Raw genomic sequence first — 114,461 nt, 5'->3', positions numbered from 1 at the left:
AAGACCCGGGCCTTCCCCTCAAAGTGGTGCAGGGAGGGAGCAAAGGCCCCCGGCTTGGTCACGCCGGTGCGGGGAGCAAGACTGCCCCGGAGCACCGCAATGCCTCCCGTGGGGGCGAAGGGGTCCTCCAGGGTGCGGATGATGGCGGGATTTTCCGGGTATTCGAACGTATATTCCGCCAGATTTTCCTCCACGCTCCGGCCGGTGCAGGTGAGAGCGGCGGTGTCCAGCAGAGGACGGATGCGGTCCATGACCCGGGGGATGCCCCCTGCCCGGTAAAAGTCCTCCATGTCCCAGGCGGCAGCGGGATTGACCCGGGCCACCTGGGGAGTGAGGGGGGAGAGCCGCTCAAATTCTGCCGTCACATCCAAATCCAGCTCCGCCTCGTGGGCCAGGGCGCTGAGGTGGAGCACCGCGTTGGTGGAGCCGCTGGTGGTAAGAACCACCCGGATGGCATTGCGGATGGCGCCAGGGGTGAGAATATCCCGGGCCCGGATGCCCCGCCGGGCCAGCTCACACACCGCCCGCCCCGATTCAAAGGCCAGACGGCGGCGCTGAGCATAGGTGGCGGGGGCCAGCCCGCTTCCGGGCAGGGCCAGGCCCAGAGCCTCGGCCACACAGCCCATGGTGTTGGCGGTGCCGTAGAAGGCGCAGGAGCCGCAGGAGGGGCAGGCCAGATTTTCCAGGGCCAGCACCTGCTGCGCGTCTACCCGGCCCACCTGGTACATGCCGATGGCCTCGTCGATGGAGGTCTGGTCGGACTTGCGCCCGTCAAATTCGATGCCGCCGGGCATGGGGCCGCCGGTGACCACAATGGCGGGCAGGTTGAGCCGGGCGGCGGCCATGAGCATGGCGGGGACAATCTTGTCGCAGGAGCCCAGCAGCACCAGGGCGTCCACCATGGAGGTGCGGGCCTGGGCCTCGATGGAGTCGCAGATGATCTCCCGGCTGGGCAGGATGTACTTCATGCCTTCGGTGGCGTCGGGAATGCCATCGCAGGGGGCGATGACGCCGAACTCCACGGCGGTGCCGCCGGCGGCGTAGATGCCCTTTTTCACAAAATCAGCCAGCTCCCGCAGGTTGTAGTGCCCGGGGGAGATGGTGTTCCAGGAGTTCACGATGGCCACCAGGGGGCGGCCCTCCAGCTCGTAGTCGGTGTAGCCCATGGCCTTGAACAGGCTGCGCTGGGGGGCGCAGGACACCCCTGGGGTGAGAATGCGTGCACTTGGATATTCCATTGTCAGTCCTCCCTGAGCCTGCCGCCGTCCCGTTGGACTTTGACAGAGCAGTATAGTGGTATGGTAAGGAAAAATGCGCCGCCTGTCAAGAACGAGGGAGAGAAGACAGACAACCATTTTTCCATCACTTTCGGTTGACAGAAAATGGGCGGGGACGGTATGATAGCACCATAGAAACCGAATAAGGAGGAATCCCCGTGAAGGTGAACAAGCTGAGGAAACTGGTCCCCGCGCTGCTGCTGCTGACCGCCCTGTGCGCCTGCGGGCCCAAGGAGGAGCCTGCCGCCTCCTCCGCCCCGCCGGAGGAGCCCAGTGTATCCACCCTGGCCCCGGTGGAGCCGGAACCGGAGCCCCAGCTGCCCTATGTGAACCCCCTCACGGGGGAGGGCTGCGCCACGGACATCGGGAAAAACCGGCCGGTGGCCATCATGCTCAACAACCTGAAAAAGGCCCTGCCTCAGCTGGGGGTGTCCCAGGCGGACATCATCTATGAGGCGGTGGCCGAGGGCGGCATCACCCGGATGCTGGGGGTCTTCCAGAGCGTGGAGGGCGTGGGCGAAATCGGCTCGGTGCGTTCGGCCCGGGACTACTATGTCTCTCTGGCCTATGGCCACGACGCCATCTTCCTCCATGCCGGAGGCAGCCCCCAGGCCTACGACGCCATCCAGGACTGGGGCGTCACCGCCCTGGACTGTGTCAACGGCCCCTATGAGGGCACCCTCTTCTGGCGGGACGCGGACCGGAGAAAGAACATGGGCAAGGAGCACAGCGTCCTCACCTCCGGGGAGACTATCCAGGAGCTGCTGCCCACCTACAAGCGGGTGACTCTGGAGCACAAGGAGGGCTATACCTGCCCCATGACCTTCCTGGGGGAGGAGGAGACCGCCACCGGTACTCCGGCCAAGGGCGTGGAGGTCACCTTCTCCAGCTATAAAACCGGCGTCTTTACTTACGACAGCGCCAGCGGCCTCTACAAGGTGGAGGAGTACGGTGCCCCCTATGTGGACGGCAACACCGGAGAGCAGGTGGCGGTGAAAAACGTGGTGGTCCTCTTTACCGATGTGTCCGCCATCAAGGGGGACAGCTCCGGACGGATGAGCGTGCGCACCACCGGCACCGGCGAGGGCATTTTGTTCTGCGACGGCGTCCAGCAGCCCATCACCTGGAGCAAGAAGAACCACTCCAGTCCCCTGGAATATACCGACGCCAACGGCCAGCCCGTGAAATTCGGGGTGGGCCACACCTATGTGAACATCGTGAGTGGCGCCTCCGCCGTGACGGTGCAGGAGGCCTGAGCACATATGGAATTTCTGTTGTTTGATACCCCCCTGGGCCCTATGGCGCTGGGGGAAGAGGAGGGGGCCATTACCCGGCTCTGGCTGCCCGGACAGCCCACGCCCCGGCTCATGAGCCGGGAGACGCCCCTGATCAGCCGGGGGCGGCAGGAGCTGCTGGAGTACCTGTCCGGGGAGCGGCGGGACTTTGATCTGCCCCTCCATCTCAAGGGTACCCCCTTCCAGCTTCGGGTGTGGAATGCGCTGCGGGACATCCCCTACGGCCAGACCCGGACCTACGCCCGGATTGCCCGGGCGGTGGAGTCACCACGGGGCTTCCGGGCGGTGGGAATGGCCAATCACCATAACCCCATCCCCATCCTGATTCCCTGCCACCGGGTGGTGGGCAGCGGCGGCACCCTGACGGGCTATGCCGGAGGGCTGGAGCTGAAAAAGGCGCTGCTGGATCTGGAGGGCGCGGATTTAACCGAAAAATAACGTGGAATCCGCCGGGGCCGCTTGCAAGGAATTTGCATAGAATGGTATAATAGCAATAAGCCCACCGGCGCCGGCGCGAACTCCGCGCCGGCGCCCGGGGCGTTACGGTCGAAGAGGACCGGGAGAGGAAGTGGGATTTGACGTGGACGACCGAAGTAGACAAGGACACAGGGGAGACAGCTGCCACAGACCGCACAGGGCGGGCTGGGCCGAAGGGACATGTCGTCTGCGGCCCGCATCCGGACCGGGGGAAACCAACCTTTGACCGGGTGTTTTGTGTGCAGCCACAGGGAGGAAAAGAGTGCTTTGAAGCAGGCAACTGGGGCAGAGGTGCCCTCTTGTCTGGCTCAAAGGGCCCTTTTTCCCTGTGGTTTTTTGTACCCCGCGTTTGAAATACGGAACCGACGAGAGGGGAAAGGAATTTATGCACGAGAACTATGATCTGGAGATGCTGCTGGACCTGGTGGAGCGCAAGCAGTTCCGCCAGCTGAGAGAGCATCTGCTGGAAATGAACGAGGTGGATATCGCCGAGTTTCTGGATGAGCTGGACGTGGAGCAGCAGATTCTGGTGTTCCGCCTGCTGCCCAAGGACGTGGCGGCGGAGGTGTTCACCTACCTGGAGGACAGTGAGGACCAGGAGAAGCTGATCGGCGCCCTGAGCGACAAGGAGCTGCGGGAGGTGCTGGACGAGCTCTACCTGGACGATACGGTGGACATCATTGAGGACATGCCCGCCAACGTGGTCTCCCGAATTCTCCGCAACACCGACGCCTCCACCCGCAGCCAGATTAACCAGCTGCTCAACTATCCCAAGGACTCCGCCGGCTCCATCATGACCACGGAGTTTGTCTTCCTCCACCCCGACGCCACGGTGGAGGAGTCCTTTGCCCGCATCCGGAAGGTGGGCCTGGACAAGGAGACGGTTTATACCTGCTACGTCACCAAGAACCGGATTCTTCTGGGCGTGGTGACGGTGAAGACTCTGCTCCTGTCCGACTATGAGACCCGCATCGGCGACATCATGGAGACCAACGTCATCTCGGTGAACACTCACGAGGACAAGGAGGACGTGGCCCAGATGTTCTCCAAGTACGACCTGAGCGCCCTGCCTGTGGTGGACGGGGAGAACCGTCTGGTGGGCATCATCACCTTCGACGATGCCATGGACGTTATCGAGGAGGAGACCACCGAGGACTTTGAGAAGATGGCGGCTATCCTCCCCTCCGACAAGCCCTATCTGAAAACCGGCGTCTTTGAGACCTGGCGCTCCCGCATTCCCTGGCTGATGATGCTCATGCTGTCGGCCACCTTCACCGGTATCATTATCACCCGCTTTGAGACGGCTCTGGCGGCCTGCGTCGTCCTCACCTCCTTCATTCCCATGCTGTCGGGCACCGGCGGAAACTCGGGCTCCCAGTCCTCCGTGGCGGTCATCCGTGCCCTGTCTCTGGGCGAGGTGGAGTTCTCCGACGTGCTGGCCGTGCTGTGGAAGGAGATTCGCGTGGCCGTCCTGTGCGGCGTGTGCCTGGCGGCGGCCAATTTCGTGAAGATGATGGTGGTGGACCGCACCCTGATGAACAATCCGGAGGTCACCGTCCCGGTGGCTTTGGTGGTCTGCCTCACCCTGATGCTCACCGTGGTCTGCGCCAAGATTGTGGGCTGCACCCTGCCCATGGCGGCGGAAAAGGTGGGCATCGACCCGGCGGTGATGGCAGCTCCCTTTATCACCACCGTGGTGGACGCCCTGTCCCTGCTCATTTACTTCAGCATTGCCACCCGGGTGCTGGGCATCTGAGAAAATTTAGAACGTAAGTATCCCGGAACCTGTGGGTTCCGGGATACTTTTTTTGCGGGCCGGGGGGAAGAAAACAGTGGAAAATATGGGAGATTTGCCGCAGCCCGGCCCATTTCCGCGAAACCGATTGCAATATGGCGGCAATTATGGTATTTTTAAGGCGTATGTCCGGGCTGTCAAAGATGTGTCTTTGGCAAGCCCTCTCAATTTGTATTCAGACAACGGGGGGAGAGGCGCCGTAGGCGCGTACATCCGAATGGAACATGAACTGCAATCTGTGTTGACCCCACGTCCCGTCCGCAAGCGACTTGTGTGGTGGGTGGGAATGGGGCTTTTGTTCTGCCTGCTGCTGTGGCTTTGTTGGCTGTTCCCCATCATGGGGGACGACTGGTTCCGGGAGGAGCTGGGGCGGAAGCTCACCGGCCCCGGGGATTTGATGCAGACCGTCATCCACGGCTGGAAGACCTACAATGGCCGGATTCTGGGCAACATCCTGGCCTATTCCGCGGGAGGCCGGAAGGTGCTGCGGGAGGTCATGCGCAGCGCCTTCACTCTGGGAACCATTTACATTACCGCCCGTCACATGGGCTTTCGTACCTTCTGGGGCGTGCTGGTGACCACAGCCGCCCTGCTGGCCCTGCCCCTGGAAATGTTCCGGCAGATCTACCCCTGGGCGGCTGGCTTTTTCAACTATGTGCCCCCGGTCCTCATGGTGCTGACGGCCTTTTGGCTGCTCCGTCCCGTGTTTGACGGCGGCCTTATTCGGGAGAGCGTGCCTCGGGGGACGGCGGTCTTCCTGCTGGGCTTCGGCGCGCAGCTGTTCATGGAAAATAACACCCTGTATGCCCTGTGGGCGGGGCTGGTGCTGGTAGTCTGGTACGGCCTGCGGGAGAAGCGGCTGTCCCCCACGGCTCTGGCCTTCTTCCTGGGCACGGCGGCGGGGGCGGCATTGCTGTTCCTGTCCCCGGCCTACGGACTGGTGATGCAGGATGAGGGGGGCTACGCCACCGGCCTCACCGGCGGCCTGTCCGGCCTGCTTGCCACCCTGCGGGCAAACCAGGAGGAGGTGCTGCGCTGCCTCATCGCCGGCTGCCCTGTGCTCTATGTGTCCCTCACCGTGCTGGCCCTTGTGGCCTTCGCCCGGGCCCGGCGGCGGTGGTTTGATATCCTGGCCGCCGGCGTGCTGGTGCTGGGCAGCGTATACTTCGCCTTCTTCCGGGGAGCGGTGAGCTGGATGTGGACCACGGCCCTTGTGGTGGTGCTGTGGGGCTTTGCCCTGCTGCTGGCCTGCTGGCGGTGGCTGCCCCAGGGAGGCGGACGGAACCGGGCGATTTTTTTCCTGGTGAGTGCCGGTGTGGCTGCCTTCCCTCTGCTCTTTGTTCAGCCCATCGGGCCGAGATGCCTCTATTTGTCCTATGTCTGCCTGCTCATTACCGCGGGCGGCTTCCTCACCGTCCTGCCCCTGGAGAAGGTGCCTGTCCCCGCCGCTGCTGCGGCGTCCTGCCTGCTGGCGGGCGTGGTGCTGGGCCACTGCCTGTGGATTTTCACCCCCATTCACACCCTGGAGGTGGAGCGGGACGCCATTCTGGAACAGGCTATGGGCCGTGGGGAGACCCAGGTGACCCTGCCCGCCTATCCCCACGGGGAATACATGTGGGACGGGGACTCCAATAAGGTGCAGAGCCGCTACTACTATGAGACCCCAGGGGACCTGATTGTTACCTACGTGCCGGCGGCGGAGTGGAAGACAGACCGCGGATAAGGGCAGAGGTTCAGGTGACCGGCTCTTTCCCCCACAGAGCGGCAGGTAATTGATAAAGAGGTGACATTGTGAAGGCTTATATTCGGCTTCTGCGGCCCAAGCACTGTATCAAGAATATTCTGGTGATGCTGCCCCTGGTGTTCAGCGGCCAGCTTTTTGAGCCCCGGCTGCTGGGACAGGCGGTGTGCGCCTTCCTGGCCTTCTGCGCCCTGGCCTCCCTGGTGTATATCATCAATGACATCAAGGACGTGGAGCGGGACCGTCAGCACCCTACTAAGTGCCGCCGTCCCATCGCCAGCGGAGCGGTGCCCGTGTCCCACGCGGTGGCGGAGGCCGTGGTCGTGGGCGGAGTGCTGGTGGGGCTGGCGGTTTGGGGCCGCTTCTCCTGGGAGAGCTGGCTGTGCCTGGGGGCCTACTTTGTACTCAACCTGGGGTACAGCATGGGGCTGAAGCATGTTCCCATTCTGGACATTGCCATCCTGGTCTCCGGCTTTCTGCTGCGGGTGCTGCTGGGCTCGGCAGTCACAGGCATCGCCACCTCCGGCTGGCTCTATCTCACGGTGACGTCGGTGGCCTTCTATATGGGCCTGAGCAAGCGCCGGGGCGAGCTGCGTACCTCCAGCGAGAACACCCGCCGGGTGCTGCGCTACTATAACGACGCCTTCCTTTCCCAGAACATGCAGATGTGCCTCACCCTGGCGGTGGTCTTTTACTCCCTGTGGAGCGTGGACCGGGGCGGAAACCTCATGTGGACGGTGCCGCTGGTCATCTGCATCTGCCTGCGGTACAGCATGGTGGTGGAGGGCAACTCCGATGGTGACCCGGTGGAGGTGGTCTTCCAGGACAAGGTGCTCCTCGTTCTGGCCTGCATCTTTGCCGTCATCACCCTGGTTTTTCTATACGTATAGTATAATAGAGCAAAAAATCCCCGGTCTGTATTCACAGACCGGGGATTTTTTCATATTGGGGTCAGGGTTGGGCGGCGCAGTCGGCCTGCCCGCCCCGGAGCATCTGAAGGCCGTGGCCGATGGGATCCAGGACGGCCTCCAGGTTTTCCCGGGCGGCCTTGGGGCTGCCGGGCAGGTTGACGATGAGACTGCGGTCCCGGATACCGGCGGCGGCCCGGGACAGGCAGCCCCGGGGGGTGATGGCCATGGAGGCAGCGCGCATGGCCTCGGGGATGCCGGGAGTGAGCCGCTGACACACGGCCAGAGTGGCCTCGGGGGTCACGTCCCGGGGGGCAAAGCCGGTGCCTCCGGTGGTGACGATGAGGGCGATGTCCGCCTGGGCGGCTTTGATGAGGGCCTCTTCAATGAGGGGTTGCTCGTCGGGGATGATGACCACCTCGCCCACCTGGTAGCCCGCCTCCTCCAGCAGCTGCCGCACCACGGGGCCGCTGCCGTCGGGGCGCTCGCCCCGGAAGGACCGGTCGCTGACGGTAATCACTTGGGCAGTATACATGGGCGTCCCTCCTTACCGGCCGAAGGTGCAGTGGGGGTAGGTGCAGGGCTTGCAGCCCAGGCACAGCCCGCCCTCACCCAGCACCACGAAGTCCTGCTTGGTGAGGCGCACCCCGGCGGCAATGCGGGGGAGCACCAAGTCGAAAATGGTGGCGGCGGCATACATGACGCAGCCGGGCAGGCCTAGCACCGGACGGCCGTCCTCATAGTAACCCAGCAGGAACATGGCACCGGGCAGCACCGGGGCGCCGTAGGTGATGATCCGGGCACCGCTGCGGCGGATGGCCCCGGGGGTGTTGTCGTCCGGGTCCACGCTCATGCCGCCGGTGCAGAGAATGATGTCCACGTCCTTTTTCTTCATCTCCGCCAGAGCCTCCAGCAGGTGGTCCATCTCGTCGTCCACCACCATGTGCTCGGTCATGGTGATGCCGAAGGGAGCCAGCTTTTGCTCGATGACAGGGGTGAAGCGGTCTTCAATGCGGCCCTTGGCCACCTCGCTGCCGGTGGTAATGACCCCGGCCTTTTTCAGCTTGTAGGGCAGCAGGGACAGCAGGGGCGTGTCCCCGGCGGCCTCCTCGGCCTTCTGAAGCTTTTCCTCGGGGATGACCAGGGGGATGACCCGGGTGCCGCACAGCTTGTCCCCCTTGTGGACGGCGCCGCCGCCCCGGCGGGTGGCAATCATGATGTCGTCGATGGAGTTCACCGCATTGAGCCGCTGGGTGTCCACCAGGAACACGCCGTCCTGAGCGGCAGTGAGCTCAATTTTGCCCTCCTTGGCCTCGCTGCGCTCCATGTTGTCCCCCAGGCACAGGGCGCACAGCCGCTCGGCGGCGTCGTTTTCGTGGAGCATCCCCGGCTCCATCTCCCACACATAGAGGTTCTCCTTGCCCATGGACAGCAGAACGGGGATGTCCTCCTCGGTGACCACATGGCCCTTGCGAAAGCGAGGGCCTTTGCTTACCCCGGGAATAATCTGAGTCATGTCGTGGCACAGCACGTGGCCCACGGCCTTCTGGGTTTCAATCAATTTCATGTCGCGCTCTCCTCCACAGAAATGGTGTCCCCGGGACGGATGGTCCCCTCGTCCAGGACAATGGCGAAAATACCCTTGGTGGGCATGACGCAGGTGCCCACCAGACGGCGGATTTCGCAGTCGTTGTGGCACTCCTTGCCGATTTGGGTGACCTGGAGCCGGGTCTCGCCCACCCGGAGCACCGTGCCCACGGGCAGGGTGTTCAGCTCAAGGCCACGGGTGAGGATGTTCTCCGCAAAGTCCCCGGGCTGGAGCTCCACCCCCTTGCCCCGCATGGTGTCCACGCTCTCGTCGGCCAGAAGGCTGATCTGCCGGTGCCAGTTGCCCGCATGGGCGTCACCCACAATGCCGTGGTCCTTTTTTACTTCGATGAAGGGGACGGTGTGCTTCCGGGTCCCCTTCCGTTCACTGATGCAAACTGCCGTTACTTCTGCCATTTGTTATTCCTCCCTGCGGAACACACCGCTTTTTCCGCCTGTTTTTTCCAGCAGCCGGATCTGGTCGATGACCATGTCCCGCTGCACTGCTTTGCACATGTCATATACGGTGAGGGCCGCGGCGGACACCGCCGTCAGTGCCTCCATCTCCACGCCGGTCTCCCCGCTGCACTTCACCTGGGCCTGAATGTCCAGGGCGTTTTCCTGGAAGGCGAAGGTGATGTTGATGGAGGTGAGGGGGAGGGGATGGCACATGGGGATGAGCTCCCAGGTACGCTTGGCGGCCATAATGCCCGCCACCTGGGCCACCGCCAGCACGTCTCCCTTGGCCATGCTGCCCTGACGTACCTTTTCCAGGGTTTCCGGATTCATCCACACCCGGCCGGCGGCCTTGGCGGTGCGGTAAGTCACCGCCTTCTCCGATACGTCCACCATCCGGGCCCGGCCCTGCTCGTTAAAATGAGTCAATTCCATGGGTTATCCTCCAATTTCATTCATGCCCCGCAAACTGTCGCTGGAATGTTGGGCGTCCATGTGGTGGCCCTGGGGCTTCGACCGAATCCCTAGGCGAATGGCCTCCTCCAGCTCACGGCCGTGGAGCCCCCGCAGGGGCAGTTCGGCGGCGGAGTGGAGGCAGGGCTTGAGCATCCCGTCCGCGGTGACACGGATGCGGTCGCAGGCGGCGCAGAAGTGGTGGCTCATGGGCCGGATGAGTCCCACCGTCCCGGCCCAGCCGGGCATCCGGTAGAGCTCCGTCACCCCCGACGTCCCCGCATGCTCCAGCCCCGGCAGGGCGTCCAGCACCGCCTGGGCGGGGAGAAAGCGCTCCCGGGGCCAGCAGGCGCACTCTCCCATGGGCATGAGCTCAATAAAGCGCACACTGTACGCCTTCTCCCGGGCCAGTCCCGCCAGGGCGGGGATGTCCCGGTCGTTGATGCCGCCGATGAGGACGGCATTGATTTTGGTGCCGGTGAAACCGGCCGCCTCCGCCGCCTCCAGCCCGGCCAGGGCCTCGCTGAGGCTTCCCCGGCGGGTGAGCTGGGCAAAGGTGTCCTCGCTGAGGGTGTCCAGGCTGATGTTCAGCCGGTCCACCCCTGCCTCCTTCAGCTCCCGGGCGTACTGGGGCAGAAGGCTTCCGTTGGTGGTCATGTCCAGCTCCTCGATGCCGGGGACGTCCCGGAGACGGCGGCACAGCTGGGGCAGGCCACGGCGTACCAGGGGCTCTCCGCCGGTGAGGCGGACCTTCTTCACCCCGCAGGCCGCCGCCGCCCGGACAATCTCCTCCAGCTCCTCAAAGGAGAGAATGTCCCCGTGGGACAGCTTGGGCACGCCCTCTTCCCCCATGCAGTAGAGGCAGCGGTAATTGCACCGGTCGGTAACCGACAGGCGAAGATAGCGTATGGTTCTTCCTTGTGTATCCAGCATGGTCCATTCACTCCGTTAAGGGCATTACGTCTTCCGGGGCAATGTAGAGGGTCAGCTCCCGGGGTTCTCCCAGGGCGGCCCAGCGGTCCTTGTCCAGCTCCAGCCGCAGAAGGCCGGGGCCGGGGGGGGAGAGCATGACCACGGTGGAAAAGACGTTGTCAATGACGCGGCTGACCCGGCAGGGGATGGAGTTTCCATCCCCCTCCAGGGTAAAGTAGTGGGCCCGGATGCCCGCGTAGCGGGTCCGGTCTGAGACAGGCTGGGCGGTGCGCAGGGTCACCCCCCAGTCCGGGCAGAAGAGCCCCTCCGGCCGAACCTCAGCGGGGGAGATGTTCTTGCAGCCCGAGATAAGGGCTGCCCCCAGGGTGGCGGGGGCGGCAAAGAGCTCTTTGATGGTCTCCTTGGGGTCGGATTTCCCCTCCGTGAGCACGCACACGGTGTCACAGAGGCGGTAGACCTCGTCCCGGCTGTGGGAGACAAAGAGTACGCCGCCGGGGAAGGTCTTCAGCGTGTCGGAGAGCTCCAGCTCCAGCTGCCACTTGAGGTGCTCGTCCAGAGCGGAGAAGGGCTCGTCCAGCAGCAGAAGCTCCGGCTGCCCGGCCAGAATCCGGGCCAGAGCCACCCGCTGCTGCTGGCCGCCGGACAGCTGGCTGGGGTGCAGCTTCTCCAGTCCCTCCAGGCGGAAGGTGCGGACCATCTCCGCCACAGTAGCCCGGCGCTCCTGCCGGGTGCCGCCCCGGGCGCCGGCGAGGATGTTCTGTTCCACCGTCATGTTGGGGAAGAGGGCGTACTGTTGGAAGAGATAGCCCACATGGCGCTTCTGGGGAGGCAGGTTGATGCCCGCCTCGCTGTCAAAGAGCACCCGGTCCCCCAGCACAATCCGCCCCCGGTCGGGGCGCTGGATGCCGGCGATGCACTTCAAGGTCATGCTCTTGCCGCAGCCCGAGGCGCCCAGCAGGGCCATAATCTCCCGCTCTGCCTCAAAGCGCACCCGGAGGTGAAAATCACCCAGGGTTTTCTCAATGTCTACGCTCAGTACCATGCAGGCGTCTCCCTCCTCTCCCGGCGCTCCAGCAGGTTCACTGCCAGCAGCACCACCGCCGAGATGGCCAGGTTCACCAGTACCCACCGCAGGGCCATGGCGTCGTCATTGGTGCGCCAGAGCTGGTAGACTGTGGTGGAGATGGTGGCCGTACGGCCGGGGGTGTAGCCCGCGATCATGGAGGTGGCCCCGTACTCCCCCAGAGCCCGGGCGAAGGCCAGCACCGTCCCGGCCAGGATGCCCTGGCGGCAGGCGGGCATCCGCACCCGCCAGAAAATCCAGCTGTTGGACCGGCCCAGGGTGCGCCCGGCGTCGGCCAGGGTCTCGTCAAAGCTCTCGAAGGCTCCACGGGCGGTGCGGTACATCAGGGGGAAGATGACCACGGTGGTGGCGAAGATGGCCGACCACCAGGTCATGGTGAGCTTCAGGTCAAAGTGCTCCAAGAACCAGGCACCCACAATGCGCTTGGGGCCCAGCACCCGCAGCAGCAGATAGCCCACCACCGTGGGAGGGAGCACCAGGGGCAGGGTGAACACCACGTCCAGCAGCCCCTTCACAAGCCTTGGGGCCTTGGCCACGTAGTAGGCCGCCCCAATCCCCAGGAAGAAAATGATCCCCGTGGAGATGGCGGCGATGCGCAGGGAGTTATAAAGTGGGTACCAGTCCATAGGAACCTCCGGTAAAGAGTGAAGGGTGGAGAGTGAAGAGACGGGCTCACACCAGAAGGGCCGACTTTTTCGTAAGAAATCGAGGCCCTTCTGGTGTGTAGCCCTGTTCGAACAAGCGGCATCGCCGCTTGTTCGAATGTATTAGGCGATGGGAGTGAAGCCTACGCTCTCAAAGACAGCGTCGGCCTCGTCCCCGGTGAGGTAGTCCAGAAAGGCCTGGGCCTCGTCCTGGTGAGCGCTTCCCTTCAGCACGGCGGCGGGGTAGATGACCTGGCCGCACATCTCAGCGGTGGCTCCGTCCACCACCTCCAGATTGGCGGAGAAGGCGTCGGTGGCGTAGATGATGCCGCAGTCTACGGCCCCCTCGCTCACCTGGGTGGTGACCTCCTTCACGTCGGAGCCGTAGGTGAGCACCCCGGCCTCGTTCAAAGCAGCCTCATCCAGGCCGTAGTAGGCAAAAATCTTCTGGGTGTACTGACCTACGGGCACGTCGCTGTTGCCCATGGCCAGGAACACGTCGCCGCTCGCCAGGAGCTCCGCCAGCTGGTCGAAGCTCTCAATGCCCTTGGGGTTGCCCTCGGGAACGGCCAGGGCCACCTTGTTCTCCAGCAGGTCGATGCGGCTGTCAGTGACAATGAGGTCGAGACCGTCGGGGTTCTTCTCGGTGTCGTCCATGAGGGAGCCGTCCATGGAGTTCATCTGCTTGGGGGCGGCGGAGATAAAGAGGTCACAGTCGGCGCCCTCCTTGATCTGGGTGAGCAGATCGCCGGAGGAGGCGAAGTTAAAGACCAGAGTGACGTTGGGGGCCACCTCTTTGTAAAGCTCGGCGATCTCCTCCAGGGTCTCAGTCATGGAGGCGGCGGCAAAGACCATCAGCTCCACGCCCTCCTTCTGGGAGGCGTCGCCGCTCTGGGAACTGGAGGCGTCGCTGCCGCTCTGAGCGGAGGACCCGGAGGTGCTGTTGGAGGAGCAGCCAGCCAGCAGACCGGCGGTGAGAACCAGGGCCAGGGCCCGGGTCAGAAAGGTGCGCAGTTTCATATTCATTCCTCTTTCTTTTTATACTCTGAAGCGGCAAACCGCACGTTCAGGCTCAGGATGGGCAGCGGCCGCTCTTGCGGCCAGGCAGGCGGGCGGCCCGGAACTGAATGAGCTCCGCCGCCACGCTGACGGCAATCTCCATGGGGGTCTCTCCGCCGATGGGCAGGCCGATGGGCAGATGGACGGCTTCGATCTGGGCAGGGGAGAAGCCCCGGCGCTCCAGCTCCTGCCGCACGAAGGCCAGCTTCTTCCGGCTGCCCATGCACCCCACGTAGCAGGGAGAGCAGGAGAGCACCTGGCACAGCACCTCCAAATCGGCCATGTGGCCCGGGGTCATCACCACCGCATAGTCCCGGGGGGTGAGGGAGACGGTGTCCCCGATGTGGTCAAAGGAGCCCAGCAGCACCTGGTGTACCCCGGGGAAGAGCTCCGGACGGGCCAGCTCGGGCCGGCTGTCCACCACCACCACCCGGAAGCCCACCTGGGCCAGCAGGGGACCCAGAGCCTGACCCACGTGGCCAGCACCAAAGAGATAGAGTACCCCATCCAGCCCCATGGGCTCGGTGTAGACGCCGTCCGCCAGCACCGGCCGGTCGCCGGGGCGGTCAGACAGGTCGGGGGGCAGCTCGCCCTCGCCCCAGACGGCAAGGCGGGGGACATCCCCCGTGCAGTCCAGCGCCAGGGTGCAGGGACTGCCCTGGGTGAGCAGCCCGGACAGCTTGTCCAGCTCAGGCAGGTCGTCGGGGGTGAGCAGCTGGAAGCACACGGTGGCCGCACCGCCGCACACCATGCCGGTGTTGCTGTCCGCGCCCCCCATGGTGTACTCCATCAGGCCGGGAACGTCCTCTCCGGCCAGCAGGCGCTTGGCCCGCTCTGTGGCCAGCCGCTCCGCCGATCCGCCGCCGATGGTGCCCAGGGCGCTGCCGTCCGGCCGCAGGGCCATCCGGGCGCCCGCTCCCCGGGGGGCGGAGCCCATGCTGCCCACCACGGTGCACAGCACAACCCGGCTGCCCTGGGCCAAATCCTCACGCAAGGTGTCAAACAGGGTCAAATCGTCCACAAATGGCACTCCTTACTGCAAATTACTGCAAAAAGATACGCTTGCCGCCCTCATAGGGGGCCACCCGGCCCACCAGCTGGGGGGCGGGCACCCGGCGGTCGGCCTTCAGGGCCTCCAGCAGGGCGAGGGCGTCCTCCGCCTCCACGGCCATCATCAGGCCGCCGGAGGTCTGGGGGTCGTAGAGAAGGTCCTGCACGGCCAGCTCCACATTTCCGCCGTCCACCCACGCCTCGGCGAAGTGGCGGTTTCGATAGAGCCCCGCGGGGAGCACCCCCAGCCGGGCCAGCTCCAGGGACTGGGGGATGAGCGTCAGCCCGGAGACGTCAATGTGAATCTGGGCCTCGCTGCCCTGGGCCATCTCCAGCAGGTGGCCCATCACGCCGAAGCCGGTGACGTCGGTGCAGGCGTGGACCCGGTACTGTACCATGATGTCCCGGGCGTATTTATTCAGGGTCATCATCAGCCCCTCCGCCATCCGGGCGGTGTCCTGGTCGCAGAGCTCCCCCTTGATGCCGGCGGTGAGTACGCCAATGCCGATGGGCTTGGTGTAGAGGAGTACGTCCCCGGGTTTGGCCCCGGAATTGGTGAGGAGCTTGTCCGGGTGGACAAAGCCGGTGACCGCCATGCCGTACTTAGGCTCCTTGTCGTAGATGCTGTGGCCGCCGGTGATGATGGCCCCGGCCTCGTAGGCCTTCTCATAGCCGCCCCGAAGGATGGCGTGGACCGCCTCCTTGGGCATGTCCTCGGGTACCGCCATCACGTTGAGGGCCAGCTTGGGCTCTCCGCCCATGGCGTACACGTCGGACAGGGCGTTGGCCGCGGCGATGGCCCCGAAGGTGTAGGGGTCGTCGGCGATGGGGGGGAAGAAGTCCACCGTCTGCACCAGGGCCAGCTCGTCGGAGAGCTTATAGACGGAGGCGTCGTCGCTGCGGTCGTAGCCCACCAGCAGGTTGGGGTCCTGGCGGACCTTCAGGCCCTCCAGCAGCTTGCACAGCTCCCCGGCCCCCACCTTGGCCCCGCAGCCGGCGCACTCAGCCAGCTTGGTCAGTTGAATGTTGTCCATGGTTTATCCCTCCAACCCGTGGGAGAAGTGGAGCAGGGCCTCCAGCACGCCGCCGCCCACCGCCAGGGCCTTGTCCGAGGCGGTGAGGCAGTGCTCCGGCTTGCACCGGGGGTCGATGTCTCCGCTCTTCATTCCTGTGTGTACGGGGACCCCCGCCTGGAGCAGTCCCCGCAGACAGCCGTCAATGGTGCACAGCATGGGCTGGCCGTTCACCATACCGGCCACGTCCCCGGCCTTCACCAGGGCGCCGATTTCCAGCTTGGGCTCAAAGATGCCGTCCGCCGGAGCCCGGAGCACCCGCTCCACCGTGTAGCCGCCGATGTTCCCGGGCACGCCGGTGTTGGGGATGGGGGAGCCAGTATAGAGGACCCGGCCCAGAGTGTGGCCGCGCATGGTCTCTACCGCGGCGTGGCAGTCCACCCCCGCGGTAAAGCCGGGGCCCACCCCGATGACCACCGGGGCCATGTCCATGCGGGTGCCCAGATTCTTCTTGGCCAGGATGGCGTCCACCAGCCCGTCGGGCTTCAACGCGGAGATGCAGGCCCCATCCGGGTCGGCCAGCACCGCCACGGTGCCCTGCAAGGTCAGCTCCAGCGCCTCCCGGGGGCTGTGGGCCAGCCGGGCGGTGACGTCCTCCACCTGCACCTCCCCCAGGCGGATCGCCTCGGAGAAGCACACCGTGCGCCGCACCGCCGTGGGCTGGGGCAGGTCGGTGAGAATGAGATGAATACCGGCGCGGTGAAGCCGCAGGGCAATGCCCGTGGCGATGTCCCCCGCGCCGCGAATGACAACCAGCATGGGACAGTTCCTCCTCTTCGTGTTACTTAAAGCATCAGTTCCAGGCAGTCGGAGCGGGAGAGCTCCGACACCTCCTCCAGCCGCCCGCGATCTGCGGGGGGCATGGCCCAGGCCAGACCGCAGTCGGCGGTGATGGTCACCGGGACGGGGATGATACGCCCGGGGATGCCCAGGGCTTGACACTGCCGCTCCCACTGGAGGGCGGCGGTGGTGGTGGGAAAGGTGATGACCAGGGTGGGCTTTTTTACTCGCATGGCTCTGCCATCTCCTTCAGGGCGGCCAGTGCCGCGTCAATGTCCGCCTCTCTGGTGTAATAGCCGAAGGAGAAGCGCAGGCAGCCCACATCCTGGGTGCCAAGAGCCCGGTGCATCCGGGGGGCACAGTGGATGCCGGGCCGGACGGCGATGTCGTAGTCCTGGGCCAGGGTGTCCGCCGCCGAGGCGGGGTCCCAGTCCTCCAGATTCAGGGCCACCACCGGCGCCCGGTCCCCGGAGAAGTCGCCGTACACCGTAACGCCGGGGATGCCGTTAAGCCCCTGAACAAAGCGACGGGTAAGGGCCAGCTCGTGGGCGTGGATGGTTCCCACCCCGGTGTCCAGAATGAAGTCCACCGCCGCCCCCAGCCCGGCCAGGCCGTGGCCGTTGAGGGTGCCCGCCTCCAAATGCTCGGGGTACTCCGCCGGCTGCTCCTCCTCAAAGGAGCGTACGCCGGTGCCGCCGGACACCAGCGGCCGCAGCTCCACCCGTGGGGCGACGCACAGTCCGCCGGTGCCCTGGGGGCCCATGAGCCCCTTGTGGCCGGTGAAGGCCAGAAGGTCAATGCCCATCTCCTCCATGGAAATGGGGGTGCTGCCTGCGGTCTGGGAGGCGTCCAGCAGAAAATAGAGGTTGTGCCTCCGGGCAAAGGAGGCTGCCCGCTCCACATCCAGCAGGTTGCCCGTCAGGTTGGAGGCGTGGGTGCACACCAGAAGCTTGGTGTTGGGCCGCACCAGCTCCTCAAGCCGCTCATACTGCAGCTGTCCCTGCCGGTCAGCGGGGAGAAAGTCCACTTCCACACCCCGTTCCCGGGCCAGCACATGGAGGGAACGCAGCACCGAGTTGTGGTCCCAGTCGGTGGCGATGACGTGGTCCCCCGGATTAAGAAGGCCAAAGAGGGCGGTGTTCAGAGCCTGGGTGGCGTTGGCGGTGAAGATGACCCGCTCGGGGTGGGAGAAGCCCAAGAGCCTGGCCAGGGCCTCTCGGGTCTGAAACACGGTGCGGGCGGCGGACATCTCGCCGGTGTGGCCGCCCCGGGCGCCGTTGCCCAGGTGGCTCATGGCCTCCACCACCGCCTGGGCCACACAGGGGGGCTTCTGGAGGGTGGTGGCGGCGTTGTTGAGGTAAATCATAGGGTGACCAGCCGGTCGGCAGTGGTGAGAATCTCCGCGATGCGGTACATGTTGGTGACGCTGCCGATGGCCAGCTTGTCTTTCAGACCGTAGTAGTCCAGGCAGGTGCCGCAGGTGAGAATCTCCGTCCCGGCCTCCTCCAGAGTCCGCAGGTCCTCCAGAGACTGGCTGCCCTCCACGGTGAGCTTGGCGCCGCCGTTGAAGAACAGCAGGGTGACGGGGGGAACCTCCAGCTGGGCCAGGGCATACAGAAAGCTCTTGATGAGGGCGCGGCCCAGCTCCTCGCTGCCCCGGCCCATCACATCGGTGCCAATGGCCACCACCGCGGCGGAGCCCATGGGGGCGCAGCAGCTGGGAGCCTCCTGGGGCTGGACGGAGGGGGCGGAGGCGGTGTTTCCATCCCCGATGCACACATGCCAGAAGTTGTCCTCCTGGGTCACAGCGGCGCTGCGGCCCTTCTGGGCGGCCATGCGCCGCAGGTTTTCCACCGCAGCCTCGTTGTCCACCAGTACATCCAGCTCCTCGCCCGCCTTCAGCTGGGCAAGGGCGTGCAGGGACAGAACCACCGGCTGGGGACAAGGCTTTCCTCTGGCATCTAATTTCATATTTCTCGCTCCCTATCTTGTACTTTTTAACGTTGTATTTTATAATAAACAACGATGAGTATTATACAATGTTTTCTCGCCCAAGTCAACGCGGAGACAGGGAAAAAGACAGGAGGGACACGGGGATGAAACTGGTGCCGTTTTTGAAGCCGGAACGGGGGATCACCGCCATAATTGGCAGCGGCGGAAAGACCACGCTGCTGCGCACTCTGGGGCAGGAACTGCCTGGCCGGGTCATTTTATGTACCACCACCCATATCATGCCCTTTGCCGGTATTCCCCTCTATACCGGCGAGTCGGCAGCGGAGCTGGCCGGGCTGCTGGCGGAGCACCCCATGGTGTGCGTGGGGCGGCCGGGACCAGAGGGTAAGCTCACAGTGCCAGCGCTGTCCATGAAGGCACTGATGGAGACGGCAGACTACGTGCTGGTGGAGGCCGATGGCTCCCGGCGTCTGCCCATCAAGGCCCACGCCTCCCACGAGCCGGTGATTCCCACGGAGAGCAAGCAGGTCATCTGCGTGGTGGGGGCCTCCGGCTTTGGACGAAGGGTGGAAGAGACGGTCCACCGCCCGGAGTTGTTCTGCCGCCTGACGGGGGCGGAACCGGGAGACGTGGTGACTCCGGCTTTGGCAGCCAAAGCCATTGCCCGGGAGGGGCTGGCCCGGCAGGTGTTTGTCAATCAGGTGGAGGAAGCGGAGGACTGGGCAGGGGCGGAGGAATTTGCCCGGGCCCTGGAGGACACCGGGATTTCCGTGACCGCCGGCAGCCTGCAAAGGGGCGTGTACCGGCAGCTGAAAGAATAAAAAGGGGAGAGAGCGTATGCTCTCTCCCCTTTTTGGTATGGAGTCAATCCTGATAAAGGCGCTTATAGTAGCCGCTGTAAAGGGCGGCGCAGGGGTTGTTGCCCAGCACCCGGTCCTTGGCCACCAGGGTGGTCACCGGGGCGTCGGAGTGGCGGGTAAAGAGGGCGTCGTGTCCCACGCACAGGCCGATGAGGATGTTCAGGTCGGTGTGGGCCCGGTTGAGGATTCTGGCCTGGAGGACGGGGTTGCACATGGTTTCCGGGCCGCCCCGGCAGATTTTGTCCTCCTCGGCGATGCCCATCTCGCTCTTGTCCTGGCCGCCCACTTTGCAGATCACGCTGACGTAGTCAATGCCATTGTGCTTGAGAATTTTGGCAAAGGTTCTGGCCTCCTCCACCAGACCCAGGCAGGAGGCGATGCCCACCTTTTGAAAGCCCATCTGCTTGATGAACAGCACAGTCTCCTCCACCCGGGTTTTCTGGCAGTAGTAGCGCCCCTCAATTTGGGCGGCGGTGCGGGCCATCCGCCCGTCCAGCGTGTCGCTGCCGTAGAGGCGGTCCAGCTCCTCCAGTTCTTCCGGGGTGGTCTCGTTTGTGGTGGTGCAGAAGCCGGGGTAGGCCTTATCCCGGTCCCGGCAGCTGAATAGGCCGCAGTCGGTGCAGCGGGGAAGGGTTTGTTCGTGCATAAAAATAGCCCCCTTTGGCGGAACGTCCATGGGTTCCGCCCAGTTTTCATAAAATGATTCCGCCCGCCGAAGCCCGTCAGGGAGCCCGGCGGGCGGAACAGAATGGATGCACTTAATTCCCTTGGGAATCTTCCGGGGAGAGGGAAGGCTGTCCCTGCTCCAACCGGACCTGAGTGTCCACGTCCTTGAGGTAGAGAAGGGCAAAGAGGTTCTCCGTCACCGGCTCCCGGAAGGAGTGGGCCACCAGCTCCACCCAGCGCCAGCGGTCGTTTACAAGGCGCTGGTAGCGGATGCGCTGAATCTCCTTGCCGTCGGCAAAGACCGTTTTCCAATCCTTGGAGCGGAAAAATTCCTGGCTGGCCGGATCCAACAAAAGAAGCTCGTCCTTGGCGCGGCGCTTCATAAACTGCAGAAGGCTCTCCTTGCCACGGCGGTATTCCCGCTGACAGTTTGCCCAAAGTCCGCCGGAAGCCTTGATGGCACCGCTCTCCAGATCCACCTCCACGTAGGCGATGGTCTCGGACAGGCTGGCGCGGTAGAATTCCCGCACCCGCATCAGCTCCAGCTCGGTGATGCGCTGCTGCCCGGCGGGGTCCAGCAGCACCAGAATGGTGTGGCGGTCCTGGCCCTTGCGGCCCAGATGGCGTGTCTTCAGCCGGAACCACTCGTACTCGCCGGATTTGCCCTTGAGCAGCAGCTCCAGGCCCTCCTGCTCCTCCTGCTGGTCCACGCTGCGGAACAGGGACTGGAACTTGTCCACAAAGTGGGGGTGGACCATCTCGGCGTCCAGCCAGCACTGGGGGAAGTTCTCCTCGTGCTCGGCCTCGCCCGCCAGCAGCTTCCGCTTGGTGTGGAAATAGATGGTACCCCGGCGCTCGTTGAATTCAAAGAGCTCGCCCCGGGAGTCGTCGGTAAAGAACCGGGGGCGCTCCATGGTGTTTACAATCCGGTGGTACCCCTGCAGACAGACGGTTCCGTCCTGGTTGTTCTCCCGCACGCCGGTACAGCGTACAATGACTTCGCCCATGGAGGGGTGAACCCAGGTGTATTCCAGCTGGACCACCTTGCCGCAGGAGGCCATTTGCTCCACGGCGAGATTGACATAGTGGTAGTAGCCGTCGCTGATCCGGCTGTACCAGTAGCGATAGCAGTCCTGGGGGGACAGCTCCCGATCCAGTCCCAGGACGGTGCGCATGGTCTCGTCCACAAACATCTCATAGACCTTGTGCTCCCGATCCATGCGAATGACCCACAGGCCAACCTCGGTGGCCTTCAGGATGTCATGATAGTGGAGATTCAGCAGCTCACTCAGCCGTTCCGCCGTCTCATTGTGGCGGAACCGGTTGGCCACAAACAGGGTGAGCATACGGATAAGGGCGTCGTCCTGGGCACAGCGCCGGGGATTGTCCACGCCCAGGAAACCCACCAGGCGGTGCCCCTGCTTGATAGGCACCGCAATCAGCCGGCAGATACCCTGCCGGTTAAGGGTGTTCCACTCACCGGGATCGGTCTCCCGCAGGTCATCCACATTGGGGATGAGAACGGTGCGATCGGAGCGGAAAATTCCAAGCCAACGGTTCAGAGCGAGGCTGGATACTCCCTGGAGGGTTTCCCGTTCCGGGGACACGCCCACCCGGCACCACTCGTGGGTGTTGTTCCAGCCCTCCGAATTCTGGGTGGTGGGCTCAAAGATGTAGGCGCGGTCAGCCTGGTAGAATTCGCCCACCTGGGCCAGGAGCCGCTGCGTGGCCGTGTCCATGCCGCTCTCTTCAGCCAGAGCCTGGGCACTGGTCAGCACGCTGCGGGCAAAGTCCAGCTTTTCCTGGATGCCCTGGCTGACCACCTCCTGATCGGTGACATCCATGGCAATTTCCAGCCGGGCCATATGGCCCTTCCATTGAATGAGCTTGTCCTTCAGCAGGAAGTGCCGGCCCCAGACCGGGTTATTCCGTTCCCAGATATAGAAACGGTCCCGCTTCAAATAGTCGTTGGTACAAAATTCGCAGGGCTCGTCCCGGTTTTGGAGGACTTTGTAGCACTTACGGCCCTTGTAGTCATGAATTCCCGTCAGCTTCTGCCCGGCCCCGTTGAGGTAATAGAGGTCGTAGGTGCTCAGATCGCTGACGTATACAATTTCGTCCAGGGCATCCAGAACGGTTTCCGGAGTGGCGTCCCGCACCGGCTGCTCTGCTCCTGCAGCGGCAGAGCAGCGGCTGGAATCGGCTAGAGCCCCAAACAGCTGCCGGCACATATGGGACTCCTGGTCCGGGGAGGACAGGTAAGAGGCCTCAAATTGTTCCGGCGTACAGGGGCGGTCAAACAGGAAGCCCTGAAGCAGGTCGGGCCGGAGCTGCTCCAGCGCCGCCAGCTCCTCACGGGTCTCCACACCCTCGCAGCACACGCGGATTTGAGCGGCCCGGGCCAGCTCCACCATGTTGCTTAAAAGCCGGTAGTTATAGGTGCTGTGCTGAATCCCGCTGACAAAGCAGCGGTCAATTTTAATCTCGCTGATATCGAGACTTTTCAGATAGCCCAGGCTGGAATATCCGGTGCCGAAATCGTCCACCGAAATTTCAATGCCCGCCTTTTTCCACTGATAGAAGATACGGTTAAAGGTGGGGTAATCCTGCAGCTGAACGCTCTCGGTTACCTCCAGAGTCAGGGCATCTCCGGGCAGGCCGCTGCGCTCCAGGGCGTCCAGCACCACCTGGGCCGCGTTTTCCTGGGAGAGCTGAGCGTAGGAGATGTTGACGCTGACGTGCAGCTGGGGCAGCTTGGAGCGCCACTGGCGGCACTGTGCCAGGGACTGCTCCAGCACCCACAGGCCCACCGGGCAGATAAGACCGGTCTGCTCCAGAATGGGAATGAATTCCGCGGGGCTGATGGCGCCGCGGGTGGGGGAGGTGTAGCGCAGAAGCGCCTCCACGCCGAAAATCTGGTAATTTACGGACTGGATCTGGGGCTGGTAGCACAGGGAGAAGCCGGGAAACCCCTGTTGAACGCTGGTTTGAAGCTCCTCCTGCAGCTCCAGCGTGGACAGGCGCTGGGCGTAATCGGAAGGGGAGAAGAACGCAAGGGTATTTTTGCCCAGACGCTTGGCGCGGTCCAGGGCGGCTTCAGCATACTGGCACAGGGTGTTGGGATCCACGGCGGCGTTGCCGTAGAAGGCCGCCACACCGGCGGAGAGTGTGCAGTACTCCGACACCCGTTCCCGAACCTGGTTATAGACCTGTTCGGTACGGGCCTTGTCTGCCTGGGTCAGTACGGCGGCAAAGCAGTCCCCGTTCAGACGGTACACCCGGCAGCGGTTGTCCAGGGCACCCTCAAGAGATTCCGCCACCAGACACAAAAGCCGGTTGCCAGCCTCACGCCCGTGGCGGATGTTGATGGTTTTCAGATTATCAATGCCCAGCAGAAGGAGAAGCCCACTCATGTGTGCTTCCAGAATTTCGTTCAGATCCTCCGGAAGCTTCAGGGCGTTAAAGACGTTGGTAAGGGGATCGACCTTTCGATCCAGAATGGTATCGGAAACTCGTCCGATCATCATCACGGGCGTTCCGTTGCTGTCCAGCTGGCTGCGGCCCTGGCAGCCAACCCAGACCCGGTGCCCATCCCGATCTACCAAGCGGTACTCCAAATCGTGTTCCAGCTTGATCCCCTGACGAATCTCGTCCAGTTCCTTTTTCAGGAGGGGCCGGTCATATTCATAGACAATCTGGTTCCAGTCCTCCAGCGTGCACAGGGAATCCTCCTGCATGTGCAGCGCAAAGCGGCGGTTTACCGGACCGAAAAAGTGGAGCGTATCCGATTGAAATTCCCACAGAAAAAGGAAATCCTGGCTGCTCTGACCCAAAAAGCGCAGGACTTCCAGTCTTGTATCCAGTTTTTTGTCATCCATATTGGACGTTTGACTAAAGGGCAACGAAATCGCCTCTCTCCGCGGCTCGCACAGCCAAGATTTTTGATGGGAAGAGTTGCAGTGTCTGACCCTGTATGCGCGGTGCTGACCGCGGTAAGCGGGCAGCCAGAAAAATTGAGAAGAAACACCCGTTTTCTGGGGAGATGAGGGAAAAGGTCCCTGTATTCTATCATTTTTCGGCAATACTTTCCAGAAACTTATTAGCCTATTATAGGACAAAATGCGAGAGAATGCAAGCGTACGAAAGACACCAGGAAAAATATACCAGACCAAAAAATGACGCTTTTCCCAGCGAAAATCGGTCCGAGGCGGAGCCTGGAGGAAAGGTCTGGCAGAAGGTATGCACGCTGACTTATATAAAGAATCGGAGCAAGCGATATGACGCTTGCTCCGAGAAATGGCACCCCGAACTGGATTCGAACCAGCGGCCTTCCGCTTAGGAGGCGGACGCTCTATCCTGCTGAGCTATCGGGGCAACTAAAGGCTCTCCTATTTTAGCCCAGGCGGGAAACGGTGTCAACGGGCAAATTCCCGCCGGATATCCGGCCAAAATGACCGACTGTCCCAAAGGACTGGACGCGGGATATGGAAAGCGGCTATACTGAAGCCAGAGCAAGAGAAAGGGAGAAAAGGGGGCGGAGCCGGAATGGAAGTGGAGCTGAAGGTGGAGCCCGGGCGGAAGGAGCCCAAGGTCATTATCCTGGCCGGAGAGGACAGCCGGGAGCTTCAGCAGCTGGTGCAGGAGCTGTCGGGACTGGCGCTGAGCCCCATTCAGGTCCGGGAGGGGGAACAGACCCGGCTGCTGCCCCAGAAAGATTTCCTCCGCTTTTATACGGACGGAAAGGGCGTGGCCGCCCAGACGGCGGAGGGCGTGTATACGGTGGGGCTTCGCCTCTATGAGCTGGAGGAGCGGCTGGACCGGCGGCGGTTTGTGCGCATTTCCAATTCGGAGATTGTGAACCTGGACCAGGTGACCGCCCTGGATTTGTCCCTGGCCGGCACCATCCGTATGACCCTCACCGGCGGAATTCACGCCTATGTGTCCCGGCGGTACGTGAAGAAAATCAAGGAGACGCTGCAGCTGGAAAGGAGGCGGAAGGGATGAGTGCAGAAAAAAAGAGCGGGCGGATTCGGATGCTGGCAGGCGGCGTGCTGGGCCTGCTGGTGGGAATCGTCCTGGTGCCCTACATCATGTACAGCCGGGAGTGCCCTCCCCTGGCCCTGATAGCCTGTATGGGACTGGGCGCTATGGCCGGTCTGGCCACCCAGCCCTTTGCGGAGAGTGGCCGGGAACTGCTTCTGCGGTCCGGCGGCCACTTTATCATCACCGCTGCCTTTTTTGCCCTGCTGGTGGTGGAGCTGGACATGGCCTCGGGCTGGGCTGAGGTGCTGTTCTGGGAGGGCCTGTTGGGCCTTCTGTATCTCCTGATCTGGCTGGGGCGGTGGATTGGCTGGTATGCGGAGGTGTCCCAGCTGCGGGAGCTGCTGGGACTGGACCCTGGCCCCACACCTTTGAAGTGGAGAGAGACCCTGCCCTACCTGCCCTTTGTCCTTCTTTTGTGCACGGCGGCTCCCCTGGCGCTGCGGGGCATTGAGCGGGCAATGGGAACGGATATCCCCGCTCTCACAGGCATTATTTATCCCATGCTGATTCTGCCCGTGGCCAGCTTCTGCGTGGGGCTCTCCCTGGGCAAGCGGCGGGGCCTGTGTCCCCTGTTTCCAGCGGCCTGTTTTGTGTGCTATTTGCTTGTGGTGTTTGTCCTTTACAATTCTTCGGCCTTGTTTCACTGCTTCCTGACGGCGGTTCCCGCCCTGGGGGGCAATCTGCTGGGCCTTTGCTTGCGGCGTGTCCGCCCGACAGGAGGATAATATGAGTCCAGAACTCTTTATTGCGCTGGTGTTTGTGGGACCCGGTGTAGCTGCCTTCGGACTGGAGTGCCTGATGTTCCGCCTGACCCGGCATCGCTTCTGGCCCCTTCGCCTTCTGCCGGTGGCCCTCCTTGCACTCCCGGCCGCACGGGTGTGGGAGGCATGGCGGTACGGAGGCCCCTTCAGTCCGCTGGCCCTTCTGGGCTGGAAGATTGTGACCCTGTCCATGGTGCTGGGGCTGGTGCTGGGCAGTTTGGTTGGATTCCTCTGGGCAAAGCGGAGCTGAAATATGGCTTGTCCTTTTTATAGACAGAACAGAAACGAGGCTCCCCCGCGTTTCAGCGGGGGAGCCTCGCTGCATGTTGGAATATACGCTCAGGACAGCTGGAACTGTCCGGTGTAGAGCCGGTAATAGCGGCCCTGCTTCTCCAGCAGCTCCTCGTGGTCGCCCTTTTCCTCGATTTCCCCGTGCTCGATAACCACAATGCAGTTGGAGTTGCGCACGGTGGACAGGCGGTGGGCAATGACGAACACCGTCCGGCCCTCCATGAGGGCGTCCATGCCCTTCTGGATGAGCGCTTCGGTACGGGTGTCGATGGAGGAGGTGGCTTCGTCCAGAATCATCACCGGCGGGTCGGCCACAGCCGCCCGGGCGATGGCCAGCAGCTGACGCTGGCCCTGGGAGAGGTTGGCGCCGTCCCCGGTGACCATGGTCTGGTAGCCGTTGGGCAGGCGGCGGATGAAGGAGTGGGCATTGGCGCTCTTGGCGGCGGCAATGCACTGCTCGTCGGTGGCGTCCAGCCGGCCGTAGCGGATGTTGTCCATGATGGTGCCGGTGAAGAGGTGGGTGTCCTGGAGCACCGCGCCCAAGGAGCGGCGCAGGTCATCCTTCCGGATGGACTTCACGTCGATGCCGTCGTAGGTGATAAGGCCGCCTTCAATTTCGTAGAAGCGGTTGATGAGGTTGGTAATGGTGGTCTTGCCTGCGCCGGTGGAGCCCACAAAGGCGATCTTCTGGCCGGGGTTGGCGTACACGCTGACGTCGTGGAGGATCTGCTTGCCCGGGACGTAGGAGAAGTCCACGTGGGAGAAGCGGACCGCGCCGGTGAGCTCGGTGTAGGTGAAGTCCTCGCCCTCCTTGCAGCGCACCGCGCCGCGGATGGGGTGCAGGCCCACGGTGCCGTCGGGGCCGGGGTACTTCCAGGCCCAGCCGGTGTTGGCACCGCCCTGGTCAGAGTCCCGGGGCAGCTCCACCGCCGTCTTGTCCGGCAGATTCAGCACCCGCACTAGCTCCATGGGACAGCTCTTGGGTACCTTCCAGGCCCAGGTGCCGGTACGGCCCTCCTCGAAGGGAATGGGGGTGAGCAGTCCGTTTTCCTTCCGGGCCCGGACCAGGGTGATGGTGCCCTCGTCCACCTCGGGCTGGGTGTCCATGACCTCGAAGATGCGCTCGGCGCCAGCCAGAGCGGACAGGAGAGTGGTCATCTGCTGGGAGATCTGGTTGAGGGGCTGGCCCACCTGCTTGGAGTAGTTGAGGTAGACCACAAGGCCGCCCAAGTCAAAGCCCTGGAGGACGGACAGCAGGCCGCCCACCGCGGAGGTGAGGGCGTAGCTGATGTTCATCAGGTTGCCGGAGACGGGCATGATCATGGTGGAGTAGAAGTTGGCCTTCTGGGCGGCATCCCGGTAGGCGTCGTTGAGCACCTTGAAGTCGGCCTTGGCCTGATCCTCGTGAGTGAAGGCCTTGACTACTTTCAGTCCCTCGATCATCTCCTGGATGTTGCCGTTGACCTGCCCCAGAGCGGACTGCTGCTGCTGATAGTAGCGGCGGCTGCGGCCGCCCAGCTTCTTGAAGAGGGTCATGGTGAGGACCAGGATGAGGGCGGTGACGATGAAGAGCTTCCAGTTGATGAAGAGCATCATGGCCACCAGACCCACGAACATGAGGCAGCTGGAGCACATAGAGACCACGCTCTGCTCCAGGGCCAGCTGCACGTTGTCCGCGTCATTGGTGAAGCGGCTCATGAGCTCGCCGTGGGGATGCTTGTCAAAGTAGCTCAGGGGCAGGCTCTGGAGCTTGTCGAAGAGCTCGCCGCGCAGGCGGTTGACGCCCCGCTGGGCCAGCCGCACCATGGCGGCGGACTGGCAGTAGGTGGCCACACAGCCGATGAGGTAGATGCCGATGAGCTGGAGGATGGCCAGAGCCAGGCCGGAGAAGTCGGTGCAGCCCGACCAGATGAAGTTGTTGATGATGCCGCGCATCATATAGGAGCCGCCGATGTTGGAGCATACGGAGACAAGCAGGCACAGCAGGACAAACAGCAGCGGCAGCTTGCTCCGGGTGAGATAGCCCACCAGACGGGTGACGGTCTTGCCCAGATTCTTGGGCTTCTGATAGCCCCCGCGGGGGGCACGATTGGGTCCCGGCATTATTCCTGCACCCCCTGTTGCTGAGATTGATAGATTTCCTGATAGATTTCGTTGCTGGCCAGCAGCTCCTCATGGGTGCCTTGACCCACAATGTGGTCGTCATCCAGAATGAGGATCTCATCGGCATACTGGACCGAGGAGATACGCTGGGCGATGATGATGACGGTGGTGTCCTTCAGGTTCCGGGCGAAGGACTCCCGGATGGCAGCCTCCGTAGCGGAGTCCACAGCGGAGGTGGAGTCGTCCAGAATGAGGATGGCGGGCTTGCGCAGCATAGCGCGGGCAATACAGAGCCGCTGCTTCTGACCGCCGGAGACATTTACGCCGCCCTGGTCCAGGTAGGTGTCGAAGCCGTCGGGGAAGGACATGATGAAGTCGTAGGCCTGGGCGTCCTTGGCCGCCTGGATGATCTCCTCCTCGGTGGCGTCGGGGTTGCCCCAGAGGAGGTTTTCCCGGATGGTGCCAGTGAAGAGGACGTTGGTCTGGAGCACCATGCCGATGCGGCTGCGCAGCTCCTCCAGGGGATAGTCCCGCACGTCCACTCCGTCCACCAGCACCTGTCCGCCGGTGACGTCGTAGAAGCGGGGGATGAGGTTCACCAGGGAGGACTTGCCGGTGCCGGTGCCGCCTACGATGGCCACAAACTGGCCGGGCTTAACGGTGAAGCTGATGTGAGAGAGCACGTCGTCACCGCTGCCCGAGGTCACATACTTGAAGGAGACGTCCCGGAACTCCACTTCACCCCGGGGAGCGGGAAGCTGGGTCTGAGCGGCGGTGTCTTTGTCCTCCACGGAGGGCTCGGTGTTCAACACCTCGTTAATCCGGTGAGCGCAGGCCTGGGCACGGGAGAGCTGCAGGAGGGACATGGCCACCATCATCACGCTCATGAGGATCTGGAAGATGTAGTTGATGAAGGCCTGCAGCTGGCCCAGATCAAAGGTAGCACCCATGACCATCCGGCCGCCGAAGTACAAAACAGCCACAGTGGCGCCGTTCATGGCCAGCATCATCACCGGCAGAATGGCGATGATCCGCAGGCCTACGGCCAGGGCGGCGTTCATCAGATCGTCGTTGGCCTTCTTGAACTTTTTGCGCTCGTGGTCCTCCCGAACGAAGGCCTTCACCACACGGATGGCCACCAGGTTTTCCTGAAGGGTGTTGTTCAGACCGTCGATCTTGGTCTGCATCACCTCAAAGAGCTTGGTGCACATCTTCATCAGAATGCCGATGACCAGTACCATCAGGGGAATGACCACCAACAGGATCAGGGCCAGCCGGGCGTTGAGGGTGACACTGATGATGACGGCAGCCACCAGCATCACGGGGGCGCGGACCAGCATGCGAAGGCCCATGGCCAGCATCATGGTCATGGCGTTTACGTCGTTGGTCATGCGGGTGATGAGGGAGGCGGAGGAGAAACGGTCGATGTCGGCAAAGGAAAACTCCTGCACCTTATCAAAAAGACACTGGCGCAGGTTGCCGCCGAAGCCCTGGCTGGCAAAGGCGGCGTACTTGGCCGCCAGTACGCCGCAGAGCATGGAAATTCCGGCCAGGAGCAGCATGATGGCGCCCATCTGGAAGATATACTGCACGTCTCCCGAGGGGATAGCCGTATCCACAATTTCGGCCATGACCAGGGGGAGCAGCAGCTCACAGATGACCTCCAGAATGATGAGAATGGGCGCCTTGACGGCGTCCTTCTTGTAGCCCTGGAGGTGGGTCATAAACAGGGAAAACAAGTCAGGGTTCCTCCTTTTTTGCGGGTGATTTGGGCTCGTCGCCCAGAAGGTTGCGGAGCATCCTCTGTCGGAAGGCCAGCAGCTGCTCCTGCTCGGCGGGGGTGAAGCCGTCCAGCATGCGCCGGGAGACCGACTCCAGCGCATTCTGGCAGGCGGCCACCGCTTGCCGGCCCTTTTCAGTCAGCAGCACCTGGTTGCGCCGGGCGTCGCCGGGGCCGGGCCTGCGCTGGACGTAGCCGCCCTTTTCCAGAGATTTTAACGAGTTTGCCACGGCGGCGGGGGAGATATGCAGAAGCTCGGCCAGCTCCCGCTGGGCGTGGCAGAAGCCGTCCGCATCCTCCTGGCAGGAGCCATGGAGAATGGCCAGCAGCATGGGGTGTCCGATTTCGCCCAGACCTGCCGCAGCCAGCTCCGCCTGCACCGCGGCGCGGTGGGCCTGATTGAGCTGCCGGGTGAGCAGCTCCATCTCACGGGGAGATACCATTGACGCGCCTCCTTTCTTGGATGATGGAAAATGGGCTCTTTTTAAAATGTTAACCCATTAACGGTTAATGCGTGAACCATTGTAGCATTGGAAGAGAGAAAGTCAAGAGCTTCCCGTCGGGGTTCAAAATTTGTTTACACTTTTTGCCGGAGTGCCCAAAGGGGCCTGAAATTTTCACCGTCCGGCTGGCATGATTTTGGTTGACAAGGCGGGAAAGCTCTGGCAACATGGAGACAGAAAAACAGCGCTGCCCGGGGCGGAGAGAAGGAGGAACACCATGGCTTTCACCATTTTGACACTGATGGAGAACCACACCGGACGGGATTATCTGGCCTGTGAGCACGGCCTGAGCCTGCTTATCGAGGGGGCGGGCCGCCGGGTGCTGTACGATACCGGAGGCTCTCCACGGTTTTTGCAGAATGCGGGTACTCTGGGGGCGGATCTGGCGGACCTGGACGCGGTGGTGTTCAGCCACGGCCACTATGACCATACCGGGGGCGCCGCCGCTCTGCTGATGCAGAACCGGCCGCCCAGAGGGGTCTGGCTGGGTCGGAACTTCTTCCAGCCCCGTGTCGGCAAGGAAGAGGACGGCCTCATGGATATCTCCCCGCTGTTGGAGGAGAGCTGGATGACCCGGTTCGGGATCCCCTGCCACGTGGTGGGGGAGGAGCCGGTGAAGCTGGCGGATGGCATGTGGCTGGTCTCCGGCTTCACCCAGGGGGAGCCGGTGGAGACGCCGTCCCCCCGGCTGCTGCGCCGCCGAAACGGCCGTCTGGAGGTGGACACCTTCGAGGAGGAGGTGGCCCTGGTGCTGAAGACACCCGCTCATCTGGTTCTGGTGTCCGGCTGCTCCCACGTGGGGGTGCTGAACATGTGCCGCCGGGTGGAGGAGCTGTTCGGACGGCCGGTGACCGACTTTGTGGGCGGTACTCACCTGATGAACGCCGGAGACGAGCGCATTGAGGCCACCTGTCGTCTGCTGAAGGAGCGAGGGGTGCGCCGGCTGGGGGCCTGCCACTGCAGCGGGGAGCGGGCCAGCGCGTACTTTGAAGCCAATTTCCCCGGCTTTTTCCGCAACAATGTGGGAACCCGGGTGGTCATTGAGGACGAATCGGAATAGAGACAAAAAAGCATGTCAGCATTTTGCTGACATGCTTTTTTGATGGCTGCAGTGCTTACTCCAACCGCTGGTCGGGCAGGCAGGCGGCCAGATCCTCCCGGGCGGCCAGCGCAGCCTCGTACATCTCCGGGGCGATAAATCGACCCACGTCGCCGGCCAGCGCCCGCAGCGTGCGGTCCAGGCGGTCCGGGTAGCCGTGGAAGTAATCCAGACACCCCATGCAGCGGATGGCGGCGCGGGTGAGCTGGGCGCTGAGGGGAAGCGGGTTGGGGGCCTGCTCAACGGGGTAGCCGCTGCCATCAAAGTTTTTGTGGTGCCAGTAGGCAATTTCGGCGGCTAGGCGGGCCAGCGGGCGGGCGCTGTCCGGGCCGGTGGTGAACAGGGCGTGTCCAAGGGCGGTGTGGCGGAAATAGACCTCCTGGCCGGAGCCTCCCTGGTCCTGGCCCTGCTCAATGACGCTGTCGGGAATGCCCAGAAGGCCCACGTCACAGAAAACGGCTGCCCGGCCTATGAGCTGTGCCTCCTCCGGGGACAGGCCGCGATCGGGGAAGGCCTTGCGGTATCCGTCGGCCAGCGCCCGGGTGATGCGGCCCAGAATGTGATACTTGGCAGGGGAGAGGCCGGGACGGGCCTGGAAGAAAAGCTCCAGCAGCCGGTCCCAGTGCTCCTCGGCCAGCGTCTCTCCCGGAGTGTCCGGCTGAGCGGCGCGGTCGGCGGGGGGCTCCGGTCCGTCCAGAATGGTGGTGCCTGCGGGCCAGGCTGAGCGCACGGCGGCGCACACCCGCTCCTGTACGGTGAGGGGGTCCACCGGCTTGACCAGAAAGTCCACCGCCCCCTTGTTTACACCGTTGAGCACATACTCCTCCCGGGCGTCGGAGGTGATGAGAATCACAGGGAGATCGGCTGTCTCCTGGGCGGCCTGCAGCTGCTGAAGCACCTGAAATCCAGCCCCACGCTTTCCCAGACAGATGTCCAGCAGCACCGCGCACACCCGGGGGGTGTTGCGGTGGATGTAGGCCAGGGCAGGGCGGGCCTCCTCAAAGCACTCCACCTGAAACAGCTGCTTGAAAATTTCCCGCAGGATGGCCAGATCCAGCGGGGAGTCATCAATAACCAGCAGGGTATCCCGGTTCATAGGCGTCCTCCTTCGGCTGATGAAGCCTCATATTGTGCCAGAAGTTCCGTCAGCGGAGCTGCCGCGGCGTCAAGCGCCCCCAGAAGCTCCTCCAGGCGTCCGGGACGGCTCAGACCGTGGGCGCGGTACTCCTCCAGCAAAAGCTGGGTGCGCTGAAACAGGGGGCGGACGCTGAGATTGCCCGCCATTCCCTTCAAACTGTGGACCTTGGCATAGAATTCCTCCTCCCGGCCGTCCCGCAGGGCCTGCCGGATGCCGGACAGGTCCATCGCCTGGGGCAGGCGGCGGAGAAAGGAGAGGTAAAGAAGCTCGTTGCCCATAAAACGGTCCAGAGCGTCCCGGACCTCCACACCGGCCTGGGGCAGGGCGGCGAGCAGTTGGTCAGAATTCATGGGAGGGCCTCCTTCGAAAACAAAAATTGGGGCACATACGCAGACGCCGGAGCCCCTTCAGGGTTCCGGCGTGGATTGTGCGGGCGGGGTGGGCTGCGCCGGCCTGCGTTCGGCCAGGGCGGACTCCAGCTCGGCCACCAGGGGAGCGGGTGCTGTACCGGCGGCGTCCTGGTTTGCGGTGGCCGCCTTTTGCAGCTCGCTGCGCAGCACCAGAACCTCCTTGGGGGCACAGACGCCGATGTTGACCTGTCCGCCTGCTTCAATGGAGAGGATGGTAATGCTGATCTGGTCGCCGATGATCAGCGACTCACCCTCCTTACGGCTGAGAACCAGCACTTACTCCACCTCCCCGTTGGAAAATTCGTCCAGACGGTGACGCATGTGGTATGCGTCCGTATCCAGAATGACCTGGGCGGCCCGGTGCAGATCCGGATTGACCACAACGGGACAGCGCAGGTTGACGGTGCTCTCCCCCACCGGCTCCTTGGCCACGCACATGACGTAATAGCACAGCTCGCGGCTCTGAGAGACGCCCATCAGCGTCAGCTCCTCCTTGGAGAGGACCGGCGCGTAGTCGGGCTTCAGGGAGAAGGGATTCATGAGGATGAAGGCGGGGGAGGGGGCGGCCACGCTCTGCAGACAGAGCATATTCCCCTGGCTGCCCGAGAAGGGCAGCAGAAGAAACTGCTTTTCCGACTCAAAGCCGAAAAGACCGTTGGGAAACTCCAGAACATCCTCCGGGGCGTAGGTGATGCGTCCGAAATACTTGGTATCCAGCTGCAAAACAGTCCCTCCTATCAGGCGTTGACATCCACCGGCTCATAGTCCGGGTCGGAAGAGGGGGGCACGTACAGCGGCCCGCCCACATATTTGATGACCACGTCAGGGCGCTGGGTCATGGTGAACTCAATGTCGCCGGGGACAAAGGTGAAGCTCATCTGCTCCATGCGCCAGTCAAAATTGAGCTTGTCCATCTCATAGCGGATGCTCAGCTCCCCGCCGTCCCAGCTGATGTCGGGGCCGGTGGTGGGGAGAAATTCAATGTTTGCGTTGGTGGGCTGGCCCAGATTCTGCTGCTTGGCCAGCTGGGGGATGACATCCTGGTTGATGCGGGCCTCCATCATCATCCGGCCCTCCCGGGCCAGAACGCCGGTGGCCTGATAGGCCCCCTGCACCCCCGCCTGGGCCTGCTGCTTGATGAGGGTGGCGGTGGTGGGCATGACGGAGTTGCGGGCCTCAAAGGTGTCCAGATTCACCTGGATGGGCTGGCTTCGGATGCTCAGTCCACCCTTGTCCCGGGAGATCTCCACCTGGGCGGTGCCGCGGGCGTATTCCAGGTGGGCCCGGGTGACCTTCATCTGGATCTCAATGGGGACCGTTTTAATCTCAATAAGCGGATACATGACGCTGAATACTCCTTCCGTGCGTAAGACGCGCATCCATATATCCTGGACCAGCGGTTAGTTCAGGTAATCCATCAGAGACTGGGGTACAATGTTGGCACCCACCTGAATGGCGGCGTTGTAGCTGGTCTGGGCGGAGACCAGGGTGAGGATAGCCTCCACCTGATCAATCTGTTCAATGCTGTTAAGCTCGGTGTTCAGGGCGGTGAAGGAGCTGCTCAGCTGGGTCTGGTTGGTCTGCAGGAATTTGACCTGGGTGTCCAGGGCGGTGTGCTGGGCGCTGAGGTTGTCCTGGGCCTTGGTGAGCTTGTCCACCAGACGCTGGGCATCCTCCGCATCGCCGGCGGCGCCCCAGGTGTTGCCCTCCTCGTTGTAGTCCTTGAAAATCTCAGACAGGCGCAGCATGATGGAGACGATGTTGGTGGGGTCGCCGTCTCCGTCCACGCCGGTTCCGCCGGTAAACTCCACGCCGGAGATGGCGGAATCAAAGGCAGTGGAATCGATGACCTTGCCGTTCTTGTCCAGCTGGAATCCAATGCCGATGTCCACATACAGGTGCTCGTCATCCCAGCTGTCCAGCATGTCCTGATTGGTGAGGGCGTTGCCGTCCTTGTCCAGAACCTCGTTTCCGTCGGCGTCATGATAGGTCTGAGTATAATAGGCGGGGTCGGGATAGTCAATGCGCACGTTGCGGTAGGTGAGGTAGTGCTTTCCGTCCACCTCCTCAATGGCGAAGGGAGGATTCTGGGTGTCGGCGCCTCCGAAGATGAAGCTGTTGTCGTACTTGCTGTTCAGGCTCTGGACAATGGCCTCCGCGCCGGAGTAGAGAATGTCGCCCTGGGTGTTCATGGTACTGAGGCTGGTGGGGTCATTCAGACCCTTCAGGGCGGGCACCTGGCCCAGGTTGGTCACCAGGTCGTTGACCAGGTCGTCGGCCACATCCCAGGCGGTGGAAAATTTGTTCATAACCGTGGTGTTGTTGGCGGCCTGGGCGTTGGTGGCGTTGAGGGAGCTGTGAATTTTGAAGGCCCGGGTGGCGGCGGCTGGGTCAGCGGAATAGGAATCAAAGTTCCGGCCGCTCATCATGGCGCTCATGGCCGAGTAGAGCTGGTTGGAGGATTTGAGCAGATTCCTTTTATAGGTATAGAGCGTGGAATTGGTTGTCACGCGCAGCATAACTGATTCACCTCGAAAGTCGAAACACAGGATTATAACGTGCTGTTGATGAGGGAGTCCAGCGCTTCCTCCAGCACAGTCATCAGACGGCAGGCGGCGGTGTAGGCCTTCTGGTAGGTCATCAGGCTGGCGGCCTCGTCATTCAGGTCCACGCCCATGACGCCCTCCCGATCCACGGCGATGTTGTCTGCGGTCACCGTGTAGTTGTTGAGCAGGGCGTCGGTGGTCATCTGGTCCTCGGCCAGCGTGGACTGGATTTTAAGGAGCATGTCCTCAAAGGTGCCGTGGTAGATGTCACCCACCGCATCCGCCTCGATGTTCTTGGGATCAAAGTCCTGATCCTGGTTGAAGAGGGCCAGGAACTTGGCCAGATTGGAGGTGTCGCCGTCGGGGGCGTCGGGGCGGTCGGTGGCCTGGATCCACACCTGGTCGCTGGCCCAGCCGTGGGAGACGGAGATGTTGGCGGCGGTAATCCCGTCGGTGTTGTCCGTGTCGCTGCCGGTGCTGAAGAGGGGGCCGCCTCCGGTCAGGCCGGTGTTGTTGAGATCATTCATTGCGTTGGCAAAGGTCTGGGCCAGGGAGTCCAGCGCCTTCTGGTAATAGGGAATGCCCCGCTTGATGGCGGCGTCGGGGTCGTTGTCCACATCAGCCTGGGTGGCAAACTCGCCCTCCTCGGTGAGCAGCTCCCGGATGGACTGGATGGAGCCGTACAGGTCGTTGTCCAGCAGCCCCACCGGGTCTGTATCCCCGGCATTCTGCTTGTTGCCGTCCGCGTCCCGGAGGGCGTAGAGGTTCACGCTGTAATTGTTGTTCTTGTCCACCAGCATCTTGGCGGAGTACTCCCCATCCACCAGGGTGTGGTTGTGGGGAGGATCGTTGGCCAGGGAGATGGTGAGCTTTTCGATCTGGGTGTCCGGACCGATGTTCTCCATGGAGTAGCTCACGTCGATCTTCACGTACTGGCTCAGCTCATCCAGCAGCAGGTTGCGGTGGTCCCGCAGCTCCAGGCCGGGATCGCCCCGGATGTCGGCATTGCGGATGGACAGGTTCAGGTCCCGGATTTGACCCAAGATGTCGTTGACATGGGAGACCTGCTGGTCCAGCTCGTCCTCATAGTCCACCTTCTTGTCCGCCAGGGCGTTGGCGTAGGAGTTGAAGAGGGTGGTCAGGGAGTCGGCGGAGGAACGGATCAGGCTGTTGTAGGTGTCCGTTCCGTTGGTGATGGCCTGGCTGATGAGGTCACGCAGGTCGTTGAGCTGGCTGAGAATGACGCCGTCATCCTGCTCCAGGTCGCCCTTGCCCACCTCGTCCAGAATGGTGGCCAGGGAGTTGAGGCCCTTCAGCTTGGCGTTGGCGGCGCCCACATCCGAGGAGGCCTTGCGGTAGGAGATATCCAGTCCCGGGTCCCGCAGCTGGGTGATGCCGGAGACCACAACGCCCTGCCCTACGCGGTTTTGATAGCTGGAGGAGTAGCGGTCATTGACGGAAGGAATGAGACTGACCTGATTGAGCCGCTGGCGGGTGTAGCCGTCGGTGTTGATGTTGGTGATGTTGTTGCCCGTCACGTCCAGCCCCTTTTGGGCGGCATAGATGCCCAGACGGACGGTGGTAAAGGAACCAAATGTACTCATGGGATACTCCTCTCAGACGCGGAAATCCGTCTGCGGCTTCTGGTCGCCGGCGGGCTGAGACGGATGGGCCGTCTCCCGCTGCTCCAGCTCCGTTTGGATGCGGCGCAGGTTGGATTCCATCAGGGTGCGGGCGGCGGTTTGGGCGCTGGAGAGCACCTGGTAGCTGCGCAGTACCTGCTGGGTAAGCTCAGTGGCCTGCCCCCGGAGCTGAGGCGGGCAGTGGCCGGGCAGATCCCGGAGGGACACCTGCTCCAGCCCCAGTTCTTTCAGCAGGGCGGTGCGCCGCTGCTCCCGGCCCCGCAAATCCAGTGCGGCGGCCTGTTCCTGCTTCATGCACTGCTCCAGCTCCTCCAGATTGCCTGCCTGAACGGCGGAAATCTTTCGCTGCTCCAGTGCGGAGAGCGTGTCCAGAGCCTGGTGCAGCTCGGACAAAAAGGTAAGATAATTCTGTATCTCCATAGGGGTGTCAACCGTCCTCTCTGAAAAGCAGCATCCGGGAGGCAATCTCACCGGCGTCAGGCCGGTATTCGCCGGAGGCGATCTGCTGCTGAAGACGCTCCAGGTCCTGGGCGGTGAACCGGGTGCGCACCTCCTGGGACAGACCGGCCACCGTCTCCTTCAGACGCCGCTCCGTCTCATCCAGATGGGAGGAAAACTGGACCTGGTCATACCGCTGCCCCGGGGAGACCGGATTGGCAGTATCTGTTTTTCGGTTGTAGGGGGCTGTGCCGCCCACCGGGCAGCCTCCGCCGGTGTAGATCCGGAACATTTGCAGGCCCTCCCTCTCAGGTTTATTTGCCGTTGGGCCCGGTGACACCGGGCGCTGAATCGGCCTTCATTGTATATATCGGCCGATTCTGTCCGGAAAATAAGTGGTCTGGCGGAAAAAACCACAAAAAAGAAATGGGAGGTCCGGATTATGTTTTTCAGAGTTCCGGTCGATATAAGTAGAGAGGGACAATTCCCTTGTGAGCATACGGCCGGCGGACATCCGTTCCCGGCTTTACAGGAAAGGAGCTATCTTCCATGCGATATGAACTGACACCGGAGCTGATGACCGGAAACGCTCTGATTGACTCCGAGCACCGGCAGCTGTTTGCCGCCGTCAACAGCCTGATGGACGCCTGCAGCCAGGGCCAGGGCCGGGCGCAGATTCAGAAGACCGTACAGTTTCTCAACGACTATGTCATCAAGCACTTCCAGGATGAGGAGCGCCTGCAGGTGCAGAACAAGTACCCCAGCTACCAGGGCCACAAGACCTTCCATGACGGGTACCGCCGCCAGCTGAGCGACACCGCTCAGGGACTGCTCCGGGAGGGCCCCACCGTCAAGGCCCTGGGGGATCTCAACCGGGTCATCGGTGTGCTGGTCTCCCATATCCGGACGGAGGACAAGCGTCTGGCCCGCTACATCAAGGAGCAGGGCAACTGACCGGGGCGGATGCTCCGGGGCCCATACAGGACAGAAAGCCGGGCGTCCCCGCAGCTGCGGGAACGCCCGGCTTAATATTTCTTCGGCTCCGGCCTGGACACGGGTGTGTCAGTGATGGAGGGAAAATCCATGGATACCTTGTCCGGCAGGGGGTAAAAGTCAGCCCAAAGGTGAGGCCTGACCGGTCGCCCGATCCAGCCGGTACACCTGCAGGTCCGGAACCGTAAGAAGATAGCTTTGCTGGAACTGATGGGTCTGGGTAAGATAGACGTTGAGACAGAGACAGGACTTGCCGTCCAGCAGTACGGTGCCCTCCTGGGGCAGTACGGTGTACTGGTCCATGCTGCTGCCGGACAGACCCAGGTAGGACGGAGGCAGACGTTTCAGACAGTCCACCGCTTCCTCCAGCGTGATGGCGTCGGACTGGGACTGGGGGAGCGCCTCCTTTGTGGCCTGGGAGGGGGTGACGGAACAGGAGGTGTCCTCCCACTGGATGGTGAGCAGCAAGACATCCTCCGAGTCCTCCTGCTCCAGGGCGGCCAGAGCCTGGCCGGAGGAGGCGGAGAAGTCCGGGGTGCCCCCGGTGTCCTGGTCCGCCAGAATGAGACAGGCGTAGTCCTCCTCCAGAGCCTTGGTGTAGGCCTGGGCGGTCTGGCCGCCGCTGGCCAGCTGGGAATAGACATAGGTGGGGGCGGCTGCCTCCTCGTCCTGCGTCTGCTGAAATTGAACGCCGTCCTCCAGTGTGACCAGCGCGTTGAGGGAGGGGAGGCTGCTGTCACCCAGCGTGTAGCTCTGGGGCGGGGTGTCCTTGCCGGAACCGCCGCAGCCCGCCAGCAGCAGGATGACCGCCAGCAGCGGAGCGGCCGCTTTTGCCATGTGCTTCACAGTGCGTTCACCTCGTCCTCATAGCCGATGCTTACCTGGTCCCCGGGCTGGAGCACCTGCTGAAAGAGGCAGTCCGCCCCGTTTACCTGCAGGACCACCGGGCGCTGGACATGCTTGAAGTCCAGGCCGGAGCGCTCCAGCAGATCCATCACGTAGTGGGGAGTGCCGTCGGCCTTGGGGAGCAGGGTGACCGGCTGGCCGTTGAGAAAGACGGAACAGGGGGTGCCGGCAGGGCGGGGCGCCTGGGGCCGGGGCGGCTCGGCCTGCTGGCCCGCCTTGGATACCACCACAAAGGCGCCGGAGGGCACAAGGTCTTCCGGCGCGGGCCGGGTGCCGTTGACTGTGAGGGAGTCAGCGCCCAGACGCTGGGCCAGCTGCCCGGCAGTCAGCCGGCAGTCCGCACCTGCCACAGCGGGGGTAAATTCCACCACGTCGCCCGCGTGGACGGGGGCGGAGGGCTGGGCCTCCCTGCCGTTGATGGACAGCCGGGCGGGCTGGGCGGGCTGCCCGTGGAAGACGGTGCGCCGACCGTCCACCTGCAAAACCAGGGGCTTTCCGGTTTTCCCCAGCAAATCAAAGTAGGTGTAGCCGTTCATCATCAGCAGATCCATGGCGGACAAATCGCCGCTGCGGAAGAGCTTGGCCCGGTTGCCGTTGAGGGTGACCTGACAGCTGTCGCTGATGAGGCCCAGACCCGCCGAGACGGCGATGCCCAGGGGCGTGGTAAGCTCCGGGTCCTCCAGGGAGAGGACGTCGGAGCAGGCGGAGGTCTTGAAGTGGCCGCCGGCCACAGCCACCCGCCTGGCGTCCATGTCCAGGGCGTCGGCCACCTTTTCCCGCAGGCCGGTGAGCTTGCTGCCGCCGCCGGCCAAAAAGAGGGCGGAGGGGGCGGAACCGTTGAGGGAGAGCACCCGCTGGGCAATCTCCTGGGCCAGAAGGCGGGCGGCGGGTTCCAGGGCGGCCTGGAGCTGCTGGCTGGTGCAGCTCTGCTCCTGGCCCAGAATGTCGGTGAAGGTCAGGGGGTCAGGCTGGTCCAGCCGGGCTTTCATGTCCTCGGCGGTGCCGTAGTCCACCAGAAATTCCTTCATCAGCGCCTCGGTGATCTCGTCGCCGGCCACGGTGGCCATGGTATAGCCCACCACGCTGCCGTCCCGGCACAGGGCGATGTCGGAGGTTCCCGCCCCGATGTCCACCAGGCACAGGTTCAAAAGACGCAGATCGGCCGGAATGGCCGCGTTCAGAGCGGCGATGGGTTCCAGAGTGAGGCTTGCCACCTCCAGACCGGCCTGGCGCATTACAGCGTACAGGCTGTCGATGACGCCGCTGGGCAGGAAGGTGGCCACCACCCGGGCCTCCAGATGCCGGCCGGTGTGGCCCAGCAGGGTGGTCAGAGGATATCCGTCCAGCTGATATTGGGTGGCGGTGTAGCCCACCAGCAGAAGGGGCTGGGCCGCCTCGCCCTCGGGGCGGATGGCCTGCTCGGCTTCGGCTACGGCGGCGGCCTCCAGCTGGGCAATGATGGGCGCGGTAATGGGCTCGGGGGCGGACAGATCCCGCTGCCCGCAGCCCTGCTCGGTGCGCAGCGCCCGGCCGGCGGCGGCCACACAGGCCCGCTCCAGCCGACAGCCCGCGGTCCGCTCCAGGCGGCCGGTTACCGTTCGGACGGCCCCGGCCACCTGAGCAATGTCCTCAATTTGTCCATCCATCATCACCCGGTGGGTGTGGAGCAGCTTTTCCATGGCCAGAATACGGACCTGGTCCTTCTCCCGTCTGCCCAGCATGCCGATGACGCTTCGGGTTCCGATGTCCAGCGCGTAAATCAGATCCGGGTCCTGCGGGGGCAGGGACATGGATCCGGTCGATTCGGGCATTTGTCAGCCAACTCCTTTCCTGTGATCCGGGAGAGCCCGGACTTAATACTTGCTGAAGCGGTTTTCATCCCCGACGGAGGCCAGGGAGGGCATGGCGGACAGGGAGGAATCCCCGTGATCCGGCTCGTAGGCGAAGGAGGCGGAGTCCTTGAGGTGGAACCGCTGGACCATCTGCTTCATCATCACGGCCTGGGAGGAGAGCTCCTCGCTGGCGGCGGCGGACTCCTCACTGGTGGCGGAGTTGGTCTGAACCACGGAGGAAATCTGGTCCACGCCGGTGGTCAGCTGAGCAATGGCTTCGGCCTCGCTGATGGTGCTCTCCGCCAGCTTGTCCATGTATTCGATGGCGGCGCCGGCGCACTCCACGGTCTTCTGCATGTTGACGTCCACATCCTCGGCCAGCTCGCCGCCCCGCTCCACCGCGGCCATGGAGGACTCGATGAGCTTCTTGGTCTGCTTGGCGGCGCTGTCGGACTTGGAGGCCAGGTTGCGCACCTCGTCAGCCACCACGGCAAAGCCCTTGCCGGCGCTGCCCGCACGGGCGGCCTCCACGGCAGCGTTCAGAGCCAGAATGTTGGTCTGGAAGGCGATGTTCTCGATGGTCTCGATGATCTTGCCGATGTCCTTCTGGCCGGTGAGGATCTCGCCCATGGCCTTGCGCATCTCCTGCATCCGCTCGTTGCTGATGCGCACCTGCTCGGCGGCCTGGTCGGCTCGGTCCTTGGCGGTCTGGGCGGTTTTCCGGTTTTCCTGAGCGGAGTTGTCCAGGTCGTTGATGGTGGCGGACAGCTCCTCCACGGCGCTGGCCTGCTCGGTGGAGCCCTGAGCCAGAGCCTGGGAGCCGGTGGACACCTGGTCGGCGCCGGCAGCCACCTGGTCGGCGGCCTGGAGGATGCTGCTCATGGTGTCGTTGAGCTGTTCCAGAAGGTACTCAATGTTTTCCTTGATGGGGGCCAGCTCGCCGGGATACTGCTGGGTGACCACGCAGGACAGGTCGCCGTCGGCCAGACGCTTGGTCACGCCTACGATGTCCTCAATGGTGTTGTGCAGAATCTCCTGGGAGGTGCGGACGGCGTCGCAGATGCCGCCGATTTCGTCCTTGGACTCATAGTCCAGAGCGTAGGACAGATTGCCCTGGCTGAAAGCTACCACGGCGTCCTCAGCCTTGCGCAGGGGACGGACGATGGAGCGAACGGTGTAGAGGTTCAGACCAATGCCGGCCAGGATGCTGATTACCACCAGCACCACCAGAATGATGATGTCCCGGGTGATCTGGTTCTCCAGCTTGTCAATGAGCTGCGTGCTCTGGGCGTCCAGCTGCTGGATGAGGGACTCGCCGGTGGATACAGCCTGGTTCAGCTTGGGGGTGCACTGGTTCTGGATGAGCTGATTGACCTGGGCGCTGTCCCCGGCCTGCAGAGCCTGGGAGATGTCTCCGAAGACGGCTTCCCAGTCCTCCACCTGCTGGATGTACTGGGTGGCCAGGTCATCCTCGCCGGTATAGAGGTTGCGGATGGTGTCCGTAGTGGTGGTGAGGGTGGTGATGGAATCCTGAATCTCGTCCATGGTGGACTGGCTGTATCCGAACAGCGCCATGTCACGCAGCTGACGGGCGATGGAGTTGACTTCCATCTCGCTCTCCAGCACGGCCTCGGTGATGGAGACCTGTCCGTTCAGGATGGTGTTGTAGTTGCTGCGGGTGGAGATGATGGTCTGAATGGAAATGACGATCATCACCAGTGACAGCAGCAGTGTGATGCCCACAGAGAGCAGCATTTTGGTCCCAACTCGTTTGTTTTTCATGTTTGGTTCCTCCAAATTCTTAAACTTTGTCCTTCTATTTATGTAAAATCCGGGTCTGAACGGAAGGTCAGAGCGGATGCTGAGGGATTAGACCACGTCGCCGTAGCGGCCCTTCGGCACATCGCCGAACACCGCGCCGTCCACCAGAGTAATGACCCGGCGGCGCATGAGGTTGACGAATTTTTTGGCGTGAGAGGCCATGATGACGGTGATGCCGTGGTAGTTGAGCTCGGATAAGAAGAGAAACATGTCCCAGGCGGTGTCCTCGTCCAGATTGGCGGTCAGCTCGTCCAGGATCAGAATGTCGGGGTTGTTGATGATGGCCCGGGCCAGCTCCACCCGCCGGCTCTCCCCCAGAGAGAGTTCCACGGGGTAGCGCCTGCCCACATCGCCCAGTCCCACCAGGTTCAAGGCCTTCTGTACCCGCTCGCCGGGAGGCTGGGCGGCCCGCCCCCGGCCCAGCAGGGCCACGGAGGTGAGATTTTCCTCAATGGTGCGCTTCCGGGCCAGGGTGGAGAACTGGGGCACGTAGCCAAAACGAAGCCGCCTGCGGTCCCGCTGACGCTGGGACAGGCGGGTGACGTTGATGTTGTCCAGAAAGACCGACCCGCGGCTGGGCTGAATTTCACAGGCGATGAGCTGGAGCAGGGTGCTCTTGCCCGCGCCGCTGCTGCCGGTGATAAAAACAAACTCGCCCGGCTCGATGGTCAGATCCACGGCTTGGATGGCGTGTACCACCTGCTTTTCATGCTCTTGTGGGTAGTCTTTTCCTACCCCTTCCAAACGTATCTGCGGCATAGCTTGCTCCTTCTATACAACGACCGGGAAATTTGCTATAATCACTCTCACGTGCAGAGAGGGCGGTGAACTGGAGTTGAAGGGAAAAAACGGGCGGAAAAAGCGTCTGCGTCTGTTTGGGCTTTTGCTGTTGGCCCTGGTCTGTGTGGCCGGGGTGGAGCTGGCGGTGTGCCGGGTCATGGATCCCGGCTTGTACCGGCGCATCACCGCACCCGCGGCCGGGCTGGTCCAGAGTGTGCGGGAGCGGTGGGAGCGAAGCCCCGGCGATGCCCGGGAAGAGGAGCCCGCTCCGGTAAGCCAGGAGATCCGGGAGCCCCAGGAGGATGCCAGGGAGCTGACCCAGGACCCGGCAGCCACCCAGTTTGTCCAGCGCCAGGACCGGGAGGTCCTGACCGGCGGGGTGGTGGAGCTGGTCTACTTCAACCAGGGGGAGGAGCCGTGGGCGGACGCCCTCTTCGGGCCTGACCCCATCCGGGGCTTTGGCTGCGGCCCCACGGCCATGGCCATGGTGGTCTCCAGCCTGGGGAGCGAAGTGGTGGACCCGGCCCGGATGGCCCAGCTGGCGGACGAGGCGGGGTACTGTGCTCCGGGCAGCGGGTCCTATTTGTCCATCGTCCAGGGAATGGCCCGGGCCTTTGGCCTGGACGCGGAGTCCTGCGGAACGGTTTCCGCCGAAGAGCTGCGCCAGATGCTGGCGTCGGGACAGCTGCTGGTGGCCCTTATGGGACCTGGGCACTTCACCGACGGCGGGCACTTTATTGTGCTGCGGGGGGTCACCCTGACCGGTCAGGTGCTGGTGGCTGACCCCAACAGCCGGGAGCGCAGCCTGGCGCTGTGGGACCCGCAGCTGATTCTGGATGAGCTGTCAGACAGCCGGTCCAGCGGAGCGCCGCTGTGGTGCTTTTCCGCGCTGGGCGGCTGAAGAAGAAAACAGGGGCGTCCCCTGTCGGCCTTGGCCGGCAGGGGGCGTTTTGCTGCGGGCGAGCGCGGCGGCTATTTGGCGTAAAAGGAGTTGGGGCCGCCAAAGCGGCGGCTGACCGCCTGATCCGCCCGGGACACCCGCTCCAGCAGGGAGCGGGTGTTTTTGGACTGGCGCTCCAAAGCCTGGGCGCTGGGGGAGTTCAGGGTGCCGTCCCGTTCGCCCTTGAGCAGCTGAAGAAGCAGCGCCCGGTCGCCCGGAGGAAGCTGGGCACACTGCCGGCGCAGCGCGGCCTTGTGCCCCACCAGACGGTCGATTTCCTCCTGGCGCATGGAGAGAAACATCCGCACCGATACGGAGTCCCGGCGGTCCACCGCCTGGGACAGCTCGTCGGTGAGCTCGGCCACCTCTGTGAGGGCGGCGTACATCCGGCGCTGGATGGCCAGGGCCTCATCCAATGTCTGATCACACAACATAGCCTGCTCCTTTACCGCTCAGAGGTGCTCTTTTCGGCGGTGCGGAAACTCTCCCGCAACTCGCCGGCCATGCGCTTTACCCGCTGAAGCTCCGTCTTGTTGCGGCCGCTCTTGACACGGCTGAGCTCATAGCAGAAGTACTCATAGAGACGGGTGAGCTGTGCGCTGATGGGGTACTGCCGGTCCAGCGTGTCATCCAGATAGTGGATGATGTCCACACTGCGGTCCACCGCCCCTTCAAAGGTGGGGTAGTCCTCCTGGTTCAGGGAGATCTCCGCCTGGGTGAGACGCTTGACCAGCTCATCATAGAGCAGCAAAAGCAGCTCGCCGGGCGTCATGGTGTTCACGGCCTGCTCCCGATAGTGCTGATAACCTCGCATGTCCATAGCCTGTGCGTTCCTTTCCTGCCGGCTCATCAGCCGCCCAGCAGCCCGGACAGGGCCGAGCTCTGGGAATTCATCTGGTTGATGAGCAGCTCCAGCTGGGTGAATTTGTTGGTGTAGTAGTCCACTTTGTTGGACATCTTGTCCTGCCACTCGGAGATCTGGTCCTCCACATCCTGCATCTGGTTGAGCAGGGTGTTGTCCAGCGCGGCGGTGGGGGCATATTTGGAGCCGGCCTTTTCAATGAGGATGCCCTTGGGGTCGCCGGTGGTGGAGGCGTAGCGGTCGATGATGTCCTGAATGGAGGCCATCAGGCCGTCGGTGGCAGCGCCGCTGTCCTTGGATTTGGTGAAGGCCTCCTGTACCTTGTCGGGGTCGCTCTCCAGGGCCTGACGGAAGGTCTGCTCGTCAAAGGTGAGGGTGGTCAGTCCGTCGGAGTAGGAGGTGGAGATGCCGATGGAGCGCAGGGTGGTGCCGTCTGAGCCGCCCACGGAGATGGCGTTGCGCAGCTGGTTATAGAGGGAGGACAGGTCGCTGTCCATAAACAGAATGCCGGTCTTGGCCTTCTCCTCGTATGCCTCGATGGCCGATTCGCTCATGTCCGCCATGTCGTCGTCGGAGAGGGGCTCATACCGGGAGCCGTCAGACTGCTCCAGCGGCATGTCGGAGTAGGCGCTTTTGACCTCTTTGATGATGGTGTTGAAGTCCTCCACCATCTTCTTCACAGCGTCCACGATGGTGTCCGCGTCGGTTTTGCTGGTGAAGGTCACCTTGTCGGAGGTGGACATGGTCTTGATTTCCTCCTCGGTGGCCTCCTCGTTGAAGGTGCCGTTGAGGGTGACGGACAGGCCGTCCAGGTCCACGGTGTTGGAGGAGCGGACCAGCTCCATGTTCTGGCCGTTGATGGTGACGTTGAGCACGGCGTCCACACCGGCCTCGTAGGAGCCCTTCTTGGTGCTGGAGAGCTGGGTGGAATCGGGATTTTCCGGCTCGTTGACCGTTGCGCCGAAGAGGACGTCGCCCAGTCCGCCGGTTTTGATGTCCACCCGACCGCCCGAACCGGTGTCCTTGGCGGTAAAGACGAACTGACCGGAGGTCTTGGAGTAGTCCACCTTAACTCCGGCCTCGGTGTTGGAGTTGATGTCGTTGATGATGGTGTTCATCTCGGTGTCCCGGGTATAGGAGCCGATCTTCACGTCGTTGATGATGAGGTCGTAGCTGCGCAGCACCTGGCCGTCCTTGCCCAGCCGCTGGTTGTCCGCGTTGACGGCGTTCCCGTCGGCGTCCACATAGCCGATGACTTCGCCGGCCTCATTTTTCTGTTCAATGGCCTTGTCGCCGCTGCCCATCACGATGGCGCCGCTGTCCCAGGTGAAGTCCTTGCCCAGGTTCAATTCGTCCAAGGTCTTGTTGGTGTCCAGATAGCTGGTCAGGCCGGAGCCGATGCCCAGCACATCCCCCACGTCGGAGTTGGAGGCGGTCACGGAGAAGGAGGAGTTCTGAACGGCGGGGTCCATGGTGATGGAGAGGCCATTTTTGTCCAGCTTGGCGCTGACCTTGTTGCTGGTTGTTTTGCCGTCGGCGGAGGTTACGGTGCCGAAAGCGTTTTTCAGCTCTTCGTTGAGGGCGGTCTCAAAGGAGCCCAGATCCGAGATGCTCTTGAATTTGTCCAGGCTGATGGTCTTGCTTTTGCCGTCCAGCGTGACCGTCAGACTCTGGCCGGAGACGAACTCGCCCAGCGTGATGTTCTCCGTCAGCGCGTCGGGACTGCCCAGGTCAACGGACGTTTTTCCGTCGCCCAGATCGCCCACCAGCTCGCCCAGGCTGCCGCTGGCTCCGCTGATGGTCACGCTGTTGCCGGCGGCCTTCTTGTCGCTGACGGAGATGGAGATGGTTCCGTCGTAGGTGGACTTGACCTCCACGCCGATGTACTGGTCGGCGGTGCCGGAGCTGCCGCTGGTGGAGATCTGCTGCTGGCTGAGCTTTTCCGTAATGGCGTCCTGGAGGGCCTGGGCGTCAAAGTTGCCGTCCTCGTCCTGGAAGAACTCCCGTTCGCCCAGGTCGATGGAGACGGTCTTGCTGCCGTAGGTGAAGGAGAGCGAGCCGGAGAGCTTGCTTACCGTTACCGTGTCGTCCGCGTTGACGTTGATGCTGCCGCCGGTGATGGTGGTCTTGCCGGAGGTGTCGGTGGACACGCTGCCGTTGAGGCTGTCGGCGTTGACGCTGTACCGGGCGGCGGTGGCCAGCTGGCGCACGGCGTTGACCAGCACGTCGCTGCTGGTCTTTCCGGTGGCGGTGATGAGGGCGGCGTTCAGACCGTTGGTGGTGGTGTTCACCGCGTTGTTGAAGAAGCTGGAGCTGAGCAGGTTGGTGGAGGAGTAGACGTAGGACATATAATTCCGGGAAAACTCCACCAGCTTGTCGGAGATGCTCTGATAGGCCTCCTGCTTCCACTCCAGTGAGGTGTGATCCTTCTGGAGAGACTGGATCTTCTGCTGGTAGCTCTGTACCACGCCGGAGATTAGCTCCTCCGTGTCCATCCCGCTGGCCAGACCGGAAATGATGTTGTAGGTCCGGTTTCCGTAGATGCTGGAGGAACTGGAGCTGGACAGACTGTTGACCGATGCCATAATTTCACACTCCCCATGGAAAAATCGAGAATAGAGAACCAAAGTCGGGAACATTGTGCCGAATTTGCGTCTTATTGACAAGAAATGGCCTTTTGAGTACAATGGCCTGGAACGTGTTCGCATGTTCTCTCGACATTTATATCGTCCGCGGCGGCGCGAAGATTAAGGGTTCTTTCGTATTTTTTCTGCTTTACCTGTGAAAATATGTCAGACTTCCACCGCCGGACAGGAGTGGAGGCTAAGGGTATGTCAGCTGTAAGGATTGCGGTGACCAACCAGAAGGGCGGCGTGGGGAAAACCACCACGGCGGCCGCTCTGCTGGCCAGCCTGCACCGCCGGGGCGCCCGGGTGCTGGGCGTGGATTTGGATCCGCAGGGAAGTTTGGGGTTCAGTCTGGGGCTGGACATTGAGCAGTGCGTCACCATATACGAGGTGTTCCGGGGCGCGGTGGAGCCGGAGGAGGCCATTGCCCACACGGAGTGCTGCGACCTGCTGCCCTCCAACATTCTGCTGTCGGGGGCGGAGCTGGAATTCAACCGGCCCGGGCGGGAATTTCTGCTGAAAACCGCCCTGTCCAAGGTGGAGGAGAACTACGATTACATCATTGTGGACACCCCGCCGGCCCTGAATCTGCTGACGGTGAATGCCTATGTGGCGGCGGACCAGTTGATTATCCCCATGGCGCCCGAGGTGCTCAGCCTGCTGGGGGTGTCTCAGATCAAGGAGACCATCGAGAGCGTGCGGGAGTACTATAACCCCCATCTGGAGGTGCTGGGCATCCTGCTCAACCGGTACAGCGCCCGCTTCAATCTGAACCGGGAGGTGCTGGAGCTGGCCGGACAGATTGCCGGACAGCTGAACACCGTGGTGTTTGAGGCGAAAATCCGCAGCAGCGTCTCGGCGGCGGAGGCCCCCGCCCACGGGCAGAGCGTCATTGACTATGCCCCGTCCTCCAAGCCGGCCCAGGATTTTGAGGCGCTGTGCGACCAGGTGGCCGGGAGCCGCTTTCCGCGGGTTGAGAAGAGAGGAGGCAGACGCTGATGGCAGGCAGAAAAGGAAGCCGCAGCAGCAAGACAGACCATGTGCTCAGCCTGCTCTCTGGCGGAGCCAAGGAGGAGCCCGCCTCCGCCCCGGCGGGGCAGGAGACCTCGCAGACGCCCGTCTCCCCTCAGACGGAAGGGGGTTCTCCGGGCGGAGAGGCGAAGCCCAAGGTGCAGCCCGGCGTGCGGGAGGGAGGCTTGACCGCTCCCATTCTCCAGGTGGCCAAGACCAACAACGAGGCCCTGTCCCAGACCATCCGGGATGCCCTGAGCCAGGCGCTGGAAGAGGAACTGGCCCAGCAGGGGGAGAGTGTTGAGAGCGAGCCCGCGCAGCCGGCCCCCACGGGGGAACCGGCGGAGGAGCCGGAGCAGCCCCAGCCTGCGGCCCAGGAGGAGGCAGCTCCTGTTTCCGAGCTGGAACCTGCCCCGGAGCCTGTGGCTGCGCCGGAGGAGGCGCCTTCACCGGAACCCGTGCCGGAGCCCCGGGAGGAGCCTGCGGCCCCCTTCGCTCCGCGGGAGACCCGTCTGCCCGACGGGGCGGTGTGCGTCAACGTGATGGAACAGCTGGTGGATGAGCGGCTGGAGCGGTATGTGCACATGTTCGGACTGTGTACCTGCCCCCGGTGCCTGGCGGACGTCCGGGCCCTGGCGCTGACCCGTCTGCCGCCCAAGTACGTGGTGCTTCCGGACACGGCCGCAACGCCGATGCTCAGCCTGTACCGGGCCAAATTTGAGCCCCAGGTGATTGCCCAGGTGATCCAGGCCTGCAAAACGGTCATGGAGTCCCCCCGGCACACCCAATAGACAAGTGCATGACAGCCCGCCCTGCCGGAGAAGCTCCGGTGGGGCGGGCTGATTTTTTACGGAAAAATTTTGGGCAGGGGGTTTATTTTTGACGGAAAACGGCCGACATACACAGTGAGGCGGTTGAGCCGCGGCCCTGCCGCCTCCCATAAGCAGCCTGTCCGGGTCCGAAAAGGCCTGCGGATGCGGCAGGCAAACTTGTTTCGACGGGTGAGAAGGAACTTACCCCGCCAAAGCTTCAAGGAGGAAATAATTATGCGTATCCAGCACAACATTATGGCTATGAACGCCTACCGTAACTACACCAACAACTCCAGCGCCCTGAGCAAGAACCTGGAGAAGCTGTCTTCCGGCTATAAGATCAACCGCGCCGGCGACGACGCCGCTGGCCTGGCCATCAGCGAGAAGATGCGTGCTCAGATCACCGGCCTGGAGACCGCTCAGAAGAATGCCAAGGACGGCATCTCCCTGGTGCAGACCGCTGAGGGTGCTCTGACTGAGGTTCACGACATGCTCAACCGTATGGTGGAGCTGGCCGACCAGTCCGCCAACGGCACCTACGATGACGCCACCGACCGTGCCAACCTGCAGAAGGAGTTTGATCAGCTGACCAGCGAGATCGACCGTATCGCCGACAGCTCCAACTTCAACGGCATCAACCTGCTGGACGGCTCCATGGACAGCAACACCAAGAACATCGACATCACCAGCAAGCTCAGCGGCACCATTGGCAACGTTGCCATTACCGCCGGTACTCAGCTGGACCTGAGCGGTACCTTCAAGGCTGGCGATACCGTCACCATCGACGGCAAGACCTATACCTTCAATGCCTCTGCCAACGGCAACGACGGTGCCACCTTCAAAGACTTGACCACTCTGGCCACCGCTGCCGGCAAGAATGGCGTCACGATTGCCACTGGTACCCCCACTCAGGTGACTCTGACCAAGGACGGCGCCGACCTGACCCTGCAGATTGGCGACACCAGCGCCAGCTACAACCAGCTGAAGGTGGGCATCCAGGATATGCACGCTGCAAAGCTGGGCCTGGATAAGATTAAGATCAAGATCAGCGACCAGGCCAGCGCCCAGGCGGCTGTGGACACCATCAAGGCGGCCATCAACACAGTGTCCTCTGTCCGTGGTACTCTGGGTGCCACCCAGAACCGTCTGGACCACACCATCAACAACCTGTCCGTGATGACTGAGAACATCCAGGACGCCGAGTCCACCATCCGCGACACCGACGTGGCCGACGAAATGATGGCCTACACCAAGAACAACATCCTGGTGCAGTCCGCCCAGGCCATGCTGGCCCAGGCCAACCAGGTGCCTCAGGGTGTGCTGCAGCTGCTGCAGTAAGCAAGATTGCCGCATAATGGAGGCGAATCCCGGCCTGGGACAGCATGGCCGTCCTGACCGGGAACCCCACCAAAGCCCAGCGGCGTGAGCCGCGGGTTTGGTGGGGAGAGGAGACGCAAGGAAGCGGCGTGACGGATGCCCACGCTTGGGCGTCCGGAACGAAGCGGACTTTGCGTCGACGAGGCCCAGGTCAACCAGGTGCCTCAGGGTGTGCTGCAGCTGCTGCAGTAAGCAAGATTGCCGCATAATGGAGGCGAATCCCGGCCTGGGACAGCATGGCCGTCCTGACCGGGAACCCCACCAAAGCCCAGCGGCGTGAGCCGCGGGTTTGGTGGGGAGAGGAGACGCAAGGAAGCGGCGTGACGGATGCCCACGCTTGGGCGTCCGGAACAAAGCGGACTTTGCGTCGACGAGGCCCAGGTCAACCAGGTGCCCCAGGGCGTGCTGCAGCTGCTGCAGTAAGCAAGACTGCCGCATAATGGAGGCGAATCCCGGCCTGGGACAGCATGGCCGTCCTGACCGGGGCCCCCGCCGAAGCCCAGCGGCGTGCGCCGCAGGTTGTCGGCCCCAATAAATCTGGTGTCCAGAGGACGCGGAGGCTGCCGCATTGAGTGCGGCGTCCCGTGTCCCAGGACATATACGCAGTGGGCAAAGCCATGAGTGGGCGCCCTATGGCTCAGTCCGCTGTGACACCGAGGGGCCGGTTCTTCGGAACCGGCCCCTTTTCAAGTGAAGACCGGCCGTCAGATATCCCCGCCCCGCCGGAGCCGGGAGGACCGGGATATGTGCCGGCTATTCAAATCAGACAAAAAGGTGTGATTTTACAATGGAACGACCACTGCTGTCCATTGGTATGATTGTCAAAAACGAGATACGCTGCGTGGAAAGATGCCTCCAGGCCCTCCAGCCCCTGCGGGACGCGGTGCCCTGTCAGCTGGTGATCGCCGATACCGGGTCCACCGACGGTACCCGGGAGGTGGCGGAGCAGTATGCGGATATTCTCTTCGATTTCCCCTGGAACGACGACTTTTCCGCCGCCCGGAACGCGGTGATGGACCGCTGCACCGGCAAGTGGTACCTGACGGTGGACGCCGACGAATATCTGGTTCCTGACTTGAGAGAGCTGAAGGAATTCCTGTGGGGCAAGCATCCCAAGAACCTGCTGCTGGCCTTTGTCATCCAGCGCAACTATCACTCCAAAGAGATGGACGGGCGGTACGGAGATTTTCCTGCGCCCCGGATGCTGCGTCTGGACAGCGGCCTGCGCTACCAGGGCAGCATCCATGAGAGCTGGGTGCTGCCCGCAGGAGCGGATACCACTTTGCTCAGCAAAACGATCTTTAATCACGACGGCTACGCCTTTCAAAGTCTGGAACGGAGCAAAAAGAAGGCGGAGCGCAACATGAAGCTTCTCCGGGCGGAGCTGAAAAAGAATCCAAATGATCTGCGGCGGCTCAACCAGTGTGTGGAGTCCTCCAACCAATTTCCGCAGGAACGGATTGGATACCTCCAGCGGGCCATGGAGCTGTTTGCGGCCCAGCCGGAGCTGGCGCAGAAGCCCTTTGGACTGGCGCTGTGCCGAGCCTGCCTGCAGACCGCTCTGGTGGAGGACCTGCCCCAGGCGCCGGAGTGGCTGGCCTGGGGGGAGGAGCATATTGCCCGGAGCGTCTATTTCCAGGTGGATGTTGCGTTTGGTGCGGTAAGCTATTTCCGGAAAAAGAAGGAATATAAGACGGCGCTGCATTGGGCGGACATCTACCTGAAGGCACAGGAATCGTGTGACAGGCAGCGCACCACAGTGCTGAAAGAGACCATGGCTTCCTCGCTCAACTTTCTGACGGAGGATGACCGTCAGCATATGCTGTGTATGAAGGGCGAGTGTCTGGCCCGGCTGGGCCGGGAGGAGGAGGCACTGGCCGCGTTGCTGCCGGTGGAGGCCGGGACGCTGGAAATGGCCGCCTCTGCTGCCTATCTGCGGGCCATGGACCTCCTGCGGGAGCATGGAGAGGTGAAGAAGCGGATTGGCGCGGTGCTGGGCCCTGTGCTGACGGCTGCCCCGGAAGAGGATCCGGATAAGGAGAAGCACCGCAAGGAGGAGCAGGATAAGTGGCTGCTGCTGGCTGCGGGACGGTTCCAACCGGCAGAGGACGCAAACGACAGCGACGAGGAACAGCTGCCCTGCCGCTGGCGCCTGTTCCGGGAGGTGCCCTGCGAGCTGGGCTGGGCTGCCCGCCTGATGGACGCCGACGCGGAAGAGGGACAAAAGCTTCTGGAGCGCATCCAGGATTGGCGGCAGGTGCCCGCAGTGGCCATCCGCCGGGCCGTGGAGCTGGGGCTCCCCCTGCCGGAATCCTTCTTCCGGCGCAGTGCCCAGGAAAACCGGAATACGGCCGCCGCGCTTGTGGAGGGGCAGAAGCCGGAATTTGTGAGTACCCTGTTGGACTGGATGGACGGCTGTGATTTTACCGCCTCCATGTCCCGGTTCCAGTTTGCCTTTGAGCTGACCATGGCGGCGCTTCGGATTGAAACCTGGCAGAGACCGGGACGCGCCAAGCGGCTGTGCGGACAGTTCCTCAGTTTGGCGGCGGACTACATGCCCAACTATTACAGCCCCGCGCTCCTGGAGAGCGAGGAGGACTGGAACGCCCTGCCCGGGATGCACCGGTTTGCCCTGCTGCTGATGAAGGGGCAGCGCGCCTGGGAGAGTGGAGACGAGCTGGGCTGGGTGCGTGCCCTGCGCCAGGCACTGCAGGCTGCTCCGGCCATGAAGGGCATGGTGGAGTTTATGAAGCGCCGCCGCCCCGCCCGTCCTGCCGATCCCCAGCTGCGGGAGCTGGCCGGCCAGATTCGCGCGGTGCTGGCCCGGTACGCCCCCGACGATCCGGCGGTGGTTCAGCTGAAGGAGAGTGATGCCTACCGGAAGGTGGCCTACCTGCTGGAGGACGGAGCACAGCCGGACGCCGCTCCGTGGGAGCCCGCCGCCCCCGATGTGGAGCGGGACTTTGCCGCGCTGGAGCAGGGGTGCCGGTTTTCCAGCCTGGAGGAGGCGCGGAAGGCGATCCAGGCCAGCTTTGATAAGCTGGATGTGAGAAACCGGAAGGGATTGAGCTCCTACTGGAAGCGATTCCCCCTCTGGGGCAGCAGTCAGGAGCAGGTGCTGGACCACATTGCCCAGGCCTTTTTTGCCCACTGGCAGGAGTTTGCCTGGATGTACCGCCATCTGATGGATAACCGCTCCCGCCGCACCCTGCTGGCTGTGCTGCGGAACTGGCGGTATTTTGAGACAGAGCCCCTGAACAGCGTCATCGACCAGCGCTTTGACGATTACTTCGACCTGGAGGTGCTGTCCTGCGACGAGGAGGACGTGGTGGCTGACCTGGGCGCCTTTGTGGGGGATACCTTCCTGTCCTACGTGAAGAACTACGGAGCGGAAGGCTATAAACGCTACTACTGCTATGAGATTACGCCGGAGAGCTACCGGAAGCTTCTCCGGGCCACGGCACCCTATTCCAACGTGATTTGCCGCCGGAAGGGTGCGGGGGCAGGCCCGGGGGAGATGTTCCTCTCCACCAACGACGACAGCTCCGCCAACGGCCTGGAGGGCCAGGGCGAGGAGCGGGTGGAGGTGGTCGCTCTGGACGACGACATTACCGAACCCCTGACGCTCATCAAGATGGACATTGAGGGCGCTGAGCAGGGGGCACTGGAGGGGTGTATGGACCATCTCCGCAGAGACCGGCCCAAGCTGGCCCTGTCCGTCTACCACAACTTTGAGGACCTGTGGAAGCTGGCGTACATGGTGGAGCAGGAGGTCCCGGGATACCGCTTTTACCTGCGGTACCACGGCAGTGACCTGTGGTCCAGCGAAATTTCCCTGCTGGCTCTTCCGCCGCTGTCCTGAAGAAATGCAAAACGTCCGCTCCCCACAAGGGGAGCGGACGTTTTTTTACAGTCCGGTTTTCAGATGCTGCATAAGTACGGCGGCAATGTTTTCGCAGGAGGCCTGAATCTTCACCGCTCCGATTTCCTGGGCTACGCCGGGCATTCCGTACACCACGCAGGACTCCTTGTCCTGTCCGATGGTGTAAGCGCCGGCCTTGCGCATCTCCAGAAGGCCGCTGGCGCCGTCCCGGCCCATGCCGGTCATGATGATGCCCACCATGTGGCACTTGACCTGGGCGGCCATGGAGGTGAACAGGGCGTCCACCGAGGGGCGGTGGCCGCTGACCTTTTCTCCGGGCTGGCAGGCCAGCGTGTACCGGCTGCCCATACGCACCACCCGCGCCTGGAGGTCGGCGGGGGCCACCAGAGCCAGGCCGCGGCGGATCTCATCTCCGTTTTTGGCTTCCCGCACCTCCATGGCGCACAGCCGGTTGAGGCGCTGGGCGTACATGGCGGTGAAGCCGGGGGGCATGTGCTGGACGATGACCATGCCGGGAATGTCGGCGGGCAGTCGCTTCATGACCTCCAGCGTGGCCTCCGTGCCGCCGGTGGAGGCGCCCAGTCCGATGATGGTGTGGTCCAGATCCACACCGCCGCTCCGGCCCAGCGCCGAGGGGGCGGGAACGGGGGCGGAAGCCTGGGCGGGACGCCGCCGGGGGAGCACCTTGGCACAGGAGGCCACCACAATTTTTTGGGACAGGGAGCGGAAGAAAGCGTCCCGGCTCTCCGTTCCGTCGGGCTTGCGGACAAAGTCCACCGCGCCGGCGGCCAGGGCGTCAAAGACCCGCAGATTCAGGCTGGAGACCAGAATGACGGGCAGGGGATACTCGGGCAGAAGCTGCCCCAGAAAATCAATGCCGTTGGTGCCGGGCATCTCCACGTCCAGGGTCATGACCTCAGGCTTGAGACGGAGGATCTTGGCCTTGGCGTCCAGGGCATTGATGGCGTAGCCCACCACCTGGATGTTGGGGTAGGCGGACAGCCCCTTGGTCAAAAAAGCGCGGGCCACGGCGGAGTCATCCACCACCAGGACCCGGATTTTACGTTGCGGAGGTAACATGTGTTTGCTTCGCTCCTTCCTGCGGGCGGGATGGGGCGCTGTTCTTGCGGTAGACGGCGGGAGCCACCATGCGGAACAAGGGCGTCTGCCCCAGGGACTCCGAGTGGCTGATAAACAGATAGGCGTTGGGGGTCATCGCGTCATAAAAACGGCGGACCAGCGCGTCCCGTGTGCTCTGATCGAAGTATATCATGACATTCCGGCAGAAAATGACGTCAAATTTCAGCTTGAACTGGATGGGATCCATCAGGTTGAAGGTGCGGAAGATGACGTTGTTCCGGATGTCGGGCGCCACCGCGTATTCACCGGGGGTTGCCTTGCTGGGGACAAAGTAGCGCCGCAGCCACTCCGGAGGCATGTCGGCCGGCGGCTGATAGACGCCCGCCTTGGCCTTGGCCATGGCCTGCTGGGAGATGTCGGTGGCCAGGATCCGGGTGTCCCACTCGCCGGCATGGGGCCCGAAGTACTCCTTGAGGTAGATGGACAGGGTGTAGGGCTCCTCCCCGCTGGAACAGCCGGCGCTCCAGATGGACAGCACCTTGTCCCGGCGGTGGCGCTGCTCCAGCTCGGGCAGTATCGTGTTGCGGAAGAAGGTGAAGTGGTCCTTTTCCCGGAGGAAGTAGGTGTAATTGGTGGTCAGCTTGTTGAGCACCAGCTCCAAGTCCTGGGGGTCCTTGCTGGTGAACAGGTGCTCCAGAAAGGACTTGAAGTCCGGATAGCCCCTGGCCTTCAGGGAGTGGGAGAGGCGGCTGGTAATGAGCTGCCGCTTCTTGCTCAGGTCAATGCCGTAATTTTTGTGAATGAATTGGACCAGACGCTGAAAGTCCGCGTCCGTGATGACCAAATCGTGAAACATCATGTCCATGACTGACAGCCTCCTCAGGCGTGCTCCAGAAGCCGGGCGCAGTCAAAGGCCAGCATGGTCTGCCCGTCCTCCAGAGAGCACATGCCGCACACCAGCTCGTTGGAGCGGCGGGGCGGGACGGGCAGCAGGGTGGAGACATCCAGATCCACCATCTTCTGCACCTGGTCCACCAGAATGCCCACCTGGGTGTCCTCCGCCTGGAGAATCATCATGCAGTTGCTCTGACAGGCCTCGCCGCCCAGCAGGCGCCGTATGTCCACGATGGGGAGGATCTGTCCCCGGAGGTTGATGATTCCGCTGATGTAGCCGGGAACCAGGGGCAGCTTGGTCACGGTGTGGCCGGTGATGATCTCCACCACCGCCTCCGCCGGTACGCCGAACAGAAGTCCGTCCGACTGAAACAGCAGGTACTTTTCCGTCTGAGCCGCAGGGGCTTCCTCCCCGGCGGAGTCAGCCTGGTCCCGCATAAAAACGTCCTCTTGAGTCATGTTCCATCTCTCCTTTACTGGGCGTAGGCGAACAGGTTGGACACATCCAGAATGATGCTGATGTTGCCGTCGCCCAGAATGGTGCAGCCCGCGATGCCGCTGGCTTTAATGTTGAAGCGGTTGAGGTAGGAGGGCAGAGGCTTTACCACCACCTGCTGCTCTCCCAGCAGCTCGTCCACAAAGAGGCAGTAGGAGTGCTCGCCGGCCTCCAGCCAGATGAGAATGCCGTCGTCAATCCGGGTGGCGCCGCCCTCCATCTGATACAGATCCCGCATGCGGATGACGGGGTAGAAATTGCCCAGGCACTTGAACATCTCGCCGCCGGAGGCGTCCCGGACCAGGTCGGCCTCGGAGATCCGGAAGGACTGGCGGATGTTGTGGATGGGGATGGTGAAGATAGAGCCGCCCACCGACACCTCCATCCCGTCCATGATGGCCATGGTCAGGGGAATTTTCAGAGTGGTGGTCATGCCCTTGCCCGGTTCGCTGGAGATGGAGACGGTGCCGCCCACCTCCTCCACGTTTTTCTTCACCACGTCCATGCCCACGCCGCGGCCGGAATATTCGGTGACCTCGGTGTTGGTGGAGAAGCCGGGGGCCATGAGGAAGTTCAGAATTTCCTTGTGGGTGTACTCTGTGTCGGGCTGGGCCAGACCGTTGCGGATGGCCTTGTTCAGCACCGCGTCGTAGTTGACGCCCTGGCCGTCATCGGAGATCTCAATGATGACCTCGCTGCCGGTGTGCCGGGCGGAGAGGACAATCTCACCCACCGGGTCCTTGCCGGCGGCAATGCGCTCCTCCGCGGTCTCTTCAATGCCGTGGTCCATGGAGTTGCGGACGATGTGCATGATAGGGTCGCCGATGCTGTCCACAATGGTCTTGTCCACCTCGGTGTCCTCGCCCACCAGGGTGAGGCGGGCCTGCTTGCCCAGCTTCTTGCACATATCCCGGACGATGCGGTTCATCTTCTGGAAGGTGCCGGACACGGAGACCATGCGCAGGGACATGGACACGTCCTGCAGCTCGTCTGTGAGCTTGCGCAGCTGCCGGGCCGACTTGGTGAAGGCGTCCAGCTTCAGCCCCTTCAGGTCGGGAGAGGCGGTGACCATGGACTCGGTGATGACAATCTCGCCCACCACGGCGGCCAGCTGGTCCAGCTTGTTCAGGTTGACGCTGATGAGGCTCTCCTTGTGGTGAGACCCGGCGCTCTCGCTCTTCTTGGCCGCGGGGGCACTGGACGCGGGCTTGGCGGCCGGCTTAGGCTCGGGAGCCGGAGCAGCGGCAGGGGCCGCGGGCTGAGGAGCAGCCTGAGGTGCAGGCTGGGGCTCGGGCTGAGGAGCCGGCTGATCCACCGCCTGATAGGAGCGCACCGAGCCGGAGGCGGTGACGGCGTGAATGGCGGCGTCCCGGTCGGCCTGGTTGCGGAAGGAGAGCAGGAAGCCCGACTCCACAATCTGATCGGCGGTGGCGGGGTCGGAGTCCACCCCCTGGGGCTCGTAGGTGAAGTCGCCCTCCGCACACAGGTCCTTCACCGAGGAGACCAGCATGAAGGCCCGCAGGTTCTCCATGCCGCAGCCCTCGTCAAAAAAGACCTGCAGGCCGTAGGGGAAACCGGCGGGAGCGGCGGGGACGCCGGCCGGGGCTGCGGCGGGTGCGCCGGCCTCGGGGGCGGGCTGCTGGCCGCCGGAGTGAATTTCATCGATCAGTCTATTAACTTTTTGGAGCAGGGTGTCGATATTTTCAGTGAGGGGCTGTTCATTTTCAATGTGCTCCAGCTCCTGCCGGAAAAAGTCGATGGTCTGAAACAGTAAATCAAACAGCTCAGGCCGCAGCTGCTCCGGGACCACATCCATACCCTTGTCCCGGATGATGGCAAAGAGGTCCTCTGCCCGGTGGGCGATGGTCATAAGGGAGTTATATTCCATCATGGCCGAGGAGCCTTTAATGGTGTGCATGATTCGGAAGATGGTGTTGATGTCCTCCTCAGAGAAGCTGTCCTGCTGTTCGGCGGCCAGGACGATGCTGTCCAGCTGCTCAAGCAGGGTGTTGGTCTCATACAAAAAGGCATCTAAAATGCTGTCGCTGCCGGTACTCATAAGCGGCACGCTCCTTCCTTGGCGTTTGACTTCTGATTGTTTATCGACCGAAATTTCCGAGAAATTAAGAGCAGTTGTTAAAATATCCGGGGGTGCGGAGGGGGAAACCCTCCCAGGCTCCCGTGTCTAGGTAAGAGGTGGAGGGAACTATGGCAGACCTTTTGGGCGCGGCAAACCGCGTCCCGGGCTATGACAGCGCCAACAACAACCGAACCCAGCTGACGCCCAGCCGGGCGGGCGATCCCCAGGTACAGAACGTCCCGGATCCCACCCGGGTGGGGCGGGCGGACGGCCGCAGCGACCAGCAGGGGGCGAACGACGCCCTGCAGTCGGACGTGCTGCGCTATGATTCCAATTTTCAGACCTTCCTGGAGCAGCTGAGGCAGACGCCGGAGCTGGCTCAGGTGATGAGCAAGGCCGTGCTGCTGCTGAAGGGGATGGCGTCCACGCCGGGGCTGCAGGAGGGCATTGCCAAGGAGATGGCCCAGCTGCTGGAGATGCTGCAGATGGACGAGGAGAGCTTCCGGAAGCTGTTCATGGAGCAGGTCCGCGGCGGCAACCGGTTCTCCGGGGCGCTCTTTTCCCTGCTGCGCCAGGCTTACCGCCAGCTGCCCGGCGAGCATGCCCGGCAGGCCATTCTGGAGTTTGCCCGCCGGTACAGCGACTACTCCTCCACCGGGCACATCGGCAAGAGCATGCTCACCCTGCTCAAGCAGATGCCTGACTACCTGCCCCAGAGCTGGCGGGGCCAGCTGGAGCAGCTGACCGCCCGGCTGGAAAACGGCCTGCAGGCCGGGGCGAGGGAGGAGAATGTGGCGCTGCTGCAGCAGGAGATCATCCCCTATCTGGGCCGCTATGTGGAGCGCGCCCACGACCTGGGTCCCCTGCGCGCCCTGCTCAACCTGCTGGTGCTGAACACCGCCCGCTACGAAGACGGAGCGGAGGGCCCGCTGCTGCAGGCCTTCCGGCAGCTGGAGGGGTACAGCGAGCTGCTCAGCGGCCTCAACAAGTTGGACGACGCGGCCATTTTGAAGCTGCTGCGGGAAAACGAGTTCTCCCGGGCGGACAGTACCTTTGCCGACGGGCTGGCCCATACCGCCAATCAGGCGCTGAAGGGGGCCTTCGGCCAGGAGGCCAGGGAATCCTTCGCGGAGATTGTGCGCTCGCTGCTGGTCCATGAGAGCGTCTATATGCCCCTCAACCACATGATGTTCCCGGTGGAGTGGAACGGAAAAATGATGTATTCCGAGCTGTGGGTGGATCCGGACGCGGAGGACGGACCGGACAAGCAGGGGCGCGGAGAGGAGAAGGTGCAGTTCCTGTTCAAGCTGGACCTGGAGTCCCTGGGCTTTCTGGAGATCACCCTGGCGGCCCGGGAGGATCAGGTGGAGCTGCACATCTACGGACCGGACGCGGTGTCCAGCCACAGCGGGATCATCGCCCAGGACATGCAGACCATTCTGGCCCGGCACCAGCTGTCGGGAAGCAGCATTCAGGTATCCAGGCTGGAGACGCCGCTGGCGCTGACCCAGGTGTTTCCAAATCTGTTTGAAGGGAAGCGTGGCGTCAATGTCAAAGTCTGAAACGGCCGCCCGCCCCGCCAAGCGGGCTGCGGCACTGCAGTACCGTCCGGGGGACGGCGCGCCGGTCATTGTGGCCTCGGGCATGGGGCATCTGGCGGAAAAAATGGTAGAGGTGGCCGAGGACAGCGGCGTGCCGGTGTATGAGGACACCTCTCTGGCCACTGTACTGACCCAGATGGAGCTGGGCCGGGAGATCCCGGAGGAGCTCTATCAGGCGGTGGTGGATATTTACCTCTACTTTTTGAATTTCGACCCCAAGGATCCGGAGAAGTTCCGCCGCGCCCGCCAGGAACAGGCGGAGTAACGGGGAAAGGAGCACAGGTATGGCCTATAAATACTTGATTCTGGACAGCAGAGGAAATGCTGTGGCCCACGGTACCTCGGAGTACTCCCCCCAGGGCCACCAGTGGCAGATGGTCATCGACGACGGTGATCTGGAGGAGGTGGCAAAGCACACCTACATCAGTCTGGTGGGCAATTCCGACGCGGTGCCCGCCATGGAGGGGAAGATTGTCCGCCGGCAGGGCAACGTGGTGGTGCTGGAGCCCGTGCGTCCCCTGGGACAGGCCCTGCGGAAAAATCTGCGTATTCCCGTGCGCTTTGTCAGCTACATCTATCCCCGGTCGGGCAGCTGGAAGGGGCGGGTCCCCATTGTCAGCAACGATCTCAGCTGCGGCGGACTGGCCTTTTTCTGCCCCAGACCGCTGGAGGTGGGGGAGCGGGTCCAGGTGGTCGTTCCGGTCACCGCCCAGCCCCTGCTGCTGGACATGGAGATCCTCCGGTGCAGCACAGGCCCGGGGGAGGAGTGCCTGTACGCCGCCAAATTTGTCTCCCTCCTGCGGGAGGAGGAGAGCATGGTGCGGGAGGCCGTATTCAGCCTGCAGCTGAGAAAAAACTGAGCCCGGTTCGCCGGGGCGTAAGGATTGCGAATGTATGGAAAGGACGAGAGATACATGACAGGGTGGAGAGAACGCATCAAACGGCTGCGGAGCCGGACCTGCGCCGGACTTCTGGTGCTGGTCCTGGCCGCGGCCATGACTACGGCGGCAGGTGCCGCCTCCTACATGCAGCCCTACCTGGACAAGGTGGTGCAGTGGGGCATTATGCGGGGCGACATTGCGGGCAACCTCAATGAGAACAACTACATCACCCGGGCGGAATTTTCCACCATGATTAACCGGGCCTTCGGCTACACCAAGACGGGGGCCACCCCTTTCCGGGACGTGCCCTCCACGGCCTGGTATGCCCAGGACGTGGGCATTGCCTACCAGGCAGGCTATATTGCGGGCACCTCCGCCACCACCTTTTCCCCCAACAGCAATGTGACCCGGGAACAGGCGGCGGTCATTCTGTCCCGGATTCTGATGCTCCAGCCGGAGGTGGGGGAGAACACCCTCTTCACCGACAGCCGCAGCATGGCCAACTGGAGCCGGGGCTACATCGCCGCCGCCGCCCGCTACGGCGTGATCAGCGGCTACCCCGACGGACGCTTCGGCCCGGGGGACAACCTCACCCGGGGCCAGGCCGCCATTCTGCTGGTCAATGCCCTGGGCATCCCGCTGCAGAAGGCGGGGGACTACACCCTGGGCAACGTATGGGGCAACGTGACCATCACCGCTTCGGGTATCACCCTGCGGAATACGGTGGTGGGCGGAAACCTGTATATCACGGACGGCGTGGACCTGGGCCATGTGACCCTGGAGAACGTCACGGTGCTGGGCGACATTGTCATCAGCGGCGGCGGCGCCAGCGAGGGCGGCGCGGACAGCGTGATTCTCCGGAATGTCACCGCCCCCCGTATGATTGTGGATAATACCACCAACCACTTCCTCTCTCTGAAGGTGGAGGGCGACGGCCAGATTGACGAGGCCTTTGTCCGCACCAACACCTACCTGGCGGACAACACCGCCGACGGCTGCGGCATCGCCCGCATCAACCTGGACGGGGAGGAGGGCCTGTCCCTCACTCTGGCCGGCAACGTCAAGGAGGTAATTAACACTACCCCCAAGTCCACCCTGTCCCTGGCCAGCGGCCAGGCGGACACCATCACTGTGGATGAGGCGGCGGAGGGATCCACCCTGAACATTGCCGCCGGCGCCCGGGTGGAGAACGTGAACCTGGATACGGGCATCAAAGTGACCGGCAGCGGCGACATCGCCAACCTCACCGTCAACGCCAACGGCAGCACCGTGTCCATGCTGCCCGACCAGATTACCATCCGGCCCGGCATTACCGCCAACATCAACGGACAGAATATGGACAGCGCGGCTGCGGCGGAGTCCTCCGCCGATCCCCGGCTCTATGCCGGGTATCCCCAGATTGAGGACCTGGCCCCCAACAGCGCCACCGCTTCCTTCAGTGCCAACAAGCAGGGGACGGTCTACTGGGCCGTGACCGCCGTCACCGACGGCTCCGTGTCGGCGGAGGACCTCATCAATCCCTCCTCCTATGCCCCCAAGATTGTGAAGAGCGGCACGGTGAACCTGACCGGAGCGGGAAAAGTGGGAAGCGCCAAGGTGAGCGGTCTGACCTCCGACGGGTCCTACTACCTCTCCGCCGTCTTCGTGGACGCCCGGGAGAAGCGCAGCCCTCTGAAGGTCATCTCCTTTACCACCCCGGACAACACCAAGCCCGCCTTTGCCTCGGGCTATCCCTACATGTCCAAGATCACCTACAACTCCGCCCAGGTCACCGCCATGGCCACCAAGACCTGCCGGATGTACTACGCTGTGCTGCCCAAGGGGGCCAGCGCCCCCACCGCCCAGGACTTCAAGGCCAACGCAGTCACCGGAAATCTGGGCTTTGGCTCCATGGATGTGCTGAAAAATACGACCTATACCTTTAAGGTCAACTCCGTCCCCCTGGACGAGCTGGCCAGCTATGATCTCTACCTGTGGCTCACCGATGTGGATGGGGCCCAGAGCTCGGCGGTGAAGAAGCTGAGCTTTACCACGGTGGACGGAACGCCTCCGGTCTTCAACACCGAGCCCACCGTCAACAGCGTGAAGGAGACCTCGGTGGGGCTGTACGCCAACCTCAATGAGGCGGGCACACTCTACTGGGTCATCGTGAAGGAGGGCACCACCTACCCCAAGCCCCTGGCGGGCCAGAGCGGCGAGGTGGACCTGTCCAGCGACACCGCCAAGCTCCAGGTCATGGCGGGTATGAACGCCCTGAAGAGCGGAAAGGTGAGCATGACGGCGAACAAGGACGTCTCCTTCAACCTCAGCGGACTGGACAAGGAGGCCTCCTATGACCTCTACTATGTGGCCCAGGACAAGGCGGGCAACTACTCCGCCTCGGTGGGCAAGCTGACCATCCATACTCTGGACAACACGGCCCCCTCCGTCACCCAGGAGTTCACCAAGTATAACGGCACCGACACCGGCACCCCTCTGCCGGAGAGCGACGTGCGCCTGGTGTTCAGCGAGGCGGTGCAGACCGTGGGCACCTATACGCCCCTGGCGGATCTCTACCAGAAGGTGACCGACGCGGAGAGCGAGAGCGACAAGGACGCCGCCCGCACCGCCCTGGCCAACGCCCTCAACAACGCCATCTACCTCTACCAGCAGCCCACCGGCAGCCAGCCGGTGCGCATTGAGAGCGCCAGCGACGCGGACAAGAAGAGCGGCAACTGGGTCATCGACTACCGTTACGCGGAGATCACCCTGGAGGAGGGCAAGACCGTGGTCACCCTCCCCAACGGCACTGCCGTCAATCTGAAGAGCGGCGCCACCTACTACTTTGAGATCCAGGCCAACAGCCTTGCGGATACCTCCACGGCGGTGAACGTCATGGGCCGCACCCAGCTGGATCCCTTCACCACTGTCTTTGCCCTGGTGAATCTGTCGGCGCTCAACGAGACCAGCATCCAGGTGGACGGCAGCCCGGTCACCACCGATTTGAGCTGGCGGCTCACCCCGGTCTCCACCGACAAGGTGGACGCCTCCATCGACTGGGACATGCTCATCTGGTCGGACACCAGCGTGGAGTTCACCCTCTATGCCCGGCAGACGGGCGGCAGTGAGAGCGGGACCTGGAAGAAGGTGGGCACCGGCAAAATTGATGTGCCGGACAGCGCCCAGGGCTATCTGGGCACCAGCCTGACCCGGAACTTCCTGCAGAACGGGACCAACAACCCGGATTTCAACCCCCTCAACCAGCTGTCTCCCAATGTGTCCTACGAGTACGCCATTGCCTTCACCAAGGTGGCCGGCCTCTCCGACCGGAACACCTGGAGCCAGCGCATCAACATGAAGATTTACATGGCGGCGGGCGGCAACAACGGCCTGGGCACCCTGTCCATGGACGTGACGGAGAGCAGCTGGACCACGGCCCAGAAGGAGGACGGCGTGACCGACATCGGCCAGCCCAAGGAGTTCTCCCTGCGCAAGCAGTTCACCGACCAGCAGGCGCCCACCTTCGTGGGGGATTACCCCCTGTTTGAGGCGGGAGACTCGGCGGTGAACATGTCCCTGCAGCTGGACCGGAACGGCACCATCTACTATGTGATTGCCCCGCTGGGCGATATCGGTACCAAGGATACTGAGGGCCATTCCTACGGCAACAACGAGACGGGCATCCAAAACTGGGAGACCTATCTCCCCGACAGCGGAAAAGCCACTGACAGTGCGGGCAAGCCCAATCCTCCGCTGCCCACCCTCACCGACCCGGACTATCTGAACATTGTCAACGCCAGCAGCAACTACCGCAGCGGCAAGATCAAGTACGGAACCCTGTCCGGAGGGGCCAGCACCATCGAGGAGCTGGTGCAGGGCCTGCAGCCTGAGACCCGGTACATCGCCTACTTTGTCCTTCAGGGTACCTCCCAGACCTACTCCTCGGTGCTGGCATACCGCTTTGAGACCACCGCGGTCAATAAGCCGGTGATCAGCCTGGAGGCGGATCCCCCCTCGGTCCACTTTGAGACGGATATCTCCGCGGATCTGACCTATGCCCTGGTGGCCAACAACCAGATCCCCAGTGCCTGGCGCACCTCCAACGGCTTTGACAAATACGTGGCTACCGACGCGGGAAGCGCCACCAACCAGGAGTGGGAGGCCTACAAGAAGACGCTGGGCAGCGACACCGACCGGACCATCATCTGGGCGCTGTGCACCAAGTACGGCTCCGAGGGGTACAGCGTGTTTGATACCTTCGCAAACGCCAGCATCCGGGAGAGCGTAGCCAACTTTATCAGCGGCAACTCCGGCCAGGGCAGCCAGGCCTCCACCCGCGGCGGGCTGACGCTGAGCCAGGCCAACAACTACACCGACTCCAAGAACTTTACCGCCAACATGACCGGCGACACTATCTACTACTGTCTGGCCATGGCGTACAGCCCCCTGGGCTCTGAGACCTCCTTCTCCGGCGTCAACGGAGTGTTCCTGCCTGACCAGACGCCGCCCACCTTCAAGACGGTGGATACGGTGATTACCAACACCTCCGGCATAGCCAATCCGGTGTACTCCGGCAGGGTGACCATCACCTTTGACGAGCCCATTTACCAGCTGGTGAAGACGTCCAGCGGCCTGGAGCAGACCCCCATGGCTGTGTGGCAGACCAACACCACGCTGAGCGCGGAGGAGCAGAAGAGCGCCGTGCGCCTCATTGACGTGCTGGCCACCAGTATCAGCAAGAACAGCCTGGGCTATGTGAACGAGGTAAAGCGCGCCTCCAATTCCTTTACACTGACCTTTGATAAGATCTCCATCGGAGATACCATTACCTTCTTCTCCGACAGCTCCATCAGCGATCAGTACAGCAACAGCATGGGCAGCCTGACCTTCAAGCTTGTGGAGGCGCCCATCGGAAACATCCCCAACAGCTCGGTGGTGCAGTTCCAGCTGCAGGGATAACGAGAGACGCAATGCAATCACAGAAGAGAGGGCGGGCAGTCCCTGCCCGCCCTCTCCGTTTATTGCCTCAGAAGGAGGAATATTGGATGAATTACACCATGAGAAGCCGCCTGCTGTCCCTGGTGCTGACCCTGGCGCTGCTGCTGTCTCTGGTTCCGGCCGCGCTGGCGGCGGAGCCGGGGGAGGCGGAGGGCGGCGTCACCCTGGAGCGCGTGACGCTCAGCCAGGAGACACTGACCCTGACCGTGGGGCAGTCCCCCACGCTTACCGCCACCCTTCATATGTCCGACGGCAGCACGACCACCACACTGCCAGAGGGCTATACTGCCGCCTGGGCAGTGGAGAAGGACCGGGATGAGGTGAGTGTAACGCCGGACAGCGGCAGTCTGACTGCGGTGGTGAAGGCGCTGAAGCTGGCGGATACCGATGAGGAGGACGACCCCATTGTTGTCTCCGTCACGGTAACGCCCAAGGACGCGGCGGTGGGGCAGACGGCCTCCTGCCAGGTGACGGTCATTCCCGACGAGCCCGAGGGTGTGATGGTGACCCCTGAGACGCTGGAGCTCTCCCCCACGGAGACCGCCCTCAACCACACCGGCCAGCTCACCGCCCGGGTGACCCCTGCGGGGGTCAGCTCCAGCGTGGCCTGGTCCAGCGGGGACAAGAGCGTGGCCACCGTCAGCGACTCCGGCCTGGTGACCGCCGTGGCCACCGGCGAGACCACCGTTACGGCCACCAGTGATACCGGATTGCAGGACAGCTGCACGGTGACGGTCCAGGGTGTGCTGCTGGACAAGGACCAGAAGCAGACCCTCACCGGGGACGGCCTGCGGGTAGGGGACAACTTCTCCCTGGAGTGCAAAATCTACGGAGAAGCCCTGGAGGGCCGGGACGTTGTCTGGGCCAGTGACAAAACGGATATTATCAAGGTGGACAGAGGCTATCTCTACGCCGTGGCGGAGGGAACGGCCACCGTCACGGTGAAGGTGAGCGGCACCTCCTACACCGACAGCGTCACCATTACGGTGGAAAAGGCCACCGCCGACGTCATTCATGCTTCGGCCAAGACCGGAAGCCCGCTGAGCTTCTCCACACTGGTGTCGGATCTGAAGGCTGAGAGTACCTCGGTGCTGCGCCAGAGCCTGAGCTATGTCAGCGGCCTGTCGGTGGACACCAGCCAGGGCACCCTCTATTACCGTTACGCCTCGGAAGGGGACACGGGCACGGGCGTGGGTACCGGGGAGAGCTACTATGTCTCGCCCGGTACCGGACAGTTGGACCTGGCCCAGGTTACCTTCGTGCCCAAGGCGGACTTTGAGGGAACGGCGGTCATTCACTACACGGGCTATGCCTCGGGCAGTGCGTTTTTCCAGGGCACCATTGAGGTCTCGGTGGCGCTGGAGCAGGACGTGACCTATTCCGCCGCCGGGGGAAAGGCGGTGCAGTTCAGTGCCGCCGACTTCAACCTGATCTGCCTCGACCGTACGGGGCGGGATCTGAGCTATGTCACCTTCTCTCTGCCGGACAGCAGCCGGGGTACCCTCTACTATAACTATCTCTCCGCCCAGAATCCGGGTACCGCCGTGTCTGTCACCGGGCAGTACAAATACACAGGCAGCCCAAATCTGGGGGATGTGTATTTTCTTCCCACGTCTGGTACCTCCGGCGAGGTGGTGTTCCCCTACACTGCCTGGGATGTGAACGGAACCTCCTACCGGGGGCGGGTGACCATCCAGGTGACCGCGGCGGCTGCCTCGGGAGACATCACCTATTCCATCTCTCAAAACGGGCGGGTCACCTTTGACGACGCTGAGTTCAACAGCCTCTCCCGCAACCTGACCGGCTACAATCTGGAACGGGTGCGCTTTACCCTGCCTCCCGCCTCCCAGGGGACGCTGTACTACGGCTACACCTCCTCGGGCAGCTACTCCTCCACGGTTTCGGAGAGCCGGGACTACTACCGCTCCTCCTACCCCTATCTGGACAGCGTCACCTTTGTGGCCAAGGAGGGATACACCGGCACCGTGTCCATTCCCTTCACTGCCTGGGATACCAACGACAACCGTTTCTACGGCGAGGTGGGCATTTCCGTCTCCGCTCAGGGCAGCGGCACTCTGCACTACGCCGTGTTCCAGGGCGGTAAGATCACCTTTGACGATGCCGACTTCAACGACCTGTCGGTGAAGCTGACGGGCAGCAGCCTGCGGTATGTGCGCTTCACTCTGCCCGCCTCTTCCCGGGGTACCTTATATTATAAGTACACCTCCTCCGGCAGCTATGACAGCAAGGTCTCCGAGACCCGCAGCTATTACCGTTCCTCCTCCCCCTACCTGGACGACGTGACCTTTGTGGCCTCCTCGTCCTATACGGGCACCGTGTCCATCCCCTTCACCGGCTGGAGCACCGGGGATGAGAGCTTCTCCGGCACGGTGGAGATTGACGTGAGCAGCGCCCCGGATCCCCTGACCTACCAGGTGGCGGGCGGGAGCGTACTCACCTTTGACGAGGACGACTTCAACGACTACTGCCGTCTGGCCACCGGGGAGTCCCTCAATTATGTGCGCTTTACCCTGCCTGCCTCCTCACGGGGAACGCTGTATTATAACTACCGCTCCTCGGGCAGCTACGACAGCAAGGTAACCGCCTCCCGCAGCTATTACCGCTCCTCCTCTCCCTACCTGGAGAAGGTGAGCTTTGTGCCGAACGGCAGCTATGCGGGGACCTTCTCCCTGTCCTTTACCGGCTGGAGCACCGGCGGGCGGCAGTTCTCCGGAACGGCCACCATCACCGTGACCCAGGGACAGGCTGGAACCATCTCCTATTCCACCGCTTACCGGCCGGTGACCTTCCGGGCATCGGATTTCACCGCGGCCTGCTCCCAGCGGGGACGGGGGACGCTGGTGTCGGTGAAGTTTACCGGGGCGGATTCCATCCAGGGCGGACGGCTCTACTACCGCTACGGCGGGGTTCAGTCCGCCAGCAGCGAGGTGCGCACCGGGACGCTGTATTACCCCTCTGCCTCCCCCAGCCTCTCCGAAGTGTCCTTTGTCCCCTGGGTGGGCTATCAGGGCACCGTCTCCCTGACCTACACGGCCACCGATTCCAAAGGGGATACCTACCAGGGAACGGTGCGCATCCAGGTGACCCCCAATACCACCTCCAATTACTTTACCGATATGGGCAGCTACGGCTGGGCCACGGCGGCGGTGGACTTCCTGTATGAGAACAAGGTGGTCAGCGGGACCGGCTCGGGGAAGTATTCCCCCAGTGACCCCATTACCCGGGGCAACTTCCTGGTGATGCTGGACCAGGCTTTCGGCTTCCCCAGTGCCAGCGGGCACGCCTTCTCTGATGTGCCGGACAGCGCCTACTATGCCCAGGCCATCCAGCGGGGCTATGCCCTGGGGGTGGTGTCGGGCTACCCCGATGGCACCTTCCATCCCAATGAAGCTGTTACCCGGGAGGCGGCAGCCGCCATGCTCTACCAGGCCATGCGGGCCTCGGGCTGGAGCATCGGCTCTCCCAATGAGAGCGCCCTGTACGGATTCTCCGACTGGCAGAGCGTGTCCGCCTACGCCAGAGGCCCCATGTCGGTACTGGTTCAGAACGGACTGCTTTCCGGTGACGACAAGGGGCGGCTCCTGCCGGGGCAGACCATGACCCGGGCGGAAATGGCAGTGGTTCTGGCCAGAACCCTGACACTTTAAGAAGAGAATTGCGGCAATGAGGCCGGAGCGCAGATGAGCGTTCCGGCCTTGTTTTATGTGGAAAACAGTCCAATTTTTTCCAAGAACTGTGCGGCGCTGAGCGGTGTGTTTGAAATAATAGTAATTTCGGAGGAATACACAGAAAAAAGAAGGAGAATGACAGAAGATCTGGTCAATGTTGGGACTTGAGAGGAAAAGAGAACCGGCAAAATCGTGGGGGAACAGCGCGGCACTGACAAACCCTTAAAAGCTTAAAAAGGACTAAAATGCCTGGAAATTCTAAACATAGGTGCATTTCAGAAGGGAAAAAATACCATTTTTCAAATTGCTGGGAAAAATGAACAATTAAAGGTTAATTTAAGGTAAATGGTCGGCAAAACGCGGGATGTACGCGGTAACATAATACATTTACTCTTGTAAAATTTAAGGTTTCGCGTTACAATCAAGAAGCTTGAAATGTGTCGAAAAACATCACATAATTCGCATATTAAGCGGTTTTGTGATAATTATACAAAGGCCCGAGTTACGGGCCTTTGTGTATTTGTGCTTAATATTTGAAATAAAACAGGGCGAAAAAGGAGCGCAAAAAATGGACTTTCTGTCGAGCAATACCGCGCTGATGCTGCAGCGGTCGATGGACTTTTTGTGGACCAAACAGAGCTGTATTTTGGATAACATCGCCAATGTGGAGACCCCCAATTACCAGACCAAATACGCCACCTTCGAGGAGTCGCTGCAGCAGGCTGTGGCGTCGGCCGGCAAGAGCGGTTCCGCCAAGGCGATGCGCTCCGCCATTGAGGAGACGCCTGTGGCGGTGCACCAGGCAGCTGAGAGCACCCGGCTGGACGGCAACGGCGTGAACGTCACAGAGCAGATGGTGGAGCTGTCGCGCAACGGCTATCAGATGCAGTATGTGATGGACGCCATCAACAGCGATTTTTCCCTGCTCCGCACGGCGATCCAGGGATAAGGGAGGCATAAGAGATGGCCTTTTTAAGTTCCATGAACGTGGTGGGCTCCGGCCTGACGGCCCAGCAGCTGCGCCTGGATGTGATTTCTGAGAACATTACCAATCAGAACACCACCCGCACCGAGGGGGGCAACGGCCCCTACCGGCGGAAGATGGTTGTGCTTCAGGCCCAGGACAGCCAGACGCCCTTCCAGCAGGCGCTGGCCCGGGCGCGGGGCGAGCAGCCGGCGCAGGGCGGCGTGCAGGTGGCCCAGATTGTGGAGGACCCCTCCGATTTCAAGCTGGTCTACGACCCCACCAACCCCGATGCCAACGCCGAGGGCTATGTGGAAATGCCCAACGTGGATTTGGTCAAGGAAATTGCGGATGCCATGGCCGCTTCCCAGGCTTACTCCGCCAACGTCACCGCCTTTAACGTGCTCAAGCAGGTGACGGCCAAAGGGCTGGAAATTGGGAAATAATCCGGGCGCCGGGCCAAGAGGACCGGCGGAGAAAAGAGGAAATATGAGATGTCAAGCGTTCAAACCATAACCCCCATCCAGCCGCTGAAGGCTGCCGCGGCCCAGACGACGGCCGGTATCAGCGGCCAGGACGGCCAGACCTCAATGTTTACGCAGATTTTTCAGTCCATGGTGGACAATGTGAAGGAGACCGACGCGGCCAAAAACGAGGCCTATTACGGACTGGTCACCGGTCAGCTGGACAATCCGGCGGAGGCCACCATTGCTGCCACCCAGGCGTCCGTTGCCACTGAGCTTTTGGTGCAGATGCGGGACCGGGCGCTGGATGCGTACAGCGAATTGATGCGCATCAGCCTATAAAAAACTGAGACACCAGGTCCTGGAGGTTTGTTATGGGAGATAAAGTGAAAAAGACTGCTGCCGATCTCCGGCAGCGGTGGAAGGCCACCTCCCGGAAGACGAAAGGTTTTTTGGGAGGCGGTGTGCTGGCAGTCCTGGTGCTGCTGGCGGTGCTTTTTGTGGTGGCGAGCAACCAGCCCTACACCACCCTGTTTTCTGATTTGAATCAGACAGACATGTCCGCCATTTTGGCCTATTTCTCCGAAAACAGCATTACAGAATACCGGGTGGAGGAGGATTCCATTCTGGTTCCTGAGAGCCAGAAGGCGTCTCTGATGGCCAAGGTTCTGGTGGCCGGCTATCCCTCGGGCAGCTACAACTACTCCACCTATCTGGACAATGTGGGCAGCCTGACCACCGAGGCGGAGCGCAACCAGCTGGTGCTCTACGACCTTCAGGACTACATGGCCGCTGTCATCTGCAACATGGAGGGCGTGGAGTCCGCTCAGGTGCTGCTCACGCCCGGCCAGGACCACACCTATGTGCTGGACAGCGGAAATGAGGTGGACGCCACCGCTGCGGTGCAGGTGACCATGGAGGATGGAAAGGCGCTGAGCGACGGTCAGGTGAACGCCATCCGCAATCTGGTCAGCCACGGCATGCAGGGGCTGAACGTGGAGAATGTGGTCATTGAGGACACCTACGGCAACAGCTACACCGCCGGGGACGATTTTACCGACCTGGAGGATGCCTCGGCCCTGAAGCTGAAGCTGGAGGAGCAGTGCAACAACAACATCCGCACCCGGGTCATGCAGGCGCTGACGCCCCTCTTCGGAGAGGAGAACGTGCAGGTGAGCGTGAACACCGTGGTGGATGTGGACCGGACCTACACCGACTCCACCGACTACTCCCTGGAGGACTGGGCCCAGGGGGAGGACGACGGCATCATCGGCTCCCAGATTTGGGATGACGAGATTGTCCGGGGCGACGGAGATACCACCGGCGGCGTGGCGGGCACGGAGTCCAACTCCGACCTCAATACCTACGTGCAGGAGCAGGTCCAGCCCAACGGCGATGAACAGGCGATCACCAGCTCCGGCCAGACCGACCGCCTGGTGGACACGGAAAAGCAGCAGGTGGAGCATGTGGCCGGCTACATCAGCGACGTGATGGTCTCGGTCACCGTCAACCAGGCGGCGGCCGGAAGTGTGGATGAGCAGAGCCTGTACGCCCACGTAGCCCGGGCGGCGGGCATTTCTTCCGCCGACCAGCAGGACAAGATTTCTATCCTGGTGGCGCCCTTCTATGAGGAACAGGACACCCAGGTTATCCCCACGCCGGCGAACGTGCCCCAGTGGGTGCTGTACGCAGCCATCGGCGGCGGAGCGCTGTTTTTGGTGCTGATGCTGCTGATGCTGCTGATCCACCGGATCCGGGCCAAGAAGCGCGGCAGCGTGGCCCAGGCGGCCGCCCCTGTGAGCATGCCCCAGCCGGTGGAGGCCGCAGTGCCCCAGCAGGCGGATATCCTGGAGATGCAGACGGAGAAAAGCATGGAGCTGCGGCAGGATGTCCGGAAGTTTGCGGAGGAAAATCCTGAGATTGCAGCCCAGATGGTAAAAAATTGGCTTCGGGAGGGTGAACGGACAACATGAGTGAAACGGCAGCGGCTCCGGTCCAGGGAACGGCCGCCCCGACCAAGCCGGTATCAACCCAGCCCAAGAAGGAGCTGACCCGCCAGCAGAAGGCGGCGGCCGTCATCATTTCGCTGGGCACGGAAAAGGCCTCACAGCTGTACCAGTACATGGACCCCGAGGACGTGGAGCAGATCACCCTGGAGGTGGCCAAGCTGGGCTATGTGGACGCGGCCACCACCGAGAATGTGCTCAACGAGTACTACCAGATGTGCATGACCAACAAGGCGGTGACCGAGGGCGGCCTGGAGTACGCCCGGGCCGTTCTGGAGCGGGCCTTCGGAGCCCAGACCGCCAGTATGCTGCTGGACAAGGTGACCAAGTCCCTGAAAAACCGGGAGTTTTCCTTCCTCAATAAGGCGGACGAGAAGTCCCTGTACGCTGCCCTCCAGCATGAGCGTCCCCAGACCATCGCCCTGGTGCTGTCCTACGTGGACCCGGAGAAATCGGCCGCCGTCATTGACGAGCTGGACCCGGAGCGCCAGGTGAAGGTAGTGGAGAGCATCGCCAACATGGAGAGTGCCTCCCCCGCGGCGGTGAAGATCATCGAGGCGGAGATGGAGAAGAGCTTCTCCAGCATCATGACCACCAACAACGTGAAGGTGGGCGGCGTGGACTATGTGGCCGACGTGATGAACAATCTGGACCGGGCCAGCGAAAAGAGCATTTTCGACCGCCTGTCCACCTACAACGCAGACCTGGCCGACGAGATTCGCAAGCGGATGTTTGTCTTCGAGGATATTGTCACCATGGACGACCGGTCGGTGCAGCGCTTCGTCCGGGACTGCGACCCCAAGGATCTGGTGCTTGCCCTCAAGGGCGCCAACAGCGAGGTGGCAAACAAGATCTTTGCCAATGTGTCCACCCGTATGGCCCAGAGCATCCGGGACGACCTGGAGGTCACCGTCAACGTGCGGATCCGGGATGTGGAGGCGGCCCAGCAGCGTATTGTGGGCGTGATCCGGGACCTGGAGGAGAAGAACGAGCTGATTATCCTCAAGGGCGGAAAGGACGATATCATTGCCTAACATCTTTAAGAACTTTCTCTGGCCCCAGGCGCAGGCCTATTCCTTCCCTCCGGCCGAGGAGATACCGGTGGAGGAGGACCCCGTTTTACCCGACGAGCCGGAGGAGACAGCCGCCTCCGCCGCTCCGGAGGAGCCCCCTGCCGGAGAGACAGAGGACAACGGCGAGCAGCCGGGTCCCGATCCCGGCCAGGGGGCGGCGGCCATGTTCTCCTACGCCCGGGTGCAGTCCGAGGCCATCATGGCCCAGGCCAAGCGCCAGGGGGAGGAGATGCTGGAGGAGTACCGCCGCCAGGCCGCCGAGGAGGCTCAGCGCCTGAAGGAGGAGGCCCGGGAGGAGGGCTTCCGCCAGGGCTATGCCGACGGGCTCATCAAGGCCCAGACGGAGAGCCGGACCAAGCTGGACGAGCAGCTGCAGCAGCAGGCCGGGCAGGTAAAGGAGTTTCTGGAGCGGGCCGACCAGGCCCGGGAGGAGCTGCTGGACCGGGCCCAGGACGAGCTGTGTGATTTGAGCATTGCGGTGGCGGAAAAGGTGATTCACGTCAGCCTGAAAAGCAGCCGGGAGGTCATATTGCGCATGGTCCAGATGGCCACCGAGCGGCTGCGGCGCCGGGAGTGGGTGCGGATTTACATCGGCGGCTGCGACAGCAAGGAGCTGGCCCAGATTGCACCTGAGCTGACCGCTTCCCTGGCCGGACTGTCCGACCACATCAAGCTCATTCCCATGGCCGACGATGAGTCGGGCACCTGCATCATCGAGATGCCCGATGAGATCATCGACGCCAGCGCGTCCACCCAACTGGACAATTTGAAAGATATTCTCCGCGGAGGCTGAGAGGAGGCGGAGGCCTTGTTTGAAGAGATGATTCAGCGGGTGCAGCAGGCACAGACCGTCAGCTACACCGGGAAAATTGAAAACATCGTGGGCATGTCCATCGAGGCCTCCGGCGGCCGGGCGGCCGTGGGCGACATCTGCCGCATCTACAACGGGGAGTCCGGCGGCCAGGTGATGGCCGAGGTGGTTGGCTTCAAGAATGACCGCATTCTGCTCATGCCCTACTCCGACATGAGCGGCATTTCCGCCGGCAATTTTGTGCGCAACACCGGCCGGCGGCTGAGCCTCAACATGGGTCCCTTCCTGAAAGGGCGGGTTATCAACGCCCTGGGTCAGCCCATTGACGGGAAGGGCCCCTTCCCCAGCGGCACGTCCTTCTGTGTGGACGGCAGCTCCTACATAAACCCCATGGCCCGGCCCCCCATCCGGGAGCGGCTGGAGTTCGGCATCAAAGCCATCGACGGCATGCTCACCGTGGGCAAGGGACAGAGAATCGGAATCTTCGCCGGCTCCGGCGTGGGCAAGAGTACCCTGATGGGCATGATTGCCAAGCACGTGAAGGCGGACATCAACGTCATCGCCCTGGTGGGCGAGCGTGGCCGCGAGGTACTGGAGTTCATGGAGAAGGACCTGGGACCGGAGGGCATGAGCCGGTCGGTCCTGGTGGTGGCCACCTCAGACCAGCCCGCCATGCTGCGCAAGCGGTGCCCCTCGGTGGCCACGGGAGTGGCGGAGTACTTCCGGGACCAGGGGTACGACGTGCTGCTGATGATGGACTCCCTGACCCGGTTTGCCATGGCCCAGCGGGAGATTGGCCTTGCAGTGGGCGAGCCGCCGGTGGCCCGGGGCTATACCCCCTCCATCTACTCGGAGCTGCCCAAGCTGCTGGAGCGCAGCGGAAATTTCCAGCGGGGCTCCATCACCGGGGTCTACACCGTGCTGGTGGAGGGCGACGACACCAACGAGCCCATTGCAGACACCGTCCGAGGCATTCTGGACGGGCACATCGTGCTCTCCCGTCAGCTGGCCAACAGCAACCACTTCCCGGCCATCGACGTAAGCGCCAGCATCTCCCGTCTGATGAACGACATTGTCTCCCCGGAGCACCGGCAGATGGCCGCCCGCATCCGGGACGTGATGGGTGTCTATGAGAAGAATGCGGACCTGGTGTCCATCGGCGCCTACAAGGCGGGGACCAACCCCAAGCTGGACTACGCACTGAGCCGGATTGATGGCATTCAGGAGTTCCTCATGCAGGGCGTCCAGGAGGGCTTCACCTACGAACAGGATCTGGAGCTGATGAATCAGCTGCTGTAAAGGAGATGAGGGCCGTGAAACAGTTTCGGTTTGGCCTGGACGGAGTTCTGGGCTACCGCCAGCAGGTGCTGGAGGGACAGCAAAACGAATATGCCAAGGCGCTGCAGCGGGTCCGGGAGCAGCAGGACCGGGTGGAGGATGCCCAGGCCCGGTACCAGGCGCTCAACCGGCGCTTCCGGGAGGAGGCGGCCGCAGGTATGACCGCCGCCGATGCCATGGGCTTTGAAAGCGGCCTTCGGGTGCTGGAGCTGGAGATTGCCCGGGAGATGAAGAGCCTCCAGACCCTCCGTCAGGAGGCGGAGGAGAAGCGGAAGCGGGTGCTCCAGGCCCACATGGATGCCGCGGTTCTGGAGCGGCTGAAGGAAAAACAGCAGGACGCCTACCGGAAGGAAGTACAAAAGAGCGACGAGCGCTTTATTGATGAATTGGTTTCCGCGGAGTGGGCAGTGCGGAGCGGAGCCTGAGCACAGAACCACAGAACCATTGAAAGGAGGTGAGAAGAGAATGTATATGACAGACATGCTGCTTCAAATGACCCTGCAGAGCAGCTGGCAGGTGCCGGAGCTTTCCCAGAGCGCGGGCCAGACTGGCGCGGACAGCCAGAGCCAGGGGACAAGCTTCCAGGACCTGCTGGCCCAGCGCCGGGAGGACCTGACCCAGACCGGGGACAAGACCGCAAATGGGAAGGACACCAAGGACGAGCAGACGGTGACGACCACGGAAAAGCCGGACACGGAGCCCCAGAACGGAGAGCTTGCAGTGGCGGCGGCCGCGGCTGCGCCCATGGCACTCAGCAATCTGGTGGCCGTTCCGGCTGACTTTGTGGAGCAGACCGGTTCCGCCGAAACCCCTGTGATTTCCGCGGTTACCATGGAAGTGCCTGCGGTGACAAATATGCAGACGGTCCAGACCGCTCAGTCCCCGGCAGAGGGCAAAGGCGAGGGACTGTCTCAGGTCCAGCAGGAGCCCCAGACCGTCCAGCAGCCTCAGACCACCGCAGCGGCTGTCCAGAGTGTTGCTGTCCAGGAAAAGGGGGCCGCAGTCCAGACCGATGCCTCCCAGAGTGGAGCGCAGGAGGATCTGACCCAGGACCTGACCCAGTCCGCGCCCAAGCAGGATGAAACCCAGACCCCTGACACGGTGGTGGTAAACCACTGGCAGACCCCGCTGTTTGGGGACGTGGAGGCCACGCCGGTGCGGGTAGGGGACGCGGAGGTGGATATGACCGCCCCGGCCCGGGAGGTGCAGACCGCGCTGGGCGATGCGCTGAAAAACGCCGTGGACCAGGGAGAGCAGTACCTGGAGATAAAGCTGAGCCCGGCCAACCTGGGCACTGTGGTGGCGGAATTCACCCGAAGCCCGGAGGGCGCCCTTCACGTGGTGCTGCGGGCTGAGACGGAGCAGACCGCCAGACTGCTCAGCGACCACGCGTCAGCCCTGAGCCTGATGCTCCAGGACAGCAGCCGCGGCGAGGTGCGGATTGAGGTGCCTCAGCCCCAGCAGAACGAGTCCCCCTGGCAGCAGCCGGATCAGGACGGCGGCCGCCAACAGCAGTCCCAGCAACAGCAGCAACAGCACGCCCCACGCCAGGAGTCGGAATCCTTCCTCCATCAGCTCCGTCTCGGACTGGTGCAGATGGATGAGGAGGCCGTGTAAGCGGCGCGGGAGCAGGAGGTGAACAGCATGACAAGCAGCGATTTTATGCCCCTTTCTCTGGATACCCTTCAGACGGCCAACACCTATTCCGCCGCAAAGAGCAGCAGCCCTACCGTGGATGAGGTGGAGAGCTGGGGCTATAACGTCAGTGACTCCGACGATGCCTTCGGTTTGGACTTCACCGATTTTCTTCAGCTGATGGTCCAGCAGCTGCAGAATCAGACCATTGACAACGCGGCCGATACCTCGGACATGCTCAACCAGATGGTGCAGATGTCCGTGGTGCAGATGATGAGCAAGGTGCAGACCAGCCTGGACAGCCTGACCACCGCCAGCACCATGACCTATGCCGCCTCGCTGGTGGGCAAGACGGTCACCGTGGGTGCTTATGACGAGGAGGGCAACATCCAGGAGATTGTAGGCACCGTGGACGGAACCGGAAGCTATCAGAACACGCCGGTCATCTTTATCAAGGGTGAGATGTATCCCCTGAGCAGCATTATGGCCGTGGGCACTCTGCCGGAGATTCCCGATTCCGGTGAGGACGGCGGGACCGATGCCGGCGGCGAAGACGGGCAGGAGACGCCGGAGACCCCGGAGGTCTGAGCGCCCTGGAACGAAGGAGGTGTTTCCGTGGTCGGACCAATCAACACGGTGGGACCGGCCGGCTTTTCCGGACAGACGGAGGCACGTAAGACGCAGAGCCCGCAGGAGGGCAGCAGCTTCGGCGCCGTACTTCAGCAGCAGCTGGAGCAGAGCCAGACGCGGCAGGTGGCCTTTTCCAAGCACGCCCTCAGCCGGGCGGAGGAGCGCGGCATCGAGGTAACTCCCACGCTGCTGGAGCGGCTGGGCGACTCGGTGGAGCGGGCTGAAGCCAAGGGTGCCACCAACATTCTGGCTCTGGACCAGAGTCTGGCGTTTATTGTCAACGTCCCCAACAACCGTGTCATTACCGCTTTGTCCGAAGCGGAAATGAAGGACAGCATTTTTACCAACATTGATGGCGCCGTGTTCCTGTGAAGCACAGAGGGCAGGACCGAAAGGAGGCTCTGGGGGCCGTGTGAATGACGGCTTCCCGGCGGCGCCCGTCGGAAAAAAGGAGCAAATACACTATGTCTATGACAGGCGCAATGAGCGCAGCAATTACCGGCTTAAAAACCCATATGCAGGCCCTGAACGTGGTGGGCAACAACATCGCAAACGTGAACACCAACGGCTACAAGGCCCAGCGGATTACCTTTAAAGAGAGCATCTACAACACCCTCAGCGCCGGCTCTGCCGGTACTACCACCACCGGCAGCACCAATCCCCAGCAGATCGGCTACGGCTGCAGCGTGGGCACCATCGACCTGGACATGACCAGCGGCGACCTGAACTCCACTGGCCGGGCTCTGGACTGTGCCATCAAGGGCGACGGCTTCTTCCTGGTGGGCAACAAGCAGCTGGAGTTTGACGGTGCCGCGGACCTGAACAAGCTGACCCTCACCCGGGTGGGCGACTTCGACTTCCGGGACGGCTACTTAGTCGATGGCCAGGGCAACGTGGTCTACGGCTTTTTGACCAGCTGTGAGGATGACCCCACCAACGGCAACGGCGCGGCCGGTACCGACATAGGCAAGACCAGCACCGCCCTGGTGCCCATCCACCTGCCCATGCGGTCCACCGCCACCGGCACCGTGGGCAAAGCGGTCTATGTAGGTGTGGACGGCGACGGCAAGAACGTGGAGGCCACTACGGACGTGGATGGCTACATCAACTACACTAACCTGACCATCGACGCCAATGGCAAGATTATCTGCACCAACGAGGACACCAACGACGAGGTGGTGGTGGGCTACATCGCCCTGGGCACCGTGGAGAACCCCAACGGCGTGCTCCACACCGACGGCCCCTACTACACCGCCGGGGACGCCGCCGGCAGCATCACCCTCAGCGCCCCCAAGAGCTCGGTCACCGGCTACCTGAACAACAAGGCCGCGGATGACAATCCGGACCCCGCCACCATGCTGTTAGCCAAGAGCGAGACGGGGCTGATGACCTCCTTCCTGGAGGGTTCCGGCACCGACCTGGCCACTGAGTTTTCCAACATGATTATCTACCAGCGCGGCTATCAGGCCAACACCCGCATTGTTACCGTGACCGACTCCATGCTGGAGGAACTGGTCAACATGAAACGCTAAGCCGAATTGAAACGAAGTTCCGCCGCCTGAGGAACCTGCCTCAGGCGGCGGGACGAGGGAAAAGAGGGCGGTTTTTGTGATTGAATTGCAGAAGATGAACAAGGAGAAATTCCTCATTAACCACAATCAGATCGAGTGCATCGAGCTGATTCCGGAGTGCAAAATTGTGATGATGAATCACGACTACTATCTGGTGCGGGACACCGTGGATGAAATTATTCAAAAAATTGCCGATTATAACGCCAAGGTCCAGGACATTCACCGGGAAGTTTCCGTGATTGACCGGCGCTGACCGGGCGTTTGCCCCGCGGAACGCGGGATATAGACAGAAGGGATCGACGGTATGAACGTTGTGTATTTGATTGGTCTTATATTGGCCATTGCTTTTACCATATTCGGTATCATTGTCGGCATTCAATTCAACATTGGTGACGCCACGAAACAGCTGGTCGAGGTCACCTTTGAACCGCTGAATCTGATTAACTTCTTTGATCTGTCCAGTGTATTGATTGTGGTGGGCGGCACGCTGGCGGTGGTCATTGCCTGCTACCCCAAGCTGGCCAAGTCCTTCCCCAAGCACATCAAGATTATGCTTCGGGCCCAGGCCTTTGACCCCAACGTGTATGTGGAGCAGCTGGTGGAGCTGGCTCAGATTGCCCGGAAAAACGGCCTGCTGGCCCTGGAGGAGAAGGCCAACGATCAGGCTGACCCCTTCTTCAAGCAAGCCATCATGCTCATTGTGGACGCCAATGACCCGGATCGGGTGCGGAGCATCCTGGAAAACGACATTGAGCAGACCTCAGCCCGCCACCAGGAGGTGGTGGCCATGTATGAGCGGGGCTCCAACGCGGCGCCCGCCTTCGGTATGATTGGTACGCTGATTGGCCTTATCAACATGCTGAAGGGGCTGGACGGAGCGGACATGGAGTCCCTGGGCCCCAACATGTCGGTGGCTCTGATTACGACCTTTTACGGCTCCTTCCTGGCCCACGTGATTTTTAACCCCATTGCCGCCAACCTGACGGCCCGGGACGAGGAGGAGATCCTCTGCCGGCAGATTATTGTGGAGGGCATTATGGCCATCCAGTCCGGCGAGAACCCCAAGTTCCTCCGGGAGCGGCTGCTGACCTTTGTCAATCAGAAGCAGCGGGACAGCGCAGGGGAGGGCGGCGAGGCGCCCAAGGAGAAAAAAGGCCGGAAAAAAGGCAAGGCGTGAGACATCTGATCACAGTGGAAAGGAGGTTTGGCCATGAAGAAGAGACGCAGCGGCAGCGGCGGAGCCAACTGGATGGATACATATGGAGACATGGTGACCTTGCTGCTGTGCTTTTTTGTCATGCTCTATTCCATGTCCACCATGGATAAGGAAAAGTGGATTGCCCTGGTGGAGTCGTTCAATCCCAACGCGGTGACCCAGCAGGTGAGCGGCGCAGGCGGACATGAGGCCACCGACCAGCTGACCCAGGAGCAGGTGGACGCGGACATCGAGGAGCTCTATGAGACCATGAAGGACTACGTGGAGGAGGAAAACCTGACCACGCAGATCAGCATCACCAAGGGCAGCGGCTATGTGTTTGTCTCCTTTGACAACACGGTGTTTTTTGACGGCGACAGCTACGTCCTCCGGGATGACGGCAAGGTGGTGCTGGACCAGGTGGCCCAGTCCATCGCCCAGGTGAGCCAGTCCATTGATGAAATCCGGGTGCTGGGCCACACCGCTCAGGAGGTGGCCGACTCGCCCAATGACCCGGCGGTGGACCGCTTCCTGGCCACCAACCGGGCCGCAGTGGTCACCGTCTATCTGCAGCAGAAAAATATTGTGGACCCGGCCCGGCTGGTAAGCGTGGGCTACGGCCAGTGGCGGCCCATCGCGGACAACGGCACCTCGGAGGGCCGTGCCCAGAACCGGCGGGTGGAGCTGCTGGTCACAGGACTGAATGTGGAAAACGACATCGGAGACGACATTGCCCAGTATTACACCATGCGTTCCGGTGAAGGCGGAACCTCGGGCGCGGCGGATGCCGCCGGGACATCCGGCGGGCAGAGCCAGACCGGGTCCGGCCAGGAGGGATAGTCATGGCGGAAGTATTGTCGCAAAGCCAGATTGACGCGCTGCTCAGTGCGGCGCGCAGCGGCGAGATGGATTTGAACCGGTCGGACCAGGACGGCGAGAAGAAGTACCGGAAATACGATTTTTACAGCCCCCGGAAGTTTACCAAAGACCGGCTGAAAATGATCAGCGGCATCTTTGAAAATTACACCCGGATCATCAACTCCCGCCTCAACGGCCTGCTGCATACCACCAGCGAAATTGCGGTGGAGTCGGTGGAGGAGCAACGCTACTACGAATTTGCCAACGCCCTGTCCGACGGCGACGTGCTCACCCTGGCGGATGTGAACGTGCAGGGGGTGCGGGAGAGCGAGGAGAGTCCGGTGCTCATTCACCTGAGCACGGGGCTGGCGCTGAACATGATGGACCGTCTGATGGGCGGCGAGGGAGAGGGCGCGGCCTCCGCCCCCGCCGGATACACCTTTACCCCTCTGGAGCTGAAGCTCTATGAGAGCATTGTCAAGGATCTCATCGACATCCTGGGGGGGAGCTGGGAGAACTACATCGACCTGAATTTCGCCTTCCGCCGGGTGGAGGCAAACCCCACGCTGGTGCAGCTCATCGGCCTGGATGAGACGGTGGTCATCATCGGCATCAGCATCAAATTCCCCAACGCCGCCGGGCGCATGAGCATCTGCCTGCCGGGCATGATGCTGACCAACATCTTTGCCAAGATTGCGGCCATGAACCAGGTGGGCCGGGGAACCGGGGAGAACAACTCCCAGGAGATTATGGATATCCTGCGGGACTCCCAGCTGGAGATCACGGCAGAGCTGGGACGCACCCAGCTGACGCTGCAGGACATCTACTATTTGAACGTGGGAGACGTAATCGACCTGGGCCACCCCACCCAGGAGCCGGTCAACCTTTATATCGGCGGGCAGCCCTGGTTCAGCGGTAAGCTGGGCACCCAGGGCGGCAGTATGGCCGTCAAGATTTGTGACACCTATCACGCCCAGACAAGAGAGGAGAAGTGAGGAACATGGCGCAGAACATTTTCAACCCGATGGAGCTGGACGCCATCGGCGAAATTATGAACATCAGCCTGGGGTCCTCGGCAACCGCGGTATCCAACATGCTGGACCACCGGGTGGACATCACCACCCCCTCGGTGGATGTGGTTTCGGTGGACGATTTCAGCATCGGGGATTTGGAGCCGGCCATCGGCGTGGAGATCCGCTATGTCTCGGGCCTGGAGGGCAGCAACATCATGCTGCTGAAGAAGAGCGACGTCAAGGTGATCGTGGACATCCTCATGGGCAGCGAGACGCCGGAGGAGGAGTTTGAGCTCAATGACCTGACCGTCAGCGCCGTGTGCGAGGTCATGAACCAGATGATGGGCGCGGCCTCCACCGCTCTGTCCGATTTCCTTGGACACCCGGTGAACATCTCCACCCCCCAGTCCTTCGCGCTGGATGACATGGACAAGTTCAAAAAGGAGCACTTTGCCGCCGAGGGCGACACCCTGGTGGTGGTCCGGTTCATGCTGAGCATTGAGGATATCCTGAAGAGCGAATTTGTCAATGTGATGTCGGTGGACCTGGCCCGGGAGCTGCTGGCGGGCTTCGAGATGAACTTCGGCAGTGTGTCCTCCGAGGAGGACAGCGCCGCCAAGGCGGCCCCGGCCAAGGCTGAGCCTCAGCCGGCTCCCGCCCCCCAGCCGCAGCCCCAGAGTGCGCCCCAGCCGGCCGCACCCTCCGCGGCCCAGAGCGGGCCCGGCCCGGTGATGAGCCAGGAGGAAATTGAGCAGATGCTCAATCGCCTCATTGACCAGCCCCAGGAGCAGCAGACTCCGCCTCCCGCCCCCCAGGCCCCGGTGCAGCAGCCGGCCGCGCCTCAGGCTTCGGTCCAGCCGGCCCCCGTGCAGCAGGCCCCCGTACAGGCCGCGCCGGCCTGGCAGGCCCCCGAGCCCAAGCGCATCAACGCCGCGCCCCTGCCGCTGCCCACCCTGGACGTGGAGGACCGGATTGGCAAGGAGCAGGCGGACAACCTGGAGCTTATCATGTCCGTCCCGCTGGAAATCTCCGTGGAGATTGGCCGGACCCGGCGGAAGGTGGAGGATATCCTCTCCTTCTCCAAGGGGTCTCTGGTGGTGCTGGACAAGCTGGCCGGAGACCAGGTGGACCTGTTTGTCAACGGCCTGTGCGTGGCCCGGGGCGACGTGGTGGTCATCGACGACAACTTCGGCGTGCGCATCACAGAGGTACTCAAGCCCAGCGAGCTTTTGAAATTGACCTGACGCCCCAACGGACCGCCGGTCCGGCCGGGCGCACAATAAAAACAGTAAAGGGTGAACATCATGGCTAAGATTCTGATTGTAGACGACGCAGCCTTCATGCGAAAGGTAATCCGGGACACGCTGACCAAGGAGGGGTACACCGACATCTATGAGGCCGTGGACGGCCAGGACGCGGTGGAGAAGTACTTTGAAATCAAGCCCGACCTGGTGCTCATGGACATCACCATGCCCAACATGGACGGCCTGGAGGCGCTGAAGGCCATCCGTGCCAAGGACAGCAACGCCAATGTGGTCATGTGCTCGGCCATGGGCCAGGAGGCCATGGTCGTGGAGGCCGTGCAGGCCGGCATCAAGGACTTTATTGTCAAGCCCTTCAAGAGCGACCGGCTTTTGAAGACCGTCAGCACCATTGTGGGTGCGCCCTGATGTGATGTGAGATGAAGGAAATCATTTCACTGCTCTGGGCCCTGGTGGTCACCGCGCTGGTGCTGGTGCTGGCCTATTGGTTCACACGGCATGTGGTGGGCCGGATGGCAGGCGGAGGCCTGGCGCGGAGCAGACGCATCGAGGTGCTGGAGCAGGTCCCTCTGGGCAAGGAGCAGAAGCTGCTTCTGGTCCGTATGGGGGAGCGGCTTTATTTTCTGGCCGTTACGCCCGGAGGCGTGACGGTGCTGCGGGAGCTGGCCCAGGAGGAGGCGGAGCCCTGGCTCAGCCAGGAGCCTGCCGCTCCTGCCTCGGCTCCGGACAGCTTCGCCCTGGCGCTGCGCCGGGTGCTGGAGCAGCGGAAAAAATAGGGAGGTGAGCATGTGGATGCGTGGATCAATGTAAACGGAGAGAACGTTCAAACCCTCCAAATCCTGTTTATGACCACCATGCTGACCCTGCTGCCGTCCATGGTGGTGATGATGACCTCCTTTACCCGGTACATCATCTCCTTCTCCTTTCTGCGTTCGGCCATGGGCCTGCAGCAGAATCCGCCCAACATGGTGCTGGTGGGCATGGCGCTGTTTCTCACGCTGTTTACCATGTCCCCGGTGGTCAACGAGATTCAGACCACCGCCTACGAGCCCTATGTGGCGGAGGAAATTACCCAGGAGGAGTTCTTCCAGCGGGCGGAAATTCCCCTGAAGGAGTTCATGGCCCGCAACACCGAGCAGAGCGCGCTGGACCTGTTCTGCGGCATGGCGGGGGTGGACATCCCCGAGGGCCAGGAGGCGGAAAACCTGCCCATGCGGATTCTGGTGCCGTCCTTCATGACCACGGAGCTGAAGCGGGCCTTCCTCATTGGCTTTTACCTGTATATCCCCTTCCTGCTCATTGATGTGGTGGTGTCTTCGGCGCTGATGTCCATGGGCATGATTATGCTCCCGCCGTCCATGATCTCCATGCCCTTCAAGCTGCTGCTGTTTATTACCCTGGATGGCTGGCAGCTGCTGTTTTCCACCCTGGTGCAGGGCTTCAATTAGAGAAACGGGAGGTTTGAACATGGAGGCTGTGGATATTCTGCGGGAGGGCGTGGGTGTGGCGCTGAAAATCGGCGCGCCCATGCTGCTGCTGAGTATGCTGGTGGGCATTCTGGTGGCCATCTTTCAGGCTGTGACGCAGATCCATGAGCAGTCCCTCTCCTTCATTCTCAAGCTCATCGTGGTGGTGCTGATTCTGTTGGTGGGGGGCGGCTGGATGCTGGAGGTGCTCCAGGACTATACCCGTTACCTGTTTTCGCTGATGTGAGGGCGGGATGACGATGGATTGGGCACAGTTGTATCTGTTCACGCTGATTTTTATGCGGGTGACCGGCTTTGTGCTGTTCAACCCCATTCTGGGGCGCAACAGCCTGCCCGGTCTGGTCCGGGCGGGCATCGTGATGGTGTTTTCCGTCTTCGTCCTCAGTACAGTGGGGCAGGTCCCCACACCGCCGGGGAGCGTGCTGGAGTTTGGACTGCATCTGGTGCTGGAGCTGGGTGTGGGCTTTGTACTGGGCTTTGTCATGCAGCTGTTCTTTATGGTCATCCAGGTGGGCGGCGAGGTGATTGACGCCCAGATGGGCCTCACCATGGCCCAGGTCTACGACTCCAGCAGCCAGGTGAACATGACGGTGACCGCCTCCCTCCTCAATGTGCTTATGGTGCTGCTCTTTTTCACGGAAAACGGCCACTACACTATGCTGCGGATCTTTCTTGCCTCGGACCAGGTGGTCCCCTTCGGGGAGGCGGCGCTGGGCCAGGCGGTGGCCTCGGGGGTGGCGGAGGTGTTCCTCTCCTGCATGGTGCTGGCCATCAAGCTGGCCTTCCCCATTCTGGCGGCCGAGCTGCTGGGGGAGCTGGGCATGGGCATCCTCATGAAGGCCATTCCCCAAATCAACGCCTTTGTCATCAACATTGAGCTGAAGGTCATCATCGGCCTGGTGCTGCTGTTTTTGTTCCTGTCGCCCATCAGCGAGTTTCTGCTGGGGGTGGAGGCGGATATGCTGGAGGCGATGAGCCAGATGCTGACCATCATCGCCGCGCCGGGCTAGTCCGGCAGGAGGTGAGTCCGGGTGGCGGACAGTCAGAAAACCGAAAAGGCAACCCCGAAACGGCGGCGGGACGAACGGAAGAAGGGCAATATCTTCTTCAGCAATGACGCCGTCTCGGTGGCGGTGCTGCTGGCGGGACTGGCAACCCTGTTTTTAACGGCAAAAGGCGCGGCGTCCACCCTTCAGACCTTTCTGCGCCAGTGCATCTCCATGGCCCAGACGCAGCAGACCCAGCCCACGGCGGGGGACCTGAGCAACCTGCTGGTGCAGTTTTTGTGGATGTTTGTCCGCGCGGTGGGCCCGCTGCTGGCCGTCACGGTGGTGGCGGGCATTGCGGCCACCTTTTTCCAGACCGGAATGCTGATTTCCGGAGAATCCCTGCGGCCCAAGTTCAGCCGTCTCAGCCCCATCCAGGGCATCAAGCGGCTCATCTCCCTGCACAGCCTGGTGGAGGCGCTGAAGGGCCTTTTGAAAATTTTGATTCTGCTGTATCTCATCTTCCACTTCCTGGTGGGCGTGGCGGATGTGTTTTCCAAGTATCTCTTCACCGACCTGGGCGCCGCCTGCGACCACCTGCTGGATTTGGCCTTTCAGATGTCCATGCAGATTGCAGTGGCCTACGTGGTGCTGGCCGCGGCGGATATTTTCTACCAGTGGTGGGACTACGAGCGGCAAATCCGCATGTCCAAGCAGGAGATCAAGGAAGAGTACAAGCAGATGGAGGGCGACCCCCAGGTCAAGGGGAAAATCAAGGAGATGCAGCGGAAGATGGCCCAGTCCCGCATGATGCAGAAGGTGCCGCAGGCGGACGTGGTCATCCGAAACCCCACCCACTTCGCGGTGGCCCTGCGCTATAAGGCGGAGCAGGACCGGGCACCGGTGGTGCTGGCCAAGGGGCAGGACCAGGTGGCCCTGCGCATTGTGCAGAAGGCGGAGGAGAGCGGCGTGGCCGTGGTGGAGAACGTCCCGCTGGCCCGGGCCCTCTACGCCTCCGCCGAGCTGGATCAGGAAATCCCGCCCGAGCTCTACGGCCCCGTGGCCGAGGTACTGGTCTATCTCTACCAGATGAACCAGTCCGGAAGCTAAGAGAAAGCGAGAAGCAAGGAAGCTATGAAACGGATTTTTGACAATGCCATATCGCTGATGGTGGTGGTCATCGTCTTGTTCCTGGTGATTCCGCTGACTGCTCCTGTGCTGGACGTCATGATTGTGCTGAACATCTCCCTGTCCATCATGATTCTGATGATCACCATGAGCATCTCGGAACCGCTGGAGTTTTCCATTTTCCCCTCTCTGCTGCTGGTGACCACCCTGTTCCGTCTGGGACTGAATGTGTCCTCCACCCGGCTGATTCTTCGGGACGGCGGTCAGGCCGGTGTGGTGATCAAGGCATTCGGCAACCTGATTACCCAGGGCAACCTGGTCATCGGCATTCTGATCTTTCTGATCATCGTGCTGGTGCAGTTCATCGTCATCACCAAGGGCGCTGAGCGAGTGTCCGAGGTGGCTGCCCGCTTCACGCTGGACGCCATGCCCGGCAAGCAGATGGCCATTGATGCCGATTTGAACTCCGGCCTGATCGACGAGAAGGAGGCCCGGCAGCGCCGGTACAAGATCCAGAAGGAGGCCGACTTCTACGGGGCCATGGACGGTGCCACCAAGATTGTCAAGGGCGACGCCATCATGTCGCTTATCATCACCGTCATCAACTTTGTGGCCGGCCTCATCATCGGCATTGTTCAGGGCGGAAGCGACCTGGCCACCGTGCTGAACGTCTACTCCATCGCCACCATCGGTGATGGCCTGGTCTCCCAGCTGCCCGCCCTGATGATCTCCACCGCCACGGGTATGATTGTCACCCGCTCGGTGTCCGACGGCAGCCTGAACACCGACGTCATCAGCCAGTTCAAGGCCCAGCCCCGTGCCATTTTGTCCACCGGCGTCATTCTTCTCCTGCTGGGGCTGTTTCCCGGCACGCCCACCCTGCCCCTGCTGCTGGTGGGCGGCTGCCTGACGGCGGGCGGCATTGTGGGCGAGCGGGAAATGGAGCAGAACAAGCGCATGACGGCTCAGGAGGAGGCCCAGAGCGAGCAGCAGCCGCCTCCCGAGACCGCCGGCGGGGAGGCGGAGTACTTCAAGGACATCAACAATGTCTACTCCCTGCTGACGGTGGAGCCCATTGAGATGGAGTTCGGCTACAGCCTCATTCCCCTGGTGGACGAGAACAGCGGCGGCAAGCTCATCAACCGCATCGTCATCTTCCGCCGCCAGTACGCCCAAGACATGGGCTTTGTCATCCCCTCCATCCGCCTCCACGACGGGGCGGCCCTGGGAACCAACCAGTACATCATCCGCATCCGGGGCGAGGAAGTGGCCCGGGGCGAGGTGCTGGTGGACTACTACCTGGCGCTGGAGCCCCCCAATCCCTCCGGCCAGATCGACGGCATCGAGGCCATCGAGCCGGCCTACGGCATCCCCTCCCGGTGGATTCTGCCGGAGAACAAGGAGATGGCGGAAATTTACGGCTATACCGTCATTACCCCGCTGACGGTAATGCTGACCCACCTGTCCGAGACCATCAAAAAGCACTCCTACGAGCTGCTGGGCCGCACCGAGGTCATGCAGCTGGTGGAGCACCTGAAGAAGACGGATCCGGACCTGGTGGCCGACGCCATCCCCAATGTGGTGACCTACGCCAATCTGGAGAAAATTCTCCGCAACCTCCTGAAAGAGGGCATCCCCATCCGGGACCTGGGACTGATTCTGGAGGCCATCGTGGATGTGGGCCCCGGCCGGGACATCGACGCCATTACCGAGCAGGTTCGTGCCCGGCTCAGCCGCACCATCACCCGCCGCTTCTGCGAAAACGGCCAGCTGCGGGTGGTGACCCTGGACGCCGAGGTGGAGAAGAAGATTCTCTCCGCTCTCACCAAGAACGAACAGGGGGTCTACCTGGCCCTCAGCCCGGATATCATGCAGCAGATCATGGCCCAGCTGGGAGAGCTGCGCAAGAAGTTCCAGGAGCTGTCCCAGACCCCTGTGGTGCTCACCAGCCAGGTCATCCGGGTCTACCTCAGCCGGCTCATCGGGCAGTTCTATCCCGACGTGTACGTGCTGTCCTTCCACGAGATCACCAGCAACATTCAGATTCAGGCCATCGGCAACATCACCCTGCAGCCCCAGGCGGCCCAGCAGGGGTAACGGAAAGGAGGCGGGAGAACCATGGAACAGACCAATACGGCCGCGGCGCTGTGGGACGAGGGTTTGGCTCCCGTCTCGCGGGAAGAGGCGGAGAAGCTGGATGACCGGACGCTGCTGCAGCTCTACCGCCGGACGGGGGACCAGGAGCTGAAGTGGACGCTGGTGCTGCGCTATAGCCAGCTGGTGCGCCGCATCGCCCTCCAGGCCAGCGGCCTTTACAGCAGCTTTGCCCAGCTGGATGACATCATCCAGGAGGGGCTTCTGGTGCTGCTCAATGCGGTGGACAAGTTTGACCCGGACAAGAACGTGAAGTTTGAGACCTATGTCTCCACCCGCCTGCGGGGCATGATTGTGGACCTGGCCCGGCGGCAGGACTGGCTGCCCCGCCAGGTGCGCCAGAAGTCCGTGCGGCTCAACCGGGCGGTGGACGAGCTGTCCGCCCAGCTGGGGCGGGCGCCGGAGAGCGACGAGGTGGCCCAATACATGGGCCTCACCCGGGAGCAGTACGACGCCCTGCTCTCTGAGACGGCGGTGTCCAGTCTGGTGTCCTTTGAGGCGGTGCTGGACAGCTGCGGAAGCGCTACGGAGAAGCTGATGGCCCAGGGAGAGATGAACGACCCCACCGAGGAGCAATTCCAGGACAAGGAGCTCCACCAGGTGCTGAAGGAGGGCATCGCCTCCCTGCGGGAGAATGAGCAGATGGTGCTGTCGCTCTACTATGAAAAGGAACTGAACATGAAGGAGATTGCCCAGGTGCTGGGCGTCAGCGCGGCCCGGGTCTCCCAGATTCACAGCCGGGCGCTGCAGCGCCTCCGGGTCTACATGAAGCAGTATATGCAGGCGTAACCGCGCCAGGAAAGAGGGAACAGAGCATGACCAAGGGATTTTACCAGCTGACCTCGGGAATTTTGTCCCAGGGCCGGCGGCTGGATGTGGTGGGCAACAACATGACCAACCTGAGCACAGCCGGCTACAAAGCGGAGACTTATACCGACCGGACCTTTCAGGAGGTGCTCATCAGCCGGGTAGGCAACAAGGACAAGAGCGGCGCTGCTGTCATCGGCCAGGAGAGCTATATCCTGGCCCCCGACCAGCTGTACGTCAACTATGAGCAGGGCGCGCTGAAGGAGACGGGGCTGACGCTGGACTTTGCCATCCAGGGGGATGGCTTCTTTGCCGTCCAGACGGACAACGGAGTGGAGTACACCCGCTCGGGCAGCTTCTCCCTGGATGGGGAGGGGCGGCTGTGCCTGGCCGGCCAGGGCCTGGTGCTGGGGACGGACGGCCAGCCCATCACCCTGGCCACCGACCAGATTGAGGCGGACAGCGCGGGGCGGATCTACACCGCGGACGGGACCTATCAGGGTCAGATTGGAGTCTATACCTTCGCGGACAACGCCCAGCTGGCCAAGGGGGAGAGCGGACTGTTTGTGTCAAACGGCCAGCAGGCCCAGCTCCAGGCCCAGCCCCAGGTCATGTGGAAGCATGTGGAGGAGTCCAACGTGGACATGCTCCAGGAGATGAGCCGCATGCTCACCGCCCAGCGCTCCCTGCAGAGCGGGGCCCAGGTGCTCAAACTGTATGATGCACTGCTGACCAAGGCCACCGGCGAGCTGGGTCAGATTTAAGCGGGAAAGGGGCAGAAACAATGCTTCAGGGATTTTACAGCGGAGTGGTCGGTGCCCAGCAGCAGATGCGGCGTATGGACGTGCAGGCCAACAACATTTCCAACGTGAATACAAACGGCTACAAGGCACAGGTGCCCGCCTTCCAGTCCCTCATGTACGGGATGCTGGACGGCATCGACGGCGCCCAGCTGCCCCGGGGCAGCGGCTCGTACCTGTCTGGGACGGCCACCAATCCGGACTCCGGCTCTCTGCGGGAGACCGACCGGAACCTGGACTACGCCATCGCGGGCAGCGGCTACTTTGCCCTGTACGATCCGGGCACCGGGGAGGTCTCCTTCACCCGGGACGGGGCCTTTACCCTGGCGGCCTTTCAGGAGAACGACCCGGAGCAGGGGACAATGACTCAGTACTACCTCTCCGACGGGGAGGGACGGCAGGTGCTGGGACAGGACGGCTATCCCATCCCGGTGAGCGACCCGGACGCTGAGCTGCCCGTGGGCGTCTTTGAGATTCAGTATCAGGACGGCCTGGAGCGGGCGGGCAGCAGCCGCTTTCTCATGAATGAAAAGAACGGTATGGTGTGGATGAGCAGCTCCAAGGTCTGCCAGGGCATGCTGGAGGAATCTAACGCCGACCTGGCCACCGAGCTCACCCAGGTCATTGAGGCCCAGCGCTCTTACAGCTACGCACTGAAGATGGTGCAGACCGCCGATGAGGTGGAGAGCACCGTCATCGGCCTGACCAACGGATAAGCGGGGTGAGGGGAATGAAGAACTATGAGGACCTGAACGGCCTGGAGCTGGACACCATCCGGGAGATTGGAAGCATCGGCACGGGGAACGCAGCCACCGCATTATCCAGCATGCTGGGATGTGAAGTGCGAATTGATATACCCGAAGTGCGAATTATGGGGTATAATGAAGCAATTGACTGGATCGGCGGCCCGGAGGTCATTACGGCCGGGGTGCTGGTCCACATGTCCGGCGAGCTCAACGGCATTATGCTCTCCGTGCAGCAGCTGGACTTTGTCAATCTGGTGCTGGAGCGCATGATGGGCCGGACGGTGGAGAGCTATGAGCAGCTGGATGAGCTGGACCGCTCCGCCCTAGTGGAGGTGGGCAACATCATGATTTCCACCTTCATCAACGCCCTGTCCAGCCTGGCGGAGATTACCACCCGGCTCACCGTCCCAGCCTTTGCCGTGGATATGCAGGGCGCCATTCTGACGGTGCCCATGGCGGAGTTCGGCGGGCAGTCGGACTACATCATGACCATCGGCGCCAACTTCATCTGCGGAGGAAAGGTGGTGCCCTGCCGGCTCCTTTTGTCTCCGGACATCCGGTCGCTGAATTTTTTGTTGAAGAAGCTGGGTGTTTTGGATGAATAATAAGCTGGTGGTTGGAATTGCAGATATGAAGATGGCCCGGCAGGACGGCATGCTCATCACCTATGCGCTGGGCTCCTGCATAGGAATCTGTCTTTACGATCCGCTGATCCGGCTGGCGGCGCTGGTGCATATCATGCTGCCGCTGAATATGGAGACCGGGCGGAAATCGCCTTTGAAATACGCGGACACCGGCATCTGCGAGACGCTGCGGCAGATGGAAGCACAGGGAGCGGCCCGCTCCCGCATTGTGGCCAAGATTGCGGGGGGTGCCCGCATGTTTGACGTGGCCGGCGGGGGCAATCTGGGCAACATCGGCCAGCGCAATATTGAGAGTACACACATGGTCCTCCGGCGGGAGGGCATCCGGCTGCTGCGGGAGGACGTAGGGGGCTCGGTGGCCCGGACGCTGCTGTTTGATGCGGCGTCGGGCCAGGCCTGCGTCCGCAGCTATGGCAAGCCGGAGATCATCTTTTAGAAACCGAAAACGGAGAAAGTGGGGAACGGCATGGCAGATGAAGGAAAGAACGGCATCTTGTTGGAGACGGGAACCAACGAGATTGAAATTATGGAATTTACCATTGATCAGAACCTCTATGGGATCAATGTGGCGAAGGTGCGAGAGATCATGATGTCCGCGCCGGTCAAGCCCATGCCGCACACACACCGGGCGGTAGAGGGGATTTTCAAGCCCAGGGACATGGTTATCACCGTGGTGGACCTGCCCAAGTATCTCACCGGACAGGAGCACCCCCACAAGGAGAAGGACCTGTTCATCGTAACCAACTTCAACCAGATGCACATCGCCTTCCGGGTGGACAGCGTGGTGGGCATCAGCCGCATCTCCTGGAAGGACATCCAGAAGCCGGACAGCACCATCTCCGGCGGGGAGGACGGTGTGGCCACCGGCATTGCCCAGTGCGGCGAGGACCTGGTAAGTATTCTGGACTTCGAGCGGATTGTGGCGGAGATTGCCCCGGAGACCAGCATTCAGATCAGCGAGGTGGAGGCCATGGGCAAGCGGGAGCGCAACGCCAGCCCCGTGTGGGTGGCGGAGGACTCCATCCTCCTGTCCCGGATGATTCGGGACTCGCTGGAGCGGGCGGGCTACACCAACCTGCGCATGTTCCCCAACGGGGCCGAGCTGTGGGAGGCTCTGAAGGCCTGCCCGCCGGAAAATCTGTCCAGTCAGGTGGCCATTATTATCACCGACCTGGAGATGCCCCAGATGGACGGCCACCGGCTCACCAAGCTCATCAAGAGCAGCCGGGAGTACCAGCAGATTCCGGTGGTTATTTTCTCCTCCCTCATCACCGAGGAGATGCGCCGCAAGGGCCGGGAAGTGGGCGCGGACGAGCAGCTGAGCAAGCCGGAGATTGGACATCTCATCGGCGTGCTGGATGAGCTGCTGGGCCGCAGCCAGAATAAGCAGACAGGGGGGAAGGGCTTATGAGCAGCAAATACATTGTGCGCCTGCCCATTAAGGACCGGGACAATCACATCATCGGCTACGAGATTCAGTACTACGGAGAGAACAGCGCCTTCGGCGGCGGAGACAGCGCGGCGGCCAACGATTTTGCCGCGGCGGACACCATCTACAATTTTCTTACCCTCAATACGGACAAGCTGCTGCGGGGGACGCTGAACTTCATGACCTTCACCACCACGCTGCTCATGAAAAAGTCGCCCCGCCTGTTTGACAAAAATGAGCTGGTCATTCAAATTGATGACAGTGTGATCATTCACCCTCTTGCCATGCACATGATTCAGCAGTACGCTAAGGAGGGGTATAAGATTGCGGTCAACGAGTTTCAGTTTGCCCCCCGCTATCTGGCCATGCTGGACAGCATCGATTACATCAAGCTGAACTTCCAGACCATGCAGGAGCTGACCCTGAAAAACATCATCGAGATTGCCCACAGCATGAACAAGCAGTGCATCGCGGTGGGGGTGGACCGGGAGGAGCTGTACCAGCGGGCGCTGAAGCTCCAGGTGGACGCCATGGAGGGCACTCTGGTGGCGGAAAAGATGACCCAGAAGACCCACAACAGCGGCTATATGCAGAGCAACTTCTTCCGGCTGATGGTGGCGGTCATTCAGGATGAGCCCGATGTGGAAGAGATTGAGCGCATCATCTCAGTGGATGCCACCTTGACCTACGGCCTTCTGCGCATTGCCAATTCCCGGTATTTTTCCCTGCGGAGCAAGGTGACCAATGTGCGTCAGGCCATTATGACCATCGGCCTCAACGAACTCAAGCAGTGGGTCTACCTGCTCAGCGCCAGCAACGCCGAGAACCAGATGGACGAGGGCGCAGAGGAATTCCTGCGGCTGTCCCTCATGCGGGCCAACTTCTGCAGCAGCCTGGTGAATTATGCCAAGAACGTCCCCCTCAGCAAGTCGGACGCCTATCTCATGGGCATGTTCTCCACCCTCAACTACCTCATTGACGCGCCTCTGGAGGAAATTCTTCAGCAGATCCCCTTGTGCCGTGAGATCAAGGACGCTCTGCTCCACCACAGCGGACGCGCCGGGATGCTCTATGACCTGGCACTGAGCTATGAGCGGGCGGACTGGGCGCAGATTGACCGCCTGGCGGGCGAGCTGGGCATTCAGACCAATCTGCTCACCAGTCTGTATTTCAGCTGCATGGAGGATGTAAACCGCATCTGGAACGAAATCACCCAGGCCTCCGCCGCCAAACTGGAAAATGGCGGGGAACCGGCTCTGGAACAATCATAACCGTTATGAACCGCCGCGGAGGGCGCAGCATCTGAGTGTACCTCCGCGGCGTATTGGCACTGCCGTTCTGCCTGGATGGACGGCCGTCTGCCGACTGAAACAGAACCACGGAGAGACAAAAAGGAGGGGTTGCCCTTGAAGCCAGGAAAGGAAGATAGAATGCGCGCCCAACTGGAAGTGCTGAACATCCTGGGGGAGACCGGTGACGACTACCTGTTTTTGTGGGAGCTGGAGAATGAACGGCTGTTTCTGGCAGGCAGCATGAGCCGGCGTTACCCCATCCAGCAGGACGAGGACGGAAGCTGTACGCTGGAGAGCTGGTACAGCATCGTCTACGAAAAGGATCGGCCCAAGCTGCAGCGGGAGCTGGACCAGGTGCGGCGGGGCGAGGTGTCCCGGTACAGCCGGGAGTACCGGCTGGTGGACCGGGAGGGAAACCGGGTCTGGGTCCACTGCCGGGGCCAGTGCCAGATGGACGCGCAGGGCAAGCCGGTGGCCCTTGTGGGCCGTGTGTCGGACACGGTGCTGGAGCGGAAGGTGGATCACCTGACCGGAGCCTTCAACGCGGAAAAGCTGGGCGAGGACATGGAGCGGATTTTCAAGGCGGAAATCCCCTGCTATCTGATGCTCATCGGTGTGGATAACCTCAAGCACATCAACCTGCGCCACGGCCGGGAGTACGGAAGCCAGATCCTCTGTCGGATTGCCGACACACTGGAGGAGCTGGTGGGCGCCGGACTCCGGATCTACCGGGTAAACGGGGACTGCTTTGCCGTGAACCTGCCTGTTGCCGAGCCGGGGGAAGTGGAGAAGATCTACCAGGAGCTCCAGAACCGGATGGCGGAATTCTGCACGCTCTCCGCGGGAGTGGTGTCCTATCACGGACACCCCAATGTGGATGAGGGCGTCCTCTACCAGTACGCCGAGGACACGCTGGACAAGGCCAAGCGGCTGGGGAAAAACAACCTGGCCTTCTTTTCCCAGAAGGACTACGAGGAAAAGCTGTCCACCGTGGAGCTGCAGGAGGAACTGCACCGGAGCATTCAGGACAACTTCTCCGGATTTTCCCTGTGCTATCAGCCCCAGATCCGGTCCAGAAGCTATGAGGTGTTTGGCGCGGAGGCCCTGCTGCGCTACCACTCGCCCACCCGTGGAGATGTAAGCCCGCTGGAGTTTATCCCGGTTCTGGAACAGACCGGGATGATTTGCCCGGTTGGCCTGTGGGTGCTGGAGACGGCGCTGGAGCAGTGCAAGGTATGGCGCGAGACGCTGACGGAGCTGCACATCAGCGTCAATATGTCTTACGTCCAGCTCAGCCAGAAAGAGATCTCCACCCAGGTGCTGGAGCTTTTGGAAAAAAGCGGGCTGCCGGGGAATGCGCTGACCCTGGAGGTCACCGAGAGCATGCAGCTGCAGGACTACCCCTATTTCAACCGGCTGTTCTACCAGTGGAAGCAGGCGGGAATCGAGATCTCCGTGGATGATTTTGGAACGGGGTATTCCAGTCTGGGCTATCTGAAGAACCTGGACATTGATGAGATTAAGATTGACCGCTGCTTTGTCAGCGGCATCCAGCACAGCGCCTATAATTACCGGCTTTTGAACAACATGGTGGAGCTGGCGCGGAACGCCCAGATCCGGGTGTGCTGCGAGGGCGTGGAGACCCGGGACGAGCTGGCGGCGCTGGAGGAGCTGGGGCCGGACCTGCTCCAGGGCTTCCTGCTCAGCCGTCCCCTCACCGCGCAGGCCTTCCTGGACACCTATATCCGCTCCAACACCCCCGAGCACGAGGGCTATGCCGCGCTGAAGAAGGAGCTTTCCCGCCTGAAGTGGAGCAAGGAGCAGCTGCCCAGAGACATGTGCCCCACCACCGACACGCTGGAGAGCATTGTGGAGGCGCTGGATGAGGTCGTGTATGTCAGCGATCTGGTGACCTACGAGCTCTACTACCTCAACCCGGCGGGGCGTCAGATGACGGGAGTCCATGACTACAAGGGACGCAAGTGCTACAAAGTACTTCAGGGCAGAGATGACCCCTGCGAATTCTGCACCAACGACTGCCTGAAAAAGGGCAGCTTCCACATCTGGGAGCGGGATAACCAGGTCCTGAAACGCCATTTCATATTGAAGGACAAGCTGATTCCTTGGCACGGCAAGCTGGCCCGGCTGGAGCTGGCGGTGGACATTACCGAGCGGGAAGTGGTCAGCCAGGCGGTGCGGGAAAAGCTGGACTTTGCGGAAAATGTGCTCTCCTGCGCCAAGACGCTGGTGGAGGAGCCGGATATGGAGCAGGCCACCCGGCAGATGCTGGAAGCGGTGGGAGAATTCTACCAGTCCGACCGGGCCTATGTCTTTGAGCCGGAGCCGGGGAACGGGGAGCTGTGGAGCAATACCTACGAGTGGTGCCGGAAGGGGGTCAGCTCTGAGCGGGCCAATCTGCAGAAGGTGGCCCCCAAGCGCCTGAAACGCTGGGTCGGGCTGCTGAAAGCGAACGCCTCCGTTATCATCCCCGACGTGGATAAGCTGCGGGAGAGTGAACCGGACGAGTGGCGGACCCTGCGCCAGCAGGGGATTCGCCGCCTGATTGCAGCCCCCATCTGCCGGGAGGGCACGCTGGTAGGCTTTTTGGGGGTGGATAACCCCCGGCACTGCACCACGGATGACCAGCTTATCCGGATGCTGTGCCTGTTTGTGGTGAACCGGTTCAAGAAGAACGAGACAGAGGAGCGGCTGGGTGAGCTGCTGAGTCTGCACTATCAGGATGTTCTGAAGGAAACGGACTTGGGACTGTGGTTTATGCGCATCGATCCCAAAAACGACCGCCGTGAGCTGTTTGCCGACGAGACCATGCGCCGGGTGCTGGGCCTGGAGCGGCCCGTGCCGCCCAAGGAGTGCTACGACCACTGGTACAGCCGAATCCACGATGGCTACTATCAGTATGTGAACCTTACGGTGGAGAGCATGATCCGGACCGGCCGGGTGGTGCAGCTGGAATACCCCTGGCAGCACCCCAGCAAGGGCGAGGTCATGGTGCGCTGTATTGGAATCCGTACGGCGGACAAGGGAGGAATGATCTGTCTGGAGGGCTACCACCGGATTATTTCCGAGGTGGATCGTCCCCAGTTCCTGCCCGATACGCCGGCGGGCGAGGTTTTTGAGTTCAACGAGCGCAAAGGGAGCATCTACTTCCACACCAGCCGCTCCCTGCTGGCCGGAGAGGCCGTGCATGAGGACAACTTCCCCGCCTGCTGGCTGGAGGGGGAGATGGTGCATCCCCACTTTGCCAAGCGCTTTGCCCAGCTGTTCCAGGACGTCCAGCAGACTGAGGACGTGGACGGAGAGGAGCTGCTGCTGCGGACCAAGGCGGGAGGCTATGAGTGGTTTAAGCTGCGTACCCACCACCTGGGGAAAAACGTGCAGGACCGGGATACCATGCTGGTGCTGCTGGACCGGGCGGATCAGGAGCGGGTTCTCCAGCTGGAGAATATGCGGATCCGGGACTTCTATCAGGCCAGCCTGAGTGAGACAATCGCGTATGCGGAAGCTGATTTGGAGAGCGGCCAGCTGAAGGCGGCCGGAGGCCTGTGGGCCGATTACGAGCAGAAGTACGGCAAAGGGCCGGGAAGCCTGCTGGAGTTTATGCGTGTCCAGGCGGAGGACAATGTGCGTCCCGGCCGAGACATGGAATTGCTGGGCCAGATGAACACCTGGAGAGAGGTGCTCTCGTCTGCCAAGCCTATCCAGCGGTTCCGTTATCAGCGGAAGATCGACGGCCAGTGGCGCTGGGTGGAGCTGGTGGCCCATAGCTTCCGGGAGCAGTTTACGGACAATGTCTATGCGCTGCTCTATCTCAAGGACATTGATGCCCAGGTGCGAAAGGAGCGGGCCCAGCAGGAAGCGGCGAACCGGGACCCGCTGACCGGCATCTATAACCGGAAGGCCTTTGAGACCGCGCTTCAGGAATATATTGAGGACCCCTCTGAGCCGGGAAACGGGATTCTGATTCTGCTGGATATTGACAACTTCAAGGAGGTTAACGACCAACTGGGACATCTGGAGGGCGACTCCGCCCTGCGGTATGTCACAAAGCTGCTGAAAACCACCTTCCGGGATCAGGATTTGGTGGGGCGCCTGGGCGGCGATGAATTTTTGGTGTTCCTGAAGGGGACCGTCAACCGGGACATCCTCAATCAGCGCATGGAGGAACTCTATACGGCTTTGAGCATGTATCCCAAGGTGTCCATCACATGCAGCGCGGGAATTGCCGAAGTGCGGCGAGAGGGCTACTCCTATCGTGAGAGTGTTCTCCGGGCGGATATGGCGCTGTATAAAAGTAAACAGAGCGGAAAATGCCACTATACCTACGCGGACGAGGGACAGGAATAGGCACCTGACCGGGCTGCAGACAACAAGGCCTCGGAGAAGCGCAGATATGGCTTCTCCGAGGCCTTGTCACGGTATGAAAGAGGATGTGCGGGTGTGCTCTTATTGCTCCTGCAGGAAACGGGCCATGCGCTTATCCTCCGTGCGGATGTGGGTGATCAGAGTGGCCACTGCACGGTTCAGGTCGCCCAGTGCACGTACGGTGGGGCCCTCCTGAAGCAGCTCCTGGGCGGTGAGGGACAGCTGACGCTGGTATTCGTCGTGGAACCGTTTGTGGCCGGCGTAGCCGGGGTAGCCGCTCTGAGTCTGCAGGCGCTCCTCATCCCGGAAGTGCTTGACGACATAGTCGCTTAAAAAGGTGATGGTGGATTGGATCTGGTCCCGGCCTTTCCCCATGGAACAGGCATCCATCAGACGGTTGACCGCTTCAAAAAGCTGGCGGTGCTGCATGTCGATTTGTTGACTGCCGGTCAGCAGGTCGGGGGTTAACTCGTATTTCATTGGTGTTGACTCCTTTCTTGCCCCACCCTCGGGGGTGGGATTACGGTCTCTCTTTTTATATCGACCGGAACGGGAAAATAATAATAATTCTTTTTAAAATAAATGTTGTGTGTGGGAAGTTCCAACCGCAAGAAAACGAGAAGAGGGAAATGAGGCATGGAATTCTTTCTGGATTTTTTCGAAGAGTTGGATGAAATGGTCTATATCTCGGATCTGGAGACCCATGAACTGCAATACATGAATCGCTGCCTGCGGCAGTCGCTGGGCTATAAACGGCACGAGGAGTATGTGGGAAAGAAGTGCTATGAGGTGCTTCAAGGCGGCAATATGCCCTGTATCTTCTGTACCAACAGCGCACTGAAAAAGGGTAAATTTGTCTCGTGGACCCATAAGAATCCTGTTTTGGGCAAGCGATATTTGATCAAGGACAGTCTGATTTCCTACGGAGGGCGGCCGTGCCGGATTGAGATTGCCATTGATGTAGATGCGGAGGTGGTCAGCAGCTCGACCTACTACTACGCCCGCAGCGAAACCATATTGAATGAATGTCTGCAGCGGATTTTTTCCACCATGGACCCGGACAAGGCACTGGATCTGATTTTAGCCTACCTGGGAGAAACCTTTTTGTGCGACCGGGTCTACATTTTCGAACTGGACGCAGACAGCCAGACGGACAATACCTATGAGTGGTGCAGAGAGGGCGTAACGGCTCAGCGGGAGATTCTGCAGAAGGTGCCTTTGTCCAGCATCGATTGGTGGATGCGGCTCTTTTCGGAAAATCAGGTGGTGTTGATTCAGGACCTGGAGGAGATCCGCACAAAGTATCCGGTGGCCTATGCCATCCTGAAGCCTCAAAATGTGTCGTCCCTTGCGGCAGGGCCGGTGAGCTTTGAGGGCAGAGTGGTGGGCTTTATCGGGGCGGACAACCCCAACCGGGATATGATGGCTCTGCTCACGCCGATTTTGAATGTGATCGGGTATTTTGTGGCCGCTCTGCTGCGCCAGCGGGATCTGCTGAGGCGGCTGAACGCGCTGAGCTTCCACGACCCGCTTACCGGGGCCTTTAACCGAAACGCCATGTTTGAGCATGGGGCTAAGCCGCTGGCGCTGACCAGCGTGGGAGTCATTTATTGCGACATCACCGGGTTGAAGCGGACCAACGATTCCCAGGGCCACAGCGCGGGGGATCGCCTGATCCAGCACTGCTGCAGCCTTTTGCGGGAGAGCCTGGAGACCCCGTGGATTTACCGCACGGGGGGCGACGAATTCGTAGCGGTGTTCCGCGATTGTCCCGAAACGGTGTTTCAGAAAAATGTGCAGGCGCTCTACACCCGTATTCAGCAGGATGAGCACCATATGGCGGTGGGCTATGCCTGGTCGGACCAGGCGCCCTTCTCGCTGGAGACGCTGATTTCCCAGGCAGATAAGGTCATGTACCAGGATAAGCGGGAGTACTATGCGGCCAACTACCAGCGCCCGGGAATTGACCGCCGGAGCCGATCCGGGGAGCGGGAGGGCAATGGGCTTGCGGTGAAAGACAGCCTGTTTGACCACTTCCTGTCCACCACGTATCACGATATTGATCTGCTGTTTCAGTCCATATCCCAGCAGAATTCCGTGGGCTATTTCTACTTTGGAGATATGCAGAAGGACCTCTTTTACATTTCGGACAATATGCGGGATGAGTTCGGGTTCCGCAGCAATGTGGTTCCAGGCCTGCTGAAGGAATGGGCGCGTCGTATCAGCACACCCAAATTCCGGGACATGTACTGGCAGGAAATGCAGGATATGCTGCAGGAGAAACGTACGGTGCGGGATCTGCGCTATCAGGTGCGGAACGCCAGCGGGAAAAATATCTGGATTCGAAGCTATGGCATCCTGAAGTGGAATGAGGATAAGAGCAAACCGCTGTTTTACTCCGGACGCGTGACCCATCAGGATGACAATTTTGTGGTGGATCCGGTGACCAATTTCCCCCGGGAATCGGCGGTGTTCAGCCGGATGGATGAGCTGCGCAAAAATGGACAGAGCTGTCTGAACATCGGCTTCAGTCTGAACAGCATCGCCGAGCTCAACAGCACCAGAGGGCGTACATACAGCGACCATCTGGTCCAGAACATTGCCGATGAGCTGATGAACAAGCTGTCCGGGAAGATGTCGTTTTATCGGCTGGAGGGAATGCGCTGCATGGCGGTGGTGGACATCACCTGCCGGGAGAGCAGGGAAGAGCTGGTGGGACAGATTCGGGATGTGATCGAAGGGGAATACCGTACATTGGGCCTTTCGGTTCATCATCCCTGCTCCTTTGCCCTGATGGAATATCCCCACGCCCGGCGCTCTCCGGCGGATTTCCTGGAGGATATGGTCTCGCTTATCAAGGTGGCCAAGCACGACCCCAAGCAGCTCTACGTGGATGATTCGGCGACCAATATTGAGAAAATCAAGGAGATGTCCAATATGGCGCTGGCGCTGAGCCGGGATGTGCTGCGGGACATGGAGCATTTCCGGATGGTGATCCAGCCCGTAGTGTCTGCGAAGAACGGTGAGGTTGTCGGGGGCGAGGCGCTGCTTCGGTGGACGTTTGAGGGAAAGGATATTTCGCCCGCTGTTTTCATTCCCATGCTGGAGAAGGAAAACCTGATTCAGCTGGTGGGTCGGTGGGTGTTTGAGCAGACAGTGTGCAGCTGTATGCGTCTGGCGGCACATAACCCAAACTTCTACCTCACCTTTAACGTGAGCCTGCAGCAGCTGTCTGATGGACAGTTTGCCGAGTTCATGAAAAGTACCATGGAAAAGTACCACCCGGACAACATTCATTTGATTGCAGAGATGACAGAGAGCTGTATGGATGAGCAGCCGGAAAACCTGCTGTCTTTTGTAGAGGCCTGCAAGTCTATGGGCATTGAGATTGCTCTGGATGACTTCGGAAGCGGATATTCCTCTCTGCGTATGCTCCTTCAGTATCCATCCAGCATGATTAAACTGGATCGGTCTCTGCTGGCGGAGATGATGGAGTCGGCAGATAAGATGAATTTTATTTCCAGTATTGTCTACGCCTGCCACCGGTTTGGAAAGAAGGTGTGCATGGAGGGGGTGGAGACCGAGGTGCAGAATGCGCTGATTCGGGAGTGTGGATGTGACATGATTCAGGGCTATTACTACTATAAGCCTATGGAAATCGAAGACATGTACCGTCTTGCCGCAGCCTGTCCCGGCGGGACTTCTGTGCAGCCCCATGAACCAACGTGACCATGGACGCAAACGTTGATACGATTACAAAGAGCCAGCCCAAACGGGCTGGCTCTTTTATTTAAACTGAGATGTTTGAAAAACTGAAGCTGTATCTCGTCGTGAATGTGCCGGGGGCACGGCCCCAGCGCCGTTGGACCGGAGGCCCCGGCGGGCGGCCCGCCCGCGGCTTGTGTATAGGAATAAAAAAAGTGCCGCCCAATGGGCGGCACTTGAAAAGAAGCACAGGAAACTCAGCGCTTGGAGAACTGAGGAGCGCGGCGGGCGGCCTTCAGACCGTACTTCTTACGCTCCTTCATACGAGGATCGCGGGTCAGGTAGCCGGCGCTCTTCAGAGCGGGACGGTACTCCTCGTTGACCAGCAGCAGAGCACGGGCGATGCCGTGACGGATGGCGCCGGCCTGGCCGGTGACGCCGCCGCCGGTGACGGTGGCAACGATGTCCACCTTGCCCAGCTGCTCAGTGGCAACCAGGGGCTGACGGACGATGAGCTTCAGGGTCTCCAGACCGAAGTAATCGTCGATGTCGCGGCCGTTGATGGTGATAGCGCCGGTGCCGTTCTGGAACAGGTGCACGCGGGCCACAGAGGACTTCCGGCGGCCGGTGCCGTAGAAATAAGGCTTCTTGCTCTTATACATGATTCAAATCCTCCTCTTACTCGGCGGCCCAGACTTCGGGCTTCTGGGCGGCATGCTCATGCTCGCCGTCGCGATAGATGTGCAGGCGAGTCAGGGAGTCCTTGGTTATGATGTTGCGGGGCATCATGCCGCGGATAGCCAGCTTCATGGCCAGCTCGGGCTTGCTCTGCATCAGGGTGCGGTACTTGACTTCCTTCAGACCGCCCACCCAGCCGGAGTGAGTACGATAGTACTTCTGGTCCAGCTTCTTGCCGGTGAGGACAGCCTTCTCGGCGTTGATGACGATGACGTAGTCGCCGCAGTCGGCGTGGGGGGTGTATTCGGGCTTCCGCTTGCCGCGCAGCAGGTCGGCGGCGAGAGCAGCGGTCTTACCCAGGGGCTTGCCAGCGGCGTCCAGGACGTACCACTTCCGCTCGATGTTCCCCTTGTTGGCCATGAATGTGGACATAGGTGAAACCTCCATTTTACTCTACTTATCTCAACCAATTCGGTTTGTGATAAAAATAGTTTGCCTCCGCACTGTACAAGCGGAGCGTTTTGTATTATAGTACGGGGGTGGCCGGGTGTCAACGAAATTTTTGAATTTTTTTATATGAGATTCTGAAATCTCTCGTTTTCTCTGAAATACTCGCAAATACTCTTGAAATCTAACTTTTGATTTTTGTTTTTGCGCAAAGTGAAATGGGCGAAATCATTATGAAAACGGGAAAAAAAGAGGAACTCGGCCAAGATTTTGCTCTACTTTCCTCAGAAGGAGGCGTTCGATGAATAAGATTCTTTCTCTGACCCGCCGGTGTGTGGAGGACTACGAAATGATTGCGCCGGGGGATCGGATTGCGGTAGGAGTATCGGGGGGAAAGGACTCATTAATGCTGCTGGCGGTTCTGGCCAAGCTGCGGGAGTTTTATCCCATTCCCTTTACGGTGGAGGCTATTACCCTGGATATGGGCCACGCAGACGGACGGCCGGGAATGGATTTTTCTCCCATTGCCCGGTTCTGTGAGGAGCTGCAGGTACCCTATACCATGTTAAATAGTGAGATCCACCATATTATCTTCGATGTGCGCCGGGAGAAAAATCCCTGCTCCATGTGTGCCAAGATGCGCCGGGGGGCCCTGCACAACGCTATGAAGGAGCGTGGCTTGACCAAAATTGCCCTGGGCCACCATTACGATGACGCCATCGAGACCTTTTTTATGTCTCTTATTTTTGAGGGGCGGCTGTCCTGCTTCCAGCCGGTGACCTATCTGGACCGTACGGGCATCACCCAGATTCGTCCCCTGCTCTATTGCGGGGAGAACCTGATCCGCCATACGGCCCAGCGGCTGGAGCTGCCGGTGGTGGAAAATCCCTGCCCCGCCAACGGCAACACCAAGCGCCAGGAGATCAAGGAGCTCATCTATGAGCTCCAGGGCCGCTACCCGGGGCTGAAGGCCCGGGCCTTTGGAGCCATGCAGCGCCTGCCGCTGCCGGAGTGGGGGCCGGTGGAGCACCGGCGGCGCCCTCTGCCGGAGGAACTGGAAGAGGATTGAGGCTGCCCCCTTGCAACTTCCGGTTAAACCAGATATAATATTTGGGCACTCTTAAGAAAACGACAGCGGAAAAGAGGAATTGCCGTGAAATTAGGTATCGTGGGTCTGCCCAACGTGGGCAAGAGCACCCTGTTCAACGCCATTACCAACGCCGGCGCGGAGAGCGCCAACTACCCCTTCTGCACCATTGACCCCAACGTGGGCATGGTGGCGGTGCCCGACTACCGCCTGGATAAGCTCAGCGAGATGTACCACCCCAAGAAGACCACCCCGGCGGTCATTGAGTTTGTGGACATCGCCGGTCTGGTGAAGGGCGCCAGCAAGGGCGAGGGCCTGGGCAACAAGTTTTTGGGCAACATCCGGGCCACCGACGCCATTGTCCATGTGGTGCGGTGCTTTGACGATGACAACGTCATCCACGTGGAGGGCTCCACGGCCCCCATCCGGGACATTGACACCATCGACCTGGAGCTGGTGATGGCCGACCTGGAGATGGTGGAGCGGCGCATTGACAAGGCCAAGAAGGCGGCCAAGGGAGACAAGAAGTTCCTTCAGGAGGCCGCTGACTTCGAGGGCCTGCGGGATTGGCTCAACGACGGCAAGTCCGCCCGCTCCTACCAGGCGGTGGACATCGCGGAGGAGTACCCCGACTGTGAGCTGCTGACCCTCAAGCCGGTTATCTACGCCGCCAACCTGGACGAGGACGGCTTCTCCGACCCCCACAGCGTGGACTACTACAAGCAGGTGGAGGAGCGGGCTGCCGCGGAAGGCGCCCAGGTCATCCCCGTGTGTGCCAAGCTGGAGGCAGAGATCGCCCAGCTGGAGCCCGAGGAGAAGCAGATGTTCCTGGACGACCTGGGGGTGGCGGAGTCCGGTCTGGACCGGCTGGTGAAGGCCAGCTACACCCTGCTGGGCCTCATCTCCTACCTCACCTCCGGCGAGGACGAGTGCCGTGCCTGGACCATCAAGAAGGGCACCAAGGCGCCCCAGGCCGCGGGCAAGATTCACTCCGACTTTGAGCGGGGCTTTATCCGGGCCGAGGTGGTGTCCTATGAGGACCTGATGGCCTGCGGCACCATGGCCGCCGCCCGGGAGAAGGGCCTCATCCGCTCCGAGGGCAAGGAGTATGTGGTGCAGGACGGCGACATCATTCTCTTCCGCTTCAACGTGTAATAGTCTGTGTAACGGAGCAGGAAACGGGGCGGCTGGCCCGTTTCCTGCTTCCTGGATTCTTGGGAGGAACATTGTGAATATCTATCTGGATCTCTTTCTTACGTTCGCCAAGATGGGAGTGTGCACCTTCGGCGGCGGCTACGCCATGCTTCCCATCCTTCAGCGGGAGGTTGTGGAGAAGAAAAAGTGGGCCACCGATGAAGAACTGGCCGACTACTATGCCATCGGCCAGTGCACCCCGGGTATCATTGCGGTGAACACCGCCACCTTTATCGGCTATAAGTACCGGGGCTGGCTGGGCGGCATCCTGGCCACCATCGGCGTGGTCTTTCCCTCCATTGTGATCATCACCATCATTGCCGCCTGCCTGAACAATTTTGCGGATATTCCGGCGGTACAGCACGCCCTGACGGGCGTGAACGCCTGTGTAGTGGCCCTCATCGCCTCCAGCGTAGTGAAGCTGGGCAAGACCACCATTAAGGATGTGCTGACCACCTGTATTTTCCTGGTGGTGCTGGTGCTGGCCTTCTTTGTGGGGCTGTCTCCGGTGCTGCTCATTGTGGGCGCGGGCCTGGCTGGCTATGTGGCCCAGCGGCTGTTTAAGCTGGGAGAAGGGGGGAAGGCGAAATGATTTTGCTGCGTCTGTTTTATGAGTTTGCCAAGGTGGGACTGTTCTCTGTGGGCGGCGGCCTGGCCACCATCCCCTTCCTGCAGCACATGGGAGAGACTACTGGCTGGTTTACCGACGCTCAGCTGACCACCATGATTGCCGTCTCTGAGTCCACCCCCGGCCCCATGGGTGTGAACATGGCCACCTACGTGGGCTTCACCACCCAGGGCGTGGTTGGCGCAGTGGTGGCCACGCTGGGACTGATTACCCCTTCCATTATCGTCATTATCATCATCGCCGGCTTTTTGCAGAAGTTCCGTCACTCCAAGACGGTGGAGGCCACCTTCTACGGCCTGCGTCCCGCCTCCACGGCTCTGATCGCCTCCGCGGGACTGACGGTGGCTGCCTCGGTGCTGGTGACGCTGGAGACGGTGGGAACGTTTACCATTACCGCCCACTGGCCTGCCATCATCCTGGCTGTGGCCGTTTTTGTGGCCATGAAGTGGACCCCCATGAAGAAGCTTCACCCCATTGTCTTCATCGGCATTGCCGCCGTGGTGGGAGCCATTTTCCAGCTTTAACCCTAAGCGGATTTGAAAAGCGCCTGCTTCCCGGAAGGGAAAGCAGGCGCTTTTTTGTTATGTATTAGGTCAAAACACTTAGTAGTGGCGTACCACCGCCACCACCTTGCCCAGAATTTCGGCATTGGTGCCGTCAATGGGCTGATACTCGGGGTTCTGGGGCAGAAGCCAGGTGTGGCCATCCCGGCGCTGGAGGGTTTTCACCGTGGCCTCATCCTCGAAGAGGGCGACCACAATCTCGCCGTTGTGGGCATCCTGCTGGCGGTGGACCACCACCAGATCGCCCGGGAGGATACCGGCGTTCAGCATGGACTCACCCCGCACCCGGAGGGCAAAGTGCTCACCGCTCAGCCCCTCAGTGTCGAAGGTGAGGTAGTCCTCAATGCACTCCTGGGCCAGGATGGGGGAGCCGGCGGCCACGTTGCCCAGAATGGGGACCTGATTGGCGTGGGGGTGCTCCTCCTCCGCCACACCGCCGAAGGGGACGCCGGGGAGGGTGATGGCCCGGGTCTTGCCCTCCGCCTTGACGATGACTCCGGCCTCCTCCAGACCCTTCATATGGAAGTGGACGGTGGAGGGGGATTTGAGCCCCACCGCCGCGCCGATTTCCCGCACGGAGGGGGGATAGCCGTGGTCGGCAGTAAAGGTGAGGATGTAATCGTAAATCTGCTGCTGCTTGGCAGTGAGCTTGGCCATGGCGATAGACTCCTTTCGGGGGCGGAGGGTAATCTTGAATCGGTTGCATTATACCATACATCCCCCAAAATGTCAAACAAACGTTCCAAAATCCGGGCAAAAAAAGTCCCCCATTTTGGGGGACTTTTTGCTTACAGGGGAGGCAGCGGAGGCGCGGAGGCCTGCTGTGCCTGGAGGCGGAACTCATAGAAGCGCGCCCGGGTTACCGAGAGGTAGGGAGTGAACCACAGCTGAAGGGGCAGTGTCAGCAGTTGGCTGGCCAGCAGAACGGGGAGGCTGCCGGCGGTCAGGACATAGGTGAGGTACAGTTCCTGCGGGGTTCCGGACAGAAGCATGGGGAAGAAACCGGCCTGGTAGAGGCCCAGAACCAGGGGCAGACCGGAGAGCAGCAGCTGCAGCAGGTACCAGCCCAGGAAGGAAAACTCCAGCTTGAACATCTCCCACTTCCAGCCGTCCATCAGCTCCACGCTGCGGCGGATGGCCGCCGACGCGCCGTCATCGGGCCGGTCGGCCAGCAGATAGGAGGCCAGGGAATACCGCAGCAGGAAAATCCAGATGGCGGCTGCCGCCAGGAACAGGACCAGCAGCTCCACAATGGGCAGGGAGGAAAAGAGCAGGGAGACGAAGATCAGGAGGACGGAAAATAACAGCGCCCAGCCTACAACCCGAGACAGAATGAGAATTTCCATCCAGATGACCCGTCCGGCCACGGAGAACCCCTCGATGAGGGAACCCAGTCCAGGATTCAAACGGCGGGCGGTCCACAGGGACCACAGGGTGTAGCCAAAGCCCACCACCACGTTATACAGGGTGAGCAGGATGGACAGAAAGAGGGAGAAGAGCCCGCCGAAGGTGGACAGATTCCCCTGGGCCGGGACGGCCAGGTCCAGCAGTGTGGACAACCAGGTGGTCATCAGCAGATAGACCAGGGTGACCAGCCAGAAGCTGGGGCGCGGCAGGCGCATCTCCTCTCTCGCTTGGCGCTTGAGGGCGCTGCGGTCAATACCCATGTAAGCAACTCCAATCGTAGAAATAAGGTGAGGGCGGGACTCAGCTGTCCCACTTGTCCATGACCTGGCGCAGCTGGTCGGCCAGCTTGGCCAGATCCTTGTTGGGCCGGCCGCGGCTGCGGCTGATGAGCAGCTCCAGCTCCTTGGCCACATCCTGCAGCCGCATGAACGCGGGGGAGGCGGCGGAGGCGCCGAAGGTCTTGGGCTTGGTCTCCAGCACCACGCCCTTGGCCAGCATACGTCCCTGGGCCAGATCGTAGACCTCCTCATAGAGGGGGGCGTGGGCAGGGATGTTCAGTTCATTGAGGGTTTCGGCAAACACCTCGGTCACCGGGGCGTCGCCATGGACCACAAAGACCTGCTGGGGCGCGGGGGCGAAGTGCCGGACCCAGTCGATGAGGTGGTCCCGGTCGGCGTGGGAGGACAGGCCCTTGAAATTGACAATCCGGGCCCGGACGGCAATCTCCTCGCCGAAGAGCTTGACGGTCTTAGCCCCGTCCAGCAGACGGCGGCCCAGGGTGCCCTCGCCCTGGTAGCCCACAAAGACCACCGCGCACTCCGGCCGCCACAGGTTGTGCTTCAGGTGGTGGCGGATGCGGCCGGCGTCGCACATGCCGGAGGCGGAGATGATAATCTTGGGGGTCTTGTCCATGTTCAGAGCCTTGGACTCCTCCGTGGACTGGGTGAGGGTGAGGCCGGGGAAGGTGAAGAGGTTGTCGCCCCCCTGAAGGACGGCGATGGCATCCTCGTCCAGGTAGCCGTGGAGGTTGCCGGAATAGACCCGTGTGGCCTCGGCGGCCAGGGGGGAGTCCACGCAGACGGTGAAGTTGGGGACGCTCTTCACCAGTCCCTCGGACTTGATTTCCCGCAGGAAGTACAAAAGCTCCTGGGTTCGGCCCACGGCGAAGGAGGGGATAATGATGTTGCCCCCCTTGGAGAAAATATCGTCAATGAGGGCGGCCAGGGCATCCACATAGCTCTCAGGGGGCTCGTGGTTGCGGTCGCCGTAGGTGGACTCCATGACCACATAGTCGGCCTCGTCCACATATTGGGGGTCCCGGATGATGGGCTGGTCCACGTTGCCCAGGTCGCCGGAGAAGACGATCTTCTTGGAGACATCCCCCTCGGTGAGCCACAGCTCCACCGTGGAGGAGCCCAGCAGGTGACCGGCGTCGTTGAAGCGCACCTCCACCCCGGGGAAGAGTTCAAAGCGCTGTCCGTACTCCACGGTCTGCAGCTGCTGTACGGCGGCCTCCGCGTCGGCCACGGTGTAGAGCGGCTCCACCTCGGCCCGGCCGGCGCGCTTGCCCTTCTGGTTCTGCCACTGGGCGTCGCTCTCCTGGATGTGGGCGGAGTCCCGGAGCATAATGGACAGCAGCTGTCCGGTGAGACGGGTGGTGTAGATGGGGCCGGTGAAGCCCTCCTTCACCAGCAGGGGCAGGCGGCCCGAGTGGTCGATGTGGGCGTGGGTCACCAGCACGCAGTCGATGTAGCCCGGGGCAAAGTCCAGGGCGTTGTCGTCGTGCTCGTCCCGGCCCTGCTGCAGGCCGCAGTCAATGAGAATTTTTTTGCCGTTTACCTCCAGACAGTGACAGCTGCCGGTTACCGCGTGGGCCGCGCCGAAAAAGGTTAGCTTCATATGGGAACTCCTCCTTTGGTAAATGGTACAAAAGTTGTCTCTATTCTACACCACCGGGGGAGGCAATTCCACAGTAAATTGTAAATAATGTTGAAAATACGTTTAAAGCAGGCCGAAGTGCTCCAGGGCGGTGACAATCCCGTCCTCGTCCACGGTGCCGGTGACATAGTCGGCCCCCTGCTGTACCTGCTCGCTGGCAGTGCCCATGGCCACCCCGATGCCCGCGTGGCGCAGCATGGACAGATCGTTCTCACCGTCTCCGAAGGCCATGGACTGTTCCAGAGGGATGCCCAGGTAGTTCAGAATGGCGTCCATCCCCCGGTCCTTGCCGCCGCTGGTGGGGATGACGTCGAGAAACTCCGGATGCCAGCGGGTGGTCTTCACGTGGGGGGCGCGGCTGAGCAGCAGATGCTCGTTGTCCCGGGTGAGGAAGGTGATGGCCTGGTAGAGGTCCTTCCCCAGGGCGCGCCGGGGGTCCTGCACCGGGGGCAGGTCCAGGTTCAGATCCCCCATAAAGCGGCAGGTGAGGTCGTTGACGCAGTTGAGGTAGATGTCCTTCTCCTCCAGGAAAATGCAGGAGAAGGAGCCGTCCAGAGCGACGGATACCAGCTCCTCCACCGCCTGAGGCTCCATGGGGGAGCGGTGTACCACCTGGTCGCCCACGGTGCAGTACTGGCCGCTGAGAGTCATGTAGCCGTCAAAGGGAAAGACCGAGCGGACGTAGCCGATCATGGCGGGGTGGCGGCCGGTGGCCAGAAAGAGCTTAATCCCCTTTGCCCGCAGCCGGTG

Annotated in this window: 105 protein-coding genes and 1 tRNA gene (2 of these 106 running past the window's edge); 58 read left to right on the top strand and 48 right to left on the bottom strand. The window is 61.8% G+C overall.

Going from position 1 to position 114,461, the window contains the following annotated elements; translation table 11 throughout:
• Positions 1–1,238, bottom strand: the 5' portion of a protein-coding gene (gene ilvD / locus AC3YUO_RS02425; protein ID WP_489961447.1) for a dihydroxy-acid dehydratase. Its footprint begins 469 nt before the window's first position; the window shows 1,238 of its 1,707 coding nt (coding positions 1–1,238); the start codon lies at positions 1,236–1,238; the stop codon falls past the left edge of the window.
• A gap of 197 nt (positions 1,239–1,435) precedes the next feature.
• On the opposite strand from ilvD, the gene AC3YUO_RS02420 reads away from it, so the two are divergent.
• The 5 genes from AC3YUO_RS02420 (at position 1,436) to AC3YUO_RS02400 (ending at position 7,475) form a co-directional block, all read left to right on the top strand.
• A complete protein-coding gene (locus tag AC3YUO_RS02420; RefSeq protein WP_489961446.1) occupies positions 1,436–2,533 on the top strand; it encodes a DUF3048 domain-containing protein in 1,098 nt (365 codons plus the stop codon).
• 6 nt (positions 2,534–2,539) lie between these two features.
• A complete protein-coding gene (locus AC3YUO_RS02415) occupies positions 2,540–3,010 on the top strand; it encodes a methylated-DNA--[protein]-cysteine S-methyltransferase (RefSeq protein ID WP_489961445.1) in 471 nt (156 codons plus the stop codon).
• Positions 3,011–3,434: 424 nt separating this feature from the next.
• On the top strand, positions 3,435–4,805 hold the full coding sequence (gene mgtE, locus AC3YUO_RS02410; protein ID WP_489961444.1) for a magnesium transporter: 1,371 nt from the start codon (positions 3,435–3,437) through the stop codon (positions 4,803–4,805).
• Positions 4,806–5,061: 256 nt separating this feature from the next.
• Entirely contained in the window at positions 5,062–6,567 is a 1,506-nt protein-coding gene (locus AC3YUO_RS02405; RefSeq protein ID WP_489961443.1) for a DUF6056 family protein, read from the top strand.
• A gap of 68 nt (positions 6,568–6,635) precedes the next feature.
• Positions 6,636–7,475, top strand: coding sequence for a decaprenyl-phosphate phosphoribosyltransferase (locus AC3YUO_RS02400; protein WP_489961442.1), 840 nt, complete (start codon positions 6,636–6,638; stop codon positions 7,473–7,475).
• A gap of 61 nt (positions 7,476–7,536) precedes the next feature.
• Here AC3YUO_RS02400 and AC3YUO_RS02395 read toward each other — a convergent pair whose 3' ends face one another.
• From AC3YUO_RS02395 to yedF, 14 genes are all read right to left on the bottom strand, one after another.
• The gene (locus AC3YUO_RS02395) at positions 7,537–8,028 is read right to left on the bottom strand and encodes a MogA/MoaB family molybdenum cofactor biosynthesis protein (RefSeq protein WP_489961441.1); all 492 of its coding nucleotides are present in this window, start codon (positions 8,026–8,028) and stop codon (positions 7,537–7,539) included.
• Positions 8,029–8,040: 12 nt separating this feature from the next.
• Positions 8,041–9,060, bottom strand: coding sequence for a molybdopterin-binding protein (locus AC3YUO_RS02390; protein ID WP_489961440.1), 1,020 nt, complete (start codon positions 9,058–9,060; stop codon positions 8,041–8,043).
• Positions 9,057–9,497 (bottom strand): MOSC domain-containing protein, encoded by a 441-nt coding sequence (locus AC3YUO_RS02385; protein WP_118644379.1) that lies wholly within the window; start codon positions 9,495–9,497, stop codon positions 9,057–9,059. Before AC3YUO_RS02385 ends, AC3YUO_RS02390 begins: the two co-directional genes overlap by 4 nt.
• A gap of 3 nt (positions 9,498–9,500) precedes the next feature.
• Entirely contained in the window at positions 9,501–9,971 is a 471-nt protein-coding gene (gene moaC, locus AC3YUO_RS02380; RefSeq protein ID WP_489961438.1) for a cyclic pyranopterin monophosphate synthase MoaC, read from the bottom strand.
• Between the two features lie 3 nt (positions 9,972–9,974).
• Positions 9,975–10,922 (bottom strand): GTP 3',8-cyclase MoaA, encoded by a 948-nt coding sequence (gene moaA, locus AC3YUO_RS02375; protein ID WP_489961437.1) that lies wholly within the window; start codon positions 10,920–10,922, stop codon positions 9,975–9,977.
• A gap of 7 nt (positions 10,923–10,929) precedes the next feature.
• Entirely contained in the window at positions 10,930–11,964 is a 1,035-nt protein-coding gene (locus AC3YUO_RS02370; protein ID WP_489961436.1) for a sulfate/molybdate ABC transporter ATP-binding protein, read from the bottom strand.
• Positions 11,955–12,632, bottom strand: a complete 678-nt coding sequence (gene modB, locus AC3YUO_RS02365) for a molybdate ABC transporter permease subunit (RefSeq protein ID WP_489961435.1) — start codon at positions 12,630–12,632, stop codon at positions 11,955–11,957. The genes AC3YUO_RS02370 and modB overlap by 10 nt, the downstream gene beginning before the upstream one ends.
• A gap of 141 nt (positions 12,633–12,773) precedes the next feature.
• Complete coding sequence (gene modA / locus AC3YUO_RS02360) at positions 12,774–13,670, bottom strand: molybdate ABC transporter substrate-binding protein (protein WP_489961434.1); 897 nt, start codon at positions 13,668–13,670, stop codon at positions 12,774–12,776.
• A 52-nt stretch (positions 13,671–13,722) separates the two neighbouring features.
• Positions 13,723–14,730, bottom strand: a complete 1,008-nt coding sequence (locus AC3YUO_RS02355; RefSeq protein WP_489961433.1) for an XdhC family protein — start codon at positions 14,728–14,730, stop codon at positions 13,723–13,725.
• Between the two features lie 22 nt (positions 14,731–14,752).
• The gene (gene selD / locus AC3YUO_RS02350; RefSeq protein WP_489961432.1) at positions 14,753–15,793 is read right to left on the bottom strand and encodes a selenide, water dikinase SelD; all 1,041 of its coding nucleotides are present in this window, start codon (positions 15,791–15,793) and stop codon (positions 14,753–14,755) included.
• A gap of 3 nt (positions 15,794–15,796) precedes the next feature.
• Positions 15,797–16,591 carry a selenium-dependent molybdenum cofactor biosynthesis protein YqeB gene (gene yqeB / locus AC3YUO_RS02345; protein WP_489961431.1) on the bottom strand — a complete coding sequence of 265 codons (795 nt, stop codon included), beginning with the start codon at positions 16,589–16,591 and terminating at the stop codon, positions 15,797–15,799.
• Between the two features lie 26 nt (positions 16,592–16,617).
• Positions 16,618–16,845: a putative Se/S carrier protein gene (locus AC3YUO_RS02340; RefSeq protein WP_489961430.1), complete on the bottom strand. Its 228-nt coding sequence runs from the start codon at positions 16,843–16,845 to the stop codon at positions 16,618–16,620.
• A complete protein-coding gene (locus AC3YUO_RS02335; RefSeq protein ID WP_489961429.1) occupies positions 16,836–17,978 on the bottom strand; it encodes an aminotransferase class V-fold PLP-dependent enzyme in 1,143 nt (380 codons plus the stop codon). The genes AC3YUO_RS02340 and AC3YUO_RS02335 overlap by 10 nt, the downstream gene beginning before the upstream one ends.
• Positions 17,975–18,583, bottom strand: a complete 609-nt coding sequence (gene yedF, locus AC3YUO_RS02330) for a sulfurtransferase-like selenium metabolism protein YedF (protein WP_489961428.1) — start codon at positions 18,581–18,583, stop codon at positions 17,975–17,977. Before yedF ends, AC3YUO_RS02335 begins: the two co-directional genes overlap by 4 nt.
• A 125-nt stretch (positions 18,584–18,708) precedes the next feature.
• On the opposite strand from yedF, the gene yqeC reads away from it, so the two are divergent.
• Entirely contained in the window at positions 18,709–19,386 is a 678-nt protein-coding gene (gene yqeC / locus AC3YUO_RS02325) for a selenium cofactor biosynthesis protein YqeC (protein WP_489961427.1), read from the top strand.
• A 43-nt stretch (positions 19,387–19,429) separates the two neighbouring features.
• On the opposite strand, the gene AC3YUO_RS02320 is transcribed toward yqeC, so the two are convergent.
• The 3 genes from AC3YUO_RS02320 to AC3YUO_RS02310 all read right to left on the bottom strand — a co-directional run bounded on the left by AC3YUO_RS02320 (position 19,430) and on the right by AC3YUO_RS02310 (position 24,465).
• Complete coding sequence (locus AC3YUO_RS02320; protein WP_489961426.1) at positions 19,430–20,071, bottom strand: DUF1847 domain-containing protein; 642 nt, start codon at positions 20,069–20,071, stop codon at positions 19,430–19,432.
• Positions 20,072–20,183: 112 nt separating this feature from the next.
• Positions 20,184–23,969 (bottom strand): EAL domain-containing protein, encoded by a 3,786-nt coding sequence (locus AC3YUO_RS02315; RefSeq protein ID WP_489961425.1) that lies wholly within the window; start codon positions 23,967–23,969, stop codon positions 20,184–20,186.
• 419 nt (positions 23,970–24,388) lie between these two features.
• Positions 24,389–24,465, bottom strand: a tRNA-Arg gene (locus tag AC3YUO_RS02310).
• Positions 24,466–24,636: 171 nt separating this feature from the next.
• On the opposite strand from AC3YUO_RS02310, the gene AC3YUO_RS02305 reads away from it, so the two are divergent.
• The 3 genes from AC3YUO_RS02305 to AC3YUO_RS02295 are packed head-to-tail and all read left to right on the top strand — an operon-like array spanning position 24,637 to position 26,145.
• Positions 24,637–25,095 (top strand): LytTR family DNA-binding domain-containing protein, encoded by a 459-nt coding sequence (locus tag AC3YUO_RS02305; protein ID WP_489961424.1) that lies wholly within the window; start codon positions 24,637–24,639, stop codon positions 25,093–25,095.
• The gene (locus tag AC3YUO_RS02300; protein WP_489961423.1) at positions 25,092–25,859 is read left to right on the top strand and encodes a DUF3021 family protein; all 768 of its coding nucleotides are present in this window, start codon (positions 25,092–25,094) and stop codon (positions 25,857–25,859) included. Before AC3YUO_RS02305 ends, AC3YUO_RS02300 begins: the two co-directional genes overlap by 4 nt.
• Position 25,860: 1 nt before the next feature.
• Complete coding sequence (locus AC3YUO_RS02295) at positions 25,861–26,145, top strand: hypothetical protein (protein ID WP_489961422.1); 285 nt, start codon at positions 25,861–25,863, stop codon at positions 26,143–26,145.
• An 89-nt stretch (positions 26,146–26,234) separates the two neighbouring features.
• On the opposite strand, the gene AC3YUO_RS02290 is transcribed toward AC3YUO_RS02295, so the two are convergent.
• The 3 genes from AC3YUO_RS02290 to AC3YUO_RS02280 are packed head-to-tail and all read right to left on the bottom strand — an operon-like array spanning position 26,235 to position 30,512.
• The gene (locus AC3YUO_RS02290; RefSeq protein ID WP_489961421.1) at positions 26,235–28,289 is read right to left on the bottom strand and encodes an ABC transporter ATP-binding protein; all 2,055 of its coding nucleotides are present in this window, start codon (positions 28,287–28,289) and stop codon (positions 26,235–26,237) included.
• The gene (locus AC3YUO_RS02285) at positions 28,289–30,028 is read right to left on the bottom strand and encodes an ABC transporter ATP-binding protein (RefSeq protein ID WP_489961420.1); all 1,740 of its coding nucleotides are present in this window, start codon (positions 30,026–30,028) and stop codon (positions 28,289–28,291) included. Before AC3YUO_RS02285 ends, AC3YUO_RS02290 begins: the two co-directional genes overlap by 1 nt.
• Before the next feature lies 1 nt (position 30,029).
• Positions 30,030–30,512: a MarR family winged helix-turn-helix transcriptional regulator gene (locus AC3YUO_RS02280; protein ID WP_489961419.1), complete on the bottom strand. Its 483-nt coding sequence runs from the start codon at positions 30,510–30,512 to the stop codon at positions 30,030–30,032.
• A 277-nt stretch (positions 30,513–30,789) separates the two neighbouring features.
• On the opposite strand from AC3YUO_RS02280, the gene AC3YUO_RS02275 reads away from it, so the two are divergent.
• Positions 30,790–31,632 carry an MBL fold metallo-hydrolase gene (locus AC3YUO_RS02275; protein ID WP_489961418.1) on the top strand — a complete coding sequence of 281 codons (843 nt, stop codon included), beginning with the start codon at positions 30,790–30,792 and terminating at the stop codon, positions 31,630–31,632.
• 55 nt (positions 31,633–31,687) lie between these two features.
• Here AC3YUO_RS02275 and AC3YUO_RS02270 read toward each other — a convergent pair whose 3' ends face one another.
• The 9 genes from AC3YUO_RS02270 to AC3YUO_RS02230 are packed head-to-tail and all read right to left on the bottom strand — an operon-like array spanning position 31,688 to position 38,138.
• Positions 31,688–32,767: a response regulator gene (locus AC3YUO_RS02270; protein ID WP_489961417.1), complete on the bottom strand. Its 1,080-nt coding sequence runs from the start codon at positions 32,765–32,767 to the stop codon at positions 31,688–31,690.
• A complete protein-coding gene (locus AC3YUO_RS02265) occupies positions 32,764–33,159 on the bottom strand; it encodes an Hpt domain-containing protein (RefSeq protein WP_489961416.1) in 396 nt (131 codons plus the stop codon). The genes AC3YUO_RS02270 and AC3YUO_RS02265 overlap by 4 nt, the downstream gene beginning before the upstream one ends.
• Before the next feature lie 57 nt (positions 33,160–33,216).
• A complete protein-coding gene (locus AC3YUO_RS02260) occupies positions 33,217–33,495 on the bottom strand; it encodes a carbon storage regulator (RefSeq protein ID WP_489961415.1) in 279 nt (92 codons plus the stop codon).
• The gene (gene fliW, locus AC3YUO_RS02255) at positions 33,496–33,942 is read right to left on the bottom strand and encodes a flagellar assembly protein FliW (protein WP_489961414.1); all 447 of its coding nucleotides are present in this window, start codon (positions 33,940–33,942) and stop codon (positions 33,496–33,498) included.
• A 14-nt stretch (positions 33,943–33,956) separates the two neighbouring features.
• Positions 33,957–34,562, bottom strand: a complete 606-nt coding sequence (locus AC3YUO_RS02250; protein ID WP_489961413.1) for a DUF6470 family protein — start codon at positions 34,560–34,562, stop codon at positions 33,957–33,959.
• 57 nt (positions 34,563–34,619) lie between these two features.
• Positions 34,620–35,738 (bottom strand): flagellin family protein, encoded by a 1,119-nt coding sequence (locus AC3YUO_RS02245; RefSeq protein WP_489961412.1) that lies wholly within the window; start codon positions 35,736–35,738, stop codon positions 34,620–34,622.
• A 32-nt stretch (positions 35,739–35,770) separates the two neighbouring features.
• Entirely contained in the window at positions 35,771–37,369 is a 1,599-nt protein-coding gene (flgK, locus tag AC3YUO_RS02240) for a flagellar hook-associated protein FlgK (protein WP_489961411.1), read from the bottom strand.
• A gap of 12 nt (positions 37,370–37,381) precedes the next feature.
• Positions 37,382–37,828 carry a flagellar export chaperone FlgN gene (gene flgN, locus AC3YUO_RS02235; RefSeq protein ID WP_489961410.1) on the bottom strand — a complete coding sequence of 149 codons (447 nt, stop codon included), beginning with the start codon at positions 37,826–37,828 and terminating at the stop codon, positions 37,382–37,384.
• Positions 37,829–37,835: 7 nt separating this feature from the next.
• Entirely contained in the window at positions 37,836–38,138 is a 303-nt protein-coding gene (locus tag AC3YUO_RS02230) for a flagellar biosynthesis anti-sigma factor FlgM (protein WP_489961409.1), read from the bottom strand.
• 257 nt (positions 38,139–38,395) lie between these two features.
• Here AC3YUO_RS02230 and AC3YUO_RS02225 point away from each other — a divergent pair, with 257 nt between their 5' ends.
• Positions 38,396–38,800: a bacteriohemerythrin gene (locus AC3YUO_RS02225; RefSeq protein ID WP_489961408.1), complete on the top strand. Its 405-nt coding sequence runs from the start codon at positions 38,396–38,398 to the stop codon at positions 38,798–38,800.
• 159 nt (positions 38,801–38,959) lie between these two features.
• On the opposite strand, the gene AC3YUO_RS02220 is transcribed toward AC3YUO_RS02225, so the two are convergent.
• The 4 genes from AC3YUO_RS02220 to AC3YUO_RS02205 form a co-directional block, all read right to left on the bottom strand.
• Complete coding sequence (locus tag AC3YUO_RS02220) at positions 38,960–39,676, bottom strand: hypothetical protein (protein WP_489961407.1); 717 nt, start codon at positions 39,674–39,676, stop codon at positions 38,960–38,962.
• Positions 39,677–39,681: 5 nt separating this feature from the next.
• Positions 39,682–41,556 carry a cell division protein FtsA gene (locus AC3YUO_RS02215; protein WP_489961406.1) on the bottom strand — a complete coding sequence of 625 codons (1,875 nt, stop codon included), beginning with the start codon at positions 41,554–41,556 and terminating at the stop codon, positions 39,682–39,684.
• A 42-nt stretch (positions 41,557–41,598) separates the two neighbouring features.
• Complete coding sequence (locus tag AC3YUO_RS02210) at positions 41,599–43,359, bottom strand: methyl-accepting chemotaxis protein (RefSeq protein ID WP_489961405.1); 1,761 nt, start codon at positions 43,357–43,359, stop codon at positions 41,599–41,601.
• Positions 43,360–43,446: 87 nt separating this feature from the next.
• Positions 43,447–44,157 carry a cell division ATP-binding protein FtsE gene (locus AC3YUO_RS02205; RefSeq protein ID WP_489961404.1) on the bottom strand — a complete coding sequence of 237 codons (711 nt, stop codon included), beginning with the start codon at positions 44,155–44,157 and terminating at the stop codon, positions 43,447–43,449.
• A gap of 76 nt (positions 44,158–44,233) precedes the next feature.
• On the opposite strand from AC3YUO_RS02205, the gene AC3YUO_RS02200 reads away from it, so the two are divergent.
• Positions 44,234–45,079: a C39 family peptidase gene (locus tag AC3YUO_RS02200; protein WP_489961403.1), complete on the top strand. Its 846-nt coding sequence runs from the start codon at positions 44,234–44,236 to the stop codon at positions 45,077–45,079.
• A gap of 71 nt (positions 45,080–45,150) precedes the next feature.
• Here AC3YUO_RS02200 and AC3YUO_RS02195 read toward each other — a convergent pair whose 3' ends face one another.
• From AC3YUO_RS02195 to fliD, 3 genes are read right to left on the bottom strand one after another with little or no spacing between them, the layout of a single operon-like run.
• A complete protein-coding gene (locus AC3YUO_RS02195; protein WP_489961402.1) occupies positions 45,151–45,552 on the bottom strand; it encodes a hypothetical protein in 402 nt (133 codons plus the stop codon).
• Positions 45,553–45,563: 11 nt separating this feature from the next.
• Positions 45,564–45,932, bottom strand: coding sequence for a flagellar export chaperone FliS (locus tag AC3YUO_RS02190; protein ID WP_489961401.1), 369 nt, complete (start codon positions 45,930–45,932; stop codon positions 45,564–45,566).
• Positions 45,933–45,967: 35 nt separating this feature from the next.
• Positions 45,968–48,565, bottom strand: a complete 2,598-nt coding sequence (gene fliD, locus AC3YUO_RS02185) for a flagellar filament capping protein FliD (protein ID WP_489961400.1) — start codon at positions 48,563–48,565, stop codon at positions 45,968–45,970.
• Between the two features lie 246 nt (positions 48,566–48,811).
• On the opposite strand from fliD, the gene AC3YUO_RS02180 reads away from it, so the two are divergent.
• The 4 genes from AC3YUO_RS02180 (at position 48,812) to AC3YUO_RS02165 (ending at position 55,669) form a co-directional block, all read left to right on the top strand.
• Positions 48,812–49,606, top strand: a complete 795-nt coding sequence (locus AC3YUO_RS02180; protein WP_489961399.1) for a ParA family protein — start codon at positions 48,812–48,814, stop codon at positions 49,604–49,606.
• Positions 49,606–50,409, top strand: coding sequence for a late competence development ComFB family protein (locus tag AC3YUO_RS02175; protein WP_489961398.1), 804 nt, complete (start codon positions 49,606–49,608; stop codon positions 50,407–50,409). The genes AC3YUO_RS02180 and AC3YUO_RS02175 overlap by 1 nt, the downstream gene beginning before the upstream one ends.
• A gap of 255 nt (positions 50,410–50,664) precedes the next feature.
• A complete protein-coding gene (locus AC3YUO_RS02170) occupies positions 50,665–51,768 on the top strand; it encodes a flagellin N-terminal helical domain-containing protein (RefSeq protein WP_489961397.1) in 1,104 nt (367 codons plus the stop codon).
• Positions 51,769–52,594: 826 nt separating this feature from the next.
• A complete protein-coding gene (locus AC3YUO_RS02165; protein WP_489961396.1) occupies positions 52,595–55,669 on the top strand; it encodes an FkbM family methyltransferase in 3,075 nt (1,024 codons plus the stop codon).
• Between the two features lie 45 nt (positions 55,670–55,714).
• Here AC3YUO_RS02165 and AC3YUO_RS02160 read toward each other — a convergent pair whose 3' ends face one another.
• The 4 genes from AC3YUO_RS02160 to AC3YUO_RS02145 are packed head-to-tail and all read right to left on the bottom strand — an operon-like array spanning position 55,715 to position 60,219.
• Complete coding sequence (locus AC3YUO_RS02160; protein ID WP_489961395.1) at positions 55,715–56,770, bottom strand: protein-glutamate methylesterase/protein-glutamine glutaminase; 1,056 nt, start codon at positions 56,768–56,770, stop codon at positions 55,715–55,717.
• Positions 56,751–57,635, bottom strand: a complete 885-nt coding sequence (locus AC3YUO_RS02155) for a CheR family methyltransferase (protein WP_489961394.1) — start codon at positions 57,633–57,635, stop codon at positions 56,751–56,753. Before AC3YUO_RS02155 ends, AC3YUO_RS02160 begins: the two co-directional genes overlap by 20 nt.
• Before the next feature lie 14 nt (positions 57,636–57,649).
• Positions 57,650–58,123 carry a chemotaxis protein CheW gene (locus tag AC3YUO_RS02150; protein ID WP_489961393.1) on the bottom strand — a complete coding sequence of 158 codons (474 nt, stop codon included), beginning with the start codon at positions 58,121–58,123 and terminating at the stop codon, positions 57,650–57,652.
• A gap of 14 nt (positions 58,124–58,137) precedes the next feature.
• A complete protein-coding gene (locus AC3YUO_RS02145; RefSeq protein WP_489961392.1) occupies positions 58,138–60,219 on the bottom strand; it encodes a chemotaxis protein CheA in 2,082 nt (693 codons plus the stop codon).
• Between the two features lie 149 nt (positions 60,220–60,368).
• On the opposite strand from AC3YUO_RS02145, the gene AC3YUO_RS02140 reads away from it, so the two are divergent.
• From AC3YUO_RS02140 to AC3YUO_RS01960, 37 genes are all read left to right on the top strand, one after another.
• Complete coding sequence (locus AC3YUO_RS02140) at positions 60,369–61,802, top strand: hypothetical protein (RefSeq protein WP_489961391.1); 1,434 nt, start codon at positions 60,369–60,371, stop codon at positions 61,800–61,802.
• Complete coding sequence (locus AC3YUO_RS02135; RefSeq protein ID WP_489961390.1) at positions 61,789–62,106, top strand: EscU/YscU/HrcU family type III secretion system export apparatus switch protein; 318 nt, start codon at positions 61,789–61,791, stop codon at positions 62,104–62,106. Before AC3YUO_RS02140 ends, AC3YUO_RS02135 begins: the two co-directional genes overlap by 14 nt.
• A 19-nt stretch (positions 62,107–62,125) precedes the next feature.
• The gene (locus AC3YUO_RS02130; protein ID WP_489961389.1) at positions 62,126–62,701 is read left to right on the top strand and encodes a PilZ domain-containing protein; all 576 of its coding nucleotides are present in this window, start codon (positions 62,126–62,128) and stop codon (positions 62,699–62,701) included.
• A 54-nt stretch (positions 62,702–62,755) separates the two neighbouring features.
• A complete protein-coding gene (locus tag AC3YUO_RS02125; RefSeq protein WP_489961388.1) occupies positions 62,756–67,660 on the top strand; it encodes an S-layer homology domain-containing protein in 4,905 nt (1,634 codons plus the stop codon).
• Between the two features lie 86 nt (positions 67,661–67,746).
• On the top strand, positions 67,747–71,367 hold the full coding sequence (locus AC3YUO_RS02120) for an S-layer homology domain-containing protein (RefSeq protein ID WP_489961387.1): 3,621 nt from the start codon (positions 67,747–67,749) through the stop codon (positions 71,365–71,367).
• A 589-nt stretch (positions 71,368–71,956) separates the two neighbouring features.
• Entirely contained in the window at positions 71,957–72,337 is a 381-nt protein-coding gene (flgB, locus tag AC3YUO_RS02115) for a flagellar basal body rod protein FlgB (RefSeq protein ID WP_489961386.1), read from the top strand.
• A 14-nt stretch (positions 72,338–72,351) separates the two neighbouring features.
• Positions 72,352–72,798, top strand: a complete 447-nt coding sequence (gene flgC, locus AC3YUO_RS02110) for a flagellar basal body rod protein FlgC (protein WP_489961385.1) — start codon at positions 72,352–72,354, stop codon at positions 72,796–72,798.
• 48 nt (positions 72,799–72,846) lie between these two features.
• On the top strand, positions 72,847–73,158 hold the full coding sequence (fliE, locus tag AC3YUO_RS02105; protein WP_489961384.1) for a flagellar hook-basal body complex protein FliE: 312 nt from the start codon (positions 72,847–72,849) through the stop codon (positions 73,156–73,158).
• A 32-nt stretch (positions 73,159–73,190) separates the two neighbouring features.
• Positions 73,191–74,789: a flagellar basal-body MS-ring/collar protein FliF gene (gene fliF / locus AC3YUO_RS02100; protein WP_489961383.1), complete on the top strand. Its 1,599-nt coding sequence runs from the start codon at positions 73,191–73,193 to the stop codon at positions 74,787–74,789.
• A complete protein-coding gene (gene fliG / locus AC3YUO_RS02095) occupies positions 74,786–75,856 on the top strand; it encodes a flagellar motor switch protein FliG (protein ID WP_489961382.1) in 1,071 nt (356 codons plus the stop codon). The genes fliF and fliG overlap by 4 nt, the downstream gene beginning before the upstream one ends.
• A complete protein-coding gene (locus tag AC3YUO_RS02090; protein ID WP_489961381.1) occupies positions 75,849–76,688 on the top strand; it encodes a FliH/SctL family protein in 840 nt (279 codons plus the stop codon). The genes fliG and AC3YUO_RS02090 overlap by 8 nt, the downstream gene beginning before the upstream one ends.
• Before the next feature lie 15 nt (positions 76,689–76,703).
• Positions 76,704–78,005 (top strand): FliI/YscN family ATPase, encoded by a 1,302-nt coding sequence (locus AC3YUO_RS02085; protein ID WP_489961380.1) that lies wholly within the window; start codon positions 76,704–76,706, stop codon positions 78,003–78,005.
• Positions 78,006–78,019: 14 nt separating this feature from the next.
• The gene (fliJ, locus tag AC3YUO_RS02080) at positions 78,020–78,469 is read left to right on the top strand and encodes a flagellar export protein FliJ (protein ID WP_489961379.1); all 450 of its coding nucleotides are present in this window, start codon (positions 78,020–78,022) and stop codon (positions 78,467–78,469) included.
• Between the two features lie 40 nt (positions 78,470–78,509).
• Positions 78,510–79,661, top strand: a complete 1,152-nt coding sequence (locus AC3YUO_RS02075; RefSeq protein ID WP_489961378.1) for a flagellar hook-length control protein FliK — start codon at positions 78,510–78,512, stop codon at positions 79,659–79,661.
• 27 nt (positions 79,662–79,688) lie between these two features.
• Positions 79,689–80,267, top strand: coding sequence for a flagellar hook assembly protein FlgD (locus AC3YUO_RS02070; protein ID WP_489961377.1), 579 nt, complete (start codon positions 79,689–79,691; stop codon positions 80,265–80,267).
• Between the two features lie 27 nt (positions 80,268–80,294).
• The gene (locus tag AC3YUO_RS02065; protein WP_489961376.1) at positions 80,295–80,681 is read left to right on the top strand and encodes a TIGR02530 family flagellar biosynthesis protein; all 387 of its coding nucleotides are present in this window, start codon (positions 80,295–80,297) and stop codon (positions 80,679–80,681) included.
• A 110-nt stretch (positions 80,682–80,791) separates the two neighbouring features.
• The gene (locus tag AC3YUO_RS02060) at positions 80,792–81,841 is read left to right on the top strand and encodes a flagellar hook-basal body complex protein (protein ID WP_489961375.1); all 1,050 of its coding nucleotides are present in this window, start codon (positions 80,792–80,794) and stop codon (positions 81,839–81,841) included.
• 76 nt (positions 81,842–81,917) lie between these two features.
• Positions 81,918–82,133 carry a flagellar FlbD family protein gene (locus AC3YUO_RS02055; protein ID WP_489961374.1) on the top strand — a complete coding sequence of 72 codons (216 nt, stop codon included), beginning with the start codon at positions 81,918–81,920 and terminating at the stop codon, positions 82,131–82,133.
• Between the two features lie 51 nt (positions 82,134–82,184).
• Positions 82,185–83,057 carry a motility protein A gene (locus AC3YUO_RS02050; protein ID WP_489961373.1) on the top strand — a complete coding sequence of 291 codons (873 nt, stop codon included), beginning with the start codon at positions 82,185–82,187 and terminating at the stop codon, positions 83,055–83,057.
• 33 nt (positions 83,058–83,090) lie between these two features.
• The gene (locus tag AC3YUO_RS02045; protein ID WP_489961372.1) at positions 83,091–83,915 is read left to right on the top strand and encodes an OmpA/MotB family protein; all 825 of its coding nucleotides are present in this window, start codon (positions 83,091–83,093) and stop codon (positions 83,913–83,915) included.
• A 2-nt stretch (positions 83,916–83,917) separates the two neighbouring features.
• On the top strand, positions 83,918–84,928 hold the full coding sequence (locus tag AC3YUO_RS02040; protein ID WP_489961371.1) for a flagellar motor switch protein FliM: 1,011 nt from the start codon (positions 83,918–83,920) through the stop codon (positions 84,926–84,928).
• A gap of 5 nt (positions 84,929–84,933) precedes the next feature.
• Complete coding sequence (gene fliN, locus AC3YUO_RS02035; protein ID WP_489961370.1) at positions 84,934–86,190, top strand: flagellar motor switch protein FliN; 1,257 nt, start codon at positions 84,934–84,936, stop codon at positions 86,188–86,190.
• Between the two features lie 60 nt (positions 86,191–86,250).
• Positions 86,251–86,616 carry a response regulator gene (locus tag AC3YUO_RS02030; protein ID WP_489961369.1) on the top strand — a complete coding sequence of 122 codons (366 nt, stop codon included), beginning with the start codon at positions 86,251–86,253 and terminating at the stop codon, positions 86,614–86,616.
• An 11-nt stretch (positions 86,617–86,627) separates the two neighbouring features.
• Positions 86,628–86,984, top strand: coding sequence for a flagellar biosynthetic protein FliO (gene fliO / locus AC3YUO_RS02025; RefSeq protein WP_489961368.1), 357 nt, complete (start codon positions 86,628–86,630; stop codon positions 86,982–86,984).
• Between the two features lie 12 nt (positions 86,985–86,996).
• Positions 86,997–87,656 (top strand): flagellar type III secretion system pore protein FliP, encoded by a 660-nt coding sequence (gene fliP / locus AC3YUO_RS02020; protein ID WP_489961367.1) that lies wholly within the window; start codon positions 86,997–86,999, stop codon positions 87,654–87,656.
• 19 nt (positions 87,657–87,675) lie between these two features.
• Positions 87,676–87,921 (top strand): flagellar biosynthetic protein FliQ, encoded by a 246-nt coding sequence (locus AC3YUO_RS02015; protein ID WP_489961366.1) that lies wholly within the window; start codon positions 87,676–87,678, stop codon positions 87,919–87,921.
• A 13-nt stretch (positions 87,922–87,934) separates the two neighbouring features.
• On the top strand, positions 87,935–88,705 hold the full coding sequence (locus AC3YUO_RS02010; RefSeq protein ID WP_489961365.1) for a flagellar biosynthetic protein FliR: 771 nt from the start codon (positions 87,935–87,937) through the stop codon (positions 88,703–88,705).
• Between the two features lie 21 nt (positions 88,706–88,726).
• A complete protein-coding gene (gene flhB / locus AC3YUO_RS02005) occupies positions 88,727–89,791 on the top strand; it encodes a flagellar biosynthesis protein FlhB (protein WP_489961364.1) in 1,065 nt (354 codons plus the stop codon).
• Positions 89,792–89,815: 24 nt separating this feature from the next.
• Positions 89,816–91,906 (top strand): flagellar biosynthesis protein FlhA, encoded by a 2,091-nt coding sequence (gene flhA, locus AC3YUO_RS02000; protein WP_489961363.1) that lies wholly within the window; start codon positions 89,816–89,818, stop codon positions 91,904–91,906.
• Between the two features lie 21 nt (positions 91,907–91,927).
• On the top strand, positions 91,928–92,752 hold the full coding sequence (locus tag AC3YUO_RS01995) for a sigma-70 family RNA polymerase sigma factor (RefSeq protein WP_489961362.1): 825 nt from the start codon (positions 91,928–91,930) through the stop codon (positions 92,750–92,752).
• Between the two features lie 26 nt (positions 92,753–92,778).
• Positions 92,779–93,534 carry a flagellar hook-basal body protein gene (locus tag AC3YUO_RS01990; protein WP_489961361.1) on the top strand — a complete coding sequence of 252 codons (756 nt, stop codon included), beginning with the start codon at positions 92,779–92,781 and terminating at the stop codon, positions 93,532–93,534.
• Positions 93,535–93,554: 20 nt separating this feature from the next.
• On the top strand, positions 93,555–94,286 hold the full coding sequence (locus AC3YUO_RS01985; RefSeq protein ID WP_489961360.1) for a flagellar hook-basal body protein: 732 nt from the start codon (positions 93,555–93,557) through the stop codon (positions 94,284–94,286).
• 14 nt (positions 94,287–94,300) lie between these two features.
• A complete protein-coding gene (locus AC3YUO_RS01980) occupies positions 94,301–94,921 on the top strand; it encodes a chemotaxis protein CheC (RefSeq protein ID WP_489961359.1) in 621 nt (206 codons plus the stop codon).
• Positions 94,914–95,396, top strand: coding sequence for a chemotaxis protein CheD (locus AC3YUO_RS01975; protein WP_489961358.1), 483 nt, complete (start codon positions 94,914–94,916; stop codon positions 95,394–95,396). The genes AC3YUO_RS01980 and AC3YUO_RS01975 overlap by 8 nt, the downstream gene beginning before the upstream one ends.
• A 30-nt stretch (positions 95,397–95,426) precedes the next feature.
• A complete protein-coding gene (locus AC3YUO_RS01970; RefSeq protein WP_489961357.1) occupies positions 95,427–96,371 on the top strand; it encodes a chemotaxis protein in 945 nt (314 codons plus the stop codon).
• Complete coding sequence (locus AC3YUO_RS01965) at positions 96,368–97,660, top strand: EAL and HDOD domain-containing protein (RefSeq protein ID WP_489961356.1); 1,293 nt, start codon at positions 96,368–96,370, stop codon at positions 97,658–97,660. Before AC3YUO_RS01970 ends, AC3YUO_RS01965 begins: the two co-directional genes overlap by 4 nt.
• 135 nt (positions 97,661–97,795) lie before the next feature.
• Positions 97,796–102,046 carry an EAL domain-containing protein gene (locus AC3YUO_RS01960; protein ID WP_489961355.1) on the top strand — a complete coding sequence of 1,417 codons (4,251 nt, stop codon included), beginning with the start codon at positions 97,796–97,798 and terminating at the stop codon, positions 102,044–102,046.
• A gap of 99 nt (positions 102,047–102,145) precedes the next feature.
• Here AC3YUO_RS01960 and AC3YUO_RS01955 read toward each other — a convergent pair whose 3' ends face one another.
• A complete protein-coding gene (locus AC3YUO_RS01955) occupies positions 102,146–102,544 on the bottom strand; it encodes a bacteriohemerythrin (RefSeq protein ID WP_489961354.1) in 399 nt (132 codons plus the stop codon).
• A 156-nt stretch (positions 102,545–102,700) separates the two neighbouring features.
• Here AC3YUO_RS01955 and AC3YUO_RS01950 point away from each other — a divergent pair, with 156 nt between their 5' ends.
• Entirely contained in the window at positions 102,701–105,793 is a 3,093-nt protein-coding gene (locus tag AC3YUO_RS01950; RefSeq protein ID WP_489961353.1) for a bifunctional diguanylate cyclase/phosphodiesterase, read from the top strand.
• A gap of 233 nt (positions 105,794–106,026) precedes the next feature.
• Here the strand turns inward: AC3YUO_RS01950 and rpsI are convergent, their stop codons facing one another.
• A complete protein-coding gene (gene rpsI, locus AC3YUO_RS01945) occupies positions 106,027–106,431 on the bottom strand; it encodes a 30S ribosomal protein S9 (RefSeq protein WP_489961352.1) in 405 nt (134 codons plus the stop codon).
• Positions 106,432–106,447: 16 nt separating this feature from the next.
• Complete coding sequence (gene rplM, locus AC3YUO_RS01940) at positions 106,448–106,879, bottom strand: 50S ribosomal protein L13 (protein ID WP_489961351.1); 432 nt, start codon at positions 106,877–106,879, stop codon at positions 106,448–106,450.
• Between the two features lie 316 nt (positions 106,880–107,195).
• Between rplM and AC3YUO_RS01935 the strand changes: the two genes are divergently transcribed.
• From AC3YUO_RS01935 to AC3YUO_RS01920, 4 genes are all read left to right on the top strand, one after another.
• Positions 107,196–107,963, top strand: coding sequence for a tRNA 2-thiocytidine biosynthesis TtcA family protein (locus tag AC3YUO_RS01935; protein WP_489961349.1), 768 nt, complete (start codon positions 107,196–107,198; stop codon positions 107,961–107,963).
• A gap of 84 nt (positions 107,964–108,047) precedes the next feature.
• Positions 108,048–109,136, top strand: a complete 1,089-nt coding sequence (ychF, locus tag AC3YUO_RS01930) for a redox-regulated ATPase YchF (protein WP_489961347.1) — start codon at positions 108,048–108,050, stop codon at positions 109,134–109,136.
• 73 nt (positions 109,137–109,209) lie between these two features.
• Positions 109,210–109,767, top strand: coding sequence for a chromate transporter (locus AC3YUO_RS01925; RefSeq protein ID WP_489961346.1), 558 nt, complete (start codon positions 109,210–109,212; stop codon positions 109,765–109,767).
• A complete protein-coding gene (locus tag AC3YUO_RS01920) occupies positions 109,764–110,327 on the top strand; it encodes a chromate transporter (RefSeq protein WP_489961345.1) in 564 nt (187 codons plus the stop codon). Before AC3YUO_RS01925 ends, AC3YUO_RS01920 begins: the two co-directional genes overlap by 4 nt.
• Positions 110,328–110,405: 78 nt before the next feature.
• Here the strand turns inward: AC3YUO_RS01920 and lexA are convergent, their stop codons facing one another.
• The 4 genes from lexA to AC3YUO_RS01900 form a co-directional block, all read right to left on the bottom strand.
• Positions 110,406–111,023 (bottom strand): transcriptional repressor LexA, encoded by a 618-nt coding sequence (lexA, locus tag AC3YUO_RS01915; protein ID WP_489961344.1) that lies wholly within the window; start codon positions 111,021–111,023, stop codon positions 110,406–110,408.
• 131 nt (positions 111,024–111,154) lie between these two features.
• Positions 111,155–112,033 (bottom strand): DUF975 family protein, encoded by an 879-nt coding sequence (locus AC3YUO_RS01910; RefSeq protein WP_489961343.1) that lies wholly within the window; start codon positions 112,031–112,033, stop codon positions 111,155–111,157.
• Between the two features lie 40 nt (positions 112,034–112,073).
• Positions 112,074–113,672 carry an MBL fold metallo-hydrolase RNA specificity domain-containing protein gene (locus tag AC3YUO_RS01905; protein WP_489961342.1) on the bottom strand — a complete coding sequence of 533 codons (1,599 nt, stop codon included), beginning with the start codon at positions 113,670–113,672 and terminating at the stop codon, positions 112,074–112,076.
• Between the two features lie 102 nt (positions 113,673–113,774).
• Positions 113,775–114,461, bottom strand: partial view of a Cof-type HAD-IIB family hydrolase gene (locus AC3YUO_RS01900; protein WP_489961341.1) — the 3' portion only. The gene runs 87 nt beyond the window's last position; the window shows 687 of its 774 coding nt (coding positions 88–774); its start codon lies off the right edge, out of view; it ends in the stop codon at positions 113,775–113,777.

Source organism: Pseudoflavonifractor sp. HNCC25GI2, assembly GCF_058136395.1.
Note: the sequence above shows the minus strand (reverse complement) of the source record. Positions and strands in the feature narration are given on the sequence as shown.

What these genes read in the sequence shown, in the direction of transcription:
- AC3YUO_RS02415 (WP_489961445.1), top strand. Translation starts at nt 2,540, where the DNA reads ATGGAATTTCTGTTGTTTGATACCCCCCTGGGCCCTATGGCGCTGGGG.
- mgtE (WP_489961444.1), top strand. Translation starts at nt 3,435, where the DNA reads ATGCACGAGAACTATGATCTGGAGATGCTGCTGGACCTGGTGGAGCGC.
- AC3YUO_RS02405 (WP_489961443.1), top strand. Translation starts at nt 5,062, where the DNA reads ATGGAACATGAACTGCAATCTGTGTTGACCCCACGTCCCGTCCGCAAG.
- AC3YUO_RS02395 (WP_489961441.1), bottom strand. Translation starts at nt 8,028, where the DNA reads ATGTATACTGCCCAAGTGATTACCGTCAGCGACCGGTCCTTCCGGGGC.
- AC3YUO_RS02390 (WP_489961440.1), bottom strand. Translation starts at nt 9,060, where the DNA reads ATGAAATTGATTGAAACCCAGAAGGCCGTGGGCCACGTGCTGTGCCAC.
- AC3YUO_RS02385 (WP_118644379.1), bottom strand. Translation starts at nt 9,497, where the DNA reads ATGGCAGAAGTAACGGCAGTTTGCATCAGTGAACGGAAGGGGACCCGG.
- moaC (WP_489961438.1), bottom strand. Translation starts at nt 9,971, where the DNA reads ATGGAATTGACTCATTTTAACGAGCAGGGCCGGGCCCGGATGGTGGAC.
- moaA (WP_489961437.1), bottom strand. Translation starts at nt 10,922, where the DNA reads ATGCTGGATACACAAGGAAGAACCATACGCTATCTTCGCCTGTCGGTT.
- AC3YUO_RS02370 (WP_489961436.1), bottom strand. Translation starts at nt 11,964, where the DNA reads ATGGTACTGAGCGTAGACATTGAGAAAACCCTGGGTGATTTTCACCTC.
- modB (WP_489961435.1), bottom strand. Translation starts at nt 12,632, where the DNA reads ATGGACTGGTACCCACTTTATAACTCCCTGCGCATCGCCGCCATCTCC.
- modA (WP_489961434.1), bottom strand. Translation starts at nt 13,670, where the DNA reads ATGAAACTGCGCACCTTTCTGACCCGGGCCCTGGCCCTGGTTCTCACC.
- selD (WP_489961432.1), bottom strand. Translation starts at nt 15,793, where the DNA reads ATGGACAACATTCAACTGACCAAGCTGGCTGAGTGCGCCGGCTGCGGG.
- yqeB (WP_489961431.1), bottom strand. Translation starts at nt 16,591, where the DNA reads ATGCTGGTTGTCATTCGCGGCGCGGGGGACATCGCCACGGGCATTGCC.
- AC3YUO_RS02340 (WP_489961430.1), bottom strand. Translation starts at nt 16,845, where the DNA reads ATGCGAGTAAAAAAGCCCACCCTGGTCATCACCTTTCCCACCACCACC.
- AC3YUO_RS02335 (WP_489961429.1), bottom strand. Translation starts at nt 17,978, where the DNA reads ATGATTTACCTCAACAACGCCGCCACCACCCTCCAGAAGCCCCCCTGT.
- yedF (WP_489961428.1), bottom strand. Translation starts at nt 18,583, where the DNA reads ATGAAATTAGATGCCAGAGGAAAGCCTTGTCCCCAGCCGGTGGTTCTG.
- yqeC (WP_489961427.1), top strand. Translation starts at nt 18,709, where the DNA reads ATGAAACTGGTGCCGTTTTTGAAGCCGGAACGGGGGATCACCGCCATA.
- AC3YUO_RS02320 (WP_489961426.1), bottom strand. Translation starts at nt 20,071, where the DNA reads ATGCACGAACAAACCCTTCCCCGCTGCACCGACTGCGGCCTATTCAGC.
- AC3YUO_RS02315 (WP_489961425.1), bottom strand. Translation starts at nt 23,969, where the DNA reads ATGGATGACAAAAAACTGGATACAAGACTGGAAGTCCTGCGCTTTTTG.
- AC3YUO_RS02305 (WP_489961424.1), top strand. Translation starts at nt 24,637, where the DNA reads ATGGAAGTGGAGCTGAAGGTGGAGCCCGGGCGGAAGGAGCCCAAGGTC.
- AC3YUO_RS02300 (WP_489961423.1), top strand. Translation starts at nt 25,092, where the DNA reads ATGAGTGCAGAAAAAAAGAGCGGGCGGATTCGGATGCTGGCAGGCGGC.
- AC3YUO_RS02295 (WP_489961422.1), top strand. Translation starts at nt 25,861, where the DNA reads ATGAGTCCAGAACTCTTTATTGCGCTGGTGTTTGTGGGACCCGGTGTA.
- AC3YUO_RS02290 (WP_489961421.1), bottom strand. Translation starts at nt 28,289, where the DNA reads ATGCCGGGACCCAATCGTGCCCCCCGCGGGGGCTATCAGAAGCCCAAG.
- AC3YUO_RS02280 (WP_489961419.1), bottom strand. Translation starts at nt 30,512, where the DNA reads ATGGTATCTCCCCGTGAGATGGAGCTGCTCACCCGGCAGCTCAATCAG.
- AC3YUO_RS02275 (WP_489961418.1), top strand. Translation starts at nt 30,790, where the DNA reads ATGGCTTTCACCATTTTGACACTGATGGAGAACCACACCGGACGGGAT.
- AC3YUO_RS02270 (WP_489961417.1), bottom strand. Translation starts at nt 32,767, where the DNA reads ATGAACCGGGATACCCTGCTGGTTATTGATGACTCCCCGCTGGATCTG.
- AC3YUO_RS02265 (WP_489961416.1), bottom strand. Translation starts at nt 33,159, where the DNA reads ATGAATTCTGACCAACTGCTCGCCGCCCTGCCCCAGGCCGGTGTGGAG.
- AC3YUO_RS02250 (WP_489961413.1), bottom strand. Translation starts at nt 34,562, where the DNA reads ATGTATCCGCTTATTGAGATTAAAACGGTCCCCATTGAGATCCAGATG.
- AC3YUO_RS02245 (WP_489961412.1), bottom strand. Translation starts at nt 35,738, where the DNA reads ATGCTGCGCGTGACAACCAATTCCACGCTCTATACCTATAAAAGGAAT.
- flgK (WP_489961411.1), bottom strand. Translation starts at nt 37,369, where the DNA reads ATGAGTACATTTGGTTCCTTTACCACCGTCCGTCTGGGCATCTATGCC.
- flgN (WP_489961410.1), bottom strand. Translation starts at nt 37,828, where the DNA reads ATGGAGATACAGAATTATCTTACCTTTTTGTCCGAGCTGCACCAGGCT.
- AC3YUO_RS02230 (WP_489961409.1), bottom strand. Translation starts at nt 38,138, where the DNA reads ATGTTCCGGATCTACACCGGCGGAGGCTGCCCGGTGGGCGGCACAGCC.
- AC3YUO_RS02225 (WP_489961408.1), top strand. Translation starts at nt 38,396, where the DNA reads ATGCGATATGAACTGACACCGGAGCTGATGACCGGAAACGCTCTGATT.
- AC3YUO_RS02220 (WP_489961407.1), bottom strand. Translation starts at nt 39,676, where the DNA reads ATGGCAAAAGCGGCCGCTCCGCTGCTGGCGGTCATCCTGCTGCTGGCG.
- AC3YUO_RS02215 (WP_489961406.1), bottom strand. Translation starts at nt 41,556, where the DNA reads ATGCCCGAATCGACCGGATCCATGTCCCTGCCCCCGCAGGACCCGGAT.
- AC3YUO_RS02210 (WP_489961405.1), bottom strand. Translation starts at nt 43,359, where the DNA reads ATGAAAAACAAACGAGTTGGGACCAAAATGCTGCTCTCTGTGGGCATC.
- AC3YUO_RS02205 (WP_489961404.1), bottom strand. Translation starts at nt 44,157, where the DNA reads ATGCCGCAGATACGTTTGGAAGGGGTAGGAAAAGACTACCCACAAGAG.
- AC3YUO_RS02195 (WP_489961402.1), bottom strand. Translation starts at nt 45,552, where the DNA reads ATGTTGTGTGATCAGACATTGGATGAGGCCCTGGCCATCCAGCGCCGG.
- AC3YUO_RS02190 (WP_489961401.1), bottom strand. Translation starts at nt 45,932, where the DNA reads ATGCGAGGTTATCAGCACTATCGGGAGCAGGCCGTGAACACCATGACG.
- fliD (WP_489961400.1), bottom strand. Translation starts at nt 48,565, where the DNA reads ATGGCATCGGTCAACAGTCTGTCCAGCTCCAGTTCCTCCAGCATCTAC.
- AC3YUO_RS02180 (WP_489961399.1), top strand. Translation starts at nt 48,812, where the DNA reads ATGTCAGCTGTAAGGATTGCGGTGACCAACCAGAAGGGCGGCGTGGGG.
- AC3YUO_RS02175 (WP_489961398.1), top strand. Translation starts at nt 49,606, where the DNA reads ATGGCAGGCAGAAAAGGAAGCCGCAGCAGCAAGACAGACCATGTGCTC.
- AC3YUO_RS02170 (WP_489961397.1), top strand. Translation starts at nt 50,665, where the DNA reads ATGCGTATCCAGCACAACATTATGGCTATGAACGCCTACCGTAACTAC.
- AC3YUO_RS02165 (WP_489961396.1), top strand. Translation starts at nt 52,595, where the DNA reads ATGGAACGACCACTGCTGTCCATTGGTATGATTGTCAAAAACGAGATA.
- AC3YUO_RS02160 (WP_489961395.1), bottom strand. Translation starts at nt 56,770, where the DNA reads ATGTTACCTCCGCAACGTAAAATCCGGGTCCTGGTGGTGGATGACTCC.
- AC3YUO_RS02155 (WP_489961394.1), bottom strand. Translation starts at nt 57,635, where the DNA reads ATGGACATGATGTTTCACGATTTGGTCATCACGGACGCGGACTTTCAG.
- AC3YUO_RS02150 (WP_489961393.1), bottom strand. Translation starts at nt 58,123, where the DNA reads ATGACTCAAGAGGACGTTTTTATGCGGGACCAGGCTGACTCCGCCGGG.
- AC3YUO_RS02145 (WP_489961392.1), bottom strand. Translation starts at nt 60,219, where the DNA reads ATGAGTACCGGCAGCGACAGCATTTTAGATGCCTTTTTGTATGAGACC.
- AC3YUO_RS02140 (WP_489961391.1), top strand. Translation starts at nt 60,369, where the DNA reads ATGGCAGACCTTTTGGGCGCGGCAAACCGCGTCCCGGGCTATGACAGC.
- AC3YUO_RS02135 (WP_489961390.1), top strand. Translation starts at nt 61,789, where the DNA reads ATGTCAAAGTCTGAAACGGCCGCCCGCCCCGCCAAGCGGGCTGCGGCA.
- AC3YUO_RS02130 (WP_489961389.1), top strand. Translation starts at nt 62,126, where the DNA reads ATGGCCTATAAATACTTGATTCTGGACAGCAGAGGAAATGCTGTGGCC.
- AC3YUO_RS02125 (WP_489961388.1), top strand. Translation starts at nt 62,756, where the DNA reads ATGACAGGGTGGAGAGAACGCATCAAACGGCTGCGGAGCCGGACCTGC.
- AC3YUO_RS02120 (WP_489961387.1), top strand. Translation starts at nt 67,747, where the DNA reads ATGAATTACACCATGAGAAGCCGCCTGCTGTCCCTGGTGCTGACCCTG.
- flgB (WP_489961386.1), top strand. Translation starts at nt 71,957, where the DNA reads ATGGACTTTCTGTCGAGCAATACCGCGCTGATGCTGCAGCGGTCGATG.
- flgC (WP_489961385.1), top strand. Translation starts at nt 72,352, where the DNA reads ATGGCCTTTTTAAGTTCCATGAACGTGGTGGGCTCCGGCCTGACGGCC.
- fliE (WP_489961384.1), top strand. Translation starts at nt 72,847, where the DNA reads ATGTCAAGCGTTCAAACCATAACCCCCATCCAGCCGCTGAAGGCTGCC.
- fliF (WP_489961383.1), top strand. Translation starts at nt 73,191, where the DNA reads ATGGGAGATAAAGTGAAAAAGACTGCTGCCGATCTCCGGCAGCGGTGG.
- fliG (WP_489961382.1), top strand. Translation starts at nt 74,786, where the DNA reads ATGAGTGAAACGGCAGCGGCTCCGGTCCAGGGAACGGCCGCCCCGACC.
- AC3YUO_RS02075 (WP_489961378.1), top strand. Translation starts at nt 78,510, where the DNA reads ATGTATATGACAGACATGCTGCTTCAAATGACCCTGCAGAGCAGCTGG.
- AC3YUO_RS02070 (WP_489961377.1), top strand. Translation starts at nt 79,689, where the DNA reads ATGACAAGCAGCGATTTTATGCCCCTTTCTCTGGATACCCTTCAGACG.
- AC3YUO_RS02060 (WP_489961375.1), top strand. Translation starts at nt 80,792, where the DNA reads ATGAGCGCAGCAATTACCGGCTTAAAAACCCATATGCAGGCCCTGAAC.
- AC3YUO_RS02050 (WP_489961373.1), top strand. Translation starts at nt 82,185, where the DNA reads ATGAACGTTGTGTATTTGATTGGTCTTATATTGGCCATTGCTTTTACC.
- AC3YUO_RS02045 (WP_489961372.1), top strand. Translation starts at nt 83,091, where the DNA reads ATGAAGAAGAGACGCAGCGGCAGCGGCGGAGCCAACTGGATGGATACA.
- AC3YUO_RS02040 (WP_489961371.1), top strand. Translation starts at nt 83,918, where the DNA reads ATGGCGGAAGTATTGTCGCAAAGCCAGATTGACGCGCTGCTCAGTGCG.
- fliN (WP_489961370.1), top strand. Translation starts at nt 84,934, where the DNA reads ATGGCGCAGAACATTTTCAACCCGATGGAGCTGGACGCCATCGGCGAA.
- AC3YUO_RS02030 (WP_489961369.1), top strand. Translation starts at nt 86,251, where the DNA reads ATGGCTAAGATTCTGATTGTAGACGACGCAGCCTTCATGCGAAAGGTA.
- fliO (WP_489961368.1), top strand. Translation starts at nt 86,628, where the DNA reads ATGAAGGAAATCATTTCACTGCTCTGGGCCCTGGTGGTCACCGCGCTG.
- AC3YUO_RS02015 (WP_489961366.1), top strand. Translation starts at nt 87,676, where the DNA reads ATGGAGGCTGTGGATATTCTGCGGGAGGGCGTGGGTGTGGCGCTGAAA.
- AC3YUO_RS02010 (WP_489961365.1), top strand. Translation starts at nt 87,935, where the DNA reads ATGGATTGGGCACAGTTGTATCTGTTCACGCTGATTTTTATGCGGGTG.
- flhA (WP_489961363.1), top strand. Translation starts at nt 89,816, where the DNA reads ATGAAACGGATTTTTGACAATGCCATATCGCTGATGGTGGTGGTCATC.
- AC3YUO_RS01995 (WP_489961362.1), top strand. Translation starts at nt 91,928, where the DNA reads ATGGAACAGACCAATACGGCCGCGGCGCTGTGGGACGAGGGTTTGGCT.
- AC3YUO_RS01990 (WP_489961361.1), top strand. Translation starts at nt 92,779, where the DNA reads ATGACCAAGGGATTTTACCAGCTGACCTCGGGAATTTTGTCCCAGGGC.
- AC3YUO_RS01985 (WP_489961360.1), top strand. Translation starts at nt 93,555, where the DNA reads ATGCTTCAGGGATTTTACAGCGGAGTGGTCGGTGCCCAGCAGCAGATG.
- AC3YUO_RS01980 (WP_489961359.1), top strand. Translation starts at nt 94,301, where the DNA reads ATGAAGAACTATGAGGACCTGAACGGCCTGGAGCTGGACACCATCCGG.
- AC3YUO_RS01975 (WP_489961358.1), top strand. Translation starts at nt 94,914, where the DNA reads ATGAATAATAAGCTGGTGGTTGGAATTGCAGATATGAAGATGGCCCGG.
- AC3YUO_RS01970 (WP_489961357.1), top strand. Translation starts at nt 95,427, where the DNA reads ATGGCAGATGAAGGAAAGAACGGCATCTTGTTGGAGACGGGAACCAAC.
- AC3YUO_RS01965 (WP_489961356.1), top strand. Translation starts at nt 96,368, where the DNA reads ATGAGCAGCAAATACATTGTGCGCCTGCCCATTAAGGACCGGGACAAT.
- AC3YUO_RS01955 (WP_489961354.1), bottom strand. Translation starts at nt 102,544, where the DNA reads ATGAAATACGAGTTAACCCCCGACCTGCTGACCGGCAGTCAACAAATC.
- AC3YUO_RS01950 (WP_489961353.1), top strand. Translation starts at nt 102,701, where the DNA reads ATGGAATTCTTTCTGGATTTTTTCGAAGAGTTGGATGAAATGGTCTAT.
- rpsI (WP_489961352.1), bottom strand. Translation starts at nt 106,431, where the DNA reads ATGTATAAGAGCAAGAAGCCTTATTTCTACGGCACCGGCCGCCGGAAG.
- rplM (WP_489961351.1), bottom strand. Translation starts at nt 106,879, where the DNA reads ATGTCCACATTCATGGCCAACAAGGGGAACATCGAGCGGAAGTGGTAC.
- AC3YUO_RS01935 (WP_489961349.1), top strand. Translation starts at nt 107,196, where the DNA reads ATGAATAAGATTCTTTCTCTGACCCGCCGGTGTGTGGAGGACTACGAA.
- AC3YUO_RS01920 (WP_489961345.1), top strand. Translation starts at nt 109,764, where the DNA reads ATGATTTTGCTGCGTCTGTTTTATGAGTTTGCCAAGGTGGGACTGTTC.
- lexA (WP_489961344.1), bottom strand. Translation starts at nt 111,023, where the DNA reads ATGGCCAAGCTCACTGCCAAGCAGCAGCAGATTTACGATTACATCCTC.
- AC3YUO_RS01910 (WP_489961343.1), bottom strand. Translation starts at nt 112,033, where the DNA reads ATGGGTATTGACCGCAGCGCCCTCAAGCGCCAAGCGAGAGAGGAGATG.
- AC3YUO_RS01905 (WP_489961342.1), bottom strand. Translation starts at nt 113,672, where the DNA reads ATGAAGCTAACCTTTTTCGGCGCGGCCCACGCGGTAACCGGCAGCTGT.